Origin of the sequence: Micromonospora sp. NPDC006431 (assembly GCF_042870725.1) — a bacterium.
In the GTDB taxonomy this organism is placed as follows: Bacteria; Actinomycetota; Actinomycetes; order Mycobacteriales; family Micromonosporaceae; genus Micromonospora.
The window spans coordinates 1-111,381 of record NZ_JBIAHQ010000020.1; the positions used below are offsets into that span (position 1 = coordinate 1).

The window sequence follows — 111,381 nt, forward strand, 5'->3', positions numbered from 1 at the left end:
GCCGGAGTGGACTGCTCCGACCACGAGGTGAACATCAAGATCCTGCTCAACACGGCGGTCGCCGACGGCGAGCTGGACCGGCCCGCGCGCGACGAGCTGCTGGCCGAGATGACCGACGAGGTCGCCGAGCTGGTGCTGCGGGACAACTACGAGCAGGCTCGGGCGATCAACAACGCCCAGGCGCAGGCCGCCTCGCTGCTCCCGGTGCACCGCCGGATGATCAACGAGTTGGAGCGTTCCGGGGCGCTGGACCGGGCCCTGGAGGCACTCCCGCCGGACGAGGAACTCGCGGTCCGGACCGAGAACGGGCTGACCGCGCCGGAGTTCGCGGTGCTGCTGGCGTACGTCAAGATCGTGCTGGAGCGGGAGATCGTCGCCGAAGGACTGGCCGACGAGGAGTGGACGACCGACATCCTGGTCAACTACTTCCCCACTCCGCTGCGCGAGCGGTTTGCCGGCCGGATGGGCCAGCACCGGCTGCGCCGGGACATCGTCACCACCGTGCTGGTCAACGAGGCGATCAACCGGGGCGGCATCTCGTTCGTCTTCCGGACGGTCGAGGAGACGGCCGCGTCGGCCGCGGACGTGCTGCGGGCGTACGTGGTGGTGCGCGAGGTGTTCGGGCTCCGCGAGCTCTGGAACGCGATCGAGGCGCTGGACAACAAGGTCTCGCCCGAGTTGCAGACCAGCGTCTCTCTGGACACCCGCCGGCTGCTCGACCGCGCGGTGCGCTGGCTGGTGACCAACCGGCGCTCGCCGATCGACGTGCCGGGGGAGATCGCTCGGCTGCGGGACGGGGTGGCCCGGCTCCTGCCCGACCTGGAGAACCTGTTCTACGGCAGTGAGCGGGAGGCGATCGCCGCCCACATCGACTCGCTGACCCAGAAGGGGCTGCCCCGGGAGCTGGCCGCGCAGGCGACCCGGCTGATGTACAGCTTCGGCCTGCTGGACGTGGTGGAGACCGCCCAGTCGACCGGCCGGGACGTGGGCGAGGTGGCCTCGGTCTACTTCGTCCTCTCCGACCGGTTCCGGGTGGACGCCCTGCTGTCGAAGATCTCCCTGCTGCCGCGCGAGGACCGCTGGCAGACGCTGGCCCGGATGGCGCTGCGCTACGACCTGTACGCCGCGCTGGCCGCGCTCACCGCAGAGGTCCTCGGCTCCACCCCCGATAATGTGTCGCCGGCCGACCGGGTGCAGGAGTGGGAGCAGGCGAACGCCACCTCGATCCACCGGGCGCACCGGGCGATGGGGGAGTTCGACGAGTCCCGCGCCGACCTCTCCGCGCTGTCGGTGCTGCTGCGGCAGATCCGTACCCTGGTGCGGACCTCGGCGGCGGCCTGACCCGCACGGACACCGGCGCGGGGGGGGGCCGGGGGGGGGGGCCCCCCCCCCCGCCCCCCGGGGGGGGCCGGGGGGGGGGCCCCCCCCCCCCGGGCCCGCGCCCGTTCCGCACCGCCTCACGGGGTCATGGTGGCGAAGGCGATGACGTTGTTGAGGTAGCTGCCGGAGCTCTGGTCGAACTGCCCGCCGCAGGTGACCACCCGGAGGCTGGGCTTGTCGCTGGGGCCGTAGACCAGCTCGGTGGGAAAGGCGGTCTTCGGGTACGACTTCACCTCGTTGACCGTGAACGTGGCGGTCGAGCCGTCCTCCCGGGCGACGCTGATGGTGTCGCCCGCCTTGAGCGAGCCGAGGTTGAAGAAGACCGCCGGCCCGAGCTTGGCCGAGTCGACGTGCCCGACGATGACCGCGTTGCCGACCTCTCCGGGGCTGGCCCCGGGGGTGTACCAGCCCGCCTTCATGGCCTGCTCCAGCGGGGGCACCTGGACCGTGCCGTCCGCGTTCAGACCAAGGCGCATGATCTCGGCGTTCACCCCGATCCGGGGGATCGAGATGGTCGTCGGGGCCGACCGGGGCAGCGCGGCGCGGGCGAGATCCGGGTTCGGCGTCGCCGCGTCGTCGGCGGACGCCTGGTCGGCGGTCACCGTACCGCTGTCGTCCGAGGGGCCCGGGAGGGTGGGCGAGGTGGGGGTCGAGGCCGTCCCGGCGGCTCCGGCCTGGGCGAGCGGCTGGGGTGGCCGGGGAGGCGGCACGGTCCGGACGGAGGCCCCGATCAGGCCGGCGCCCAGCATGGCGATCAGGACGACGACGACCACGCCGGCGGCGCGCCACGGTCTCCCGTGACGGCCGCCGGCCCGAGTCGCCGTCCGGTCAGACGAGGTCATTGGCCCGACGCCGGCGCAGCAGGACCATCCCGCCCAGTGCGGCGGCGCCGATCACGCCCACCCCGCTGGCGGCCATGCCGCGGTCCACGCTGGTGCTGGTCATGCCCCCGTCACCACCGTCAACGTGGCCGCGCGGGAAGCAGTGGTCCCGGTCCTCGTCCTTGCGGTCGAAGTCCTTGCGGTCGTGGTCCTTGCGGTCCTCGTCCTTCATGTCCCGGTCCTTGAAGTCGTGGTCCTTGCGGTCCTCGTCCTTCATGTCCCGGTCCTTGCGGTCGTGGTCCTTGTTGTCCTGGTCGTTCCGGTCCTCGTCCTTGGCTTCGTGGTCCTTGCGGTCCTGGTCCTTGCGGTCCTGGTCCTTGCGGTCCTTGTCCGACTGGTCGTCGACCATGCCGCCGCCCTGGCCGTAGGCCCCGGGCTGCCAGCTGTCGTTGCCCTGCCAGTCCTTGCCCTGCTCGTCCTTCTTGTTCTCTTCCTTGCCCTGCTCGTCCTTCTTGTTCTCGTCCTTCTTGTTCTCTTCCTTGCCGTGCTCGTCCTTGAAGTCGGGCTTCTTGTTGTTCTCGTCCTTGAAGTCGGGCTTCTTGTGGTCCTCGTCCTTGAAGTCGTGGTCCTTGCGGTCACGGTCCTTGCCGTCGTGGTTCTTGAAGTCGAAGTCCTTGCGGTCCTCGTCCTTGCGGTCGAAGTCCTTGCGGTCGAAGTCCTTGCGGTCCCAGTCCCCGTGCCCCCCCGGGCAGGTCTCAAGAAGGCTGACCTGCGGCTTGGCGGCGACATCGCCCGCGTACGTGCCGGGGCCGGCCGCGTTCGCCATCCCGGGCGAGAACAGCAGCAGGGACGCGCCGCCGAGAGCGGCTCCCGCAACGACCTTCCCGAGCATCTTCTTTCCCATGACCTGCGTCACTCCATCCCTGTTTGTCCTGAGCCCGACGGCGGTCGAGCTACGCCCGACGTTAGACCTTTTCGCGAGCTATCCGGGGAAAGATTCGTGTTTAAGAGTTTGTTGGCGTTTAGGGGGATGGAGGTGCTAGGAGCCTTATGTGGCATTGCCGAGGCTCTTCGGAGGGTTCCGCAGTGCCGCAGCCCATCTGGACGCACCTGTGCCGCACGCCCCGCTGCGGCGCTGCCCTGCCGTGTTCCACCGGCTCGGACCCGTCTGCCGGCAACCGGCCGTGCCGATACCGCCTGGGCTGTTCTCCCCTTTGCCGACGGGGAGTTCACATCGAGGCATTGCCATGGAAGCGCTCCCATGCAAGAATCGCTGCACGCGGTTGGGGGAGCCACACCGCGAGTCCAGACGTCGAGGGCACCCGGGTCGATCGGGCGGCGTCCGACTCCTCGGCCGGTCGTGCCGGCCGGTCGATCACCCACCACCGCCCGTCCGGGTCGGGCATCCCCGAAGACACCCGTGGCGCCGACGGCCGTCCCAGCCGGACGTCCCGAGGGCCATTCGCCGGGCCGTACGCGGATCCGGCCTCGCCCAAGGAGATCAGTGGCATGAATCTGTGGAGAAGGCTGTCCGGCCGGAGTCGGGCACTCGCACTGACCGGTGCGGGCGTCCTGGTCGCCGGCGGGCTGGTGACCCTCCCGGTCACCGCGGCGCAGGCCGCGACCCAGTGCAGTGTGGACTACGCCACCAACGACTGGCCGGGTGGCTTCATCGCCACCGTGACGATCAAGAACCTCGGAGACCCGCTCGGCGCCTGGACGCTTGGTTTCACCTTCCCGAACAGCTCGCAGTCGGTCGTCAACGGCTGGTCGGCGCGGTGGTCGCAAAGCGGTCAGAACGTCACCGCGCAGAACGAATCGTACAACGGCTCGCTGGCCACCGGCGCCAGTACCACCATCGGGTTCAACGGCGCCTGGAGCGGCGCCAACCCGAAGCCCGCCCAGTTCACCCTGAACGGCACGGTCTGCACCGGCGGCACGCCGCCCACCACCACCCCGCCGCCGTCCAGCCCGCCGCCCTCGAGCCCGCCGCCGTCCAGCCCGCCGCCGGGGCAGAAGGTGGACAACCCGTACGTCGGGGCCAAGGGCTACGTGAACCCGGACTGGAAGGCCAAGGCGGACGCCGAGCCGGGCGGCAGCCGGGTCTCGAACAACCCGACGGGCGTGTGGATGGACCGGATCGCCGCCATCAACGGCACCCCGGGGGCCCGGGGCATGCGCGCCCACCTCGACGAGGCACTGCGGCAGGGCGCCGGCTACATCCAGTTCGTGATCTACAACCTGCCCGGCCGGGACTGCGCCGCGCTGGCCTCCAACGGTGAGCTCGGCCCGAACGACCTGCCCCGGTACAAGGCCGAGTACATCGACCCGATCGCGGCGATCCAGGCCGACCCGAAGTACGCCAACCTGCGGATCATCAACATCATCGAGATCGACTCGCTGCCCAACCTGGTGACCAACACCTCCGGGCAGGCGGGCGGCACCGCGATGTGCGACACCGTCAAGGCCAACGGCGCGTACGTGAACGGCGTCGGCTACGCCCTGGCCAAGCTGGGCGCGATCGGCAACGTCTACAACTACATCGACGCCGCGCACCACGGCTGGATCGGCTGGGACAGCAACTTCGGCCCGACCGCGGACATGCTGAAGAGCGCGGCCGTCGCCTCCGGCAGCACGGTACGCAACGTGCACGGCTTCATCGTCAACACGGCGAACTACTCGGCCCTGCGCGAGCCGTACGTCAAGATCACTGACTCGGTGAACGGCACGTCCGTCCGCCAGTCCAAGTGGATCGACTGGAACCAGTACGTCGACGAGTTGTCGTTCGCCCAGGCGTTCCGGCAGAAGCTGGTCTCCGTGGGCTTCGACAGCGGCATCGGCATGCTGATCGACACTTCCCGTAACGGCTGGGGCGGCTCGGCGCGGCCCACCGGGCCGGGCGCGACGACGAACGTCGACACCTATGTCAACGGTGGCCGCATCGACCGCCGGATCCACGCCGGCAACTGGTGCAACCAGGCCGGCGCGGGCCTCGGCGAGCGGCCGAAGGCCGCGCCCGAGGCGGGCATCGACGCCTATGTCTGGATCAAGCCGCCGGGCGAGTCGGACGGCTCCAGCAGCGCCATCCCGAACGACGAGGGCAAGGGCTTCGACCGGATGTGCGACCCGACGTACACCGGTAACGCCCGCAATGGCAACAACCCGAGCGGCGCGCTGCCCAACGCCCCGGTCTCGGGCCACTGGTTCGCCGCCCAGTTCCAGGAGCTCATGCGCAACGCCTACCCGCCGCTCTCCTGAACCGGCGGCCGGCCCACCCGCCGCAGCGGAGTGAGGCACCGCCGCGCGGGTTCCCCCGGGCCCCTGGTCGGCACTCGGTCGACCAGGGGCCCCCGGGCCCTCTCGGCGTACGGCCGTCAGGGCCTCCGGGCCCTCTCGGCGTACGGCCGTCAGGGAACCGTCTTCTCGATCGCCGCCCGGCCCAGCTCAGCCAGGTCACGGCGGGCCCGTTCGATGTTCTCCCGGGTGAGGTCCTGGCCCCGGGCCAGCACGAGGTCCTCCGGGTCCCACGGCTGCTCGGCGCCCGTCCGGATGTTGCGCCCGGCCCCCTCGGTGCCGGTGCCGGTGGCCCCGGTCCCGGTGCCGGTCGGCCCGGTGCCGGCCGCGTACGGGTCGCCGAGGATGTCCGGTGACCCGGTGTCGGGCACCGCGCCGTCGGGCTCGGTGAAGGTCGGGTTGTCCCGGTCGGCGCCGCCGCCGCTGCGCAGCTGCGGCACCGTGCTGTCGTCGTCCACCGCCGCGGCCACCTCGGGGGTTTCCTCCAGCGGCCGCTCGCCGCGGTCACGATCCGTCATGCTGCTGCCCTCCTGTCCCGTTCCGTGATCCCCCTGGCGTACCCCGCGGGGGCCGGGCCATGCCGCCTCAGCGCCCGAGGACCCGGTCCAGGAAGTCCCGGTAGTCGCGGACGGCCACCCGGAGCTGCTCGGTGTCGGTCGAGCCGGACGCCTGCCAGCCGCCGAGCCGGGCCTTCTGGTCGCGCAGCGCGGCTGACAGCGCCTCGATCGCCTCCTCGACCAGCGACTGCGCCGCGCCGACCGCGGCCTGCGGGTCGTCCACGAAGCGGAGCTGGACGTCCCGCCAGCGGTCCCGGAAACCCTGCGCGATGTCCGGGGCGAAGAGCGTGGCGGCGTCCGACGGCACCGCGCCGGGGGTCGGCCGGGCCGCCCCGGCCAGGGCCGCGTCGGCCGCGGCGCCGGCCGCGGCGGTGCTGGTGTCCGGGTCGACCATGGCCGGCTCGGCGCTGCCGTAGCCGGTCGCACCGGCCGCCGGCGCGTCGTCCCGCGGCCCGGCGGAGCGCCCGGCCGCCGCACGCTCGGGGCTGTGCAGCCGGTCGCCGGCCGTCGGGTCGGCCCGCTCGTCGTCGAACGCGTCGGTCCGCCCCGGCGCCCCGTCGCCCGGCTGGGCGGTGTCCTCGCCGCGCGGATCCCGCTCGTCCTCGGGCCGCCCGCTGGCCATCGCCGAGGCGGCCACCGCGTCGCCCACGGAGGTCGCGCCGAACACCGAGGGCAGCGGCGCCGGATCGTGGTACTCCGGCCGTTCGTCGACGTCGGCGGCCTCGGCGTCCCGGGCGTCCCGTGCGTCGTACGCCCGGGTCTGGTCCGGCTCCGCGTCCCGCCGGTCGTCGGCGCGCTCGCCGGCCACCCCCGGGTCGTCGAAGGTGCCCCGGTCGTCCAGCGCGTCCTCGGGTACGTCGACCCGGGCGGCCCGGTCGGGCCGCGGTCCGTCGCGATCGGCGGGCGCGCCCGCCGGCCGGACCGGCACCGGCGTGGACCGGACGATCTCCGGGTGCTCGTGCGTGACCTGCTGCTTGTCCTGGCGCATCGCGGCGGCCTCCTCAGCGGCTCGAGACGTCGTGCTCGTGGTCGGGTTGGCGCTGCTCCGGCGGCTGGTGACCGACCGGGTCCGCGCCGAGCAGATCGGCGAAGAGCGCCCGGTAGTGCACGAGCGCCTGCCGGAGTTCCTCGGTGCTCGCCTCGCCGCGCTCGTGACGCAGCCGGATCTCGTGGGCGTCCCGGTAGTGGGCCAGGGTGCGGGCGTGCTCGACGGAGAGATGGGCGACCTGGTCGTCGAAGTCCCCGGTCGGGTACCCACGGTCGGCGATGAGCCGGGTGACCAGTTCGTCGGCGTCGCCGACGGTCTCGCCCGGGGAGTCGACGAAGCGGACCTGGAGTTCCTCCCAGGCGGCGGCGTACCGGGCCCGGGACTCGGGGGCGAGCGGGGTGAGCTGCAGCTCGGCGTGCCGGCGCTCCCGCTCCCGCAGCTCCCGCTCGGCGGCGCCCCGGCTGTCCTGCTCGGCGACGACCCGGTCGTACTCCGGGCCGAACCGCTGCCTGAGGGCGCGCCGGCGGCCGGCGCGTACGGCGACCGCGGCCAGCGCCGCGAGCACCACCACCACCACCACGATGACTGTGACGACTACCTGCGTGGGCGACATGGCTCCTCCTTCGCCCGCTGGTATTCCCTCCGCGCACTGATCGCCAATCCCGGTCCGGGGCACTTTTCCTGGGATTTCCCGACCGAAACCTCGCGGAACCTGGGGCGACCGACACCTCGTACGTACCGCTGAAACTTGAGTCATTCCAGAAGGTGCTGCGAGGTGGCGTGGGTGCGGAGCGCCGCTGCGACGTGCCCCGCCGGTCCCTTCCGGCGGGGCGCCCACTCCGTTGGTGTCCACAACCGAACATCCCGGACGGTAGCGACGAGCGAGACGGCCGGTAGTGCATCGGCCCGGGATTACGTATCCTGCCCAAGGCGGCCGGGCTGGGCTCGGCGTCACGGTCGGAGACCTTCCGGCCGGTGCCGGCGCCACCCCTGCGACACCTTCCGGGCGAGGTCTGATGAACACCCGTGACTGGCCGATCCGCGCCAAGCTGACCGCGCTGGTCGTCGGTCCGGTGACCGCGCTGCTGGCGCTCTGGATCTTCGCCACCACGCTGACCTTCGGACCCGCCCTCGACCTGCTCGCGGCGCGTACCTTCCTCTACGACCTGGGCCGGCCGGGTGAGGCCGTGGTCGCCGAACTGCAACAGGAACGGCGGCTCTCGGTCGTCCAGCTCGCCGGCGACAGCACCCTGCCGGCGCTGACCGAGCAGCGGACCCGCACCGACCGGGCGATCGCCGAGCTGCGCCGCCGGGTCGACGGGAAGGAGCTGCGCGACGCCGCCGACGAGCTGCTCGACGCCCGGCTGGATCAGCTGGTCTCCGCGCTCGATGCGCTGCCCGCCGGCCGGGGCTTCATCGACGGCCGGAAGGTGGACCGGGCCGGGGCGATCGGCCTCTACAGCGGGATGATCGGCTCCGCCTTCCAGGCGTTCTCCGCGATGGCCGCGTTCCCCGACAACCAGCTCAACCGGGAGGCGCTGGCGCTCACCGCGCTGGGCCGGTCCCGGGAGCTGCTCGGCCAGGCGGACGCGCTGCTCGCCGGCGCGGTCACCGCCGGCGGGTACGCCGAAGGCGAGCACGAACAGCTCGTCCGCACCATCGAAAACCAGCGCTTCCTGGCCGAGACGGCGGTGGCCGACCTGCCGCCGGGCGAGCGCACGGCGTACCAGCGGCTCACCGAGGGGGACGCCTTCGTCCGGCTGCACGGCCTCCAGGACATCCTGATCCGCGCCCGCGACCTGCCGGCCCAGCTCGACGTACGCGCCTGGGAGTCCAGCCAGACCGCGGTCTGGCAGGGCCTGCGGGACTTCGAGCTGCGCGGCGCCGACGGGCTGGCCGAACGGTCCGTGCCGATGGCGGTGGGCATCCTGAGCCGGCTCGCCGCCGCCGGGGTGCTCGGCCTGCTCGCCGTGGTGATCTGCGTGCTGGTGGCGCTGCGGGTCGGCCGGTCGCTGGCCGGACGGCTGACCGGGGTGCGCACCGCCGCGCTGGAGATGGCTGAGCACCGGCTGCCGGACGTGGTCGCCCGGCTGCGCCGCGGCGACCAGGTCGACGTCGCCCGGGAGGCGCCCGAGCTGGACCACGGCGGCGACGAGATCGGCCAGGTGGGGCGGGCCTTCAACGAGGTGCGCCGGACCGCTGTGCAGGCCGCCGTCGACGAGGTCACCCTGCGCCGGGGGCTCAACGAGGTGTTCCTCAACATCGCCCGACGCAGCCAGGGGCTGGTGCACCGGCAGTTGGCACTGCTGGACCGGCTGGAGCGGCAGACCGAGGACCCGGACGAGCTGGCCGGGCTGTTCCAGGTCGACCACCTCGCCGCCCGGCTCCGGCGGCACGCCGAGGACCTGGTCATCCTCGCCGGCGCGGCCCCGGGCCGGGGCTGGCGGAACCCGGTCGCCGCGGTCGACGTGGTGCGCGGCGCCATCTCCGAGGTGGAGCAGTACGACCGGGTCGACATCGGCGAGGTGCAGCCGGCCGGGGTGCTCGGCCGGGCCGTCGGCGACGTCATCCACCTGCTCGCCGAGTTGATCGAGAATGCCCTCGCCTTCTCTCCGCCGGGCACCCGGGTCGACGTCACCGGGCGGACGTCACCGGGCGGGTACGCCATCGAGATCACCGACCACGGGCTCGGCATGTCGCCGCAGGCCCTGGCGGACGCCAACCGCAAGCTGTCCCGCTCCCCGGAGTTCGACCCGGCCGACAGCGCCCGGCTGGGTCACTTCGTGGTCGCCCGGCTGGCCGCCCGGCACGGCGTCCGGGTCGAGCTGCGACCGGCCACCCCGATCGGCAGCACGGCGCTGGTGCTGGTCCCGGCCGATCTGGTCACCGACGAGCCGCCGGTGGGCCCCGGCTCGGACGCCGGGACGGCGGGCGCCGGTGACCGGCGGATGGCCAGGGTGACCCGGCTGTCCACGCTGCCCCGGCCGCGTACCACCCGGCCCGGCCGGGAACGTCCCGACTCGGCCGTGGTAGGGCTCTCCGCCGGCCGTACCTCCTCGGTCGAGGCGCCCGCGGACGGCGACGGCCTGCCCCGCCGGGTCCGCCGGCGCGGGCCGGCGACGGGACCCCGGCCGGCCGCCGCGGACACCCCGGCGTACCGCTCGCCGGAGGAGGCCCGGCGCGCCATGTCCGCCCTTCAGGCCGGCACCGCCCGGGGCCGTCGGGACGGGGCGGCCCGCGCCGCCGCCGGCCCCACCGGTACGGCCGCCCCGGCCGCCCGGGGTGTCGCCCGTCCGGCCGGCCAACCCGTCGACTCCGCTGCCCGGTTCCGAGGTGGCCCGTCCACCGACGCGGCCCGGGACCGGGCCGCCGAGCCCTCCCCTCCGGAGCCGGCGCCGGCCCCGGAACCTCCCACCGCGACTGAGAGGGACGCCTAGTGGTGTACACGACGCGGCAGAACGCCGATCTCGACTGGCTGCTCGACGACCTGGTGGAGCGGGTGCCGGCCGCCCGCCAGGCGGTGGTGCTGTCGGCGGACGGGCTCCTGCTCGGCGCCTCGGCCGAGCTGAGCCGTACCGACGCGGAGCACCTCGCCGCCATCGCCTCCGGCTTCTCCAGCCTGGCCAAGGGGACCACCCGGCACCTGGCCGGCGGCGCGGTCCGGCAGACCGTGGTGGAGATGGAGTCCGCGTACCTGTTCGTCACCGCGGCCGGGCCGGGCGGCTGCCTGGCGGTGGTGAGCGACGCCGACGCCGACATCGGCCTGGTGGCGTACGAGATGGCGATGCTGGTCATCCGGGTCGGCGAGAACCTGAGCGTCCCGGCCCGTACGGCGGGTGCCGTCGATGCGGACTGAGTCACCGGGGCCGCAGCACGAGTGGCTGGACGACGCCGCGGGCCCGGTCGTCCGTCCGTACACCCTGACCGGTGGCCGGGTGCGGCCGCCCGGAGCCGGCTTCGACCTGGTGGCCTTCGTGCTGGCCCCGCCGGCGGCCGACCCGGCCGGCCTGCCGGGCCTCCAGCCGGAGCACCGGCGCCTGGTCGAGCTGGCCCGGCAACCGGTGGCCGTGGCCGACCTCGCCGTGGACCTGGACCTCGCCGTCGGCGTGGTCCGGGTGCTGCTCGGCGATCTCCTCGACCGTGGGCTCGTCGCGGTGCACCAGCCGCCGACCGCCGCCCACCTGCCCGACGACAACATCCTCAAGGCGGTGGTCAGTGGACTTCGTGCGCTCTGAACCGGGGACGGCCGCGCTGCGGGTTCCGCTGGCCCTGAAGATCCTCATCGCCGGCGGCTTCGGCGCCGGCAAGACCACGCTGGTGAGCGCGCTGAGCGAGGTCCGGCCGCTGCAGACCGAGGAGGTCCTGACCGGCGCCGGCGTGGGCACCGACGACGTCTCCGGGGTGGAGGAGAAGTCCACCACCACGGTGGCCATGGACTTCGGCCGGATCACCATCACCGACGACCTTCAGGTCTATCTCTTCGGCGCCCCGGGCCAGGACCGCTTCTGGTTCCTCTGGGACGAGTTGGCCTTCGGCGCCCTCGGCGCGGTGGTGCTCGCCGACACCCGCCGGCTGGCCGACTGCTTCCCCTCGATCGACTACTTCGAGCAGCGCGGCATCCCGTTCGTGGTGGGGGTGAACTGCTTCGACGGGGCCCGGCGGTTCAGCCTGGAGGCGGTACGCGACGCGCTGGACCTGGACCCGGACGTGCCGCTGGTGCTCTGCGACGTCCGGGACCGGCAGTCCGGGAAGCTGGTGCTGATCTCGCTGGTCGAGCACGTCGCCCGGCAGCGGGGCGAGCCGGTGCCGGTGGGCTGACCGGGCCGCGACGGGTCGCGGGCGTGCGGCCGACCGCCGAAACTGGTTCCGGGAAGACGGCCAACGGCCCGGCCGACCCGGAGGGCCTCTGGTTGGATCGACGGAGGAATCGGCGGAAGGTGGGACCGGTGACCGCGCAGCACGCGATCGTCCACATCGGTGGCTACACGGCGGAGATGGGCGGGCGGGCCGAGGGCATCGTCGCGGCCCGGCGGGATCCGGTGTCAGGGGAGCTGACCCCGCTCGGCACGGTGGCGGTGACCTCGTCGCCGTCGTTCCTCGTCCGGCACCCGGCCCGGCCCGTGCTGTACGCGGTCAACGAGCTGTCCGAGGGTCAGGTCAGCGCGTTCCGGGTCGCCCCGGACGGCGATCTCGCCCTGCTCGGCGTCCGCCCGACCGGCGGGGCCGAGCCCTGCCACGTGGCGGTCGCCCCGGACGGGCGGCACCTCTTCGTGGCCAACTACGGCGGCGGCAGTGTGGCGGTGTTCCCGCTCGACCCGGACGGCGTACCGGGGGAGCGCTCCGATCTGGTCCGGCACGAGGGGCACGGCGCCGACCCGCAGCGGCAGGAGGCGGCGCACTGCCACATGGTCTCGCCTGATCCGGGCGGTGGGCCGCTGCTCGCCGTCGACCTGGGCACCGACTCGGTCTACCGGTACGACCTCGACGCCGCCTCCGGTCGGCTGGTGCCGCGCGCCCCGCGGCTGCGTACGCCGGCCGGCAGCGGCCCCCGGCACCTGGCCCGGCACCCGGACCGGCGGCGCTGCTGGCTGGTCGGCGAGCTGGACGGGACGGTCACCGCGTACGACCTGACGGCCGACGGGCTGCACCAGCGGGTCCGGGTCGACGCGAGCGGGCGGGTCGGGCACGTGCAGCCCTCCGAGGTCGCGGTCGGACCGGACGGCCGGTTCCTCTACGTGGCCAACCGGGGAGTCGGCACGGTGGCCGTCTTCGCGCTGGCCGGTGAGGCGCCGGAGTTGGTGGCCGAGGTCGACACCGGCGGCGAGTGGCCGCGGCACTTCGCCCGAGCGGGCGAGCACCTGTACGTGGCCGACGAGCGGGCCGACATGATCAGGGTCTTCCGGGTGGACCCGGTCACCGGGGTGCCGGAGCCGGTCGGGGAGCCGGTGCCGGTGGCCAGCCCGACCTGCGTCCGGCCGTGACGGAGTGTTGCCGCGAGCGGCGTCCACCATGGACTGGCGTCACCTCTGATGACTGATCGGTAACTCAACGTAGAAGTTTTGCTGATCAACTGTTTCTGCTGCGTAACTTTCGTCCGAACGGATGTGGCACTAACCCCACGAGATACGCAAGATGGTCACCGTGTCTGGCCGCCATCGCATGCGTTCGAACCTCCGTGGGGTAGGCGCCGCCGCGGCGGCCACCGCCCTCGTCGCCGTCGTAGCCGGGACCTGGTTCGGCTACCAGCAGCTGGCGGGGCCGTCCTGCTCGGGGCAGATCCAGCTCTCCGTCGCGGCCACCCCGGAGATCGCGCCCGCCGTCAAGGGAGCGGCCGACCAGTGGGTCAAGGACGGCGCGGCGGTCGGCGACACCTGCGTCGCGGTGAACGTGACCCCCGCCGAGTCGGTCGAGGTGGCCGCCACGGTGGCCAGCAAGCACGGCGCAACCTTGGCCGGTGTGGGGCAGGCGAGCGGCACCGCGGTGACGCCGGACGTCTGGGTGCCGGACTCGTCCACCTGGCTGCTGCGGCTCAAAGCCGGCGGGGCCACCGCCTTCGCCCCGGCGAACGGCGCCTCGATCGCCCGCAGTCCGGTGGTGGTCGCGATGCCCGAACCGGTGGCCACCCGGCTCGGCTGGCCGGACAAGAAGTTCACCTGGGCCGACCTGTTGGCGCAGGTCAACAGCAGCAAACCGCTGCACGCCGGCATCGTCGAGCCGACCCAGGACGCGGCTGGTCTGTCCGGCCTGCTCTCGCTGACCGCCGCCGCCAACTCCACCGGTGCCGCCGGCTCCCTGCAGGCGCGGGAGGCGACGATCGGGGCGTTGCGGGCGCTGGCCACCAACAGTTCCCGGCTGCGGCAGGATCTCCTCGCGCGCTTTCCGCGCTCGTCCGAACCGACGGCGGTCGCCAACGGCCTCGGAGCGGCCGCGCTGTCCGAAGAGGACGTGATGGCGTACAACGCCACCAAGCCGCCGATCCCGCTGGCCGCCCTCTACCTGGACCCGCCGCCGGCCCCCCTGGACTATCCGTTCGCGGTGCTGCCCGGTCTCGAGCCGGCGAAGGCGTCCGCCGCGAAGGTGCTCTTCGAGGCGCTGACCACCCGCGGCTTCAGGAGCCGGCTGGCCGCCCAGTCGCTGCGCGCGCCCGACGGCAACTGGAGCGAGGGCTTCAAGGCGCTGCCCGGTGCCCCGAGCCCGGCGGGCGGGAACGCCGCGCCGGCCGGTCAGGGCGCCGCGGGCGGGCTCGACCCGACCGCCATCCAGAAGGCCACCAGCACCTGGTCGGCGGTCACGCTGTCCGGCCGCATGCTCTGCGTCATCGACGTGTCGGGCTCGATGAAGGAGAAGGTGGAGACCGCCGGTGGCGCCACCCGGGAGCAGGTCACCGTCGCCGCGGCGACCCAGGGCCTGAACCTTTTCGACGACTCCTGGTCGATCGGGCTGTGGACCTTCTCCACCAACCTGAACGGCTCGCAGGACTACCGGGAGTTGGTCCCGATCAGGCCGCTGTCGAGCAACCGGGGCGCGATCCAGCGCGGCCTGGCCACGGTCAAGCCGTCTAACGGCGACACCGGCCTCTACGACACCCTGCTGGCGGCCTACAAGGCCGTCCAGCAGGACTGGGAGCCCGGGAAGGTCAACTCGATCGTGCTGTTCACCGACGGCAAGAACGAGGACGACAACGGCATCTCCCAGAAGGACCTGCTGGCCAAGCTCCGCAAGCTCCGCGATGCGGAGCAGCCGGTGCAGGTGATCATCATCGGCATCGGCAACAAGGTCAGCCAGGCCGAGCTCAAGTCGATCACCGACGTGACCGGTGGTGGTGCCTTCGTCACCGCCGACCCGACCAAGATCGGCGAGATCTTCCTGCAGGCGATCGCACTGCGCCCGCCCGCGCCGCGCTGATCCGCCACTCAGCGGACCGCCGTACCGGAATCCGGTACGGCGAGCCGCTTCCCCGCGCTCCTCGACCGCAAGGCAACTGACGGTAATCCGTCCGAAGCAATCGGTGCCCACAATTGTCGAGGCAGGATGTCCTGGTGCTCCGAGCCGGCCCGCCAGAGCCGTCACGCGGTACGGGGATGGTCCTGAACGAAGTGGGGAGGGCCGGTGATCTCGGCGACGCTGCTGACCCCTGCCAGGACATCGTCGGGACCGGGCGGCGACCGTCCCGGCCCGACGCGGGCCGCGGAACGGGCCTACATCGGGGTCCTGGTGGTGCTGGACACCACCGTGCTGGCGGCGGCCACCCTGATCGGATACCTGGCCCGCTTCGGGGACGAGCCGCCGGTCGGATCGGAGATTCCGTACGTGGTGGTGGCGCCCGCCCTGCTGCTGGTCTGGCTGATCTCGCTCAAGGCGATGCGCTGCTACGACGACCGGGTGCTCGGTTACGGCGCCGACGAGTATCGGCGGGTCAGCTCGGCGAGCCTGCGGTTGGCCGGCGGCATCGCGATCGCGGGGTACATCGCCGACGTCGGCGTGTCCCGGGGCTTCCTGGCCATCTCCTTCGCGGTCGGCACGGTCGGCCTGGAGGTGGCCAGGTACGCCGCGCGCAAGCGGTTGCACCGGGCCCGTGACCGGGGCGCCGGCTGGTCCCGCAAGGTCCTCGTGGTGGGCGACACCGCGCACGTGCTGGAGCTCGTGCACACCCTGCGTCGCGAGCCGTACGCCGGCTACCAGGTGGTCGGCGCCTGCATCCCGGACGCGCTGCTCGCCCCGGTGCCGCAGCGGCTCGGCGACGTGCCGGTGGTCGGCTCGTTCCGGGACATCCCCGAGGCGGCCACCGCCATCAGCGCGGACACCGTGGCCGTCACCGCCTCCGGTTCGCTCACCGCCACCCGGCTGCGCCGGCTCGGCTGGCAGCTCGAGGGGACCGGGGTCGACCTGGTCGTCGCCCCCGCGCTGACCGACGTCGCCGGCCCGCGCATCCACACCCGTCCGGTCGCCGGCCTGCCGCTGATCCACGTCGAGGCGCCCGAGTTCCGGGGCGCCCGGAAGCTGGTCAAGGGGCTGGTCGACCGCTCGCTGTCGCTGCTGGCGTTGCTCCTGCTGCTGCCGGTGCTGGTGGTGATCGCGCTCGCCATCAAGCTGGACAGCCGGGGGCCGGTGCTGTTCCGCCAGGTCCGGGTCGGCCAGGGCGGCGAGGAGTTCGGCGTCTTCAAGTTCCGCACCATGGTCGTCAACGCCGACGCCCTGCTGGCCGAGTTGGCCGCGCGCAACGAGACCGATGGCCTGATGTTCAAGATGCGCGACGACCCGCGGGTGACCCGGACCGGCCGGCTGCTGCGCAAGTGGTCCCTGGACGAGCTGCCCCAGCTGGCGAACGTGCTGCTCGGCCAGATGAGCCTGGTCGGGCCCCGCCCGCCACTCCCCTCCGAGGTGGCCCGGTACGACGGTGACCTGGCCCGCCGCCTGCTGGTCAAGCCCGGCATGACCGGCCTCTGGCAGGTCAGTGGCCGGTCCGACCTGAGCTGGGAGGACGGCATCCGACTCGATCTCTACTACGTGGAGAACTGGTCGCTCGCCGCCGACCTGACCATCCTCTGGAAGACCTTCGGCGCGGTGATCCACCGCCGCGGCGCGTACTGACCCCGCCCCCGGTGCAGCCCGCCGAGGCGGGACCCCCGGGTCAGGGCTGCGGACCGAGCCAGTCGAGACAGACCGCCACCGCGTCGTCGATCAGGTCGCCGGCGACGAAGGCCCGCAGATCGCCGATCAGCGACCGGACCGCGTCCAGCGGCTCCATCGGCCCGGTACGCCGAAGGAAGCGGTCCAGCGCGGTCTCGCCGTAGCGGATCTGCCGGGCGGTGGCGTCGACCACCCCGTCGCTGACCACGAAGAGCCGGTCCCCGCGCCGGAGCTGGAACTGCTGCGCCCGGTAGTCCGTGGCCTCGAACATGCCGAGCGGGAACTGCTTCTCCAGGACCTGCTCGCTGACCTCGCCCTCGCGCAGCAGCAGCAGGCGCGGCGACCCGGCGTCGACCACGGTCATCGCTCCCGACGCCAGGTCCAGCTCCAGCAGGAGCGCGGAGAGGTACTGCTCGCCCCGGTGCAGTGCGTAGATCGCCTGGTCGGCCAGGGCGGCCTGGTCGGCCAGGGCCAGCTCGGCGCGGCGGGCGTTGCGCAGCGCGTGAATGGCCAGCGAGGTGAGCATGGACGCGGCCACCCCCTCACCCGAGCCGTTGATCACCGAGAGCCAGAGCCGTCGCCCGTCGTCCGACCAGTCGAAGCTGTCGCCGCGCACCGCGTACGCCGGCTCCAGCTGTCCGGCGAGGCGGAACGACGGCCGGATCCGGCTGCGGCCGGGCAGCAGTTCCCACTGCATCTCGGCGGCCAGGGTCAGCCGGCGGTCCCGCCGGGCGGTGACGTAGACGTCGGTGCTGGCGGTCACGGCGGCCAGCTCGTGCCCGAGCGCGGTGGCCATCGCGTCCAGCTCCCGGAGGGCGGCCGGGCCGGCCGGCAGCGGCGACAGCCGGAGCACGCCGCGCCGCTCGCCGCGCATGCCGACCGGGAACCAGCCGGTGCCTTCCGACACCACCGGCTCCTGGTGGTCGAAGCAGCGCCAGGCCGGATGGCCCGGGCTGGTGATCGGCTCGCCGTCGCCGAGCGGCAGCAGCACCGCGAGCCGGTAGTCGACCTGGTAGAGCTCGGTGCGGGTGATCCCGTAGGCCCGCGCGAGCTCGGTGGCGAGCCGGTCGATCAGCAGGTCGGCCGGGGCCTCACCGAGAGCCCGGCGCACCCGATCCTCCGGTCCGCTCATCTTTGCTCCTTTGCACAGGTCGGCCGCCTGGTACGGCGGGTAGTCTCGGGCGCACCATGGCCGAAGAACGCGGTCCTTACGGACCTGAAGCGAGTATGGCCGCCGCCCTGGACGAGGCGGCGGGCACCCTGCTGGCTGTCTGGGAGGCGGCCCGGGAGCGCACCACGAGCCGACTCTCCGGTGCCCAGTTACGCGCGGTCATGGTCGTCGAGCAGTACGACGGGATCAACCTTCGCCGCCTCGCCACGCTGACCGACATGCTGCTCTCCTCGGCGAGCCGGCTCTGCGACCGGCTGGTGGCGGCCGGGATGCTGGAGCGGGAGCCGGGCCGGTTCGACCGACGGGAGATCGCCCTGCACCTCACCCCGGCGGCGACCCGGCTTCTCGCCGAGCTGCGGGCCGACCGGCGGCACCGGCTGGAGCAGATCCTCGCCGGGATGAGCGCCGAAGGCCGCGCGGCGCTGCTGCGCGGGATGCAGGAGTTCGACGCGGTCGCCCGGCGTGCTGAGGCCGGTGCCCCGGAGGGGTGGCCGGTGCTGCAGCCCTCCGGCGAGCGGACCGGCGACCCGCTGGCCGAGCCGGGGGAGCCGTCGACCGGCGAGCCGCCGGTGGCGCGTACCGCCTGAAGGCCGGGATCAGCCGGAACGGGCCAGCCAACCGACCGGGCGGTCGATGATCCGGCGGGCCACCGAGGCGGCCCCGCCGACCGCCGCGGACTGCACGCCGAGCGCGGCCGGGCGCACCGTGACCGGTGACCATGCCGCGGTGAGCACCCGCCGGGAGATCTCGGCGACCACCGGCGGGGCGAGCCAGGGGGCGAGCGGGGCGTATCCGCCGCCGAGCACCACGGTGTCCAGGTCCAGCAGGTTCACCACGCCGGCCACGGCCACGCCGAGGGCCGTCCCGGCGTCGGCCAGGGCGGCCAGGGTGGCCGGATCGCCGGCCGCCGCGAGGTCCGCCAGCCGGGACGCGGCGGTGTCCGCGGGCAACTCGCCGCCGGACAGCCCGGCGGCGGCCAGGATGGCCTCCTGGCCCGCGTACCGCTCCAGGCAGCCGCGGCCGCCGCAGCGGCAGGGCCGCCCCTCCGGGTGCACCGGGATGTGGCCCAGCTCGCCGCTCCAGCCGCGCGCGCCCCGGTACAGCACCCCGTCGAGCACGATTCCGGCACCGATGCCGATCTCACCGGAGATGTGCAGGAAGCTGGCCGACCCGGGCGGGCCAGCGTGCAATTCGCCGAGGGCGGCGAGGTTGGCCTCGTTGTCGACGACGAGCGGCGGGATCCCGTCGACCGGCTCGGCGAGCGGGTGTCCGGCGAGCAGCCCGGGGACGTCCACGTTCCGCCAGCCGAGGTTGGGCGCGAGCCGGACCAGGCCACCGTCGCCGACCAGGCCCGGCACGGCGAGCGTCGCGCCGGCCAGGGTCAGCCCGTCGCGTACGGCCGTGGCGCGGGCCTCGGCGGCGAGCGCGGCGAGCCGGTTCAGGGCGTCGGCGGGGGAGACCGGCCGCAGGTCGGCGCGGCGCACCACGTGGTGGCGTACCGCGCCGGTCAGGTCGACCACGCAGGCGGCCAGGTAGTCGACGTTGACCTCCAGCCCGAGCCCGGCCGGGCCGTCGGCGGCCAGCACCAGGCCGCGGGCCGGCCGCCCGGCCCCGGTACGTGGCGCGGGCTCCGCCTCGGCGACCAGCCGACCGGCGATCAGGTCGTCGACGACGGCGGAGACGGTGGCCCGGGTCAGCCCGGTCCGGGCGGCGATCTCGGCCCGGGAGGGGGGCCGCTCGGCGGCGGCGATCCGCCGGAGCACCACCGCCAGGTTGAGCTCGCGGAGGCTGCCCTGCCGGACCGCCCCGGCGGTGCTGGCGCTGGTCACCCCTTGACACTGCCACAGGGCGGCCATTTAATTCAACCAGTGAACAAATTGCGGACGACACCACCGGAGGTCTGCCATGGCACCCCGTCCCACCCCCGCCGACAAGTTCTCGTTCGGTCTCTGGACGGTCGGCTGGCAGGCCCGTGACCCGTTCGGCGACGCCACCCGGCCGGCGCTGGACGCGGTCGAGGCGGTGCACAAGCTCGCCGAGCTCGGGGCGTACGGGATCACCTTCCACGACGACGACCTGGTCCCCTTCGGCGCGGACCCGGCCACCCGGGACGCCCACCTGACCCGGTTCCGCAAGGCCCTCGACGAGACCGGCCTGGTCGTGCCGATGGTCACCACCAACCTCTTCACCCACCCGGTTTTCAAGGACGGCGGCTTCACCAGCAACGATCGCGACGTCCGCCGCTACGCCCTGCGCAAGGTGCTGCGCAACGTCGACCTGGCCGCCGAGTTGGGCGCCCGCACCTTCGTCATGTGGGGCGGCCGGGAGGGCGCCGAGTACGACCTGGCCAAGGACGTCCGCGCCGCGCTGGACCGCTACCGGGAGGCCGTCGACCTGCTCTGCCAGTACGTCATCGACTCCGGCTACGACCTGCGCTTCGCCCTCGAGCCCAAGCCGAACGAGCCGCGCGGCGACATCCTGCTCCCCACCGTCGGGCACGCGCTGGCCTTCATCTCCACCCTGGCCCACCCCGAGCGGGTCGGGCTGAACCCGGAGGTCGGGCACGAGCAGATGGCCGGGCTCAACTTCGCCCACGGCATCGCCCAGGCGCTCTGGCAGGGCAAGCTGTTCCACATCGACCTCAACGGCCAGCGGGGCATCAAGTACGACCAGGACCTGGTCTTCGGCCACGGCGACCTGCTCAACGCGTTCGCCCTGGTGGACCTGCTGGAGCACGGCGGCCCGAACGGCGGTCCCGCGTACGACGGGCCGCGGCACTTCGACTACAAGCCCTCGCGTACCGAGGACATGACCGGGGTGTGGGCGTCGGCGGAGGCGAACATGCGCACGTACCTCCTGCTCAAGGAGCGGGCGGCGGCGTTCCGGGCCGACCCGGAGGTGGCCGAGGCGCTGGCCGCCAGCAAGGTCGGCGACCTGGCGACGCCGACGCTGGCCCCGGGGGAGAGCTACGCCGACCTGCTCGCCGACCGGTCCGCGTTCGAGGAGTTCGACCCGGAGGCGGCCGGGGCGCAGGGCTACGGCTTCGTCCGGCTCAACCAGCTCGCCGTCGAGCACCTGCTCGGCGCGCGCTGAGGCGGGCCGCCATGCCGCTCGTCGCCGGGGTCGACTCGTCCACCCAGTCCTGCAAGGTCGTCGTCCGTGACGCGAAGACCGGCACGCTGGTCCGGCAGGGCCGGGCTCCCCACCCGGACGGCACCGAGGTCGACCCGCAGGCGTGGTGGGAGGCCCTGCTGGCGGCCGTCGACGCGGCCGGCGGGCTGGCCGACGTCGCGGCCGTGTCGGTCGCCGGCCAGCAGCACGGCATGGTGTGCCTGGACGAGGCGGGCCAGGTGGTCCGCCCCGCCCTGCTCTGGAACGACACCCGCTCCGCCGGCGCCGCGCAGGACCTGATCGCCGAGGCGGGCGGCGGCGAGGCCGGCCGGCGGTTCTGGGCCGAGGCGACCGGCAGCGTGCCGGTGGCCAGCTTCACCGCCACCAAGCTGCGCTGGCTGGCCCGGCACGAGCCGGCGCACGCCGACCGGGTGGCCGCGGTCTGCCTGCCGCACGACTGGCTCACCTGGCGGCTGGCCGGCGCGCCGGGGCTGGACGCGTTGCGCACCGACCGGGGCGACGCCAGCGGCACCGGCTACTGGTCGCCCCGGACCGGCGCCTACCGTGTCGACCTGCTGGAACGCGCCTTCGGGCGGCAGCTCCGGGTGCCCGCGGTGCTCGGTCCGGCGGACCCGGCCGGGCCGCTGGACCCGGCGGCGCTCGCCGGCCGGGGCGGCACCGGTGGCGTCCTGCTCGGCCCCGGCACCGGCGACAACGCCGCCGCGGCGCTCGGGGTCGGGGCCCGCCCGGGCGACGTGGTCGTCTCGATCGGCACCTCCGGCACGGTCTTCGCGGTGGCCGACGCGGCCGCCGCCGATCCGAGCGGGGCGGTGGCCGGCTTCGCCGACGCCACCGGCCGCTTCCTGCCGCTGGTCTGCACGCTCAACGCGGCCCGGGTGCTCGACGCCGCCGCGACCCTGCTCGGGGTCGGCCTCGACGAGCTGAGCGAGCTGGCCCTGGCCGCCCCGCCCGGCGCCGACGGGCTGGTCATGGTGCCCTACCTGGAGGGGGAGCGGACCCCGGACCGGCCCTCCGCCACCGGGTCGCTGCACGGCCTCACCCTGAGCAGCTCGACCCCGGCCCACCTGGCCCGGGCCGCCGTGGAGGGGATGCTCTGCGCGCTCGCCGACGGCTTGGACGCGTTGACCGCGCAGGGTGCCACCGCCCGCCGGGTCATCCTGGTCGGCGGCGGGGCCCGGTCGGCGGCCGTGCGGCGGATCGCCCCGCAGGTCTTCGGCCGGCCAGTGGTGGTGCCGCCGCCCGGCGAGTACGTCGCCGACGGCGCCGCCCGCCAGGCCGCCTGGGTCGCCCTGGGCGGCGCGGCGCCACCGGCGTGGACGGTCGGCGACACCGAGGAGTACGAGGCGGTGCCCGTACCCGAGGTCCGGGCGCGCTACACCCGGGCCCGGGACCTGGTCGTGGACTGCCTCGACACCGTCCCGTGATCTCCACCTGATTGGCTGCCGGGCATGAGCGGCACCAGGATCCCCCGGCGCGGCAGCGCGGCCCACCGGTTCTACAGCGTGCTCGTGTTCGTGGTGCTCGCCTCGCTGGACAACGTGGCGATCGGCCTGGTCCCGCCGCTGTACGGGCCGATCTCCGGCGCGCTGGGAGTGCCGCAGCGGCTCCTCGGTCTGGTCACCGCGGTGAGCTTCCTGGTCAGCGCGGTCGCCGCGGTCGGCTGGGCGTACGTGGGCGACCGGACCAACCGCAAGCCGCTGCTGATGGTCGGCACGCTGATCTGGGCGGCCGGCACCGGTGGCAGCACCCTCGCCCAGCACTACCCGACGTTCCTGGTCGCCCAGCTCGTCGCCGCGGTCGGGTTGGGTGCCGTCGGCTCGGTCGGCTTCTCGGTGGTCACCGACCTGATCTCGCCCCGCCGCCGGGGCCTGGTGATGAGCTTCTGGGGGCTGTCGCAGGGCGTCGGCACCCTCGCCGGGACGCTCGTCGGCGGCATCCTCGGCGCCATCGACTGGCGACGGCCGTTCCTGCTGCTGACCGTGGTCGGCCTGGCCGCCACCGTCGCCTACCTGTTCACGTACGACATCCGGCGCGGGCAGAGCGAGCCGGAACTGGCCGAGGTCCTCGACGCCGGCGCCGAGTACGACTACCGGATCAGCCGGGCCGACCTGCCCCGGATCCTGGGCCGGCGGACCAACCGCTGGCTGATCCTCCAGGGACTGACCGCGCAGGCGGCGTTCGGGTCCCTGGTGTGGCTGCCGGTGCTGTTCGCCCAGCGTGCCGAGGCGCAGGGCTACTCGCCCGCCACCGCCGTGGTGGTGGGCAGCGTGTTCGCCACCCTGTTCCAGCTCGGCGGGGTGCTGTCCATCGTGGGTGGCCTGGCCGGCGACGCGCTGCAGCGGCGTACGCCCAGCGGCCGGGCCCTCGTCGCGGCGGTGGGCATCCTCGCGGCCGTGCCGTTCTACCTGGTGCTCTTCCTGGTGCCGATCCGGATCGACGTGCCGAACGGCGGCAGCTCCGGCGCGGTGATCGCCGCGGTGCTGGCCAGCGTGGTCACCGAGCCCACGGTCGGGCTGAGCCTGCTGACCGCGGTGCTCGCGCTCGCGCTCACCTCCGCCAACTCGCCGAACTGGTTCGCGCTGATCGCCGACGTCAACCCGCCCGAGCACCGGGGCACCGTCTACAGCCTGGGCAACCTGGTCAACGGGGTCGGCCGGGCGGCCGGCAACGGGCTGGTCGGGGTGGCCTTCCACGCGCTGCGGGCGGCCTTCCCGCCGCCGCTGAACTACGCGGTCGGCCTGGCTGTGTTCCAGCTCTTCTTCATCCCGACCGGCCTGATGTACTGGCTCGCCGCCCGTACCTCGCCGCGCGACATCGCGCAGGTCCACGACCTCCTGCACACCCGCGCCGGCCGCCTCTGACGTCTCTCGCGCCTCCGCTTCGTGGGGCGTGCCGACCGCCGGCCCCGGCAGACGGTGGGACCGGCGGGCGGGCGGGCGGGTCACCGTCAGGCGCGGTACCAGATCGTGACGTCGGTGGGGACGGCGCCGTCCTCCAGCGGAGCACTGGCCGCCAGCACCTCGGCACCGGCCGGCAGGGGCACCGGCGCCGGGCCGAAGTTGGTCAGCACGGTGAGCCCGGCGTTGGTGAAGGTGAGCACCTCGTCGCCGGAGGAGAGCCAGCGCAGCGCCCCGGCGCCCAGCCCGTGCTCGCGGCGCAGCCGCAGCGCGGTCCGGTACAGCTCGTACGTCGAGCCGGGCACCCCGCGCTGTCGGTCGAGGGCGTACTCGGCCCAGATCGGGGGCTGGGGGAGCCAGCTCGCGTCGGTCGGCCCGAAGCCGTACGACGGGGCGTCGGCCTCCCACGGGATCGGCACCCGGCAGCCGTCCCGGCCCCGCTCGGTGTGCTGGCTGCGCTCCCAGGTCGGGTCCTGCCGCACCTCGTCCGGCAGCGTGGTGTGCTCCGGCAGCCCCAGCTCCTCGCCCTGGTAGAGGTACGCGGAGCCGGGCAGGGCCAGCATCAGCAGGGTGGCCGCCCGGGCCCGGCGCAGGCCGAGCGCGGCGTCGGGCTGCGGATCGCCGATGCCGATCCCGTTCGGCCGGGGAATGCCGATCGGCAGGCCCAGCCGGGAGGCGTGCCGGACCACGTCGTGATTGGACAGCACCCAGGTGGTGGGCGCGCCGACCGCGTCGGTCGCCTCCAGCGAGCGGGTGACCACCGCGTACTGGGCCGGGGCGGTCCAGGCGGCCAGCAGGTACTCGAAGTTGAACGCCTGGTGCATCTCGTCGGGCCGGACGTAGCGGGCCAGCCGCTCGGCCGGCTCCACCCAGGCCTCGGCGACCAGGATGCGCTCCCCGTCGTACGAGTCGAGCAGCCGCCGCCAGTCCCGGTAGATCTCGTGCACCCCGTCCTGGTCCCACATCGGCGGACGGGGCTTGTCCACCTCGGGGCCGGAGAGGATCTCCTGCGGCTCCTGCCAGTCGGCCAGGTCGGCCTGCTTGATCAGGCCGTGCGCCACGTCCACCCGGAAGCCGTCGACACCCCGGTCCAGCCAGAACCGGAGGATGTCCAGGAACTCGGCGCGGACCTCCGGGTTGCCCCAGTTCAGGTCGGGCTGGCCGGGGTCGAAGAGGTGCAGGTACCACTGCCCGTCGGGCACCCGGGTCCAGGCCGGACCGCCGAAGACGCTCTGCCAGTCGTTCGGCGGCTCGGCGCCCTGCGGGCCGCGGCCGTCCCGGAAGATGTAGTGCCGCCGCTCCGGGCTGCCCGAACCGGCGGCCAGCGCCTCCTGGAACCAGCGGTGCGCGGACGAGGTGTGGTTGGGTACCAGATCGACGATCACCCGTAGCCCGCGCGCCTTCGCCTCGGCGATCATCGCGTCGGCGTCGGCGAGGGTGCCGAAGAGCGGGTCGACGTCCCGGTAGTCGGCCACGTCGTACCCGGCGTCGGCCTGCGGTGACGGGTAGAAGGGGGACAGCCAGACCGCGTCGACCCCCAGCTCGGTCAGGTGACCGAGGCGGGCGGTGATGCCGGGGAGGTCGCCGATCCCGTCGCCGTTCGCGTCGGCGAACGAGCGCGGGTAGATCTGGTAGATGACGGCCTCGGTCCACCAGCCGGTGGCCGGGCCGCCGGCCGGTTCCTGCTGCGTCGCGTCGGTGTTCAGAGCCTTCTCCCCTGTGTCGAGCGGTGGCCGTCCGCCGGCCGGTCGGTCATTCCCGCGGCCGTCACCCGGACGGCCGAATCCGTTCAGTTTGCCCGCGGTGGCGCGGTCGATTCACGCACCACCAGTCGAGTGGGCAGGATCACCGACCGCGTCGGTGGCTCGCCGTCGGCGTCCCCGAGGCGTGGTCGCGGCACCACCCCCGGGTACGGGTCGGCGGTGCGCACCCCCAGCGGGTCGAGCAGGATCCGGGCGGCGAGCAGCCCCTGCTCCGCGGCGGGTTGGGCGACGGTGCTCAACCCGAGCACGCCGGCCAGGTCGTGGTCGTCGATGCCGATCACGCTGACGTCGTGCGGCACCCGCAGGCCGGCGTCGCGCAGTGCCGTCATCGCGCCCATGGCCATCTCGTCGCAGGCGGCGAAGATCGCGGTGGGCGGCTCGCCCCGGGCCAGCAGCTCGGCGGTGGCCCGGATGCCGCCGTCGATGGTGAACTGCGACTCGACGTCCAGGCTCGGGTCGGGCCGGATCCCGGCCGTGCGCAGCGCGTCCTGGTAGCCGCGGCGGCGGTCCAGGTGCGTGGTGAAGGCCAACTCGTCGTCCGGATCGCCGGAGATGTGCGCGATCCGGGTGTGGCCGAGGTCGAGCAGGTGCCGGGTGGCGGTCCGTCCCGCGGCCACGTCGTCGATGCGTACCCGGGGCCAGCCGGGCACGCCGCTGCCGGAGCTGATGGTCACGCCCGGCAGGGCCAGCCTGGTCAGCGCGGTCACGTCGGTCGGCCGCAGCGGGGTGGCGACCAGGATGATCGCGTCCATCCGCTTGTCCAGGTTGGCGGTCCGCAGCACCCGCTGCCGGGTCTGCTCGCGGCCGCCGAGGTTGTAGAGGAGCAGGTCGTACCCGTTCTGGTGGAGGAAGTCCTCGACGGCCTCCACGACCGTCCCGAAGAACCAGCGGGTGATCCGGGGAACCACGACGCCGACCGTGCCGGTCTTCCCGCCGGCCAGCCGGGAGGCGCTCGGCGAGACCGCGTACTGGAGCTGCTCGGCGGCGGCGAGGACCCGGCGCCGCGTCGCGGCCGAGACCGTCGGAAGGCCGCGCAGCGCCCGGGAGACGGTGGCCGTGGAGACCCCGGCCAGGCGGGCGACGTCGTCAATCTTCGTCATCGTTGTTCCCCCGCTCCGCCCCGCGTCCGCCGCCGCCGGGGCCGGCGGCGGCGGAGCAGCGGGTCAGCCCTTGACGCTGCCGGCGAGCAGGCCGCGCACGAAGTAGCGCTGGAGGGACAGGAACACGATCAGCGGTACGACGATCGACACGAACGCGCCGGACGTGAGCCGCTGCCACTCGTTGCCCCGGGTGCCGGCCATCTCGGCGAGCCGGACGGTCAGCGGGGCGGTCTCCTTGGTCCCGCCCGCGAAGATCAGCGCGACCAGCAGGTCGTTCCAGACCCAGAGGAACTGGAAGATGCCGAACGCGGCCAGGGCGGGCGTGATCAGCGGCAGCACGATGGTGCGGAAGATCTTCGGGTGGGTGGCCCCGTCGACCCGGGCCGCCTCCATCAGATCCCGGGGCAGCTGCGAGATGAAGTTGTGCAGCAGGTACACGGCGAACGGGAGCGCGAAGCAGGTGTGCGCGAACCACACCTGGGCGAACTTCTGTGCGCCGTCGAGCTCCCAGGCCGGGAGCACCTGGAGGCCGGCGATGGTGACGCCGGTGGAGAAGAACTTCAGCAGCGGCACCAGGGCCATCTGGAGCGGCACGATCTGCAACGCGAAGATCGCGATGTAGAGCCAGTCCCGTCCCTTGAAGTTGATCCAGGCCAGCGCGTACGCGGCCAGCGCCGCGAACGCGATGGGGAAGAGCACCGACGGGATGGTGATCGCCAGCGAGTTGATGAAGTAGCTGGCGAGCTGCCCGGCCGAGGAGGAGTTGCTGAAGAGCACCTCCTGGTAGTTCTCGAGTGTGAACTGCGGATCCGTGAAGAACGTCCACCAGCCGGTGGTCTTGATCTGGTCCTCGGGCCGGAACGAGGAGATGAACAGGCCGAAGGTCGGCACCGTCCAGAGCAGCGCGATGACGATCGAGACCAGCGTGGCGGCCCGGCTGTTCAGGCGCCTGCGGACGCGGGCGGCCCGGGAGGTCTTCGTGGTCGCCTGGACGCCGGCTCCGACGGTGGGGGTGGCGGTGGTCATCTCAGCCCTCCCGCTGCTGACGCAGGTTGCGGATCTGGTAGATCACGATCGGGATGACCAGGACGAAGAGGAACACCGCCAGGGCGGAACCCTGCCCCGGCTGGCCGTACCGGAACGCCTGGTTGTACATCTCGTTCGCGATCACGCTGGTTTCGTAGTTGCCGTTGGTGGCGGTCCTGACGATGTCGAAGACCTTGAGTGTGGCGATGGAGATCGTCACCACGACCACGATCAGCGCCGGCCGGATGCTCGGCATGGTGATCTGCCAGAACATCTGCCACGGGGTGACCCCGTCCAACCGGGCCGCCTCGACGATGTCGGCCGGAATGGCCTTGATGGCGGCGGAGAGCACCACCATGGCGAAACCGGCCTGGATCCACACCATGATCACGATCAGCAGGAACGTGTTCAGCGGCGAGTCGAGCAGCCACTGCTTCGGCTCACCGCCGAGGCTGACCACGATCTGGTTGAGCAGACCGATCTGCTCCTGGTCCTCGCCGCGGTACGCGTAGACGAACTTCCAGATGATGCTGGCACCGACGAACGAGATCGCCATCGGTAGGAAGATCAGGGACTTGGCCAGCGCCTCGAGCCGGGCCCGGTCCACCAGCACGGCGTAGATCAGGCCGAAGGCGGTGGCGACCAGCGGTACCAGGAGCACCCAGATCAGGGTGTTGGTCAGCACCCGGACGATCGAGGGCTCGGAGAACAGCCAGCCGTAGTTGCGCAGTCCCACCCAGTTGGTGCTGTCCTTGTCCATGAACGAGAGCAGGGTGGTGCGGATCGCCGGCACCACCAGCCCGACGACGAGGAACAGCAGCGTCGGCAGCAGGAAGAAGAGCGCGAACAGGCCCTCCCGTGGCTTCCGCCGGCGGGGCAGGGGGGCACCGCTCGTCACGGCGGCGAGCAGCCGCGCGTCGCGACGGCGGGCGAACCAGGCCGGCACCACGTCGAGGAGGAGGAGCAGACCACCCACCACCGCGACGAAAGCGATCAGCCCGTACATCAGCATGAGGAACTTGGGCTGTTCCTCCGCGAAGTCGAACTCCATCGACCCTCCCTCGGGTTGGATCGACCGACGGTGGTCCGGCCCGCGCGAGCGGACCGGACCACCGGGTCAGATCACTTCGGCCAGCTGCTCTCGATGCCGTTCAGGACGGTGGCGGTGTCCTTGCCGTTGATCCAGTCGACCATGCCCTTCCAGAAGGTGCCCGCGCCGACCGCGGCCGGCATCAGGTCCGAGCCGTCGAAGCGGAAGACGGTCTTCGGGTCCTGGAGGATCTGGACGGAGAGCTTGTCCACCGGGTTCGGGACGTTGGCGAGGTCGAGCTTCTTGTTCGCCGACACCCAGTCGCCGATCTTGGCGCGGCTGTTGGCGTACTCGCCGGAGGCCAGGTAGGTCTGCACGGCCTGGACCTCGGGCCGGTCGGCGAAGGCCGTGACGAACTCGCCACCACCCAGCACCGGCTTGCCCTTGGCCGGGTCGACGGCCGGGAAGTAGAAGGCGAAGACGTCGCCGTCCTCGGCCACCTTGGTGCCCTGCGGCCACTGGTTGGCGTAGAAGGACGCCTGCCGGTGCAGCGCGCACTTGCCGGCGGTGATCGGCGTGCCGGCCTCCTGGAAGGAGGTGGTGGCGATGCTCTTCACGCCGCCGAAGCCGCCGTTGACGTACTTCTCGTTCTTGAGGATCATGCCGGCCTTGTCGACCGCCCCGGCGACCTGCGGGTCGTTGAACGGGATGCCGTGGGTGGTCCACTGGTCGTAGACCTCGGGCGACGTCATGCGCAGCATGAGGTCCTCGATCCAGTCGGTGGCCGGCCAGCCGGTGGCGTCACCGGACTCGATGCCGGCGCACCACGGCTTCAGACCGGTGCCCGCGATCGTGTCGCTCAGCTTGATCAGGTCGTCCCAGGTCTCCGGGACGGTCCAGCCCTTCTCCTTGAACATCTTCGGCGAGTACCACACGTAGGACTTCACGTTGGAGCCCAGCGGCGCGCCGTAGAACTTGCCGTCCACGGTGCTGTACTTCAGCCAGTCGGGGGAGTAGTTGGCCTCGGCCATGGCCTTGGTGTCGGCGCCGGCCGGCTTGAGCTTGCCCGCGTCGGCGAACCGCTTGAGCAGACCCGGCTGCGGGATGAAGGCCAGGTCGGGGGCGTTGCCGCCGTCCACGCGGACGCCGAGCTGGGCCTCGAACTCACCCGAGCCCTCGTGGTCGATCTTGATGCCGGTGCAGTTCTCGAACTCCTTCCAGGACTGCGTGAGGCGGTCGGCCTCGATGTCCCGGATGGACGAGTAGATGGTGACCTTCTTGCCGTCGTGGCCCTGGTACTTCTCGTACGCGGCGCACTCGGGGGAACTCGCCTTGCTGCTCTTCTTGTCGCTGCCGGTGCCGCAGGCGGTGACGCCGAGCGCCAGCCCCAGAACGCCGGCGACCGCGAGAGCCTGGCGCGATCTGGCAAACGCCATGCCGATCTCCTTCCTAGCCGGCGCGTGGAGGGATCGAACCCGCGCCGGTCCGATGGTCGTCTCCACATGTAAGCGCTTGCATCTTGTCGGGTCCACCCCCCGGGCGGACACGGCCCGGTAACAATCCCGAAACCCACTTACCGCGTGTGGGCGCGCTCCCACGCTCCGCTGATCCCGCCCGCAGAGCACCCCTTTCCATCAATGGAGCTTTCTGTCACGCTGAGCACGGCAGATAGAAAACCTTCAACATAGGAGGAAGTGGATGCGCAAGCGGTGGTTCAGCCTGGCGGCCGTGGGCGCCGTCCTCGCGGCGACCCTGGTGCCGGCGACCCCGGCCATGGCGGCCCCGACCTTCAAGGTCCCGTTCCCCTGCAACCAGTCCTGGTCCGGCCAGACCCGGTCCGACCACAGCCCGGCCTACGCCATCGACTTCAACCGCACCGACGACCTGGGTGACCCGGTGGTGGCCAGCGCGCCGGGCACGGTCGACCGGGTGACCGACCTCGGCGGCACCAGCTACGGCAAGTACGTCCGGATCGACCACGGCAACGGCTACACCACCTACTACGCCCACCTGAACGGCTTCAACGTCTCGGTCGGGCAGACCGTCGGCTACGGCCGGGTGATCGGGTACGTGGGCAGCACCGGTGGCTCCACCGGCCCGCACCTGCACTACGAGCAGCGGCTCAACGGCAACGACATCCAGGTCCGGTTCAACGGGGGGCTCGCCCTCTACTGGGGCACCAAGACGTACACCAGCGACAACGGCTGCTCCGGCTCGAACACCGGGGAGGGCACGGTCAACACCACCTCCGGCGTGAGTCTGACCGTCCGCTCCGGACCGGGCACCAACTACAGCGCGGTCGGCTCGGTCGCCGACGGCGCGAAGGTCACCATCTACTGCCAGACCAGCGGCACCACGGTCACCGGCACGTACGGCACCAGCTCGATCTGGGACCGGATCGGCACCGGACGATACATCTCCGACGCGTACGTCTACACCGGCTACGACGGCTACATCCCGGGCGTACCGCGCTGCTGACCGGCAGCGCCGCGGGGCCCGGCCGAGCCCCACGTCGGACCGGCGAACCGGTCGGTCGGGTGGGTGACCGCCCGGAACGCGAAGCGCCGGGGTCGTCGCGTCCGCGCGGCTCCAGTCTGGGAGGACGGAGCCCACGGACCCGACGACCCCGGCGGGTCAGGGGCGGCGGGGTGCGGCGGCTAGCTGCTGAAGATGCTGACGCCGCCCGGGCCGACCAGCAGGCCGACGATGATGAGGACGATGCCCCACAGGATCTGCCGGCGGAACAGCGCGAGGATGCCGGCGACCACCAGTACGACTGCGAGAATCCAGAGAATCAGCTCCATGGCTCGTGCAGTACCCGGCCGCCGAATCCGAGAAACCTAGCCCCGGTCGAGGTGATCCCCCAGGTGGAAGATGCTGTACGCCTGCTTGATCACGGGGTGGGCGACGTTGCGGACGCGGACGCCGCCGGGGGTGGTGCCCCGCTCCGATCCGTGGTGGGCGTGCCCGTGCAGCGCCAGCGCGGTGGGCGCCGAGTCGATCGCCTGGCCGAGCTGGTAGCAGCCGAGGAACGGATAGATCTCCAGCGGTTCGCCGGCGAGCGTGTCCGGCACGGGGGAGTAGTGGGTGAGCGCCACCAGCACGTCGCACTCCAGCTCGCGCAGCGCCCGGCCCAGCGCGTCGGCGCTGTCCTTGGTGGTCTGGACGAAGGCCTTCATCTCCGGCTCACCGAAGTCGCTGGCGCAGCGCCCGGCGAAGCCACCCCCGAAGCCCTTCGCCCCGGCCACGCCGAGCCGCCCGCCGGCGCACTCCAGCACGATCCCGTTCCCCTCCAGCACGGTGATGCCGACGTCCTCCAGCACCTTCACCACCTGTGGCACCTCGTCGCACTGGTGCTCGTGGTTGCCGAGCACGCTGATCACCGGCACCCCGAGGTTGCCGAACTCCCGCGCCACGCAGCGCGCCTCGGACTCGCTGCCGTGCCGGGTCAGGTCGCCGGCGAGCAGCAGCACGTCGGCGCAGTCGGGCAGCTCGTCCAGCGCCGGCCGGAACCGCCCGACCACGTCCTCGTCCATGTGCACGTCGCCGACCGCGGCGATCCGGATCACGGTCCGACCTCCCTCACGGCAGCTCCTCGACCTGGCTGGGCGCCTGTGTCCGGATCACCCCGATGTCGCTGGTGATCGGCACGTTCGGGAACCGCTCGGCGACCCGGCGCAGGATCTCCTCCCGTCGGTGCGGGCTCTCCACCTCGCCGTAGAGCACCAGGCCCCGCTCCAGGCAGACCACGGTGATGCCCTGCTCGGCGATCGCCGGGTCCTCGGCCAACATGCGCTGGATCTCCGCCTCGACGTACTCGTCGGGCGGCGCGTCGCCGTGCTGCTCGGTCACGGTGTCTTCCTTCCCTCGGTGGTGCCGCTCTCCGGCAGCACGTCCAGCCGGTCGAGCAGCACCAGGAACGCCTCGGCGTACGGCGAGTGCTGCGTCTCCTTCCGTACCCGTTCCCAGTCGATCTGTTCGCGCAGCGAGCGGGCCAGCGGCAGGGCCCGGGCGAAGTCGCAGTAGTGCTGGGAGAAGCTCAGCAGCTTGTGCACCATCAGCTGGGTGGCCGACAGCACCGGCATGTGGATCGCGTCGACCGGCCGCACGATGGTGTCGGCGAAGGTCTCCTCGGTCACCGGAGTCTCGATCGGCCGGTGGATCAGATCCACCATCCGCCCCTCGTCGTAGACCTTGACGAGCCAGTCCTCGGGCGGGCGCTCGGCGGTGAAGCCGGCCTCGACCAGCGCCTCCAGTGCCCGGTCGACGTCCTGCTCCCGGATCAGGAAGTCCACGTCGTGTTCGCTCGAGTGGCCGCCGTGGGCGTACACGGCGAAGCTGCCGCCGAGCGCGAAGGGGATCTCGGACTGCTTGAGCACGGCGGCGACCTTCTTGAGGGTGTGCACCAGGGTCTCGTCCCCGCGCTCGGCCATCTGGTTCTCCCGTCGTCGTGGGTGGCGGTGGGAATGAAGTTGCGTACCCGGCGAACCGGTCGGCCACACCTGTTGCCGCAGTGGCGCGGACGTGGCGGGCCGGAACGGGACAAACCGCCGGGGACGGGCACCGGTCCGCTAGCCTGGGGCAGGTGGCCAGGTCACTGCGGGGGCGGCGCGGCAGGGCCCGACTGCGCGCTGTCGCCCTGATCGGCATCGATGGCTCGGGCAAGACCACACAGGCCCACCGGCTCGCCGAGGCGCTCACCGCCGCCGGCCACGCCGCCACCTACCACCGCAACGCCGGCGGTCGTCGCTGGCTCGGCCGGCTCGCCCAACGGCTCGGCCGGCCGGACGCGCAACGGCTGGTCGGCCGCGACGGGCTGCTCGCCGTCGAGTCCGTGCTCCGCTGGCTCGCCATCGCCCTCGCCCTGCTGAGCTGCCTGGTGACCGGTCGCACCGCGGTGATGGACCGCTGGGCCCCCTGCCAGTACGCCAGCATCCGGGCACACGGGGGACAACGGTGGGAACGGCTGGCCCGCGCCGGCTACCGCATCTTCCCCGCGCCGCGGGTCACCTTCCTGCTCAGCGTCGACCCGGCCGAGGCGTACCGGCGGATCGAGCGGCGCGGCACCGACCACGAGACCATGCGGTGGCTCACCTCCGCCGCCACCGCCTACCGGACGCTGCCGGAATACGCCAGCTTCGTGGTGGTCGACGCGAACGGCACGCCGGACGAGGTGTCCCGCCGCATCCGCGCCCACCTCACCGAGTGGCTCCCGGGCGACCCGCCGTCGTCGACGGGCGGGCCGCCGGGTGGCACCCGCCCACCCTCCGGCGGGGCGGGCCGGGGTGACCCGCTGCCGGCTCAGGCCCGCCCGTAGACCGGGATGCTCGCCCCGCTGGTCGGCGCGGACTCGTCGGAGGCGAGAAAGCGGATCACCGCGGCGATCTCGGCGGGCGGCACCCAGCGCCGGTGGTCGGCCTCCGGCTGGGCGGCCCGGTTGGCCGGGGTGTCGATCACGCTCGGCAGCACCGTGTTGCACCGCACCCCGCGCTGCCGGTATTCCACCGCCACCGCGTTGGCGAAGGCCAGCACCGCCGCCTTGGCCGTGGCGTAGCCGGCCGCGCCGGGGAAGGGCGCCACCGCGGCCCGCGCCGACACGCAGACCACCGCGCCGCCGCCGGCCGCCACCAGGTGCGGCAGTGCCGCCTGGGTGACCAGGTACGTGGGGCGCAGGTTGATCCGCAGCATCCGGTCGAACTCCTCGACCGGGGTCTCGTGCACCAGCCCGCCGCTGGCGTACCCCCCGACCAGGTTGACCACCGCGCGCAGCGGCGCGCTCGGCTCCGCGGTCGCCGCCGCGACGGCCCGCGCCGCCCCGGCGGGTTCCAGCAGGTCCGCGCCGACGGCCTCCGCGACGGCTCCGGCGACGGCTCCGGCGACGGCGCCAGCGACGGCTCCAGGTCGCGGCGCGGCATCAGACGCGTCGAGCCGGAGTTGCCGCCGGACCTGGACCGGTCCGGACGCCGCCGGCGCCGTCGGATCGCCCTCCCGTTCGGGTACGACCACCCGCCAGCCCGCCTTGAGGAAGGCCGCGGTGACCGCACCGCCCAGTCCGCCCGTGCCCCCGGTCACCAGCACCGTGCGCTCCGCCATGGGCCCACGCTAGTCGCCCACCGGGCGGGGCGGTGGTCGGGGGCGTTCCGGCCGGGTCGATGCCGACCGGGCGTCCGGAGCCGTCCGTCCGGCGGCCCGGTCCAAGCCGTCCGGTCGGCGTGACCTGCACGAAGGCCGGTCCGACGGTCGGTCGGCGTGGCCGACTCGACCGGAGCGGATGAGGTGGGCGGGCGGCGGGAATGGGACCCTTGCGGCGATGATCCGGCGCGGAAGGGGGTACTTTTCCCGATACGCGCGGTCATGGTTGACGGTCGCGCCTCATGAAAGTAAGTTTCATCCGTGGCGAAGAGTCCGAAGATTTCTGCGAGTCACGAGCCCGGTGGACTGATCGTCCACATCAGTGGCCTGCTCCCGTCGCTGTCCCCGGCCGAGCAGCGGGTCGCCCGGCTGGTCGTCGCCGATCCGGCGGACGCCGCCCGGCGCACCATCACCGACCTCGCCACCGCCGCCGAGACCTCGGAGGCCACCGTCATCCGGTTCTGCCGGTCGGTGGGCATGGAAGGCTACCCCCAGCTGCGGATCCGGCTCGCCGCCGAGGCCGCCCGGCGGATCGAGCCGCCGGACGCCCGAGTGGTCGGCGGCGACATCCCGCCCGGCGCCGACCTGGCGCAGATCATCGCGACCATCGCGTTCAACGACGCACGGGCCGTCGAGGAGACCGCCGAGCAGCTCGACCCGGCCGTCTGCGAGCAGGTGGTCGAGGCGATCGGTGCGGCCGGCCGGATCGACGTCTACGGCGCCGGCGCCAGCGGCTTCGTCGCCTCCGACTTCCAGCAGAAGCTGCACCGCATCGGCCGGACCGCCTTCTACTTCCCGGACGTGCACACCGCGTTGACCTCGGCGGCCCTGCTCGGCCGGGGCGACGTCGCGGTCGGCATCTCGCACACCGGCACCACATCGGACGTCATCGAGGTGCTGGAGCAGGCCCGGGCGCGGGGCGCCACCACGGTCGCGCTGACCAACTTCCCCCGCTCGCCGATCACCGAGGTGGCCGACTTCGTGCTCACCACAGCGGCCCGCGAGACCACCTACCGCTCCGGGGCGATGGCCAGCCGGCTCGCCCAGCTCACCGTGGTGGACTGCCTCTTCGTCGGAGTGGCCGCGCGCAACCGGGCCAGGGCGAAGAAGGCCCTGGAGGTGACCGCCGAGGCCGTCCAGTCGCATCGGGTGGGCGCCGGCCGGAGGCGGGGATGACGACCGGACGGGTGGAGCCGGGCGAGGTGACCGCGGTGCGGCCGGTGGTGCGGGTGGGGGCGCCCACCGAGCGGCGCAACCCGCACAGCGTCGACCTCGACCTGATGTCGACCCGGGAGGTGCTCGCCGTCATCAACGAGGCCGACCGGCGGGTGCCGGGGGCGGTGGCGGCGGTCCTCGACGAGATCGCGGAGACCGTCGACCTGGCCGTGGCCGCGCTGCGCGGCGGGCACCGGGTGCACTACTTCGGCGCCGGCACCTCCGGCCGGCTCGGCGTGCTGGACGCCGCGGAGCTGGCCCCCACCTTCAACTCGCCGCGGCACTGGTTCTGCGCCCACCTCGCCGGTGGCCCGGAGGCCATGTGGCGGGCCGTGGAGGACGCCGAGGACGACGAGCGAGCCGGCGCCGCCGACGCCACCGACTGCGTACGCGCCGGCGACCTGGTGGTCGGGCTGGCCGCCAGCGGACGCACCCCGTACGTCCTCGGGGCGCTCGCCGCCGCCCGGGCGCAGGGGGCCTCAACCGTGCTGCTCTGCGCCAATCCGGAGGCCGACGCCGCCTCGTCGGTGGACGTCTTCATCGGGGTGGACACCGGACCCGAGGTGGTCACCGGGTCGACCCGGATGAAGGCGGGCACCGCGCAGAAGTTGGTGCTCAACACGTTCTCCACGGCCGTGATGGTGCGCCTCGGTCGGGTCTACTCGAACCTGATGATCGACATGGTCGCCACCAACGCCAAGCTGCGCGGCCGGATGATCTCGATCCTCATGGAGGCCACCGGCTGCGCGGAGGAGATCTGCCGGGTCGCGTTGCACGAGGCGGACGGCGATCTCAAGACCGCCCTGGTCTCGCTGGTCTCCGGCGCGGAGGTCTCCGCCGCCCGGGCCGCCCTGGCCCGCTCCGCCGACCAGGTGCGCGCCGCGCTGGCCCTGCTCGCCTCCTGACCCGCCCGGCGTCCCGTTCGCCCCGCACCCTCCGGCGGCTGCGACGCAGGTCACGCCGTGGCCGGGACGGCTTCCGCGCTGCGGATTGTTCATCGAAGCGTGGGGTAATCCTGACCCGTGGCTGAACCGCCCGGTCCGCCGATGCGTATCTCGCAGTGACCAGGATCGCAATGCCGCGGTGACGCGGGTCGCTGTGTTCTTGGAATTCGCAATGGTGCGATTTCCCGGGCGGCAACGATTCCGCTGCTCCGAGCGTCTTTTCAGCAGGGCGTGCGCGAGCCACCCGAGCAGGGGTCCTGACAGCAAACATGGACCGGGCTCTCAGCTACTACTCAGGCATTCGTGACAGTTTCGACTCACGGCATGGAATCCCCAACGCGTCTCAACTGTTGTGTAGGTGTCAGCACCTACGGGCACAGCAGAGGTTACGGGGAGGGCTGATGAACGTGGGGATGGCAAGGAACCGGGCAACCGGCGCTAGCGAGGGGACCGTGGCAATCGTGGACAAGAACATCGGCATGCGTACCGACGAGGTCGCCGAGGAGCGCGACCTGGTCGGCGTCTACCTGCACGAGATCTCCCGGACGCCGCTGCTGGACGCCGCCAAGGAGGTCGACCTCTCCAAGGCGATCGAGGCCGGCCTCTACGCCGAGCACCTGCTCGGCGAGGACCGCGTGCCCGCCGGCGTCGAGCGGGAGGATCTGGAGCGGCTGGTCGTCGAGGGTGAGCGCGCGAAGGACCTGTTCATTCGCGCCAACCTGCGACTGGTCGTGTCGATCGCCCGCCGGTACGTGCGGTCCGGCATGCCCATGCTGGATCTGATCCAGGAGGGCAACACCGGCCTGGTCCGGGCGGTCGAGAAGTTCGACTACGAGCGTGGCTACAAGTTCTCCACCTACGCGACGTGGTGGATCCGCCAGGCGATCAGCCGGGCCATCGCCCAGCAGGAGCGGACCGTCCGGCTGCCGGTCCACCTGGTCGAGGACGTCAACCGGATGCGGAATGTGACCCGCCAGCTCACCCGTGAGCTGGGCAGCGACCCGGAGCCGGAGCAGATCGCGGCGGGGCTCGGCGTCACCGTCGAGCGGGTCAACGAGCTGGTCCGCTGGTCGCAGGACACGGTCTCGCTGGACACCCCGGTCGGTGACGACGGCGACACCAACCTGGGCGACCTGGTCGCCGACAGTGACGCCCCGTCGCCGGAGGACATCGTCCTCACCGGGCTGGAGCGGCAGCGCATCGAGGGCCTGCTCAACCACCTCGACGACCGGTCGGCCGGCATCATGCGGGCCCGCTACGGCCTGGAGGACGGCCGGGAGCACTCGCTGACCGAGGTGGCGTCGCGGTTCTCGCTGTCCCGGGAGCGGATCCGCCAGCTGGAGATCCAGGCCCTCGGCCGGCTCCGTGAGCTGGCCCGGGCCGAGGGGCTGCAGGCAGCCTGAGCTGGTAGTAATGACAAGACGAGCGGCCGGCGTCCGATAGGGGGACGCCGGCCGTTCGCCGTCCGGGAGCCCGCGCTGGCTCTTGGGGTCAGCGCACCCGGCCGTAGCCGGCGATGGACATGATGTTCATGTCCCGCTTGTTGACGTTGCGGCCGGCGCTGGGCGCGTCGATGATCTGACCGCCACCCACGTAGAGCGCCACGTGACCCAGGCCGGAGTAGAAGACCAGATCACCGGGCTTCAGCGAACTGCGGCTGATCCGCGCGGTGGCGTTCCACTGCATCGCCGCGTTGTGTGGCAACGACTTGCCGGCCGCTCGCCACGCGGCCAGCGTGAGCCCGGAGCAGTCGTAGCCGCTGGGGCCGTCGGCCCCGTAGACGTACGGCTTGCCGACCGCTCCGTACGCGTAGCGCACCGCCACCCCGGCGGAGCCGGAGACAGCCGGCGGACTGCCGGCGGAGCTGGCCGAGCCGGGTGCCTCGGTGGCCCGGCCGTACGCCTGCCGCCGCAGCTGGTAGAGGCGGTCCAGGTCGGCCTCGATCTTCTTCTTGGCGCCCCTGAGCTGCCTCGCCTGAGCCGCCTCACGGGCGAGCGTGGCGTCGAGCCGGGTCTTCTGGTCGATCAGCCGGCGCTGGTCCGCGGTGAAGCCGGCGATGGTCTGCTGGCGCTGGCGGGTCAGCTGGTCCAGCGTGCCCAGCCGTTCCGGCAGCGAGGCCGACCCGCTCGGCTCCAGCAGCGCCTGCGCGGTGCGCAGCCCGCCGGTCTTGTACGCGGTGACGGCGAGGACGCCCACGTCGGCGCGGCTGCGCTCGGCCTGGGCCTGCAACGGGCCGATCCTGGCCTGCAACGCGGCCGCGGCGGCCTGGTTGGCCTTGATGTCCTCGTTGAGCTTGTTGTAGGACTCGACGATTCGCTCCAGCTCAGTCGAGGACTTCTCGATCTGCTTCGTCAGCTCGGCGGGGGTGGGCTCGGCCCGAGCCACCGACGCCGGGGCGATCAGCACGGCCGAGAGGCCGGCGACCACCAGCGAGCGCAGCAGGATCCGTAAGGACGACAAGAGCGGAAAGCTCCTCTCCCACGGTCGCCGGGAGCGTTTCGCGCCCCGGCGACACCGGCCCAGGGCCATCCGGGTGGATGGCGGTCGACCGGACCGGCCTGCCCAACCTAACCCGTGACGGGAGTGCCCGGCAGTTGAAGTAGGGGCGAATGTTGGCAAAGTGTCAGGAAGTGATGCTGGTGATGGTGACGCTTTGTGCCCGTTTTGCAACCCGGACGGGGCGACCTTCGCGCCCGATGGCCGCATCGTGAGGCTCGCCCCATTCGTCGTTCTCGGCGGATGTCGCCAGGCAACGGGTCGTGAAGTCACGACATAGCCCGAAATGGCTTCTGTTTCCGGGCGGAGTCCCCGCCGGGGCGGCCCCCGGGAACCAGGAGAAACGCCGGGCCGGGGTGGCGCGCCCCCAACACAATGAAGCGCGGAGCCGGGAATCCCGCCAGCGGCATCGGCACAGGTCAGGGCTGGCGCGGAGAACCCGGCGCGCGACCCCTGGAGGACGCCGTGCAGAGCGATGGCTCCACCACCCGCCCGCCCCGGTCGCCGCAGGCGACCACCCCGACCCTGCTCTATGCCCGGCCGGGCATCGTCGTCACCGCCGAACGCTTCACCGTCGGCCGCAACAGCTGGCGGGTCACGGAACTCACCCAGCTCTGGACCACCCGCGGGCCGCACGACCGGCTGGCCCTCCGGGCGGTCGTGGTCACCGCCGCGCTGATCGGCGCGGTCGGGGTGCTGCTCGGCTTCACCGGCGGGCTGCAACGACTCACCGCGGCCGCGTACCTGGCGCTGGGCGCGGTGGGTCTGCTGCCACTGGTGCTGATCCTGGTCGGCGACCGCTGGCGGCCCCCCGCGTACGAGCTGTGGGGGCTGCACCGGGGCGCCGAGGTGCTGCTGTTCAGCAGCGACGACGAGCGGCAGTTCGGCCAGGTCACCCGGGCCCTGAACCGGGCCCGGGAGGGGGTACGCCACGGTGCCGGCTGGGCGGACCCGTTGGCCTCCGCCGACCCGTGGCGGCCCAGCCGGTGACTCAGCCGGCGACCGGCTCCGGGGTGCGGGGCCGGTCGCCGGCCGACAGCCAGTGGCTGACCCGGCGCTCGGCGTAGAACGAGACGAACGGCACCGTGCCGGCGAGCATCACCAGCAGCATCCGCTTCAGCGGCCATTCGGCCCGGCGCGACAGGTCGAACGTCGCGGCCAGGTAGAGCATGTACAGCCAGCCGTGCGCGGTGCCGACCACGGCCACCACGGTCGGCTTGTCGAAGCCGTACTTCAGCGGCATACCGATCAGGACCAGCACCGCCAGCGCGACGCCCACGATCCAGGCGATCACGCGGTACCGGGTAAGCGCTCCGCCCACCGTCGTCCGTCCTTCCGAACCGGCCATCAGCCGGGATAGTCGCCGGGCCGCGCGCCCGGGTTGGCGTTCAACCATGACAGATAGCGGTTGTACGCGGCGAGGTCGCCCTCCTCGACCGCCTCGACCGGGGTGGCCGGCACCCGGCTGACCCGCACCGGTCGGCGTACCACCGGGGTGGTGGGGGCCGGCTCGGGCCCGGCGACCGCCGGCGGCGCCGGAGCGGACCCCGGCTCACGCGGGCCCCGCAGCGCGTGCCGCACCTCACGCCACCAGAGGAAGACCACGAAGCCGGCGAAGACCGGCCATTCGATCGCGTACCCGAAGCTCAGCGTGTTGCCCTCGGCGGCCCGGGTGACCTGCCACCAGCCGAGCCCGAGGCAGCCCACGACCAGCACGACCATGGCCACGTGGCGGGCGATCCACGCCGGTGTCCGGAGCCGCTTCATGCCTTTGAGGGTACCGGGGCCGGCGGCCGTCTCCGACGCGGTGTCGTAGGTCGCGGGGTTTGGTGGGATCCCGGGTGGGCATCCGTCTAGACGCCAGCCCGAACGAGACGAGGGGGCGACAATGACCGAATCAGTACGCCGGCCCGGCGACGCCAGCCCGGAGCAGCGGATGCCCGAGTGGGACGGCGACCACGCCCGGACCGATACCGCGCTGGGCGACGTCGACGGCGAGCTGCTCGGGGTGGACCCCGCCGAGCTGGGCGACGAGGACCTGATCCGGGAGATGCACAGCCTGCACCGGACCCGGCTGGACACCCTGCGGCACGCCACCGACTCCGCGCTCGCCAACCACCTGCGTCGCACCGCGGAGCTGGAGACGGAATACCTCGCCCGGCACCCGGGGCGGGAGGTCGACCCGAGCCGGCTCCGGGGGGCCTGATGGCGGCGCATGTCGAGCGGGGGATGTCCGCGCCGCCCGAGGTGGTCTTCAACACGGCCATCGACCCGGACCGGGCGGCGGCGTGGCTGCCCGAGCCGCTGCGGCAGGACGGCGGGCGCCGTCCGGAGGTGGTCAGCGTCGAGGAGATGCGAGCCACCTGGTACAGCGACTCCGCGCCCGACTGGTCGGCGGAGATCCGGGTGGAGCCGGCCGATGCCGGGGGCGCCCGGGTACGGCTGGACCTGGCCGGCGGGGACGTCCCGGCGCTGGCCGAGGAGACCCTGGCCAACCTCGCCCGCGAGGTGGATGACAACCTGACCGCCGGCTGAGCCGGCGGTGCCACGAGAACGAGGAGGCCGGGTGTCCCGGAGTGGCCTGAAGCACAAGGTGGCGCGCCTGCGTCAGGCGTACGCGCCGCACGAGCACCGACCGCTGGGCGGCTACCTGGTGGCGATGGGCACGTACGCGACGGTCACCGCGTCGCTGGTGGGCCTGGTCCGGGCGACCGGGCGGCCGGTGCCGGAGCGGCCCTCGCCGGCAGACGTGGTGCTGCTCTCCGTCGCGACCCACAAGCTCAGCCGGCTGCTCTCCAAGGACGCGATCACCAGCCCGCTGCGTGCTCCGTTCACCCGCTACGACCACCCGATCGGCAGTGGCGAAGTGATGGAGCAGGTCCGGGACCAGGGCAGTGCCACCCGGCACGCGGTCGGGGAACTGTTGAGCTGCCCGTTCTGCCTGGCGGTCTGGGTCGCCACCGGGCTCACCGGCGGACTGGTGCTGGCGCCCCGGCTGACCCGGCTGGTCGCCACCGCGCTGACCGCGGTGGCCGCCTCCGACTTCCTCCAGATGGGTTACGCGGTCGCCCAGCAGGCGGCCGCGGGTGGGCAACGCGGAAAGTGAGTCGCGACGGCTCCGGATCGCTGCGCCGAACCGGAGTTTGTCGAGACGAGGGGCGGACGCGGCCCGCCCCTCGTCGGTGCGCTCAGGTGGGGTTGGTGCCGTGGTTCTCGCCGGCCCAGCCACGCGACGACTCGGGCTCGCGTCGGCCCCCGTCCTCGCCGGTGATGATGTCCTCGTCCACCGCGGTTTCCTCGTGCTCCTCCGCGAACTCCGGATCAGCGTCGGGGGGCGCCGCCGTCGGCGGCTGGCCGAGCGCCTCCGGTTGACGCCCCTCGTCCCGGTCGGTCATCCCACTGTCCTCTCCGTCGTGCCGCCGGCGGTCTCCGGGCGGGCGCCGTCACGGCCGCCGGTCGGCGCGGCGGCCACCCGGCCGGCCGTTCAGGCGACGGTCCCGCCCAGCAGGTCGGTCACCTCGTCGATCGCGTACTCGCCCTGCGGGAGTGCGGCGATCCGGGTGAGCAGTTCCGCGGGGAGTTCGGCGGCGACCGCCCGGCGGTAGATGTCCGCCTGGGTGATCCGCTCCTGGCCGTGGTAGATGTCGTCGAGCAGTTCGTCGAGCTGCCGGGTGTCCGGCTGTTCGGTCACGGGCGCGTCGTCGGTCACCCCGGTCAGCTACCCCGGCCCGAATCGGTCAAACGTCGCCGGTCGCGGCACTGCCCCGGCTCCTCGTTGATCATGAGGTTGGCGGCGATGTGGATCTCGCTGACCGCCGCCAACCTCATGATCAACAGATGGGTGGACCGGGGAGGTCAGGCGGGGGTGGGGAGGGTGGCGCGGCGGGTGCGAACGGCCTGGGCCAGGTCGGTGAGGACCTGCGCGGTGGTGTCCCAGCCGAGGCAGGCGTCGGTGACGGACTTCCCGTACTCCAGCTCCCGCGTGGGGTCCAGGTCCTGGCGGCCCGGCTGCAGGAAGCTCTCCAGCATGATGCCGACGATGCCGCGCTGGCCGGCGGCCAGCTGGGCGGCCACGTCGGCCGCGACGAGCGGCTGCCGGCGGTGGTCCTTGCCGCTGTTGGCGTGGCTGGCGTCGATCACCACTCGTTCGGGCAGGCCGGCGGTGCGGAGCAGGTCGAGCGCGCCGGCCACCGACTCCGCGTCGTAGTTGGGCCGCCCGCCCCCGCCGCGCAGCACCAGATGGCCGTCGGCGTTGCCCCGGGTGTGCATGATCGCCGGGGTGCCGGAGACGTCGATGCCGGGGAAGACGTGCGGCACGCCGGCCGCCCGGATCGCGTCCACGGCGGTGGAGATGCTGCCGTCGGGGCGGTTCTTCATGCCGATCGGCATGGACAAACCGGAGGCGAGCTGCCGGTGCACCTGGCTCTCCACCGTCCGGGCGCCGATCGCTCCCCAGGCCACCGTGTCGGCGATGTACTGCGGCGTGATCGGATCGAGGAACTCGCAACCCACCGGCAACCCGAGCCGCAGCACGTCGAGCAGGAGCGACCGGGCCGTACGCAGGCCGGTATTGACGTCGCCCGAGCCGTCCAGCCCCGGGTCGTTGATCAGGCCCTTCCAGCCCACCGTCGAGCGCGGCTTCTCGAAGTAGACCCGCATCACCACCAGCAGGTCGTCGGCGAGCCGGTCGGCGGCCTCGCGCAGCCGGCCCGCGTACTCGAGGGCGGCGGCGGGGTCGTGCACCGAGCACGGGCCGACCACGACCAGGAGCCGGTCGTCGGCACGGTCCAGCACCCGGCCGACGGCGCGTCGGCCGGTGACCACGGCCTCCGCGAGCGCCGCGTCCAGGGGCAGGTGGTGGTGCAGCAGGGCCGGGGTGGTCAGTGGTACGACGCGGTCGATCCGCTGGTCGATGACCCGATGGGCGTCCTGGGTCGGCACGGTGGAGTTCCTTCCGCCGACCGTGCCCGGGGCCGGCGCCCGGGGTCGAGCCGGCTGCTCGTACGCGAAAGGGCAGGGAATGATCCCTGCCCGGCCGGCTCGAAGAGGAGTGACGTCAGATCATGGTCGAGTCACCGGCTCCTCCAGCCGGCTGCCTAAACCATCGATACGACCGCGTCACGCCAGCCAGCGTACCCGACGCGACGGGCTGGGCTCACTCCATCGTCGGCAAGGCCCCGCCCCGCGTTCAACTTCATCTATGCTGCCAACGGTGGCGCCGAGGGCGCGACAAGCGCCCGGCGGGGCCATCAGCGCCACGCGGCGACGCGACGGAACGATTTCCTCGGCATACCGAATCCTGGGAAAGCGGAACCGGAACCGCGCTACCTGGCCGACGACGGCGCACCCCGTGCGCCCGAACGAGGTGTGTCGCCCGTTCCGGTGCGCACCCGCGGGGTATGGGAACGGCATGAGCCACCAGCAGAACGACCAGGAGCGGATCGAGTCCCGCGCCCACCTCCTGCCGGAGGAGGCGGCGGTGGGCAGCGAGGACCCCGAGGCCCAGGCCGACGCGATCCTCGCCGAATCGGACATCCGGGAGGATCGGAACGTCGCCCAGGACGCCACCCTGGAGCGCCGGACGTCGGATCAGACCGTGACCCCGAGCGAGCCCCCGGACTGAGCGGACGCGCCCCGGGCCCGGCGGGAGCCGCGGTAGGTGGTGTCGCGCAGCCAGGCGAGCAGCCCCTCCGCCCGCAGGCCCGCCGGCAGGTTGCCGATCGGATCGAAGGCCAGCGCGGCGTCCTCCCGGGCGCCGCGCCGGCCGTCGAGGCAGACCTGCCCGAACGGCCGCCACGGCCCGACCGTTGAGGCCACCGCCAGCACCAGCCGTGGCGCGTCCGGGCCCGCCGCTGACGAGACCTCGGTGAGACTGCGGCCCAGCTCCGGCGAGTCCGGGTCGGCCAGCGCGGCCACCAGGAGCCGGCACCGGCCGGCCCGGAAGGGCACGATCGAGCTGTACGTCCCGGTGAAGCGCCGCCGGGGCAGCGGCAGTTGGCGCAGCACCGGCGGGGCGGCGCTGGAACTCATCAGCAGATCCACCGGCGGTTCCGGGTCCCGGTGCAGCCGCACGCCCAGCCCCAGCACGTCCGGCCAGCTCCCCGGCGTGGCGACCCCCTTCGACAGCCGGACCGTGCCCCGCCACCGTCCGGGCCGGTCGAAGAGCGGGACCCCGGTCGGCGGACCGGGCGTACCCCAGATCATCACCTCGGCGGAGAAGGTGCGGCCGGCGGGATGCAGCAGCCGGGCCCGCCGGCGGCGGGCCAGCGCGGCGGCGGCACGTTCGGTGACGGTGGATGCGGGGTCGGGCATGCCCCGGGGATACCCCGCCGCGCGGCGAGGATGCTCCCGCCCGTCCCCTTTCCGCCCGCGAGATCGGATAGCGTCGTGCCATGCCCGACAGCGGTTACCCCTGGCCGATCGAGACGACCCGACTGGACAACGGCCTGCGCGTGGTGGTGAGCGAGGACCGCACCGCACCCGCGATCGCCGTGAACCTCTGGTACGACGTGGGCTCCCGGCACGAGCCGGCGGGCCAGACCGGCTTCGCCCACCTCTTCGAGCACCTGATGTTCGAGGGCTCGGTGAACGTGGCGAAGACCGAGCACATGAAGCTCATCCAGGGGTCCGGCGGTTCGCTGAACGCCACCACCAACCCGGACCGGACCAACTACTTCGAGACGGTCCCGGCCGAGCACCTCGAGCTGGCGCTCTGGCTGGAGGCCGACCGGATGGGCGGCCTGGTGCCGGCGCTGACCCAGGAGACGTTGAACAACCAGCGCGAGGTGGTCAAGAACGAGCGCCGCCAGCGGTACGAGAACGTCCCGTACGGCGACGCGTGGCTGCGCCTGCTGCCGCTGCTCTACCCGCCGGGGCACCCGTACCACCACGCCACGATCGGGTCGATGGCCGACCTCAACGCCGCCGGCCTGCCCACCTTCCAGGCGTTCCACGAGACCTACTACGCGCCGAACAACGCCGTGCTCACCGTGGTCGGCGACACCACGGCGGCCGAGGTGTTCGCGCTGGCCGACAAGTACTTCGGCGCCATCCCGCCGCGCGCCGACATCCCCGCCGCGCCGGACGGACGCACCGTGCCGACGGCCGGGCGGCCAGCCGTGGAGAGGGTCACCGCCGATGTCCCCGCTCCCCGGGTGTACGTGGCGCACCGCACCCAGCCGTTCGGCACCCCCGGCTACGACGTCGCCACGGTGCTCGCCACCGTCCTCGGCAGCGGCCGGGGCAGCCGGCTCTACCAGCGCCTCGCCGACGGGGAGCGGATCGCCCAGCCGGATCTGGTCGGGGCGTACGGGGTGGACCTGGCCCACGCTCCCGCCCCGCTGATCGCCACCGCCACCGCCCGCCCCGGGGTCACCGTCGAGCGGCTGCGCGACGGGCTGGCGGAGGTGGTCGACGAGCTGGCGACGGTGCCGGTGACCGCCGCCGAGCTGGACCGGGCCAAGGCGCTGCTGAGCACCATGTGGTGGCGGCAGATGTCCACGGTGGAGGGCCGGGCGGACACGCTGGGCCGGTACGCCACCCAGTTCGGCGACCCGGCGAAGGCCGGCGAGCGGCTGCCGGGGTGGCTCGCCGTCACCGCCGAGCAGATCGCCGAACAGGCCGCCGAGCTGCTCCGTACCGAACACGACCGGGTGACCCTGTGCTACGTGCCGGAGGAGAAGACCGCATGACGCTGATCACCGAACGTCCCGGGCCGGGCGCCGCCCGTCCGTACCGGTTCCCGCAGGTGGTGCGCCGGGCCGTCGCCGGCGGGCAGGTCGTCGCCGCGCACCTGCCCGGGCAGAGCCTCGCGGTCGCGCTGCTGCTCCTCGACGCCGGCGCCGGCCGGGAGCCGGTCGGCAAGGAGGGGCTGGGCGCGGTGCTCGCCAAGGCCCTGGAGGAGGGCACCGCGCAGCGGGACGCCACCGCGTACGCGCTGGCCGTCGAGGCGCTCGGCACCGAGCTGGTGACCGCGCTGGACTGGGACTCCTTCCAGGTCAGCGTGCAGGTGCCGGTCGATCGGCTGAGCGCCGCCGTGGAACTGCTCGCCGAGGCGGTCCGGACGCCGAAGCTCGACCCGGCCGACGTGCTGCGGGTCCGCGACGACGAGGCGACCGCGCTGCGGATGGACTGGGCCAACCCCGGCCCCCGGGCGGACGCGGTGCTGCGCGGCGACATCTTCGGCACGGACAACCGCTGGGGCCGCCCGATGTACGGCGACCCGGACAGCGTGGCCGCGCTGGACGTGGACGACGTGACGGTCTTCCACTCCGAGTGGTTCATCCGCCCGGGCACCCTGGTCATCGCCGGTGACCTGGACCGGATCGACCTGGACGCGCTGGGCGCGACGGCGTTCGCGGGCGCCGCGGGCGGGCCGGTGGAGAAGGGCGGCCCGGTCGAGGTGCCGCGGCACGACCGGCGGCGGATCATCCTGGTCGACCGCCCCGGCTCGGTGCAGTCGACGCTCCGCCTCGGGCACCCGTCCCCGCACCGCGCCCACCCGGACCACGTGCCGATGTCGCTCGCCGGCACGGTGCTGGGCGGGGCGTTCACCTCCCGGCTGAACCATCTGCTGCGCGAGGTGCACGGCTACACCTACGGCATCCGGGGCGACTTCGCCTCGTCCCGCCGGTTCGGCCGGTTCGCGATCAGCTCCGGGGTGCAGACCGCGGTGACCGCGCCGGCGCTGGTCGAGGCGGTCGGCGAGGTGTCGCGGACCCGGTCGGAGGGAGTGACCGAGGACGAGCTCGCGGTGGCCCGCTTCTGGCGGGCCGGTCAGCTCTCGGTCGAGCTGCAGACCCCGCGGGCCATCGCCTCGGCGCTGACCACCCTGGTGGTGCACGACCTGCCGGACGACTACCACGCCCGGCTGCGCGAGTCGCTGCTCGCCGCCGACGTGGAGCAGGTCTCCGCGGCGGCCACGGCGCACCTGCACCCGGATTCGCTCACCCTGGTCGTGGAGGGCGACGCGGCGATCATCCGGGACGAGTTGGTCGCCACCGGGCTCGGCGAGGTCGTCGACCACACCCCCTGACCGCCCGTTGGGGTGTGATTCCGGTCGCGTCCGGCTCTAACCCGGGGCGGGCGGGGGGTGCGGATGCTCCGGCCGGGCGGGCTGACGGCCGGTGATCTTCCGGGACGAGCGGCCCTGGAGCGCCGTCGTTGCAGCTCCTGGCGGCTGCGGTCCGGGGAGGGCGGGGCCGGCCGCCGGCCCGCGCGGTGGGAAAGCCTTCCCGGTCCGGCCGCCCGGCTGGGTAGCCTCGCGGGCATGAGGATCGGCATTGTGGGGGCCACCGGCCAGGTCGGTGGCGTGATGCGGCACGTGCTGGCGGAGCGCGAGTTCCCGGCGGAGCAGGTGCGGTTGTTCGCCTCGGCGCGGTCGGCCGGGCGGACCCTGCCCTGGCGGGACGGCGAGGTCACCGTCGAGGACGCGGCCACCGCGGACTACCGGGGGCTGGACATCGTGCTCTTCTCGGCGGGCAAGGGCACCGCCCGCGAGCTGGCCCCCCGGGTCGTAGACGCCGGCGCGGTCGTCATCGACAACTCCTCGGCGTTCCGGATGGACCCCGAGGTGCCGCTGGTGGTCGCCGAAGTCAACCCGCACGCCATCGCCGACCGGCCGAAGGGCATCGTGGCCAACCCGAACTGCACCACCATGGCCGCCATGCCGGTGCTGCGTCCGCTGCACCAGGCGGCCGAGCTGGTCAGCCTGGTCGTGGCGACGTACCAGGCGGTCTCCGGCGCCGGCCTGGCCGGCGTGGCGGAGCTCGACGAGCAGGTCCGCAAGGTGGCCGAGGACGCCGCCGGGCTCACCTTCGACGGTGCGGCCGTCGAGTTCCCCGCGCCGCGCTCGTTCGCCCGTCCGATCGCCTTCAACGTGCTCCCGCTGGCCGGTTCGATCGTCGACGACGGCTCCTTCGAGACCGACGAGGAGCAGAAGCTGCGCAACGAGAGCCGCAAGATCCTGGAGATCCCGGGGCTGAAGGTCTCCGGCACCTGCGTCCGGGTTCCGGTCTTCACCGGACACTCGCTCCAGATCAACGCCCGCTTCGCCCGGCCGATCACTCCGGCCCGCGCCCGGGAGCTGCTCGACGGCGCGCCGGGGGTGGCCCTGTCGGACGTGCCCACTCCGCTGCAGGCGGCCGGCCAGGACCCGACGTACGTCGGGCGGATCCGGAACGACGAGACCGTCGAGCACGGGCTAGCGCTCTTCTGCTCCAACGACAACCTGCGCAAGGGCGCCGCGCTCAACGCCGTACAGCTCGCCGAGCTGGTCGCCGCCGAGCGGCGCTGAGCCGCCGGCCCGGCCGTGCGTCGGGCACGCCGGCCGGGAATGCGGTGAGATGGGGGTCGACCGCGCGACCAGTCGACCCGGGAGGCCCCCATGGCGGACGAGCAGACCCAGCAGGCCCTGACCGATCTCATCGCGAGCCGCCGGATCGGGGTGCTCGCCACCATCAAGCGGGACGGCCGGCCGCAGCTGTCCAACGTGGTCCACTCCTTCGACCGGGAGCAGGGCGTGATCCGGATCTCGGTGACCGACGACCGGGCGAAGACCGCCAACCTGCGTCGGGACCCCCGGGCCAGCTTCCAGGTCAGCAGCGCGGACGGCTGGGCGTACGCGGTGGCGGAGGCGCGGGCCGAGCTGACCCCGGTGGCTCAGCGGCCGGACGATCCCACCGTCGAGGAACTGGTCGGGCTGTACCGGGCGGTGCAGGGCGAACACCCGGACTGGGACGACTTCCGGCGCGCCATGGTCGCCGAGCGCCGCCTCGTGCTGCGGCTGCACGTCGAGCGGGTCTACGGCGCGCCCCCGCGCGCCTGACCACGCGTCCGCCGCGCCCCTGGCCTCCCGTCGCCCCCAGCCCGGCGTTCTTCGGCCGGTCCAGGAACCGGCTGCCACGACCTGCGCCGGCACCACCACCGAACGGGGCGCGTTACCCGGCCCGCGGCGGCGGGTAGACCGCGGTGCCGACACCGAGAGGGGAGCACCATGACAACGGTCGGAGAGTTCATGACGACCCGGTTGGTGACGATGGACGGCGACGACACCCTGACCGCGGCGGCGCAGGAGATGCGCGACAGCGCCATCGGCGACGTGGTAGTGACCGATGGTGACCGCGTGGTGGGCATCGTCACGGACCGGGACATCACGGTCCGGGGCGTCGCCGAGAACATGGACCCCGCCACGACCAGGCTCAACCAGATCACCAGCAAGGACGTGGTGACGGTGAGCCAGTACGACGACGCGGTGGCGGCCGCGGACCTGATGCGCACGTACGCCGTCCGGCGGCTGCCGGTGGTCGACGACGGCCGGCTGATCGGACTGGTGTCGATGGGTGACCTCGCCGTCGAGCGCGAGCCGCAGTCGGTGCTCGCCGACATCAGCGCCGACGAACCGAACAACTGACCCGTCCGCCGCGGCGACGCCGGCCCCCGGTTCCCGGGTGCCGGCGTTCGCGCCTTCCGCCCATGCGCGACGTCGGCGGCTCACCCGAACCGGGCGAGATTGACCCCGTACCCGATGGGCACCCCTTCTCGGACGTCACACGCCGCGGACCGCGGGAGGAGTGAACTGGTGGACGCGACCACGAAGTTCTTTGAGGACCTGGACCGGCGGGGGTACGAACCCCTGCTGGCGAAGACCAGCGGCACCCTGCGCTTCGACCTGCACGAGGGGGCGCACACGACACACTGGCTGCTGCACATCGACCGGGGCAACCTCCGGGTCCGGCAGGAGGACCAGGAGGCGAACACGGTCGTGGGGACCGCGCCGCGACTCTTCGGCGAGTTGGTCAGCGGCCAGGAGAACGTCATCGCGGCGCTGCTGCGCGGCGACATGACCGTGCTGGGTGACCTGCGGCTGGTGTTGCAGGTCGAACGGATCTTTCCCGGCCCGCCGGACTCTCGCGGGCCGCATCACGCGTTCCAGAGGGGGGCTTCCTGATGGCGGGCACGGACACCGTCCGGATCCTTGACGGCAACACGTTCGTGGTGTCCGAGGACACCGGCGACATCGAGGCGACGCCGAGCGAGCCGACCGGCCTCTTCGCCATCGACACCCGTTTCCTCTCCAAGTGGGTGCTGACCGTCAACGGTGAGCGGCTCAACGCCCTGTCGTACGACGACCTCCAGTACTACGAGGCCCGGTTCTTCCTGGTGCCGGGCATGGCCACGCACTACATCGACGCGAAGTTGTCGATCATTCGGGAGCGGGCGGTGGGCGGCAGCTTCCGGGAGACGCTGACCATCCTCAACCACGACGAGAAACCGGTCGACCTGGAGATCCGGATCGACGCCGCGTCGGACTTCGCCGACCTGTTCCAGGTCAAGGATGAGATCCTGAACAAGAAGGGCGAGATCTATGCCGAGGCCGAGTCGGACCGGCTCCGGCTGGGCTACCGGCGGGGCAACTTCAAGCGGGAGACGGTCATCCAGTCCTCCCAGCCGGCCCGCTACGACCGGAACGGCCTCGCCTTCACTGTCCACCTGGAACCGAACCAGCAGTGGGACACCGGCATCGACGTACAGACCTTCGCGGTCGGCCCGGGCGGCCGGGACCTGCGGATGGGGCTGCGGACGCACGGCGTCGAGCGGTTGGCCCTGCAGCAGGACCTGGAGCAGTGGATCGCCAACGCACCGAAGGTGAACAGCGAGCACCGCGAGGTCTGCTCGACGTACCGGCGCAGTCTGATCGACCTGGCGGCGCTGCGCTTCTCGCCGTTGTCGCTCGGTGGGCAGACGCTGCCGGCCGCCGGTCTGCCCTGGTTCATGACCATGTTCGGCCGGGACAGCATCCTGACCTGCCTCCAGGTGCTGCCGTTCGCGCCGGAGCTGTCCAAGACCACGCTGCGGATCCTCGGGGCGCTGCAGGGCACCCGGTTCGACGACTTCCGGGATGAGGACCCGGGCCGGATCCTGCACGAGATGCGCTACGGCGAGACGGCCGCCTTCGAGGAGCAGCCGCACTCGCCCTACTACGGCTCGGTGGACGCGACGCCGCTGTTCGTGGTGCTGCTCGACGAGTACGAGAAGTGGACCGGCGACGTGGCGCTGGTCAAGGAGTTGGAACGGGAGTGCCGGGCGGCGCTGAAGTGGGTCGACGACTACGCCGACCTGGTGGGCAACGGCTACATCTGGTATGAGCGGCGCAACACCGACACCGGCCTGGAGAACCAGTGCTGGAAGGACTCGTGGGACTCCATCTCCTACCGGGACGGCACGCTGCCGCCGTTCCCGCGGGCCACCTGCGAGGTGCAGGGGTACGCGTACGACGCGAAGATGCGGGCCGCCCGGCTGGCCCGGGAGTTCTGGGACGACCCGGCGTACGCCGACCAGTTGGAGCGGGGGGCGGCGGAGCTCAGGGAGCGGTTCAACCGGGACTGGTGGGTGGCGGACGGCGAGTACTACGCCCTCGGCCTGGACCCGGACGGCCGGCACTGCGCGGTGCTCAGCTCGAACATCGGCCACCTGCTGTGGAGCGGCATCGTCGAGCCGGACCGGGCGAGGAAGATCGCCGACCACCTGCTCGGGCCGCGGCTCTTCTCCGGCTGGGGGGTGCGAACCCTGGCCGAGGGCGAGGTCCGCTACAACCCGATCGGCTACCACAACGGCACGATCTGGCCGTTCGACAACTCGTTCATCGCCTGGGGTCTGCGCCGGTACGGCTTCGCCGACGAGGCCGCCGTCATCGCCAACGGCATCCTCGAAGCGGCGCGGTACTTCGACGGCCGGCTGCCGGAGGCGTTCGGCGGCTATCCGCGGGACCTGACCAAGTTCCCCGTGGAGTATCCGACGGCGTGCAGCCCGCAGGCCTGGTCGACCGGGACCCCGCTGTTGCTGATCCGGACGATGCTCGGGCTCGAGCCGCACGAGGGGCACCTGGCGGTGGACCCGCGGCTGCCGGTCGGCATGGGGCGGATCGAGGTGCTGGACATCCCGGGCCGGTGGGGGAAGGTGGACGCCTTCGCCCGGGGCCGGGTCGACCTGCACCGGCTGGCCCCCCAGTAACGCGACCGTGGGGCGCCGCCGACCGCCGGGCCGGCGGCGCCGCCGCGTGCTCAGCGGCCGGGCACCAGCGGGTCGGCGTGGGCCTGGGTGCGGGGCAGCAGGCAGAACTCGTTCCCCTCCGGGTCGGCCAGCACGGTCCACCGGGGCAGCTCGCGGACCACCGTCGCCCCCGCCGCCAGCACCGCCGCCCGCTCCTCGGCGTCGCCGGCCAGGTCCAGGTGGATCCGGCCGCGGGTCGGCAGGTCGTCGGCGGGGCTGATCCAGATGTCCGGCCGGTGCCCGGACGGGTCGCGCAGCAGCACCGCCTCGGTCGGCGCGAGCGACCGGTCGGCGAGCTTCACCCGGTCCTCCTCGACCACGGGCAGCTCGGTCACCGCGCTCCAGAACGGGGCGAGCAGGTACGGGTCGCGGCAGTGGATGACGATCGCGGCGAGGTCGGGCATGCCCTGACGGTAGTCGGGTCAGGCGGGCGGCAGGACGGTGTCCAGGAACGCGGCGGTGACCGCCTGGATGTCCGGACGCGCCAGGTCGAGGGCGTGCCCGCCGTGGGTGATCCAGGTGTGCACCGGGTGCCCGGCGGCGAGCAGTTGCCCGGCCAGCGCCACCGACTGCGCGGCCGGCACCGACGCGTCCTCGCGCCCCTGCACCAGCAGCACCGGTGCGCCGGACCCGAGGTGGGACGCGACCGTGGCGTCGACGGTGGCCGGGTCGCCCGCGGCGGGCGGGTGGCCGAGCAGGTCCGCCCACGGGTCGTCGTGAGCGCGCAGCCGCCGCCACTGCGGGTCCAGCGGGTCGACCGGCGCCCAGTACGCCAGCCCCGCCGCGACGTCGCCCGGCCGGTCCACTCCTCGCAGGGCGAGGTGCAGGGCGAGCATCCCGCCGGCCGAGTCGCCCCCGACCAGCAGCGGCAGCCCGTCCGCCGCGGCCCGGGCGGCCCGGGCCGCCGCGCGGACGTCGGCGAGCTGGGCCGGCCAGTGGGCCTCGGTCACGAACCGGTAGGTCGCCGCGACCACCCGGAGCCCGAGCGGGGCCAGGGCCGCGCCGTCCTCGTGGTACCGGGCCCGCCAGCCGCCACCGTGGATCCAGAGCAGCACTCCGCGTTCGGTCATCCCGCCATGCTGGCCCGTCCCGGGCCGGCCCGCGACCCGGCTCTGCCCAGGGCAGAGCCCCGCAGATCCGATCGCACGATCCGTTCCTACGGTTGCGTAACCTACTCGGGGTAAAGTCGGCGGATGCCGGAGCTCGTGTACCCGCCCGTGATCGCCGCCGCCAAGACGATGTTCCGGGTCCTCGACCTGCGCCTACGGGTGGAGGGCAGCCATCACGTGCCGCGCACCGGCGGGGCGGTGCTGGCCAGCAACCACGTCAGCTACCTGGATTTCATCTTCTGCGGCTACGGCGCGCGCGACTCCCGCCGCCTGGTCCGGTTCATGGCCAAGGACTCGGTCTTCCGGCACAAGGTCTCCGGGCCGCTCATGCGGGGCATGAAGCACATCCCGGTCAACCGGGCGGCCGGCGCCGGGTCGTACCAGACCGCGGTGTCCGCGCTGCGGCGCGGCGAGGTGGTCGGCGTCTTCCCGGAGGCGACCATCAGCCGCTCCTTCACCGTCAAGGAGCTCAAGAGCGGGGCCGCCCGGATGGCCCAGCAGGCCGCCGTGCCGCTGCTGCCGGTTGCACTCTGGGGCACCCAGCGGCTGTGGACCAAGGGCCGCCCGCGCACCCTCACCCGCCGGCACACCCCGATCAGCATCCTGGTGGGGGAGCCGATGGACCCGGCCGGCTACCCGGACGCCGCCACGATGACGGCCGAGCTGAAGAACCGGCTCAGCGCGCTGGTGGATCGGGCCCAGCGGGAGTACCCGGAGCAGCCGGCCGGCCCCGACGACGCCTGGTGGCAGCCCGCCCACCTCGGCGGCGCCGCCCCCACGCCCGAGGAGGCCGCCGCGCTGGACCGCCGAGGCCCTCGCGCTGCCACCTCCTGACCGCCGGCTGCGGGCCCGGGGCCGCCCCGACCGGCCCGCGCTGAGCTGAGGGTCAGCAGGCGGAACCGGGCCCCACCCGGGCCGGGGAGGTCGCCCGGGGCCAGGCCGCCGCCTCGGTCGCCGCCGGTCGGTAGTAGTCCTCCCGGGACAGAAACTCCACCGGCAGTGAACCGGGCATGGTCAGCGAGCCCCGGGCCGGGCCGGGCGCGCCACCCACTCGGGTCAGCAGGGTGTCCCGTTCCGGCGGGGAGAGGTCCACCAGCTCGGGGTGCACCAGGCGGAACGCGGCCACCGCGCGGCGTACCTGGCGAGCCAGCGCGACGATCAGGGCGTCCGGGCCGGCCAGCGCGAGGGCCGGCTGCCGGATGGTGCGCAGCGCGTCGCAGACCAACAGCAGCTCGACCTCGTCGTCCGGGCCCTCGGCCAGCTCCAGCCGGGACGGCCACTGCCAGCGGATCTGGCCACTGACCAGACGGGACAGCCGGAGCGACCGCCGGTGCCGGGCACCTGTCCGGCCGTCCCGCCCCGAGACCAGGGCCAGTTCGGAGCCGGTGCAGACATACGCGAGGCGCCGGTCCGTCACGGTGACCGTCGCCGGCGCGGGCAGGTGCCAGGCGGGCGCGTTCTCGGTGGGACCGAGCAGCTGCCCGGCGATCCGCAGCCGGTGCTGCCCGAGCAGTTGCTCGCCCGGTTCGGGGACCAGCGCGTATCGCCGGTCGAGGGTGGGACGGGCGGGGTCCCCATCCGCGTCGAAGCGGTGCGGTCCGATGAAGAACGGTGCGGCGTCCTCCTGCACGGTCACGACCTCCCGGGGACGGTTGGCGGTACGTCGAGCCTGGCCCACGCCGTGGTGGTTGTCATGACAGCCGTTAGGGGGTCGGCCGGTCGGTGGACGCCTGTGACCGGTAGATGCCGATCTCTTCCGGCCGGACGAGGCCGTCCTCGATCGCCCGGGCGAGCAGCGCCGCCTTCGTGGCGGCCGGCCGGCCCGCCCGGGTGTACTTGATCCGCGCCCGGTCCACGTACTGCTTCACGGTGTGCTCGCTGATCCGCATCCGGCGGGCCACCGACGCCTTCGACATCGACTGGAACCACAGCAGCAGGGCCTCGCGCTCCTTGTCCGACAGGGCCGGCCGGTCCGGCCGGGGATCGCCCACCATGGCCCCGGCCAGCGCCGGCGGCACGTACGGGCGGTCGCTCGCCGCGGCCAGCACGGTCGCCACGCAGTGCTCGCGCCCCTCGTGCTTGGCCAGGAACGCGACCGCCCCCGCGTCCAGCGCGGCGAGCATGGTGTCCGGGTCGGTGTGCTGGGAGTAGACCACCACCCGGCGGCCGGCGGCGCTCAGCTCGGCGAGCTTGTCGAACGCCATCCGCCCGTGCAGCCGCAGGTCGAGCAGCACCACCTCGGCCTCCGGGGCGGCCCGCAGCACCGCGTCCGGGTCGTCCCCGGTGGCCAGTACGCGCAGCCTCGGCTCGCTGGCCAGCCAGGCGCTTACCCCGTCGATCACCACCGGGTGGTCGTCCACGATGGCCACGCCGATGGGCCGCCCGCCGGTCACGTCCGCCGCCACCGGGTCTGCGTCCATCTGATCTCCCCGTCCCGCTCGTGTACGTGATCCACCGGCCCGTTCCCGTCCCCGTCCGCCTCCCGCGGACCGGTCGGGCCTGGCGGCCCGCTCGCGTCGGGCCCGTCGTGGTCGGGCGTGACCAGGCTGACCACCACCTCGTCCGGGCCGGTCACCACGGTAAGCCGGGCCCAATCCCGGGCGTCGGCGAGCGCCGCGGTGAGCGGGTCGGCCAACCGCCGGCGTACCTCGACGGGCAGCTCCGGCGGGACGCCGACGGCGACCAGCTCGATCGGCAGGCCGTTCCGTTCGGCCAGGTCGGCGGCGGCGCGCAGCTCGTGCAGCAGCGGGTCGGGCACGTCGTCCGACTCGACGATCAGCCGGCGCAGCCGGGCCGCGGCCAGCACGCAGCGGCGGCGTACCTCCGGGTCGGCCGGGTCGGCGTCGCCGGCGGCGAGGGCGGCCAGCACCTCCTCGGCGGTGCCGCTGGCCAGGGCCAGCCGCGCTCGCCGCTCCGCCTGGGCCCGTTCCGCAGCCACCCGTTCGGCCTCGACCGCCAGCGCCGCCGCGGCCGTGCCGGCCCTGGCCTGGGCCAGGGCGGCGAGCGCGACGCCGCCGACGAAGACCGCGACGGGCAGCGACGACACGGCGTAGACGTACATCGCGTAGCGGGCCAGGTCGGCCGGGGCGGTGGCGCCTGAACCGAGCAGCGCGGCGAGGGCGATCACCGCGTGCGCGCCGAGCAGCGCCAGCAGCCACCGGACCGGCCGTCGCCAGAGCACCAGCGGGAAGAACCAGACCAGGCCGCCCCACGCCCAGTTCGCCGCGGCGAACAACTGCCCGCCGCCGACCGCCGCGAAGACCGCCGCGTCGACCACCAGCAACACCGCCGCCAGCCGCCAGGCGGGCGGCAGGCCACCGCGCAGCAGGCGTACGCCGGCCAGCACGCCGACCGCCGCGGTCACCAGCCAGCCGGCGGCGACCACCGCCGAGGCGGCGGGGGAGGACCCGGCGCCGGGCAGCGCCGGCAGGTCGATCGCCAGGTGCCAGGCGAGCGCGATGGTGACCGCCGCGATCCGGGCGGCCCGGTCGGAGGCACTCGCCACCGCGATCGCCGCCCCCGCGGCGTCGGGTGGGGCCGGAGCGCCCGGGGCCGGGATCGGCGCGAGGCGGTCGGCTGGCCCGACCGCGCGCGCGTCGAGGTCAGTGCTCACCGGTCCACTCCAGCCGGATCCGGGTGCCCGCACCAGGGCCGGAGGTCACCTCGGCGCGCCCGCCGACGGTCGCCATGCGACCGTGGACCGACTCGCGCAGCCCGTACCGGTGGGCCGGGACCGTGGCCGGGTCGAAGCCCGGACCGTCGTCGGTCACCTCGACCACGACGCTGTCGGCGTCCCGGGCCAGCCGCAGCGCGGCGGACGCGCCCGGCGCGTGCCGGACCACGTTGGCCAGCGCGGCGGCGGCGCTGTCGGCGAGGGCCTCGGCGACCTCCGGCGGCACCGCGCACGGGGTCAGCGCCGCGGACAGCGGCAGCTCGGGTAGCCGGGCGACGACCGCCCGCAGCCGGTCGTCCAGCGCCATCACGCCGGCCGGCGGCGCCGACCGCGCGTCCGCCAGGGCGGCGAGGGTACGCAGGTCCGCCGCGCACCGCTCGCGCAGCGCGGCCGACGGGCCGGAAACCGCGCCGAGCCCCAGCATGGTCAGCGTGGCGAGGGCGGTGTCGTGCAGGTCCCGGTTCTGTCGCCGCTCGGCCTCGCGCGTGGAGCGCGCCATCACCGCCTCCCGGGCCAGCCGCTGGTAGTCGGCGAAGGCGGCGTCGGCGCGCCCGATCCGGCGCCGCACCACCGCGATCAGCACCGCCGTGAGGCCGGTCTGCACCAGCAACGTGGTCGCGTGTGCCTGCGCCTCCACCGGGTTGCCCGCCGCGGTCGCGCCGGCCGCGTAGCCGGCGGTGACCAGCAGGCTGGCCGGAACCGACCAGCGGGCCGGGGCAGTGGCCTGCGCGTTGATCACGGTGGCGCTGGCCAGCACCGCGACCCAGCTCACCTCGCCGGGCAGCACCTCCGGCGCCACCAGCCACGGGATCGCCAACCCGGCCGCCGCCGAGAGCGCGACATCGCCGGCCACCAGCCCGGCGGTGATCCGGTGCCGCAGCGCGCGGACGGCGTACCAGACGGACCAGCCGGTCAGCACGGCGACCGCCGGCACCAGCAGCGCCACCCGGACCGGCGGGGTGCGGACCGCCAGGGCCACCACCGAGCAGACCAGGCCACAGGTCAGCCGGAGCAGCGCCGGCAGCGTGGTGAAGACGACGGTGAACGCGCCGCCGGCCGGCCGGTCCAGCGGGCTCGGCGGCGAGGTCGTGGCGGCAACGACCGGCATGGGGAGGGTGTCCTTCCGGCAGCGACCCGGTCGGGTCCGGGCGGCCTAGATCGACGCCGGAGAATAACATGCCAAACGGCAACTGGTCACCCTCCGTACGTGGCGGGTCGCCGTCACCGTCGTCGGCCGGTGCCGTCCGCCATCGGCGATGCGGCGGTGTGCCGGGTGGTCTGTTCCCGCCAACTCGGCGATGTGGCGCCGCGTCGGGAGGCGGATCCCGCCACTTCGGCGACCTGGTCGGCCGGGTCAGACCGACGCGACCGCCAGCAGGTGCGCGCTGGCGCCGAGCACCGCCGGATCCCGCTCGAACGTCTCCGCGCAGGCCATCGCGTCGGCGAAGAGCCGGTCCTCCGGGCCGGTGTCCATTGCGTTCAGCAGCGGCCAGAGTGGACCCTCCACCCCGTACAGCTGGGGCGCCGGCAGCCCGGCCGCGGTGAACTCGTCCACCACCTGTTCCGGCCGGTGGAAGTAGGCGGTGGTGAAGCCCGTCTCCGGGTCGTTCACCCCGGTGGCGTACGCCCCGAGCAGGCGCGCCCAGGTGAGGTCGTCCACCCGCCCCTGCGCGGTCAGGTCGATCACGGCCGCGTTGCGGCTGATCACCGCCGCGACGACCGGCCCACCGGGCCGGGTGAGCCGCGCCGCCTCGCGCAGCGCGGCCACCCGGTCCGCGCGCTCGGTCAGGTGATAGAGCGGGCCGAGCAGCAGCGTCGCGTCGGCCGCGCCGTCGGGCAACGGCAGGTCGCGGGCGTCGCCCACGGTCGCCGTGAGCTCCGGGTACGCCGCCCGCGCGGCGGCCACGTGCGCCGGCACCAGGTCGACCAGATGCACCCGGTGACCGGCCGCCGCGAGCCAGCCCGCGTACGTGCCGGGGCCGCCGCCGACGTCGAGCACGGCGGCCGGTGGCGGTGGGAGCAGCCGGGTCAGCAGCTCCCGGGTCCGCCTCGCCTCCAGGCGTCCCTGCGGCGTACGGTCCAACCGCTCCGCCTCGGCGAAGACCTCGGTGTAGTAGCGCTGGATGTCCGGCTCGGCCGGTCGATGCTGCGGCATCCGTCGATGGTGGACGAGCTTCCGGGGGCGGCTCATCCCTTTTTCGGTCGGGACCGTGCCAATTGCCCGGCCCTCCTACCCTCCGGGCATGACGTACCGTCATGCTGCCCCCGCCCGGTGCCCGTCGCCGTCCGTCCGGTCGTGGTGCCCGTCGGTGACGGTGTGACATTCGGCCGGCAGTCGGCGCTGAGGGCACGGAACGATCGCATGAGATTCATCTGATCCATGACGTCGGGTCGGCCACACCCCCCCATCGCCCGCCCGGCGTCGACACCGCGGCCCGCTCGGCCGACCCGCCCCCCTGGGTCGACCGCCGGGTCGCGATCCGCGCCGGAGCCGGCGCGGCGAGGCGGCGGCCCGTCCCGTGGCCGCCGCCTCACCCACTCTCGATCTGCGGCCAAGGTGACGAGGGGATACATGGTCTGGTTGCCCCGGCATGACGACCCGTACCGATGAGGCCTAGCTCCGGAGCCCACTCGACATCTCAACCTCTCCCGCGCCGTCGGCTGACCTCTTGCGGGCTAGGTGTGGACCGCAGGTGCCGGCGGCCAAAAACGCCGCCAGATCGAACTGGCTTTCAGCACGCCGTGGGCGACGCCGACGTAGACCGCAGTGGGGCCGAGCACGGCGACTACGCCGCCCAGGCATGCCAACAATGTGCCGACGATCGGTACGTCGGTTGCCACTGCCACGATGGCAACGTAGATCGTGGCCAGCACAGTGGCGACGGCGACCGCGATCAGCAACTTCAGGGGAAGCCGTCCGCTCTTCGTGGCAACCTCGCCAACCAGGCCGGCTGGCACGAACAGCAGCGGCACCAGGGCGGCGCCCACCCCGCCGGCAAGCAGCACCAGCAGTGGCCCCGCCAGCGGACCACCCGCTGGTGACCGAGCGGGTCGGCAACGACAAGCCGTTGACCTGGGGTGACGGTGGTGCGCCCGGCAGGATTCGAACCTGCGGCCTTGGGATTAGAAGTCCCCTGCTCTATCCGCTGAGCTACGGGCGCGCGTCGACGTGTCGCGCCAAGAGGGTACCGCCGTCGCCGGATTTGCCGGAGGAACGGGTGGTCGCGGGCCACGTCGGTGATCAGGGTCGCACGAGGAGTCCGGCACCGGCACCCGGGTTAGCCCCGCCCGCCGAGCGTCCGGCCCGGTTTGTACCCTCTGCGTCGTGTTGCTCGACCAGGAAACCGAGAACGAGGTCGTCCACGAGCTGTGCCAGCTCCTGGGGCGCGCCATCCTGCCCGTCAGCCGGTTCGACCGACCGGGGGCGGCCGCCGACGGCTACGGTACCGCCTTCTTCTACACCGAGTTGGTCGGCTCGACCGACGACGGGGACGTGGTGCACGAGTGGTTGCTGACCGCGGACGCGTGCGCCGGGGCGCCGTACGGGGAGATCGGTCTGCGGCCGAGCGTCACCGAGCCGGCGGGCGTGGCGTCGGACGCCATCCTGCTGCCCGACTTCGCCGGTCAGTGGCTGCACCTTCCGGAGGTGGGGCTGGCCGCCATGCCCACCGGCGGGCTGCACGGGCACGCCGAGGACCGGGGCTGGCACTGGCGTACCCAGCAGGTCACCGAAGCGGTGGCTGCCGGGGCCGACGCGGTCGCCCGGGTGGGCGCGGAGCCCGGCTCGGCGTTCGTGCTGGCGCTCGGCGTCGCCGAGGACGGGTCGCGGCTGCTGGAGGCGGTGGTCGAGCGGGTCGCCCGGGTCGGCGACGACCTGTGCGTCACCGCCGAGCTGCCCACGGGGTACGTCGGCGCGCCGGTGTTCGCCGTCGAGGCGGCCCCGGGCGGCGAGCTGGCGCTGCGCTGCCTCGGCCTGGTGCTGCCCGGCGCGGACGGCGGCCATCCGGTCGCGACCTTCGACCGCATCCGGTCGGCGCTCGCGGCGGCCACCGCCGGCTACCGCTGACCGTCGGCTCAGCCGTCGGCCGTCGCGCCGGCCCGGTCCTCGACCGGTAGCCGAGCCGCCGGCGGGCCGTCCGGCGCCGGCTCGGTCGGCCCGGCGCCGAGGAACGCCTCGGCCCACCGCCCGGCCTCGGCGAAGACCCTTTCGCGTACGGCGGGGCCGGACAGCGTCAGGTCGTGCAGCCCGCCGTCGAAGCGGGCCAGCGTGACGTGCCGGCCGAGCCGGGGCGCCCAGCGGACCATGTGCTCCACGTCGAGCACCGCGTCGGCGAGGGTGGCCGACTCGTGCCACTTCGTGCCCCGGTAGCTGCGCGTCGAACAGGCCAGCAGCACGGGCACGGGGATGTCCAGGCCGGCCCGGAGCTGCCGCTGGCCGGCGCGGATGGCGTTGATCCAGCCGGCCCGCACCGGGAACCCGGCGAGTGGCTTCCAGGCCAGGTCGTACCGCCATTCGCCGCGGTGGTCGGCATGCAGGCTCTCGCCGTACACGGTGCCGAGCCCGAACGGGAGGATGCGGTGCGGCGCCCGCCGGCCCAGCCGGGAGACGGCGGCCGCGAGGGGTCGACGGACCAGCCAGGGTGCGTTGATGTCGAAGAACGGGCTGTTGAGAAAGAGCCCGTCGACCAGGCCGGCGTCCCGGCGGGCGTCGGCCCAGAGCGAGATGATCAGGCCGCCGGTGGAATGGCCCATGGCGAGCAGGGTGTCGTGCCCCTCGTCCGTCCGGATGATCTCGGCGGCGGCGTCCAGCTCGGGGAAGTAGTCGCTGAGGTCGTGGCAGAAGTTCGGGGTCTGGTGCGGCAGCAGGCTGCGGCCGTACTTGCGCAGGTCGAGCGCGTAGAAGTCCCAGCCCCGCGCGGCGTAGAAGTCGGCCACGTGGGTCTGGAAGAAGTAGTCGACGAAGCCGTGGACGTAGAGCACGGCCCGGCCGGTGGGGCGCTCGGCCCGCCGGCGGACCAGGGTCGCGACGACCGGCCCCTCGTCGTCGGTGCCCAGGTCGATCGTCCGCCGCTCGTACGGCGGCCCCAGCACGTCCGGTTCCACGACCCGACGGTACGCCGCCAAGCTACCCGGCGGTAGCCCCCGCCCTGCTGGCCTGCCCCGTCCGCCCGCACCGGTCCGGAACCGCCGCACCCGCCGGCCCGTTCGATCAGGTGGCGGCGCAGGTCGGCGCCACCGGGTCGACGGCAGCTAGCAGACGGGGCCTTGATCAGGTCGTTGTCCACAGGCCGGTCCGTCGTCCACAGCCGGGGCGGCGCGGCTGGTGGCCGGGACGCCGCCGGTCGAGGCTCGGTCCGACAAGCCGAGTCTCCGTGGAGGGACGATGTTCGACACCTACGTCACGATCGTCGGCAACGTGCTGACCGCGCCCGAGTGGCGCCGTACCACCCAGAGCAACACCTTGGTGGCCAACTTCAAGGTCGCTTCCACCGCCCGCCGCCTCGACCGGGACTCCGGCCGCTGGGTCGACGGGAACAGCCTGCGAGTGCGGGTGAACTGCTGGCGGAAGCTGGCCGAGGGGGTGGCCGCCTCGGTGGCGGTCGGTGACCCGGTGGTCGTCGCCGGTCGCCTCTACACCCGCGACTGGACCGACGACGCGGGCAATCACCGCACGCTCTACGAGCTGGAGGCGGTCGCGGTCGGGCACGACCTGTCCCGGGGGCGGGCCCGGTTCCTGCGCAACCGGCCGAGCATGACGACCAGCACCGTCGAGGATGCCGAGGCGGAGCGCCGGGTGCAGGGCGAGGCGACCGAGCCGGTGCCGGTGGCACAGACGCCGGCCTCGCTCGACGACCGGCCGTTCGACGACGACTTCGAACTGCCGGAGTTCGACGCCCCGCGCGCGGGGCACGGCGTGCCTGGCGACCCGGACGGACCGGCGGATGACCTCGACGAGCTGGCCGACCCGTTCGACGGCCGCACCGCCGGCACCGCCGACGAGGCGGCGGACGACGAACTGGCCCCCGAGCCCGGCGACGGCACGGGCGAGCCCGCCCCGGAGCGCGACGTCGAGGGGGTCACACCAGCCGGCCGGGGCCGGCGCGGCCGGCGGACGCCGGTGCCCGCCTGATCGTCGGGTCGTGCACGGGGGAGCGGGGTGGTGACGCCGGCGTGGCCACCCCGCCGTACGACTAGGCTGGCCGGCCGGAGGTGGTGCGGGGTGCGGCAGGCGACCGCCATGGCGAACGCGGCGGGGCTGGTGGCGGGCTATGCCCTGGACTCGCTGCTCGGCGATCCGCGCCGGTGGCATCCGGTGGCCGGCTTCGGTCGGGCGGCCGGCGCGCTGGAGCAGCGGATCTACCGGCCCGAGCGGCCCGCGGGCGCGGCGTTCACCGCGCTCGCCGTCGGTACGCCGGTGCTCCTCGGCGCTGCCGCCGCCCTCGCCACCCGGCGTCGGCCGGTGGCCCGCGCGGTGCTGGTGGCCGCCGGCACCTGGACGGTGCTGGGTGGTCGCACCCTGCGCCGCGAGTCGACGCTGATGGCGCGGGCGCTGCGCGACGGCGACCTGCCGGGTGCCCGTCGCCGGCTCAACCACCTCTGCGGCCGGGACCCGTCGGCGCTGGACGAGCCGGAACTGGCCCGGGCCACCGTCGAGTCGGTCGCCGAGAACACCTCCGACGCGGTCGTCGCGCCGCTGGTCTGGGGCGCGGTCGCCGGGCTGCCCGGCCTGCTCGGCTACCGCGCGGCCAACACGCTCGATGCGATGGTCGGTCACCGCTCACCCCGCCACGCCCGCTTCGGCACCCCGGCCGCCCGCCTGGACGACCTGCTCAACCTGGTCCCGGCCCGGCTGACCGGGCTGCTCACCATCGCGGTCGCGCCGATCGCGCACGGGGACCGCGGGTCCGCCTGGCGGGTGTGGCGCCGGGACCGCAACGACCACCCGAGCCCGAACGCCGGGCAGTGCGAGGCCGCCATGGCCGGGGCGCTCGGCGTGCGGCTGGGCGGCCGGAACGTCTACTTCGGGCGCTCGGAGACCCGGCCGTTCCTCGGTGACGGGCCCCGGCCGGAGGCGCGGCACCTGAAGCGGGCCGCCCGGATCTCCGGCGCGGTCGGCCTGGCCGCGCTCGGCCTCGCCGCGGGGTACCCGCTGACCGTGGGCCGGCTGGTCGGCGCCGCCGGCCGCGCCGCACTGCGCGGGCTGGGCGGACCGGTGCGACGGGGGATTGGGCGGTGAGCGGCGGGCTGCTGGTCGCCGGCACCACGTCCGACGCCGGCAAGAGCGTGCTCACCGCCGGTATCTGTCGGTGGCTGCGCCGCCAGGGCGTGCGAGTGGCGCCGTTCAAGGCGCAGAACATGTCCAACAACTCGGCGGTGGTGGTCGGCCCGGACGGGCGGGGCGGCGAGATCGGCCGGGCCCAGGCGATGCAGGCCGCCGCCTGCGGGCTCGCTCCGGATCTCCGCTTCAACCCGGTGCTGCTCAAGCCGGGCAGCGACCACGCCAGCCAGGTGGTGCTGCTCGGCGAGGCCGTCGACACCGTCACCGCCGGCAACTACCGCCAGCTGCGTCCCCGGCTCGCCGAGACGGCGTACCGGGCGCTGGACGAGCTGCGGGCCGCGTACGACGTGGTGATCTGCGAGGGGGCCGGCAGCCCTGCGGAGATCAACCTGCGGGCCGGCGACTATGTGAACATGGGGCTGGCCCGGCAGGCCGGGCTGCCCACCATCGTGGTCGGTGACATCGACCGGGGCGGCGTGTTCGCCTCGATGTTCGGCACGGTCGCGCTGCTCGACCCGGCCGACCAGGCCCTCGTCGCCGGCTTCGTGATCAACAAGTTCCGGGGCGACCTGGGGTTGCTCCAGCCGGGGCCAGACATGCTGCGCCGGGTGACCGGCCGGCCCACGTACGGGGTGCTGCCCTGGGAGCTGGACCTCTGGCTGGACGCCGAGGACTCACTGGCGTACGGCCGGGTGCTCGGCCGGCCGGCGGCGCCTCGGGGCACCGACTGGCTCGACGTCGCGGTGGTCCGGCTGCCCCGGATCAGCAACGCCACCGACGTCGAGGCGCTCGCCACCGAGCCCGGCGTCCGGGTGCGGCTGACGATCGAGCCGGCCGAGCTGGCCGCCGCCGACCTGGTGGTGCTCCCCGGTTCGAAGTCGACCGTGGCCGACCTGGCCTGGCTGCGGGAGACCGGCCTGGCCGACGCCGTCCGCGCGCACGCCGCCGCCGGCCGGCCGCTGCTCGGCATCTGCGGTGGGTTCCAGATGCTCGCCCGGGTGATCCACGACCCGGTGGAGAGCCGCCAGGGCAGCGTCCCCGGGCTCGGGCTGCTGCCCGTCGAGATCACCTTCGACCCGCACAAGACGGTCCGCCGCGCCGCCGGCACGGCCGCCGGGGACGTGCCGGTCCACGGTTACGAGATCCACCACGGGCAGGTCTCCGCCGCCGACCCGGGGCTCGCGCCGCTGCTGAGGTACGCGGACGGCACCGGCGAGGGCGCCCGGCTCGGCCCGGTGCACGGCACCCACTGGCACGGCGCCTTCGAGTCCGACGCCTTCCGCCGCCGGTTCCTCACCGAGGTGGCCGGGATGGCCGGGCGGACGGGCTTCAAGGTCGCCCCGGACACCGCGTTCGGCGCCGCCCGCGAACGGACCCTGGATCTCCTCGGTGACCTGGTCGAGGAGCACCTGGACACCGAAGCCCTCTGGCGGCTGGTCGAGTCCGGGCCACCGCCGGGCCTGCCGTTCATCCCGCCCGGCGCCCCGCCCATGACCGAACCCGGGTCTCAGTAGCGCACGTCGGCGGGGCGCTCGGACATCGGCAGTCCGGCCTCCTGCCATCCCTGCACCCCACCGATCATGTCGGTCGCATGTCGCAGGCCGAGCGTCTGGAGACTCGCCGCGGCCAGACTGGAGCTGTAGCCGTGGCGGCAGACCACCACGACCACCCGGTCGTACCCGGTCGCCTCCGGGATGCGCCAGGCGCTGGCCGGGTCCAGCCGCCACTCCAGCGCGGTCCGTTCGATCACGATCGCCCCCGGCAGCTCGCCCTGCTCGCGCCGCTGCGCCTCGGTACGCGTGTCGACCAGCAGCGCACCCTTGCGGACCGCCTCGACGGTCTCGTGCGGGGTCAGCCGGTGGAGCCCGGCCCGGGCCTGTTCCAGCAGGGCGTCGACGCCCGGACACATCACATCATGGAGCACCACCCGATGATGCCGGTGACGACGCCGACCCGACCGGCGAACGGCTCGCTGCACCACAGGATCCAGCGGACGGGGGACTTCCCGTGCCACGGAAGCGGTAGCCCGGCCGCCACGCGGTGGTCCGCAGCCCGGGCGGAGCTCACGGGCGGCCGTCGGCGCGGCCAGGCAGCACGGCCCGCGATGGCGGCTCCTCGCGGCACCGGTACGCCATCGAAACGGTGCCCTCGGGCAGGCGCATCCACCCGCCGGCCGAAGACGTGGCGGCGGGCGGCGGGATGAACGCCGGCGGGCGGCGCTAGCGTCGGTCGGGTGACGGCGGTGGTGGCGGTGGTCGAGGCGTACGCCGGGTTGGCGCGGCGGGTGCTCGCGGCGCCGGCGCGGCTGGGGCGTACCCGACTGGTGGCGGTGGACGGGCCGAGCGGCGCGGGGAAGAGCCTGTTCGCGACCCGCCTCGCGGACGCCCTCGCCGCGCTGTCCGGCGGTGAGCGGCCGCCGGTGGTCCGCACCGACGACCTGCTGGACGGCTGGGACGACCAGCTCACCTTCTGGCCCCGGCTGGAGCGGTGGGTGCTCGCGCCGGTACGCGCGGGCCGGCCGGGGGCCTACCGCCGGTACAGCTGGCTGCGGCGGTGCTTCCTGGACGGGGCGGTGCCGGTGCCCGCCGGGCCGGTGCTGATCGTCGAGGGGGTGAGCGCCGCCCGCGCGGCGATCCGGCCGGAGCTGACCCTGTCGGTGTTCGTCACCGCGCCCGCGGAGCTGCGGCTGTCCCGCGCGCTCGCCCGCGACGGCGCGGAGATCCTGCCCGAGCTGCGCCGCTGGCACGTCGGGGAGCGGGCGCACTTCGCCGCCGACGGCACCGAAGCCGTGGTGGACATTGTGGTCGACGCCGCGCCCACCCTGCCGCACGACGCCGACCGGTACTACGTCCGCCGCCCCCGACCAGACCGGGTCCCGCGCACCCGTCAGGTGGTTGGTGCACCGGTACCGGCGCCACCGGGTCCCGGCGAGGGTGCTCTGCGGGCAGGTCACGGGGACGGGCTCGGGCGGTGACCCCGGTAAGGCCGGCATACGATGCCGGTCATGACCACACCGATCATGTCCGAGTCCGAGGTACGGGCCGCCGTCGAGCGTGAGCTGCCCGGAGTCCGTGCCGACCTGGAACGCCTCGTCCGCATCCCGGGCATCGCCTTCGACGGCTTCGACCACTCGCACCTGGAGCGCTCCGCCGAGGCGGTGGCGGAGCTGCTGCGCGGCTGCGGCCTCGACACCAAGGTCGTGCGTTCCGGCGGCCAGCCGGCGGTGATCGGGAAGAAGCCAGCCCCGCCCGGCGCGCCCACCGTGCTGATGTACGCCCACCACGACGTGCAGCCGGTCGGCGACCTGTCGCTGTGGGAGTCCGACCCGTTCGAGCCGGTGGAGCGGGACGGCCGCCTCTACGGCCGGGGCGCGGCCGACGACAAGGCCGGCATCATGGCGCACATCGCCGCGCTGCGCGCCTTCGGCGACCGGCTCCCGGTCGGCGTGGTCCTGTTCATCGAGGGCGAGGAGGAGTACGGCTCGGACTCGCTGGAGCAGCTGCTCATCGCGCACCGCGAGGAGTTGGCCGCGGACGTCATCGTCATCGCCGACTCGACCAACTGGGACGTCGGCGTGCCCGCGCTGACCACCTCGCTGCGCGGCATCGTCAACTGCTTCGTCGAGGTGCGCACCCTCGACCACGCCGTGCACAGCGGCATGTTCGGCGGCGCCGTGCCGGACGCCCTCACCACGCTGGCCAAGCTGCTCGCCACGCTGCACGACGCCGCCGGGAACGTGGCCGTCGAGGGCCTCGTCGGCCGGGAGGGCGCCACGGTCGACTACCCCGAGGACCGGTTCCGCGCCGAGGCCGGGCTGGTCTACGGGGCTGAGCTCTTCGGCACCGGCCGGATCACCGACCGGCTCTGGACCAAGCCGGCCCTCGCGGTGCTCGGCATCGACGCCCCGGCCACCGGGGAGGCGCCGAACGCGCTGGTCCCGGCCGCCAAGGCCAAGCTGAGCGTACGGCTGGCGCCGGGCGACGACCCGAAGCAGGCGTACGCGGCGCTGATCGCCCACCTGGAGAAGCACGCGCCGTGGGGCGCGCAGGTGACGGTGACCTTCGAGCACGACGGCGCCCCCTGCGTCATCGACGCCACCGGGCCGATGTTCGAGGCGGCGCGGGCGGCCTTCCGGGGCGCCTGGGACGGCGTCGACCCGGTCGACATTGGCGTCGGCGGTTCGATCCCGTTCATCGCCACCTTCCAGGAGATGTTCCCCGAGGCGGCGATCCTGGTGACCGGCGTCGAGGACCCGCACGCCCGGGCCCACGGGCCGAACGAGAGCCTGCACCTGGGCGAGTTCGCCCGGGTCTGCCTGGCCGAGGCGCTGCTGCTGGCGAAGGTCGCCGAGGCGGGCGCGAACCGGGGCTAGTTTCCGGCCCCGCCCGGTGTCGGAAGCGTAACTTCGCAGCCGATGTCGCAGTTTGCCGTGTGTCGGGCGCGGGGGTGTTATAGCCTCTCGAACATGCGTACGAACGACGAGATGGCGCGGCTCCAGGCCGCCGTGAGTGCTCTGGGGGACGTCGACGTCTCCGCGTGGCCCGAGGACACGCTCAAGGAACAGCTCGGCGAACTCTCCGCCGCGCTGGTCGCGCTCGACACGCTGCTCACCCGGATCGCCGACGAGGTCCGCGCGCGTGGCCTGCGGATCGAGGAGCCGGTCTCGGCCTGACCGGGCCGGCTCCGCCGCGCCCGCCGTTTCCCGGTTCGATCCACTCCGGTTGCGGCACGTTGGTGCGTCCGGTCCGGTCCGGATGCCGCAGTTTGGCGCACCAGGAGTGGAACACGTCCCGGCCGGGTGGCGCGCGGGACCCGTCGCCCGGCCGGGATGCGCCATCCCGTCGGAGGTGGCTGGCAGGATGGGACACGTGCGGTTCCTCGACCTGGCGGCCACCTCCGCCGCGGTGGGCGCCACCAGCGGCCGGCGGGCCAAGGTGGAGCTGCTCGCCGCCGCGCTGCGGTCGCTCGACCCGGCCGAGGTCCCGGCGGGCGCCGGCTATCTCGCCGGTGAGCTGCGCCAACGGCAGACCGGCGTGGGCTGGGCCAGCCTGCGCGACCTGCCGCCGCCGGCCGCCGAGCCGACCCTGACCGTGGCGGGCGTCGACGCGGCGATCGACGAGCTCGCGGCGGTCCGCGGTGCCGGCTCGCAGGCCCGCCGCCGCGAGCTGCTCGGCCGACTCTTCGGCGCGGCCACCGCCGACGAGCAGCGGCTGCTGGTCGGCCTGTTCAGCGGTGAGCTGCGCCAGGGCGCCCAGGCCGGCCTGCTCGCCGACGCGGTGGCGCGGGCCGCCGAGGTGCCGCTGGCGGCCGTCCGGCGGGCCCTGCTGCTCGCCGGCGACCTGCGCGAGGTGGCGGTCGCGGCGCTCTCCGGCGGCGCGGCGGCGCTGGCCGGCTTCGGGCTCCAGGTGGGCCGTCCGCTGGCCCCGATGCTGGCGCAGAGCGCCCCCTCGGTGGACGAGGCGCTCGCCGCCACCGGCACCCCGGCGGTGGTCGACGTGAAGCTCGACGGCATCCGGATCCAGGTGCACCGCTCCGGGCAGGACATCGCGGTCTTCACCCGCAGCCTGGACGACATCACCGCCCGGCTGCCCGAGGTGGTGGCCGCCGTCCGCGCCCTCCCGGCGCGGGAGTTGGTGCTCGACGGCGAGGCGATCGGGCTGGACGCCACCGGCCGCCCCGTGCCCTTCCAGGAGACCTCCAGCCGGGCCGCCCGGCGCACCACGCCCAGCACCACCGGCGGTACGGCGGTGGCCCCGGCCGTGCTCGCCGCCGCCGAGCGCACCGGCGACACGGTGCTTACCCCGTACTTCTTCGACCTGCTGCACCTCGACGGGGTGGACCTGATCGACCTGCCCGGCCGGGAACGCTGGGCCGCGCTGGCCGGTGCGGTCGACCCGTCACTGCTGGTCGGGCGGATGGAGGTGGACGGCCCGGAGCAGGCCGGCGCCGCCTTCGCGGCCGCGGTCGACGCCGGTCAGGAGGGGGTGGTGGTCAAGGACCCGGCCGCCCCCTACGATGCCGGCCGGCGCGGCTCGGCGTGGGTCAAGGTCAAGCCCCGGCACACCCTCGACCTCGTGGTGCTGGCCGTGGAGTGGGGCAGCGGGCGCCGGCAGGGCTGGCTCTCCAACCTGCACCTCGGCGCCCGGGACCCGCACACCGGCGAGTTCGTCATGCTCGGCAAGACGTTCAAGGGGCTCAGCGACGAGTTGCTGCGCTGGCAGACCGAGCGCTTCCTCGACCTGGCCGTGGAGAAGGGCGACTGGGTGGTCCGGGTCCGCCCCGAGCAGGTGGTCGAGATCGCGTTCGACGGGGTGCAGACCAGCAGCCGCTACCCGGGTGGCGTGGCGCTGCGGTTCGCCCGGGTGGTGCGCTACCGGGACGACAAGACCGCCGCCGAGGCCGACACCATCGACGCCGTCCGGGCCATCCACGCCGGGCGGCCCACCGGGTGAGTCGGCGGCGCCGGAGGCGGTACGCGGGACGCCCCCGACGCCGCAGTGTGCTCGCCGGCGGACCGGCCCGATCAGTGGGCGTCGGTCACGTGGCGGCGGGCTCGGCGGCCCGGTCGACCGGCTTACGCGGCTTGTCCAGGCCGGCCGCGTGCCGCGCCTCCCGGCGCGCCACCCAGCCGTAGCCGAAGAGGCTCATGGCGGCGAAGAGCCACCACTGCACCACGTACCCGAAGTTCTGCCAGTTGTTGGTGTGCCCGATCGGGACGGCCTGGAAGGCCGGGTCGGCGGCCGGCGTCTGCTGGTCGAGCAGGACGTAGCCGCCGGCCACCGGGTAGGGCAGCTGCCTGGCGAGGCGGGGGAGGCTGATCCGCCGGGTCTCCAGCTTGCCGTTGCGCCGGTCGACCGCGCCGCCACCGCTCTCGCTGGCCGCCACCCGGCCGGTGACCGTCACGTCGCCGCTGGGCGCGACCGGCACCTGCGGCTGGGCGGTGGCGTCGCCGCCCGGGGCGGGCGGGATCCAGCCCCGGTTGACCAGCACGGCGGTGCCGTCTTCGAGGACGAGCGGGGTGAGCACCTCGAAGCCGACCTCCCGACCGATCGTGCGGCCGCGGACCAGGACCAGGTTCGAGGTGTCGTACCGGCCGGTGACGGTGACCTTGGACCAGGTGAGCTGGTCGGCCGGGGCCGGGCCGGTGGTGCCGGGCCCACCGGTCGGGGCGGGCAAGGCGTCGCGGAGCGGCGCGGGGGTCATGGTGGAGCCGGCGTCGATCCGCTCGTTGATCGCCGTACGGCCCCGGTAGCGGTCCAGCTGCCAGTTGCCGAGGAACACCATCACCGCGGCGGCGACCAGGGTGAGCGCGAGGTAGCCCAGCCAGCGCGGGGTCAGCAGGAACCGGTACACGTCACAGAAGGCTACCCGTATGAGCCGGGCCACTGACCCGGACCGGGCCGGAACCGGTCGGCCGGCGGCCGTCGCCCGGTCGGTCCGGGCGGGTATGGTCACGCGGGCGGAAATCACCGCGCACCGCCCACCGCGTACGTCCCGTCGCCTACGAGGAGTCAATGATGACCGTCGTGCCGCGCGTCGTGCTGAGCGCGCCCTCCTCGGGGCACGGCACCGGTGCCCTCTCCCTCGGTCTGCTGGCCGCCCTCGCCGAGCGGGGGCTGGACGTGGCGGGCTTCAAGATCGGGCCGGACCAGGTGGACGCGGCGTACCTGGGGTTGGCCGCCGGGCGGCCGGGGCGGAACCTGGACCCGCGGCTGGTCGGGCCGGAGCGGATCGCGCCGCTCTTCGCACACGGCAGCGCCGGGGCGGGCTTCGCGCTGGTGCAGGGCACCCTGGGGCTCTACGACTCGATCACCGGCCGGCCGGAGGCTGAGTCCACCGCCGCCGTCGCCACCGCCCTGCGCAGCCCGGTGGTGCTGGTGGTGGACGTGGCCGCGCTGGGCCAGTCGGTGGCCGCCCTGGTGCACGGCTTCCGCGCCTACGACGAGCAGCTCTGGCTGGGCGGCGTGATCCTCAACCGGGTGGCGTCGCCCCGGCACGAGGCGATGCTGCGCCTGGCGCTCGACGACGTCGGGGTGCCGGTCTACGGGGCGCTGCGCCGCCACGAGCTGCCCCCGGCGCTCCCGGCCCGCCGGCACGGCATGGTCCCGGTGCTCCAGCGGGACGGCGAGGCGCTGCGGGCGGTGGGCCGGCTGGGCGAGGCGGTGGCCAGCACAGTCGATCTGGACCGGCTGCTGGTGCTGGCCCGCTCCGCGCCCGAGCTGGCGGTCGAGCCCTGGTCGCCCACGTCGGTGGGCGGCGCGCCGGCCGGGGATCGGCCGGTGGTGGCGCTGGCCGGCGGACCGGGCGGCAGCTACAGCCACCCGGAGACGGCCGAGCTGCTGCGCGCCGCCGGGGCCGAGGTGGTCACCGTCGACCCGCTGCGGGACGAGGCGCTGCCCGCCGGGACCCGCGCGCTGGTCGTCGGCGGCGGGCTCCCCGAGTCGTACGCGGAGCAGCTCTCCGCCAACCGCCGGCTCTGCATCGCCGTGGCCGAGCTGGCCCGCACCGGTCGACCGGTGATCGCCGAGGGCGCCGGGCTGCTCTGGCTGGCCCGGGAGCTGGACGGGCAGCCCATGTGCGGGGTGCTCGACGCGATCGGGTCGAGCCGGGACGGTCTGGTGATCGGCTACCGGGAGGCGACCGCCAGCACCGACAGCGTGCTGGCCCCGGCCGGCACGAAGGTGGTCGGGCACAAGCAGCACGCCGCCGTGCTCACTCCGCGGGCCGGCGAGCGGGCGGCGTGGAGCTGGCCGGCAGGTGCCCCGGAGGGCTTCGTCTGGCGGGGCGTGCACGCCTCGCAGCTCGTGCCGCACTGGGCCGCGTACCCGGAGATCGCGGCCCGGCTGGTCGCGGCGACCGCGGCACGGGCGGAGGCCCCGGCGTGATCGGGCAGGTGGCGGTGCGCCGCTTCCCGGCGCTGACCGTCTCCACCCCGCGCACCGAGGTACGCCCGCTCGCGGCGGCCGACGCCGAGGCGGCGGACGAGGTGTTCGGGGACCGGCAGACTCAGCGCTGGCTGCCGCTGGCCGAGTCGTCGGGGCGGATCGACGGGCGCGCCTGGTGCACCGAGCTGGCCCGGCAGCGCCGGGACAGCGGCGACGGCGACCACTACGGGGTGGTCCGGCGGGAGGACCAGCGGGTGGTCGGCTGCCTCTGGACCCGGCGCACCGACTGGGGCGCCCGACTGACCGAGGTGTCGTACGCCATCGCGCCGCACGCCCGGGGCTACGGCCTGGCCGCCGAGGCGGTGGACGCGGTGGCCATCGCGCTGATCCTGGAGCACGGCTTCCAGCGGGTCGAGCTGCGGGTGGCGCCGGGGAACGTGGCGTCCCGGCGGGTGGCCGAGAAGGCCGGCTTCAGCTACGAGGGCCTGCTCCGCAACGCCGGCTTCGTCCGCGGCGCCCGCGTCGACCTCGAAATCTGGTCGTTCGTCGCCGCCGACCTCCGCTGACCCTCCCAGCCCGGCAGGGCCCCCGTCCCGGCACAGCGATCAAGAGGTTCGCGTCGAGATCCGGGCGATCCTGGACGCAAACCTCTTGATCAACTAACCCGGGCGCACCCCCGGGTCGTCGTGGGTCAGCCGACGATCTGGTCGGACGGTGGGGTGAACTGGCGGGTGGGCTGGCCCTTGAGCGCGTCGCGCAGAGTCATCGCCACCGCTTCGACGGGCACCTGGGACAGCCCGTCACCCACCGCGTTGAACGGGTTGTCCGGGTCGGCGATGAAGCTCGCCGCGGCCAGCTCCGGGGTGTAGCCGGCGAACCAGGCGGACCGGGTGCTGTCGGTGGTACCCGTCTTGCCGGCGACCGGGCGGCCGACCGTGCCCCGGACGCTGTCGGCGGTGGACCAGCCGCCGCAGCCGCCCTTGGCCGGGGTGTCACCGGTCGGGCAGCGGGCGGCGTCGGTGGCGGCCCGGGCCGCGTCCGCGCTGACCACCTGCCGGCAGCGCGGCTTGGCGACCTCCCGCTCCACCCCGCCGGCCGTGGTGTACATGGCCGGCGTGCCGTCCCGGTTCAGGATCGAGTTGACCGGGATGGCCTCGCAGTACCGGCCGTCGGCGGCCACCGCGGCGTACGCGTTCGCCATCTCCAGCGGGGTGGCGTCGGAAACGCCCAGGGTGAAGGCGCCCCACTTGTTCGCCTTGTCCGGCGAGGCGTGGTCACGGTCCACGTCGGTACGCCAGCGCAGCCCGAGCTGCTCGGCCAGCCGCACCCCCTTCTCCGCGCCGATCTTCTCCTCCAGCTGCACGAAGAAGGTGTTCACCGATTTGCCGAAGCCGGACCACATGGTCTGCACGCCGGTCATCGCGCCGCTGGCGTTGACCGGGGCCCACCCGTCGTAGATGGCCGACTGGTACTTGAACGGCGAGTTGATGGTGTCGGAGAGCTTCGTCCCGGAGTTGAGCGCGGCGAGCATCGTGAACATCTTGAACGTCGATCCGGCCTGGTAGCCGGGGAGTGTCCCCCCGCCGAGCAGCGGCGCCACCGTGTTCGGATAGTTCGCCTTGACGTTCGGGCCGGCCTCCGGGTTGGAGCTGTTCGGGTTCTCGCTCAGGTCGAGCGAGTAGGTCCGGTTCACCGCCATCGCCTTGATCCGTCCGGTGCCCGGCTCGGCGACCACGATTCCGTTGGCGAACGGGCTGCCGGTGCCGTCCTTCGCCCCCACGTTCTTCTCCGCCGCCTCCTGGATCTTCGGGTCGAGGGCGAGCACGATCCGGTAGCCGCCGCGGCGCAGCTTGTCCATCCGTTCCAGGCGGTTGGCCCCGAACGCCGGCTGCGAACTCCACCAGTTCTTCAGGTAGTCGCAGTAGAAGCCCCAGGTCGCCCGGTACTTCTCGAGGAGTGCGGCGCAGTCGTTCGGCGGGTTGGTGAGCCGCAGCCGGATCGGCTCGGCCTTGGCCCGGGAGGCGGCGTCGGGCGACAGGAAGCCGAGGCGGGCCATGTTGTCGAGCACGTAGTTGCGCCGGCCGGTGGCGTCCTTCTGGTCGGAGGTGATCGGGTCGTACTCCGACGGGGACTTCACCAGGCCGGCCAGGGTGGCCGCCTCGGTCGGGGTGAGGGTGGCCGGGGTCTTGGAGAAGAAGATCTGTGAGGCCGCGTAGATCCCGTACGCCCGGTGACCGAAGTAGGCCGAGTTGAGGTAGCGCTCGAGGATCTGTTCCTTGCTGAGGTGCTTCTCGATGTCGAGCGCCATGCGCATCTCCTTGACCTTGCGCAGGCTGGTCTGCTGGGTGGCTTCCTGGACCTCCTTCGGGGTCTTCGCGCTGTCCCGCAGGGCCATCCGGACGTACTGCATGGTCAGGGTCGAGGCGCCCTGGGAGACGCCGCCGGAGCGGGAGTTGGCGACGAAGGCGCGGGCCACGCCCTTCGGGTCGACGCCGCGGTGCTGGTAGAAGCGGTTGTCCTCGGCGGCGACGATCGCCTGCTGCACGTTCGGCGAGATGTCCTGGATCTTGGTGTACTGCCGGTACTCCTCGTAGAACATCGTCAGCACGGTCTTGCCGTCCGGCGCGTAGAGGTACGAGGTCTCGGCGGGTAGCGCGGTCTTGAGGATGTTCGTCTTCTGCTCCACTGCGTGTGCGGTGGCCTTGGCGCCGATGCCACTGAGGGCGGCCAGTGGAAACATCGCGGCGGAGACCACGATGCCGGCGATGAGCCCGGCGCGGAGGAGGAGAACGGCACGACCAGCGGAGGCACGGGGTCGGTTGCTCACGAGGTCAAGCTATGACATTTCCGATTCGGAAATGAGAAGAATTCATAAACGGGCGAGTGGGTCGAGCGGTGGTGACGCGTCCCACGCCGGGATCCGCTGTCCCGGGCGGCGGCTTCCCGGCAGGATCGCGGACATGCGTGCTCAGCTGACCGGGACGCCGGCCGCCGCCGGGCCGGGAGCGAACCGGCGGGACGAGCCCGACCTCGGGCACCACGGGGACGCCGAGGCGACCCCGGGGCTGGTCGACCTGGCCGTCAACGTCCGCCGCGCCCCGATGCCCGACTGGCTGGCCGACCCGCTCGTCGCGGCGCTGGGCGAGCTGGCCGCGTACCCCGATCCCGGTCCGGCCCGGGCCGCCGTCGCCGCCCGGCACGGGCGTACCCCGGAGGAGGTACTGCTCACCGCCGGCGCGGCGGAGGGCTTCGTGCTGATCGCCCGGGCGCTGCGCGACGCCCGGCGACCGGTCGTGATGCACCCGCAGTTCACCGAGCCGGAGGCCGCGCTGCGGGCCGCCGGGCACGCCGTCGAGCGGGTGCTGCTCGACCCGGCCGACGGCTTCCGGCTCGACCCGGCCCGGGTACCCGCCGACGCCGACCTGGTGCTGGTCGGCAACCCCACCAACCCCACCTCGGTGCTGCACCCCGCCGCGCAGGTCGCCGCGCTCGCCCGCCCCGGCCGGGTGCTCGTGGTCGACGAGGCGTTCGCCGACACCACCATCGCCCCGGGCGTGGCCGGCGAACCCGAGTCCCTGGCCGACCGCCGCGACCTGCCCGGCCTGGTGGTGGTCCGCAGCCTCACCAAGACCTGGGGGCTGGCCGGCCTGCGGATCGGCTACCTGCTCGGCGAGCCGGCGCTGCTCGCCCGGTTCGCCGCCGCCCAGCCGCTGTGGGCGGTCTCCACCCCGGCGCTCGCCGCCGCCACCGCCTGCGCGTCCCCGGCCGCCGTGGCGGCCGAGCGCGCCATCGCCGCCGGCCTCGCCGCCGACCGCGAGCACCTGGTGGCCCGCCTGTCCGGCCTCCCCGGGGTACGCGTCGCGGGCCGCCCGGCCAGCGCGTTCGTCCTGGTCCACCTGCCCGGCGCCGCCGGGGTGCGGGAGCGGCTGCGCGAGCGCGGCTGGGCGGTACGCCGGGGCGACACCTTCCCCGGGCTCGGCCCGGACTGGCTGCGGATCGCGGTGCGCGATCCGGCGACGACCGACGCGTTCACCGACGTGCTGGCGGAGATCCTGGAGGCATGATGCTGGAGTCCACCGTGGCGGCGATCCGGCCGCTCGACGAGACCGCCATGGCGGCGGCCCGCGAGCTGCAGGGCCGGCTGACCAAGCCCGCCGGCTCCCTCGGTGCGCTGGAACCCCTCTCCGTACGCCTCGCCGGGCTGGCCGGAGCCTGCCCGCCGCCGCGGCCCGAGCCGGCCGCGGTGGCCATCTTCGCCGGCGACCACGGCGTGCACGCCCAGGGCGTGACTCCGTGGCCGCAGGAGGTCACCGCGCAGATGATCGGCAACTTCCTGGCCGGCGGCGCGGTGGTCAACGCGTTCGCCCGGCAGGCCGACGCCTCCGTCACCGTGGTCGACGTCGGCGTCGCCACCCCGCTCCCGATCGACCCGGCGGCGGACGCCGCCGACCCGGCCGGGCCCCGGCTGGTCGCCGCGGCCGTCCGCCCCGGCACCCGGGACATGACCGTGACCGCCGCGCTCACCAGAGACGAGGCGCGGGCGGCGGTGGAGACCGGCATCCGGATCGCCGGGGAACTGGTCGACGCCGGGGCGGGCATCCTGCTGACCGGTGACATGGGCATCGGCAACACCACCCCGGCCGCCGCGCTGGTCGCCGCGTTCACCGGGGCCGACCCGGCCGAGGTGACCGGGCGCGGCACCGGGGTGGACGACGGGACGTACGCGCGGAAGGTCGGCGTGGTGCGGGCGGCGCTCGACCGGCACGCGCCGGACCCGGCCGACCCGCTGGGCGTGCTGGCCGCGGTCGGCGGGCTGGAGCACGCCGCGCTGACCGGGCTGGTCCTGGGGGCCGCCGCGCGCCGGGTGCCGGTGCTGCTGGACGGGGTGATCGCGGTCAGCGCCGCGCTGGCGGCCGCCGCGTTCGCACCCGACGCGGTCGGGGCGATGGTCGCCGGGCACCGCTCCGCCGAGCCGGGTGCCACGGCCGCCCTGCGGCACCTCGGCCTCGACCCGCTGATCGACCTCGGGCTGCGCCTCGGTGAGGGCACCGGCGCGCTGCTCGCGCTCCCGATCGTCACCGGCGCGGTCCGGGTGCTGCACGAGGTGGCCACCTTCGACTCGGCGGGCGTGGCGGAGAAGTGAGCGAGCGAACCATCAGGCTCAGTAGGGAGGCGGCGGCGTGACTGGCAACCCGTACCCTCTCGGGCTGCGGCTGGCCGGCCGGCGGGTCGTCGTGGTGGGTGGGGGAGCGGTGGCCACCCGGCGGGTGCCCGCGCTGCTCGACGCCGGCGCGGACGTCCTGCTGGTCGCGCCGGAGCTCACCCCGGCGCTGCGGGCGCACGCCGACGCGGGCCGGCTGCACTGGGTGCCGCGCCGCTTCGCCCCCGCCGACCTGGACGGTGCCTGGCTGGTCCAGGTGGCCGTCGACGACCCGGCCGCCGCGGCCGCGGTCAGCGCCGTCGCCGCCGAGCGCCGGATCTTCTGTGTCCGCGCCGACGACCGGGCGGCGGCCACCGCGTGGACCCCGGCGGTCACCCGGCACGGCCCGGTCACCGTCGCCGTGCTCGGCGGCGGCGACCCGCGCCGCGCGATGGCCGTCCGGGACGCCGTCCGCGAACTGCTGAGCGTGCGTCCCCAACCGTCCGGTAGGACCGGCGGCGCACCCGGACGGGTGGCGCTGGTGGGCGCGGGGCCGGGTGATCCGGAGCTGATCACCGTGAAGGGTTGGCGGTTGCTCACCGGGGCGGACGTGGTGGTCGCCGACCGCCTCGTCCCCGGGCTGCTCCTCGACGAACTGCGCCCCGATGTGGAGTTGGTCGACGCCTCAAAGATCCCGTACGGGCCGTCGCGCGCGCAGGAGGAGATCAACCGGATCCTGGTGGACCGGGCCCGGGCCGGGAAGTTCGTGGTCCGGCTCAAGGGCGGCGACCCGTACGTCTTCGGCCGGGGCGGGGAGGAGCTGCTGGCCTGCGCCGAGGCGGGCGTACCGGTGACCGTGGTGCCCGGGGTGACCAGCGCCGTCGCCGTACCCGCGGTGGCCGGTGTGCCGGTCACCCACCGGGCGGTGGCGCACGAGTTCACCGTGGTCTCCGGCCACCTGGCCCCCGACTCGCCGGCGTCCCTCGTCCGCTGGGACGCCCTCGCCGGCCTGCGCGGCACGCTGGTCGTCCTGATGGGCCTGAAGAACCTCGCCGCGATCAGCGCCACCCTGGTCGCCCACGGCCGCCCGGCGGAGACCCCGGTGGCCGTGGTCCAGGAGGGCACGACCAGCGGCCAGCGGACACTCCGCTCGACGCTCGGCGCGGTGGCGGTCGACGTGCTCGAGGCAGGCGTCCGCCCGCCCGCCATCGTCGTCATCGGCGATGTGGTGGGGGTGCTCGACGTCTGACCCCGGGTCCGGGGCGTCGGGGTTTCCGGGGAGCCCGCTCGTTCCGGGCGGTCAGGCTTGATCCCTCCGCGAGCGGGCTCCCCGGCCGGTCGTGGGTGCGGGCTGTCCGTCGGTGTGCGGGAGCAATGAACGGCGGCCGGAGACTCGTCGTCTCCGGCCGCCGATGTCGCTGGTGAGGTCACTGCTTGAGCATGTTGTCCAGCAGCAGGGCGCAGCGGATCAGGCCGAGGTGGCTGTACGCCTGCGGGTGGTTGCCCAGGCCGCGCTCGGCGAGCGGATCGTACTGCTCCGGGAGCAGCCCGGTCGGGCCCGCTGTGTCGATCATCTGGACGAACAGCTCCTCCGCGTCGGTGCGCCGGCCGGTGCGCAGGTACGCCTCGACCAGCCACGCCGTGCAGATGTGGAAGCCGCCCTCCCGGCCGGGCAGGCCGTCGTCCCAGTGGTACCGGTAGACGACCGGGCCGCTGCGCAGGTCCGCCTCGATCTTGAGCACGGTGGACAGGAAGCGCGGGTCGTCGCCCGGGAGCAGCCCGGACAGGCCGATCCACAGCGACGAGGCGTCCATGTCCTCGTGCCCGTACGCGACGCTGTACGCCTCGGCCACCTCGTGCCAGCCGTACTCCAGCACGTTCGCGGCGATCCGGTCGCGCAGCTCCACCCACTCCGGCCGGTCCTCGTGGCCGTGCTGCCGGACCACGTGCAGCGCCCGATCGACGGTCATCCAGCACATGACCTTGGAGAAGATGTGGTGCCGCGGCGGGAGGCGGGCCTCCCAGATGCCGTGGTCGGGTTCGTGCCAGCGGCGGCGGACCGCCTCGACCATGTTGTCCAGCACCCGCCACTCGTCTTCGCGGACCGAGCCCCGCGCGTCGGCCACCGCGGCGATCAGGTCGGCGATCGGGCCGAAGACGTCGAGCTGCAGCTGGTGGTTGGCGAGGTTGCCGACCCGGACCGGCCGGGAGCCGGCATACCCGGGCAGGGTGTCGATGACCGCCTCGGCGCCCAGTTCGTACCCGTCGACGGTGTAGAGCGGGTGCAGTCGCTCCGGGTGCCCGCCGGTGCGCTCGACCACGCCGTCGATCCAACGCAGCAGCGCCTCGGCCTCCTCGGTCGAGCCGAGGTCGACCAGGGCCCGGGCGGTCATCGACGCGTCCCGCAGCCAGCAGTAGCGGTAGTCCCAGTTCCGAACGCCGCCCAGCTCCTCGGGGAGCGAGGTGGTCGCCGCGGCGAGGATCGAGCCGCTGGGCTCGTGGCAGAGCGCGCGCAGGGTGAGCGCGCTGCGGGCGACCAGGTCCCGGGCGGTGCTGGGCAGCCGCAGCCCGGCCACCCAGTCCTTCCAGGGCTGCTCGGCGGCGGCCTGCCGCTCGTGGATCGGCACCGCGTGGTGCTCCAGGCTCTGCGTGCCGAAGCGCAGCTCCAGCACGACCTGCCCGCCGAGCGCGGACAGGTCGACCACGGCCTTCGCCGTCTCGTTCACCCCGTCGCTGGTGACGTCCCAGTTCAACCCGGGGGAGTAGAGCGCCATCGGCTCGTTGGAGCCGAGCACCAGCAGGCCGTCGTCGATCGGCTGCAACTGCACCGCCACCTGGCCGAACTCCGGCCGAGGGGCGAAGTCCACCCGGGCCCGGCCGGAGCCGGTGAGCACCCGGACCAGCGTCGAGTCGCCGGTGACGACGGCCGGACCGTCCGGGGTGGTCTCCGCCGCCGGCACGTCCAGCCAGTCGGTGACGGTCAGCCCGGACCAGCGGGTCTCCACCGTCATGGTGCCGCTGCGGTAGCGCTGACCGAGCGGGATGCCGCCGCGCTCCGGCGAGATGCTGAAGTGCCCGGCCGGGCTGCCGCCGACCAGGTCGGCGAAGATCGCCGCCGAGTCCGGCTTCGGGTGGCACAGCCAGGTGATCTTGGCGTCCGGGGTGAGCAGCGCGACGGTCCGGCCGTTGGCCAGCATCGAGTGCCGCTCGATCGGCACCGCGCGTTCGCCGAAAAGCCAGTGCCGCCGGGTCTCCAGCAGCAGGCCCAGCGCCCGGGCCGCCTCGATCGGCTCGGCCACCCGGTAGTCGGCCTGGGTGTCGCCGGGGCCGATCTTGATGCCGACGTCCGGGCCGTGCAGGTTGCCGAAGGCGTTCTCGTCGGTGACGTCGTCGCCGATGAAGAGCACCGCGCTCGCCGAGAGCTGGGTGCGGAGCTGGTCGACGGCGGTGCCCTTGTGGGTGGCCACCACCGACAGCTCGATGACCTCCTTGCCCTGCGTGACGGTCACCTCGTCCCAGGTGGCCGGGCCGCTGCGCACCGCCTCGACGGCGGAGGCGGCCACCTGCGGGTCCACCCCGCGGGTGTGCATCGCGACGCTGGCCGGCTTGCGTTCCAGCCGTACGCCGGGGTGGTCGGCGGCAATCTGGCGCAGCGTGTCCCGCAGCCGGGTCCGCACCGCGATCAGCTCGGGGGAGAGCCGCTCGACGAAGCCGATGTCGAACTCCGAGCCGTGGCTGCCGACCAGGTGCACCTCGCTGGGCAGCCGGGAGAGCGTGGCCAGGTCGCGCAGCGCGCGCCCGGAGACCACCGCGACGGTGGTCTGCGGCAGCGAGGCCAGCGCGCGGACCGCGGCCACCGACTCGGGCAGCGGGACGGCCTTGCTCGGGTCCTCGACGATCGGCGCGAGCGTGCCGTCGTAGTCGCAGGCGACCAGGAGCTGCGGAACCCGGGCGATCCGGCCGATGGCGGCACGCAGCTCGGGATCCATGACGGGGTGGGTGGCGGTGCTGGGGGAGTTCACGCCGCCTCCGCATCGGGCACGCCGAGTTCGGTCAGGAACGACTTGGCCCAGTGCCCCACGTCGTGGGTGCGCAGGTGGCGCTGCATTATCCGCATCCGGCGGCGGGCCTCGGGTTTCTCGACGTGCACGGCGCGCAGCAGCGCGTCCTTGACCGCGTCGGGGTCGTGGGGGTTACACAGGAAGGCCTGGCGCAGCTCAGTGGCGGCGCCGGCGAACTCACTGAGCACGAGCGCGCCGCCCTGGTCGGCGCGCGATGCGACGTACTCCTTGGCCACCAGATTCATTCCGTCTCGCAGCGGGGTCACCATCATCACGTCTGCCGCGACGTACATCGCGGCAAGTTCGGAGCGACTGTACGACTGATGCAGATAATGCACCGCCGGCACGCCGACCCGTCCGAATTCACCATTAATCCGGCCGACCTCCCGCTCGACCTTCACTCGAAGTGCCTGGTAGTGCTCCACCCGTTCCCGGCTCGGCGTGGCCACCTGCACCATGACGGCGTCCGGAACTGTCAACTTTCCGTCAGCCAGGAGTTCGCGGAAGGCCTTGAGCCGCAGCTCGATGCCCTTGGTGTAGTCCAGCCGGTCGACGCCCAGGACGATCGTCTTCGGATTGCCCAACTCCTCGCGGATCTGCTTGGCCCGGGCCTGGATCGCCGGGTCCTCGGCCAGCCGCTCCATCTCCCGGGTGTCGATGGAGATCGGGAAGGCGCCGGCCTTCACCTGCCGGCCGTCGACCTGGATCATCTGCCCCTCGTAGCGCAGCCCGAGCAGGTGCCGGGCGAGCCGGACGAAGTTCTGCGCGGCCAGCCGCTGCTGGAAGCCGACCAGGTCCGAGCCGAGCAGGCCGCGCAGGATCTCGGTCCGGAACGGCATCTGCATGAACAGCTCGATCGGCGGGAACGGGATGTGCAGGAAGAACCCGATCCGCAGGTCCGGCCGCAGCTCGCGGAGCATCGCCGGGACCAGTTGGAGCTGGTAGTCCTGCACCCAGACCGTCGCGCCCTCGGCCGCGACGTCCGCCGCGGCCTCCGCGAACCGGGCGTTGACCAGGCGGTACGTCTCGCGCCAGCGGCGCTTGTAGACCGGGGTCTCCACGGCGTCGTGGTAGAGCGGCCAGATCGTCGCGTTGGACTGGCCCTCGTAGTAGCGCTCCAACTCCTCGGCGCTCAGCGGCACCGGATGCAGCCGGATCCCCTCCAGGTCGAACGGCTCCGGCGCGGCCCCGGTGCCGCCGGCCCAGCCGACCCAGGTGCCCTGGTGGTCGGCGAGGACGGGGTGCAGCGCGGTGACCAGCCCGCCCGGGCTCCGCCGCCACTGCCGTCCTTCGGGTGTGCTCACCTCGTCGACCGGCAGTCGGTTCGCCACTACGACAAAGGAGCTACGGACGGTCACGATCGGCCACCTCCGGGTGCTGACGGGTCCACCGCGATGAGCGTACTGAGCGTAGCTGCGGCGTCTGTTCCCCCGTGCGGAGTCAGGTACCCGTCCCACCCCAACCGAACCACAGACGTGATCTTGTAGACAACCCCCGACGAGCACCTCGACCAGTCACTCGGGGCGGGGTGATGTGGGCGGAGCGGGCCGTACCTGTCAGGATTGACGGTGGCGTGCGCGTGGCCGGCCCCGGCCGGCGGCGGCGGGCGGAGATGCCGACCCGCGCCCGTGCCCGCGACCCAGACGCAACCGACGGAGGTAGCCCGCACCGTGGCCCAGTTCATCTACGTCCTGGAAAAGGCGCGCAAGGCGCACGGCGACAAGGTCGTGCTCGACAACGTGACGCTGAACTTCCTGCCGGGGGCCAAGATCGGTGTGGTCGGCCCGAACGGCGCCGGCAAGTCCAGCCTCCTCAAGATCATGGCAGGCTGGGACCAGCCGAGCAACGGCGAAGCCCGGCTGATGCCCGGCTACACCGTCGGCATGCTGGCGCAGGAGCCGCCGCTGAACGACGCCAAGACGGTCCTCGGCAACGTCGAGGAGGCGGTCGCCGAGACCAAGGCCAAGCTGGAGCGGTTCAACAAGATCGCCGAGCAGATGGCCACGGACTACTCCGACGAGCTGATGGAGGAGATGGGCCGGCTCCAGGAGGAGCTGGACAACGCCGAGGCCTGGGACATCGACTCCAAGCTCGAGCTGGCGATGGACGCGCTGCGCTGCCCGCCGCCGGACGTCGACGTGACCAAGCTGTCCGGCGGTGAGCGCCGCCGGGTGGCGCTGTGCAAGCTGCTGCTGGAGGCGCCGGACCTGCTGCTGCTCGACGAGCCCACCAACCACCTGGACGCGGAGAGCGTGCAGTGGCTGGAGCAGCACCTGGCCAAGTACGCCGGCACGGTCATCGCGATCACCCACGACCGGTACTTCCTCGACAACGTGGCCGGCTGGATCCTGGAGCTGGACCGCGGCCGGGCCATCGGCTACGAGGGCAACTACTCCACCTACCTGGAGAAGAAGGCCGCCCGGATGGCCGTCGAGGGGCGCCGCGACGCCAAGATGAAGAAGCGCCTCGACGAGGAGCTGGAGTGGGTCCGCTCCAACGCCAAGGCCCGGCAGACCAAGTCCAAGGCCCGGCTCGACCGCTACGAGGAGATGGCCACCGCGGCGGAGCAGACCCGCAAGCTGGACTTCGAGGAGATCCAGATCCCGCCGGGCCCGCGGCTGGGCAGCACCGTCATCGAGGTCAACAACCTCACCAAGGCGTTCGGCGACCGGGTGCTGATCGACGGCCTCAGCTTCTCGCTGCCGCGCAACGGCATCGTCGGCGTGATCGGCCCGAACGGCGTCGGCAAGACCACCCTGTTCAAGACCATCGTCGGGCTGGAGGAGCCGACCACCGGCTCGGTCAAGGTCGGCGACACGGTCTCGCTGTCGTACGTCGACCAGAGCCGGGCGGGTCTGGCCGGCGACAAGACGGTCTGGGAGACGGTCTCCGACGGGCTGGACCACCTCCTGGTCGGCAAGGTCGAGATGCCGTCGCGGGCGTACATCGCCGCGTTCGGGTTCAAGGGGCCGGACCAGCAGAAGCCGACCAAGGTGCTCTCCGGTGGCGAGCGGAACCGACTCAACCTGGCGCTGACCCTGAAGATCGGTGGCAACGTCATCCTGCTCGACGAGCCGACCAACGATCTGGACGTGGAGACCCTCGGCAGCCTGGAGAACGCGCTGCTGGAGTTCCCGGGCTGCGCCGTGGTCATCTCCCACGACCGGATGTTCCTGGACCGGGTCGCCACGCACATCCTGGCCTGGGAGGGCGACGACCAGAACCCGGCCAAATGGTTCTGGTTCGAGGGCAACTTCGAGGCGTACGAGAAGAACAAGATCGACCGGCTCGGCGCCGAGGCCGCCCGTCCGCACCGGGTGACCTACCGCAAGCTCACCCGTGACTGACCGCTTCGTCTACCACTGCACGCTGCGCTGGTCCGACCTGGACGCGTACGGGCACGTCAACAACTCGCGCTTCCTCACCCTCTACGAGGAGGCGCGGGTGGCGTTGATGTTCGCCGGCGGGCGGGCGTGGGGGGTGGGCTCGTTCGCCGACGGGGTGGTCATCCGCCGGCACGAGGTCGACTACCTGCGCCCGGTCGACTACGCGCTGGGCCGGGCCACCGCGGAGGCGGCGCCTACGGTCCGCATCGAGCTCTGGGTGGAGGAGCTGCGGGCCGCCTCGTTCACGGTCGCCTACGAGCTGTACGACGGCGAGGTGCTGGCCAGCCGGGCCCGGTCCGTCCTCGTCCCGTTCGACCTGGCGGCGCAGCGGCCCCGCCGGATCTCCCCGGAGGAGCGGGCCTTCCTGCTCGGGTACGCGCCGGGGGTGGCGGAGTGAGCGCGCGGAGCGGTTCCGCGCGCCCCGCGGCCGGGAGCCGAGGGGGCGGCGTGAGCGTGCGGCGCGGGCCGGTTCGGCGAGCCCCGCGGCCGCGAACCGAGGAGTTTGGGTGACCGGGCCGACGGCGGGGCACGGGCTCGACGGGGTGGCCGACGCGGGGGCCTTCCTGGCCCGGCTGATCCGGCTGGACCCGGCCACCCTGGTCCGGCTCCGGCCGGTGCCCGGCGTCGGCCGTACCGCCCTCTGGGCCCGGTTGCCGTGGGGCGTCCTGGTGGTCCGCACGGTCACCGGGACGGCGCCGGGTGACGTCACCGTCGCCGCCGGGGAGCTGCTGGCCGAGCTGTCGGCCGGGGGCGCCGCGCTGCCCCGGCGTCGCGACGACGGCTGGCGCTGGCCGCTGCCGCCGCCGGCCAGTCGGGCGGTGGAGTCCCTGCCCGCCGAGGACGTACGCCGGATCGCCGCCGCGGCGGCCGGGACGCTGCGCGAGGCGGCCACGCACGGCGTGGCGGGCCGCGCGGTGGGGGAGCGCGCGCTGCGGGACGCATTGCTGGACCACGTCGCCGTGGTGGTGACTCCGGACGACGCGCCGGACGCCCCGGTGGAGGTGCCGCAGCGGTTGGTGCAGGGGCTGGTCCGGATGGGCTTCGTCGGCACCGGCGACATCCGGGTACGCGTCGCCGGCCGATGGGTCGGTCTGGTCGGACCGTACGGAGCGGCCTGGTCGCGGAAGGTGGCGGAACTGGGCCTTACGCCCACAATCACTCATCCGAACGGATGACCCCGGATCATTCTTCCGGTTTGGTGCGTCCGTTGGGGGGATGCCTCAGCCCGGCTGTACGGGTACCGTCCATGCTCGGATCCAACGCACCGTAGGCGGCTGGATCCGCTGGGGAGTGAGGTGCGCGAGCGATGCCGTGGTGGTCATGGCGCCCAGGTCCCGCCAGTGGCGGCGATCCGGAAACTCGAACCGGGATCACAGTGGAGGAAACCGTCCGGGTCGGACCACCGACCCCCCGCCAGCCGGGGGACGACACCCCGGCCGCCGAGCGGCCCGTGATCGCGGACATGCCGGCAACCGTCGCCCCGGTCACCCTCCGCCGGGTCTGCGACGCGCTCGACCTGCTCGACGTGCGTTACCTGGCCGACGGCGACGGCAACCTGCTGGCCATGTGGGAGCGGCACGCGGTGCTGGTCACGCTGGAGGGGCCGGACGACGAGATCCTGGTGATGCGGGCCCGTCCACACGCGACGGTGCCGCCGGACTGGGCCGATCGCGCCTACCGCGTGGTCAATGAGTGGAACCACACTCGACGGTTCTGCAAGGCGTACATCGGCGATCCGACCGAGCGCGGCCAGCTCCCGATCTACGCGGAGCTCCAGGTCCCGCTCGGCGCCGGCACCCACGACGCGCTGCTGGTCGAGATGCTCGACTGCGGCGCCGCGGTGGCCACCACCTTCGTGGACTGGCTGCACGACGAGGGCGCCCTGCTCTGACCGCGTTGGCCGGGGCCCCCGGGCCCCGACGCCGCGCGATTCGCTGCCGTCAGGCCCCGGCGGCCGGGTCCTCCATCACGTTGACCATGAAGTACGCGGCCCGCTCCAGGTAGTCCCAGAGCGCGCTGGCGATTTCCGGCGGCAGGTCCAGCCGGTCCACGGCGCGCCGCATGTGGCGCAGCCAGGCGTCCCGCTCGGCCGCCCCGATCCGGAACGGCGCGTGCCGCATCCGCAGCCGCGGGTGGCCACGCTGCTCCGAGTAGGTGCGCGGGCCGCCCCAGTACTGCATGAGGAACAGGGTCAGCCGGTCGGCCGCCGGGCCGAGGTCCTCCTCCGGGTACATCGGGCGCAGCAGCGGGTCATCGGCCACACCCGCGTAGAACTCATCCACCAGCTTGCGGAAGGTGGGTTCGCCGCCGACCGCCTCGAAGAGGGTCATCGACTCGCCTGGGGAATTCACCCTTCCATCCTGCCAGGTGCCGACTGCGCAACCGCCCCGCCCACCGGCCGGCGGGAGTCAGCTCACCCCACCGCGTGCCGGCGCCGGTCCCGCTCACCGGAGCGGTTGCCGATCACGCCGGACGCGCCCGTCATGGCCGGGGTGTGCGCGTCTGGGCCGGCGCCGTCCCGGGCGACCGAGTCGGCCTCGGCCGCCGCGACGGTCGCGGCCACCGTCTCCGGGCGCGGCCAGGTGAGCACCGCCAGGAGCATCAGCCCCACTCCGGCGGCACTCCACACCCCCACCACCAGGGGGATGTTGAACCGTTCGGCGAGCGCCCCGGTGACCAGCACGGCCGCACCCTGGGTGATCTGCGTCCCACTGGCCATCACGCCGAACGCGCGGGCCCGGTAGCCGTCCGGCAGGGCACGGACGAACAGGCCGTTGGCCACCGGCAGCAGCCCGCCCACCGCGAAGCCGCAGCCGGCGGCGAGGAGCGCCACCAGGAGCGGCGGCGGGTCGAGCAGGGCGGGAACGAGCGCCGCCGGGGCGAGGACCGCCAGCGGGCGGATCAACGCCACCCGGCGGCCCGGGGCGACGAGCCGGCTGATCAGCAGCCCGCCGAGGATGTAGCCGACCGGGTTGGCCGCCATGATCACCGCCTGGGCGGTGCCGGCGTCCATCGCGCCGTCGGTCCGATCGGCGGCCCATGGGGCGGCCAGCCCCTCCGGCACGATCGAGAAGACCACCGCGCTGAACACCACCACGGCGATGGCCCGCAGGACCTGCTGACCGAAGACGATGCGGAAGCCCTCACCGGTCTCCCGCAGCAGGTGGCTGCGGTGCGCGGCGGTCATCGCGGGCGGCCGGTCCCGGAGGCCGAACCGGCACAGGGCGGCCGACAGGCCGAAGGTGGCCGCGTTGATCAGCAGGGCGACGTTGGGGTCGATCGCGGCGATCGCCGCGCCGAGCAGGTAGCCGACGACCTGGGCGGCCTGGGCGGTGCTCGCGGTGACCGACAGGCCCAGCACCAGCCGGTCGCCAGTGAGGATGTGCGGCGTCAGCGCGGACCGGGCGGCCTGGCTCGGCGGGTTGGCCAGGGTGGCGGCGAAGATCAGGGCGAGGATCGCCCAGGGGGGCATCACCGGCACGGCCACCAGTGCCATCAACGCCATCCGGATGACGTCACAGATCACCATGACCTGCCGGTACCGGTGCCGTTCGGCCAGCGCGGAGAGCAGTGGGCCGCCGATCAGCCAGGGCAGGTAGCTGGCCGCGAACGCGGCGGCGGAGAGCGCCACCGAGTCGGTCTCCCGGTAGACCAGGACGGTGACGGCGGCTTTAGCCAGGTAGTCGCCGACCCAGGAGAGGGTGCTGGCGGTGAAGAGGGCGCGGAACTCCGGCTGGCTGAACACGTCGCGGAAGGTGGCCGAACCCTCCTGGGCGGGTCGCTCGTCGGACACCGTCGCCTCCATCGTCCCCGGGCCGACCACTCGTGGTGGGACCGACCGGGAACCGTCGTCAGGTTTACGGATCAGCGAGGACACGAGCACGCTCCGACCGGAGCGTGCTTACCGGATTCTGCCCGATCGTCTGACAACTGGCTAGGGTGAACGGATTGATCGTCGCATCTCCGACTGAACGATCGGACGATACCCGAGGGGCCGCACGGCGCGCGACCCCCGCCAACCGCCGGCCCCGCAGGGCCGGGTGGCGACCGACCTCAGGTCGCGCCGCCGGTGCCCGTCTCCCCGGGAGTCGGGACGTTGGGCGGCAGGCCCGGGTAGAGCCGGGCCGCCGCGATCCGGGCGGTGATGCCGGAGTTCTCCAGCGCCTCGGCCAGCCGGCGGCGCAGCTCGCGGCCGACGGCGAACTGCCCGTCGGCGGTCGTCTTGACCACCGTGCGGATCACCGCCCCGTCCACCGTCATCTGTTCGACGCCGAGTACCTCCGGCGCCTCGACGATCTGGGGTGCCAGCTCCGGGTCCATCGCCACCGACGTGGCCGCCGTACGCAGCACCGCGGTGGCCTCCTCGGTGCCGGCGAAGCCGATCGGCAGGTCCACCACCACCAGGGCCCACCCCTGGCTCTTGTTGCCGACCCGGACGATCTCGCCGTTGCGGATGTACCAGAGCACGCCCCGGCCGTCCCGGACCGTGGTGACCCGCAGGCCCACCGCCTCCACCACGCCGGTCGCCTCGCCGAGGTCGACGGTGTCGCCGACGCCGTACTGGTCCTCGATCAGCATGAACAGGCCGGCGATCAGGTCCTTGACCAGGCTCTGCGCGCCGAAGCCGAGGGCGACGCCGGCGATGCCGGCGCTGGCCAGCAGCGGGGCCAGGTCGAAGCTGAACTCCTTCAGCACCATCAGCAGCGCGATGCCGAAGATGAAGGCGGTGACCATGCTGCGCAGCACCGAGCCGATCGCCTCGGCGCGCTGCCGCCGCCGCTCCGGCACGAAGTCCTCCGGGTTCGCCGCGGCGCTGGGGATCCGCTCGCGCAGCGGCTTGAGCAGGGTGGGCACCGAGGTCTCGCTCGTCGTCCGGACGAGCCGGTTGATCGCCCGATGCAACGCCCAGCGGGCGACGAAGGCCAGCAGCAGGATCAGGATGATCCGCAGCGGCTTCAGCACGATCCAGTAGCTGCCCTCGGCGAACCAGACTGAGCCGGTCAGCTCCAGTACCTGCTTGCACAGGGGGTCGGTCCGGCAGTCGACGGACGGACTCGGGCCGGGGTCGGGCGCGGCGGCCAGAACGCGGAGCATCAGGTCGGCGGTACTCACCCTGCTTTCGTACCGCACGGCTCCTGGGCGTCCGCTGCTGACCCACCGCGACGCGGGCCGGGTCACGGTGAACCGGTCATCGTGGCACAGCCACGAAAGGTTCATGAGGGTACCCCGGATTAGTACGTGCAATCGCGGGTCCGATCAGGGACGATGGGCGCAGCGGACGTCGGTGATCCGGCCGGCGTCGGTGCGGCTCCCCGCTGCCTGCGGGCACCCCCCGGCGCAAACAGCGGCAGGAGCGGCTGGACCGGGAGGGTGAGCACGATGCCTGACATACGACCCACGGCGGGCTCCGGTGCACTCGTTCTCAACGCCACCTACGAGCCGCTGTGTGTCGTGTCGGTGCGTCGCGCCGCGATCCTCGTGCTGTCCGCCAAGGCCGTCTGCGTCGCGGACGGCGACGGCGTCCTGCACAGCGCCCGCAACGCGCTCCCGGTCCCCTCGGTGGTCCGGCTGACCCGTTACGTCCGGGTGCCCTACCGCACCCATGTCGGGCTCTCCCGCCGGGCCATCTTCGCCCGGGACGGCTGGCGGTGCGCCTACTGCCGCGGTCCGGCCGAGACCATCGACCACGTCTTCCCGCGCAGCCGGGGCGGCCGGCACGCCTGGGAGAACGTGGTCGCCGCCTGCGCCCGGTGCAACCACACCAAAGGGGACAAGACGCCGGCGGAGCTGGGCTGGCGGTTGCACAGCCTGCCGGCGGCCCCGAAAGGGACGGCCTGGCGGGTGCTCGGGCACCGGGCGCCGGACCCGCGCTGGGCGGACTGGCTGGACCTGCGCGAGCCCGAGCCCGAGGCCGCCTGAGCCCGTTCACCGGCCACCCGCCTGAGCCCGTTCACCGGCCGCCCGCCTGAGCCCGTTCACCGGCCGCCCGCCTGAGCCCGTTCACCGGCCGCCCGCCTGAGCCCGTTCACCGGCCGCCCGCCTGAGCCCGGGCTCACGGGCCACGCGCCTCGACCAGTGACGCGTAGACCACCAGGTTGTCGGCGTATCCGGTCGCGCCGCCCACCCATCGGCCGCCGCAGGTGATCAGGCGCAGGTTCGGCTGGCTGAAGTCGCCGAAGATCTCGTTGACCGGCAACCGCTCCTTGCCGTACCGCTGCACGGAGGTGACCTCGAAGACGGCCACCGAGTGGTCCTCCCGGGTCACCTCGACCCGGTCACCGTCGTCCAGTTTCTTGAGATCGTGGAAGACGGCCGGGCCGGTGGTGGTGTCGACGTGCCCGACGATCACCGCCGGGCCGTTCTGTCCCGGGGTCGGTCCCTGGTCGTACCAGCCGGCCTCGCCGGCCCGCTCCAGCGCGGGTACGGCGATGCTGCCGTCGGCGGCGATGCCGACCCGGTGCACCGGGGCACGCAGGCCGAGCTTGCCGATCGCGAGGTCGGTCGGCGGGCTCGCCGCCAGCACCGGGAACTTCTTCGGCGGCGGCCGTATCCCGGCGAAGAGCCGGTCCGGCAGCACGGTGACACCGGTCACCCGTTCCACGCCGAGCATCGCGATGATCAGCACCATCAGCGTGCCGATCACCAGCACCGGGGCGCCGGGGCCCCGCCGCGCCGCGTACCGCCAGCGGGCGGCGGTGCGGGTGGGCCGGACCGGCGCGGTGCGGGCGCGCGGTTCGGCGGTGGCGACGCTGGCCGTGGCGGCCTGGCCGGCGGTGCGGGCGAACCGACGGGTCGCCCGGGTCACCAGCCGGAGCGAGGTCCGCAGCCCGCGGCCGGCCGTACCGGGCCGGGTCCTGCGGGCGTCCCGGTTCGCCTGCGGCCGGACGTTCCGCACGTGGCCCACGCCCCGGGCGGGCCGGCCGCGGCCGCCGCCGATCCGCCGGGTGCGGCCGTCGCCCTGGATGCGCGGGCTGCCGTCGAGGCGGGCCGGCCGGCCACCGATCCGCCGGGTGCGGCCGTCGCCGTGGATGCGGGTGCCGCGGCGACCGGGGACCGGCGGCATGCGACCGTCCCGACGGATCCGGGCGGCCCGGCCGTCGCCCTGGATCCGGAGGCCGCGGCCCCTGCCGTCGATCCGCGTGGGGCGTCCGCCGGGGCCGGCCGGCGCGGGCGCGCCGGTCAGGGCGGCGACACCGCCGGCGCCATCCCGCGTCGCCGGGGTGCGGCCGTCGCCGCGGATCCGCGTGCTACGACCGTCGTCCCGGGCGTCCGGCTGCCGGCCGGGTCGGGTCCGTGGGCCTGCCATGGCCGCACCTCGTCAGAAGCGCGAACCGGTCCTGCGGCGGGCGCCGACGCCGGCCACCACCGCCACCGCGACCAGCCCGCCGACCAGCAGCAGCGAGCCGGCGCCCCGGCCGCCCGCCGTGCCGCCCCCGCCGGTGGCCGGGCCCTTGCTGGGCTGGGCCATGTTCAGCACGGTCAGCACGGTCTGTGCGGTGTTCCCGTTGGAGCAGCGCAGGTCGACCGGGAAGTCACCGGCCTGCTTGTTGGCCGGGATGGTCACCGCCCCGGTGAGGAAGCCGTTGTCCGGTCGGAGCATCACCCGCCCGAAGGCGTCCGAGTTCACCTCGGCCTGCCGGTTGTTCGCGTTGTCGCAACTGGCCCGGATGTTCACCCGGGTGCCGGCCTGCGCGGGATTCGGCGTGACCTCGACGAAGACGTTCTCCCCGGCGCGGGCCGGCGTGGCGGTGATCAGGATGAACGCCCCGACCAGGGCGAGCACGCCCAGTACGGCGGACAGGGCGCGGTGTGACACGAGCCCTCGCATGGTTCCCCCCTCCCGGTGCGGCGCACCGGAATCCTGCTGACGGGCAGTGCCGGCTGCTTTCCCGCTGGCGCCGGGGCAAACCGGCGCGGGACCGCCGACCGGGGGATCACGCTCAGCGGCGGCGACCGGCCGACGATGAACCGGTGCGGGGCAGCGGGGTGACCGGGTGCCAGTCCAGCGGGGTGGAGAGCACCATCGTGCTGGACGGCTGGCCGTACGGGGCGAGCCGGTCGATGACCCGCTCGAACTCGTCGATCGAGCCCGCCGCGACCTTGAGCATGCTGCACGCGTCCCCGGTGATCCGGTGGATCTCCATGATCTCCGGCCAGCCCGCCACGTCCGGGTCGTTGAGGATGCACCGGGACCCGTAGCAGGACATCCGGATCAGGGCGACCACGGTACGGCCGGCCCGGGTCAGGTCCACGTGCGCGTGGTAGCCGGTGATCACCCCGGACTCCTCCAGCCGGCGGACCCGTTCGGCCACCGCTGGCGGCGACAGGTGCACCCGGCGGGACAACTCGCTGAACGAGAGCCGGGCGTCGGCCTGGAGTTCGCGCAGCAGGGCCCAGTCCATGTCGTCCACTGCGTGACCTTTCCTTCGTGAACCCGGGAGCCGTGCGGCCTTCAACACGACAGGTCAAACCACCGTACCGCCGTTGAACAGGCATTCCATCGGTGGATCCAGGAGCGGGATCATGTCGTCTACCCGCGTACCGAGGGAGATGACGGTGGAACAGACGACGGCGGTTCGGCCGGCCACCCCGCAGCAGCGGGCGGCCCGGGCGGCGCGCAACGGCGGCGAGCCGACGCTGGAGTTCGCCGACCGGGTGCCCTACGACGCCTACGTGCGGGCGAGCACGCTGCACCGGTTGCAGCAGCCGCTCAGCGACGATCCGGGCGAGATGTCCTTCCTGATGGTCAGCCAGATCATGGAGCTGTACTTCGGGCTGACCTGCCACGAGCTGCGGCACGCCCAGCGGGAGCTGCGGGCCAACCGGATCTGGGAGGCGCTGCCCCCGCTGCGCCGCGCCGCCCTGCACCTGGAGGGGCTCAACGCCGCCTGGCAGGGGCTGCGCTGGATGACCCCGGCCGACTTCAACCGCTTCCGCGACCGGCTCGGCGAGGGCTCCGGCTTCCAGTCCGCCATGTACCGGCAGCTGGAGTTCCTGCTCGGCCTGCGCGACCCGGCCCTGATCCGCCCGTTCCGCCGGCAGACCGAGGTGCACGCGGAGCTGACCGCCGCCCTCGCCGCGCCGAGCCTCTGGGACGACGTGATCGCCCTGCTCGCCCGGCGCGGCTTCGACCTTCCCGGCGAACTGCTCGACCGGGACGTGGCGACCGAGCACGACCCGCACCCCACGGTCGAGGCGGCGTGGGTGCGCATCTACGCCGACGGCGGCCCGGACAACCACCTGCGCCTGCTGGGTGAGGCGCTGACCGAGGTGGCCGAGCGGTTCGGCGACTGGCGCTGGCAGCACATCAAGGCGGTGCAGCGGACCATGGGCGCCAAGGTCGGCAGCGGCGGCTCGGCCGGGCTGGCCTGGTTGCAGCGCAGCATGGCCCGGGTGGTCTTCCCCGAGCTGTGGTCGGCCCGGACCGCGATGTGACCGGAGAGAAGGACATGCCCACCCCCGAAGAAGAAGCCCGCCGGCTCGACGCCGCCGACCCCGGCCACCGGCACCTGTTCCACGTGCCCCCCGCCGAGGGCGGGCGGTACCCCGAGGTGGCGTACCTGGCAGGCAACTCGCTGGGCCTGCAACCCCGGGCCACCCGGGAAGAACTCCTCGCCGACCTGGACGCCTGGCGCCGGCTGGGCGTGGAGGGGCACCTGGAGGCGGAGCGGCCCTGGCTGCCGTACCACGAACTGCTGACCGCGCCGGCCGCGCGCCTGGTCGGCGCGCTCCCGGCCGAGACCGTGGTGATGAACTCCCTCACGGTCAACCTGCACCTGCTGATGGTGAGCTTCTACCGGCCGGCCGGCGAGCGGACCCGGATCGTCATCGAGGACAGCGCCTTCCCGTCGGACAGCTACGCGGTGCGCAGCCAGGCCCGGTTCCACGGCCTGGACCCGGACGCCACCGTGGTCCGGTTGACGCCGCGCCCGGGCGAGGACACCCTGCGCACCCAGGACGTCCTCGACTTCCTGGCCGCCGAGGGGCACACCGTGGCGCTGCTGCTGCTCGGCGGGGTCAACTACCTGACCGGCGAGCTGATGGACCTCCCGGCGATCACCGCCGCCGGGCGGGCCGCCGGTGCGGTGGTCGGCTGGGACCTGGCGCACGCGGCGGGCAACGTCCCGCTGGCGCTGCACGACTGGGACGTCGACTTCGCCGCCTGGTGCTCGTACAAGTACCTCAACTCGGGGCCGGGCGCGCTGGCCGGTGTCTTCGTTCACGAGCGGCACCTGGGCGACCCCGGCCTGCCCCGGTTCGAGGGCTGGTGGAGCACCGAGGCCGCCACCCGGTTCGAGATGACCCCGGTCTCCCGGCCGCCGGCCACCGTCGAGGCGTGGCAGATCTCCAACCCGCCGATCTTCGCGATGGGACCGGTGCGTACCTCGCTGGAACTCTTCGACTCGGTCGGCATGCCGGCGCTGCGGGAGCGCAGCCTCCGGCTCACCGGCTACCTGGAGCGGCTGCTGGACGAGGTGACCGTCGGCCGGCCGCTGACCGTGGTCACCCCCCGCGACCCGGCCCGCCGGGGCTGCCAGCTTTCCATGCGGATCGGGGTGGGCAGTGCGAACGAGCTGACCAAGCGGCTGCGGCACGAGCACGGCGTGATCGCCGACGCGCGGGAGCCGGACATCGTCCGGTTCGCCCCGGTGCCGCTCTACTCGACGTACCACGACTGCTGGCGGGTCGCCGACGCGCTGGCCGCCACCGTGGAGGTGAATCGGTGAGCGCGAGGAGTGAGCCGGGTTTGCGAGCCCCGCAGTCGCGAACGAAGGTGACGCGGTGAGCGCGAGGAGTGAGCCGGGTTTGCGAGCCCCGCAGTCGCGAACGAAGGAGGCACAGTGAGTGACCGGCGGGAGGAGATCGCCGTCGTCGGGGCGGGACTGGCCGGCTGCCTGCTGGCCTGCTACCTGGCCCGGCGCGGATACCCGGTGGCCCTCTACGAGCGGCGGCCCGACCCGCGCAGCGGGCAGGTCGAGCGGGGCCGCTCGATCAACCTGGCGCTGTCCGAGCGCGGCCTGGACGCGTTGCGCCGGATCGGGCTGGAGCGGCAGGTGATGGCGGACGCGCTGCCGATGCGTGGCCGGATGATCCACCCCGTCGAGGGGGAGCCGCAGTTCCAGTCGTACAGCGGCTCCGGCGACCGGGCGATCAACTCGATCAGCCGGGGCGCGCTGAACAACGCCCTGCTCACCGCCGCCGCCGCGCGGCCCGGGGTGCGGGTCGCGTTCGACCACCGGCTGGTCGGGCTCGACCCGGCCACCAACGAGATGACCTTCGAGACCCCGCAGGGCAAGGTCACCGCCACCGCGTCGGTGGTCCTCGGCGCCGACGGCGCCGGCTCCGCCGTGCGTGGGCAGCTCCTCGGGTACGGCGCGCTGACCGAGAGCCTGGACTTCCTCGACTACGGCTACAAGGAACTCAGCATCCCGCCGATCGGCGGCGAGTTCGCCCTGGATCCGGGCGCCCTGCACATCTGGCCGCGGGGCACCTCGATGATGATCGCCCTGCCCAACCCGGACCGCTCCTTCACCTGCACCCTGTTCTGGCCCACCCACGGCACCGCGAGCTTCGCCTCGCTGGGCAGCCCGGCCGCCATCGAGCGGTACTTCCGCACCCACTACCCGGACCTGATCCCGCTCGCGCCGAACCTGGTGGACGACTACCAGCACAACCCGGTCGGCGTGCTGGGCACGGTCCGCTGCACCCCGTGGCAGGTGGACGGCAGGGTGGGCCTGCTCGGCGACGCGGCCCACGCCATCGTGCCGTTCTACGGCCAGGGCGCGAACTGCGCCTTCGAGGACGTGGTCGAGCTGGACCGCTGCCTGGACGAGTGCGGCGACCAGTGGTCCGTGGCGCTGCCGCTGTTCGAGCAGCGGCGGCAGGCCAACGCCGAGGCGATCGCCCGGATGGCGCTGGCCAACTTCGTGGAGATGCGGGACAAGGTCGCCTCGCCGGTGTTCCAGACCCGCAAGCGGATCGAGCACGCCCTGGAGCGGGCGCTGCCCGGCCGGTACGTGTCGCAGTACGAGCTGGTCTCCTTCTCCACCACCCCGTACGCCGAGGTGCGCCGCCGGGTGCGCCGGCAGTACCAGGTGCTCGGGGCGGTCGCGACCGGCGCGGTGGCGGCGCTGGCCGGCGCGGCGATGGTGCTCGGCCGAGGGAGGCGGCCATGAGGCTCTGGGATCCGCGGCTGATGGCCGGGCATGCGCCGGACGGCCCGGGCCTGCTGCGCAACTTCGTCGGCGGTGAGTTCGTCGCCGCCGGGCGGCGGTTCACCAAGCGCAGCCCGGTGACCGGCGAGCCGGTCTTCGAGGTGGTCGAGGCCGACTCGTCCACGGTGGACGACGCGGTGGCGGCGGCCCGGGCGGCGCTGCGTGGCCCGTGGGGCCGGATGGGCGAGCGGGAGCGCGCCGAGGTGCTGCGGCGGATCGCCGACGAGTTGGAACGCCGCTTCGACGATCTGGTCGCCGCCGAGGTGGCCGACACCGGCAAGGCCATCTCCCAGGCCCGTACCCTGGACATCCCGCGCGGCGCGGCCAATTTCCGGGCGTTCGCCGAGATCGTGGCGACCGCGCCGACCGAGTCGTTCACCACGGTCACCCCGACCGGCGGCCGGGCGCTCAACTACGCGGTCCGCAAGCCGGTCGGTGTGGTCGCGGTGATCGTGCCGTGGAACCTACCGCTGCTGCTGCTCACCTGGAAGGTCGCGCCCGCTCTGGCCTGCGGCAACGCGGTGATCGTGAAGCCCAGCGAGGAGACCCCGGCGTCGGCCACCCTGCTCGCCGAGGTGATGGCCGCGGCGGGCGTGCCGGAGGGCTTGTTCAACCTGGTGCACGGCTTCGGCCCCGACTCGGCCGGGGAGTTCCTCACCCGGCACCCGGGCGTGGACGCGATCACCTTCACCGGGGAGTCCGCCACCGGCAGCGCCATCATGCGGGCCGCCGCGGACGGGGTGAAGGCGGTCAGCTTCGAGTTGGGCGGCAAGAACGCCGGCCTGGTCTTCGCCGACGCCGACCTGGACGCGGCGGTCGCCGGGTCGGTCCGGTCCAGTTTCACCAACGGCGGCCAGGTGTGCCTCTGCACCGAGCGGATCTACGTGCAGCGGCCGGTCTTCGAGGAGTTCACCGCGCGGCTCGCCAAGCGCGCCGACGACCTGGCGTACGGCTGGCCGGCCGACGAGGCGACGGCGAACATGCCGCTGATCTCGCACGGCCACCGGGACAAGGTGCTCGGCCACTACGACCTGGCCCGGGCCGAAGGCGCCGAGGTGTGCGCCGGGGGCGGGGTGCCGCGCTTCGGCGACGCCCGGGACGGCGGCGCGTACGTGCAGCCGACCGTGCTGACCGGGCTCGGGCCGGACGCCCGCACCAACCGGGAGGAGATCTTCGGCCCGGTGGTCCACGTCGCACCCTTCGACGACGAGGACGAGGCGTACGCCCTGGCCAACGGCACCGACTACGGCCTGGCGGCGACGGTCTGGACCCGCGACGTGGGCCGGGCGCACCGGGCCGGAGCCCGGCTGGACGCCGGCATCGTCTGGGTGAACACCTGGTTCCTGCGTGACCTGCGCACCCCGTTCGGCGGAGTGAAGGCCTCCGGCATCGGCCGGGAGGGCGGGGTGCACTCGCTCGACTTCTACTCCGAACTCACCAACGTCTGCGTGGACCTCACGTGAGCGGGCGGGGCGGGCAGAATGGCCGGCATCGTGAGCGCGAGGAGCGGGCCGGGGTGGCGAGCCCCGTGGTCGCGAACCGTCGTGAGCGTCGTCAGCGAGCGCAGCGAGGAGCGGGGATGACCACCGTCGACATCGAGGCCGCCAACCGGGAACTGGCCGTCGCCCGGCAGGACGAGAAGCCGTGCCCGCCCCTGCGGGGCCGGCTGCTGCCGGAGGGCGACATCGAGTCGGCCTACCAGGTGCAGCAGGTGTACACCCGGCAGCGGCTCGGCAAGGGTCACCGCCGGGTGGGAGCGAAGATCGGGCTGACCTCGCGGGCGGTGCAGGAGAGCTTCGGCGTGTTCCAGCCCGACTTCGGGGTGCTCTTCGACGACATGGCGGTCGGCGACGGCGTCGAGGTGCCGATGGGCCGGCTGCTCCAGCCCCGGGTGGAGGCGGAGATCGCCTTCGTGCTGGGCGCGGACCTGCCCGACGAGCGGGTCACCACCGTCGACCTGATCCGGGCCGTGGACCACGTGCTGCCGGCCATCGAGATCGTCGACTCGCGGATCGCCGGGTGGGACATCTCCATCGTGGACACCGTGGCGGACAACGCCTCCAGCGGGCTCTTCGTGCTCGGCACCGCGCCCCGCCGGCTCGCCGACCTCGACCTGCGCCTGTGCGGCATGGTGCTGGAGCAGGCCGGAGAGCCGGTCTCGGTGGGGGCGGGGGCGGCCTGCCTCGGCAACCCGCTGCACGCGCTGGAGTGGCTGGCCGGCACGATGGCCCGCGCCGGCGATCCGCTGCGCGCCGGGGACGTGGTGCTCTCCGGGGCGCTCGGCCCGATGGTGCCGGTCACCCCCGGGGCGGCGTACGAGGCGCGGATCTCCGGGCTCGGCTCGGTGCGGACCTGTTTCTCCAGGGAGGCGTCGTGAGCGCGAGGAGTGAGCATGCGAGCCCCGCAGTCGCGAACGAAGAGGGCTCGGCGATGACAGTCGGCGTGGCGGTGCTGGGGTCGGGCAACATCGGCACCGACCTGATGATCAAGGTGCTGCGGCTGAGTGACCGCCTGCGCATGGTGGCGATGGCCGGCATCGACCCGGCGTCGGACGGCCTGGCCCGGGCCCGGCGGCTGGGCGTGGCGACCACCGCCGAGGGCGTGGACGGCCTGGTGGCGCTGCCCGAGTTCGCCGACGTCGAGCTGGTCTTCGACGCCACCTCGGCCGGCGCGCACCGCCGCCACGACGCGGTGCTGCGGGCGCACGGCCGGACCGTGGTCGACCTGACTCCGGCCGCCATCGGCCCTTACGCGGTGCCGCCGGTCAACCTCGACGAGCACCTGCACGAGGCGAACGTCAACATGGTCACCTGCGGTGGGCAGGCGACCGTGCCGATCGTCGCCGCCGTCGGCCGGGTCACCCCGGTGGCGTACGGGGAGATCGTCGCCTCGATCGCCTCGAAGTCGGCGGGGCCGGGCACCCGGGCCAACATCGACGAGTTCACCGAGACCACCGCCCGGGCCATCGAGGTGGTCGGCGGCGCCGAGCGCGGCAAGGCGATCATCGTGCTGAACCCGGCCGACCCGCCGCTGCTGATGCGGGACACCGTCTACTGCCTCTGCCCGGACGCCGACGCCGACCGGTCCGCCATCGCCGCCTCGGTCGGCGAGATGGTGGCCGCCGTGCAGGAGTACGTTCCGGGCTACCGGCTCAAGCAGGACGTGCAGTTCGACCGGGTCGACACCTACGTGCCGTCGCTGGGGCGGCAGCTGGCCGGGCTGCAGGTCTCCGTCTTCCTGGAGGTCTCCGGCGCCGGGCACTACCTGCCCGCGTACGCCGGCAACCTGGACATCATGACCTCGGCCGCGCTGCGCACCGCGGAGCGGCTGGTGGCCCTGCGCTCGGCCGGGCGCGGCCCCGCGCCGGCACGGCACGCGGAGGTGACCGTCCGATGACTGATCTCTACATCCAGGACGTGACGCTGCGGGACGGCATGCACGCCATCGCGCACCGGTACACCGTGGACCAGGTGCGGATCATCGCCGCCGCGCTGGACGCCGCCGGGGTGGCCGCCATCGAGGTGGCCCACGGCGACGGCCTCGCCGGGTCCAGCGTCAACTACGGTCACGGCGCGGCCAGCGACGCCGACTGGATCTCCGCCGCCGCCGAGGTGCTGACCGGCGCGAAGCTCACCACGCTGCTGCTGCCCGGGATCGGCACCATCGCCGACCTGAAGGCCGCGAAGGCGCTCGGGGTGACCAGCGTCCGGATCGCCACCCACTGCACCGAGGCGGACATCTCCGCCCAGCACATCTCCTGGGCCCGGGAGAACGGCATGGACGTCGCCGGGTTCCTGATGATGTCGCACATGAACGACCCGGCCGGGCTGGCCGCCCAGGCCAAGCTGATGGAGTCGTACGGGGCGCACTGCGTCTACGTGACCGACTCCGGCGGCCGGCTGCTGATGTCCGACGTGGCCGAGCGGATCGACGCGTACCGGCAGGTGCTCGAACCGGAGACGCAGGTCGGCATCCACGCCCACCACAACCTGTCGCTCGGGGTGGCGAACAGTGTGGTCGCGGTCGAGCACGGGCGGATCCTCGGGGACGGGCCGCTCGGCTCCCCGTCCGGGCGGACCGTCCGGGTGGACGCCTCGCTGGCCGGCATGGGTGCGGGCGCGGGGAACGCCCCGCTGGAGGTCTTCGTCGCGGTCGCCGAGCTGCACGGCTGGAAGCACGGCTGCGACGTGTTCGCGCTGATGGACGCGGCCGACGACGTGGTCCGCCCGCTCCAGGACCGGCCGGTCCAGGTGGACCGGGAGACCCTCTCCCTGGGGTACGCGGGCGTCTACTCCAGCTTCCTCCGGCACGCCGAACGCGCCTCCGCGAGGTACGGGGTGGACGTCCGCTCGATCCTGGTCGAGCTGGGGCGGCGCCGGATGGTTGGCGGTCAGGAGGACATGATCGTGGACGTGGCGCTGGACCTCGCGGGCAAGGAGAACTCATGATCGGACCGGACATCGCGGGGATCGCCGAGAAGCTGGGCGTGGCCGCCGACACGGCCACCGCCATCCCGCAGCTCGCGGCCGAGACCGGCCTCGACGTCGACACCGCGTACGCGGTGCAGACCGCGCTGCTTGAGCGCCGCCTCGACCGGGGCGAGCGGCTGGTCGGGCTGAAGATGGGGTTGACCAGCAAGGCGAAGATGGCCCAGGTCGGCGTGGACGAGGTGATCTGGGGCCGGCTCACCGACGTGATGCGGGTCCCCGACGGCGGGAACGTCGACGTGGCCGCCTTCATCCACCCCCGGGTGGAGCCGGAGGTGGCGTTCCTGCTGGACCGCCTGCCCGAACCCGGCGAGCCGGTCGGCGCGTTCACCGACGCGGTGCGCGCGGTCGCCCCGGCCATCGAGCTGATCGACTCCCGGTACGCCAACTTCACCTTCTCCCTGCCGGACGTCATCGCCGACAACACCTCGGCCGCCGCGTTCGTCGTCGGGCCCTGGTCGCCGGTGCCGGAGGGGCTGGACAACCTCGGCGTGCTGCTGGAGATCGACGGCCGGGTGGCGCAGGTCGGCTCGACCGCGGCGATCCTCGGCGACCCGCGCCGGGCCCTGGACGAGGGGCTCCGGCTGGCCGGCCGGCACGGGGTCCGGCTGCGCGAGGGCTGGCTCTTCCTCGCGGGGGCCGCCACCGCGGCCGTTCCATTGCGTCCCGGCGCTCACGTCCGTGCCGTTGTCGAGAAGCTCGGCACGGCTACCCTGCGGGCTTCGTCGTGAGTGGCGGGGCGCGCGTGGTGGCCGGGAAGGCGGTCCCTCGGGGCGCGTTCCCGCACGTCAAGGTGGCGGGCGGGTTCGTCTTCGTCTCGGGTACGTCGTCCCGGCGGCCGGACAACACCTTCGCCGGTGTCGAGGTGGACGAGTTCGGCACGACCAACCTGGACATCCGGGTGCAGACGCGGGCGGTGATCGAGAACATCCGGGATCTGCTGCGGTCGGTCGGCGTCGACCTGTCCGACCTGGTCCAGGTCACCAGCTACCTGGTCAACATGAATGATTTCGGTGGATACAACGAGGTGTGGGCGGAGTTCTTCGACGCCACCGGGCCGACCCGGACCACGGTGGCGGTGCACCAGCTGCCGCATCCGCACCTGCTGATCGAGATGCAGGCCGTGGCCCTACTTCCGTCGGGAGGTCAGTCGTGAGTGAGATCGCCGAACCGTTCAGCTTCCAGGGCTGGATCGGGGAGAACCAGCACCTGCTCAAGCCGCCGGTGGGCAACAAGGAGATGTTGCCGGGCAGCGATGACTTCATCGTCATGGTGGTGGGTGGCCCCAACCAGCGGACCGACTTCCACGTCGACCCGTACGAGGAGTTCTTCTACCAGGTCAAGGGCAACATGCACGTCAACCTGATGCTCCCCGAGGGCCCGCGTACGGTGCACGTCCGCGAGGGTCAGATGTGGATGCTGCCGCGCAACACCCCGCACTCGCCGCAGCGGCCCGAGGCCGGTTCGATCGGCATGGTGATCGAGCGGGTCCGCGAGGAGGGCACGCTGGAGAAGTTCCAGTGGTACTGCCCCGAGTGCAGCCACAAGGTGCACGAGGTGGAACTCCAGGTCCGCGACATCGCGGCCGACCTGCCCCCGGTCTTCTCGGCGTTCTACGCCGACGAGAAGGCCCGTACCTGCACCAACTGCGGCGCGCTGCACCCGGGCAAGGGCTGATGCCGGGACGTGTCGTGGACGTGCACACGCACGTCGTACCCAAGGGGTGGCCGGACCTCGCCGCGGCGTGCGGCGGGTCCGGCTGGCCCTGGCTGCGGGTGGACTCCGAGCGCGCCGCCATGATCATGGTCGGCGAGACGGAGTTCCGGCCGGTCGGCGCGGAGTGCTGGGATGCGGCGACCCGGCTGGCCGACATGGCCGCCGACGGCGTCGACGTGCAGGTGGTCTCGCCCACCCCGGTCTTCTTCAGCTACGACCGCCCGGCCGAGCAGGCCGTCCGGGTGGCCCGGATCTTCAACGACCTCACCTTGGCGGTGACCGCTGCCGGGGGCGACCGGCTGGTGCCGTTCTGCCAGGTGCCGTTGCAGGACCCGGACCTGGCCTGTGCGGAGCTGGACCGCTGCCTGGCGGCCGGCCACGTCGGGGTGGAGATCGGTAACCACGTGGGCGACCGCGACCTCGACGACGAAGGCATCGTGCAGTTCCTGACCCACTGCGCGCAGGTGGGCGCCCCGGTCTTCGTGCACCCCTGGGACATGCCGGGCGGCCCGCGGCTGGACCGCTGGATGGCCCGCTGGCTGACCGGGATGCCGGCCGAGACGCACCTTTCGGTGCTGGCGCTCATCCTCGGCGGGGTCTTCGACCGGGTGCCGGAGACGCTGCGGATCTGCTTCGCGCATGGCGGCGGCAGCTTCCCGTTCTGGCTGGGCCGCGCCGACAACGCCTGGCACCGCCGGGGCGACCTGGTACGCGGCGCCTCCACCGCCCCGCCGAGCTCCTACGTCGACCGGTTCTGCGTCGACTCGGTGGTCTTCGACCCGGCCGCGCTGCGGCTGCTGGTCGACACCATGGGGGAGGACCGGGTGCTGGTGGGCAGCGACTACCCGTATCCGCTGGGGGAGCGGCCGGTCGGTCAGGTGGTCCGGAAGGCGGACTTCCTCACCGCCGACCAGCGCGACAAGCTCCTCTCCCGCAACGCCCTGCGCTTCCTGCACGGCTGACGGCGGCCCAGCCTCGACTGCGACACCACCCCGCGTCTCCACACATCCCGATGCCGGCCGTGGCGCGCAGGCACGCGGCGGGTGATGAGTGCGAGGGGCGTGGCTACCAGGCAGGATGGGGGCATGGCCGAGCCGCACGACCTGACCGCGCTGGAGCAGGCCGCCGCGATCCGCCGGGGCGAGCTGTCCAGCGTGGAGCTGGTCGAGCACCATCTGCACCGGGTCGAGGCGCTCGGCGACACGGTCGGCGCGTTCGTCACCGTCACCCCCGAGCGGGCCCGGGAGGCGGCCCGGGCCGCCGACGCGGTGCCGATGGACCGGCGCGGGCCGCTGCACGGCGTACCGACCGCGATCAAGGACCTCACGCTGACCGCCGGGGTGCGGACCACCTTCGGTTCGGCCGCCTTCGCCGACCTCGTGCCGCCCGTCGACGCCGACGTGGTCCGGTTGATGACCGCCGCCGGGCTGGTCAGCCTCGGTAAGACCACCACCTCCGAGCTGGGCTGCTCGCTCTACTCGGAAGGGTTGGTGGCGCCACCGGCGCGGAACCCGTGGCGTCTCGCGTACACCGCGGGCGGTTCCAGCGGCGGCGCGGCGGCCGCGGTGGCGGCCGGGCTGGTGCCGGTGGCCCAGGGCTCCGACGGCGGCGGCTCGCTGCGCATCCCGGCGTCGCTCTGCGGTCTGGTCGGATACAAGCCGAGCCGGGGCCTGGTCTCCGGCGGCCCGCTCGGGTTCGGCGGGTTCGGGCTGCCGGTGAACGGCCCGCTCGGACGGACCGTCCCCGACGTGGCCGCGCTGCTCGACGTCATGGGCCAACCGATGCCCGGCGAGCCGTACCTGCCGCCGGCCGCGCCCGCCGGCGGTTACCTGCGCGTCGCCCGCGACGCGGCGCCCGGGCGGCTGCGGATCGGCCGCTTCACCACGCCGATGCTCGCCGAGGAGCCCGTCCACCCCGACTGCGTGGCCGCCGTCGACCGGGCCGCCGCGCTGCTCACCGCGGCCGGCCACGAGGTGGTCGAGGTCCCCGCGCCGCTCGGCCCGGCGGCGTGGCCGCTCTTCGAGACCCTCTGGTACGTGCTCGCGCTCTCCCCGGTGCCGCCTGAGCGGGAGAGCGAGCTGCTGCCGCTGACCCGGTTCCTCCGCTCCCGGGGCGCGGCCGTCGGCGCCGGTCCGCTGCTGGCCGCGCTCGGTGAACTGCAGTCCCAGGTACGCCTCGGCGTCCGCCGGACCGCCGGCTGCGACCTGCTGCTCTGCCCGACCCTGGCCGCGCCGCAGGCGCCGGTGGGCGCGTTCGCCGCCCTCGACCCGGCCGAGGATTTCGACCGGCAGCGCCGCTTTTCGCCGTACTGCGCCATCTTCAACGTGACCGGCGATCCGTCCGTTTCCCTGCCGCTCGGCCGGACCGGTGACGGCCTGCCGGTCGGGGTGCTGCTCACCGGCCGGTACGGCGCGGACGCCACATTGATCGCCACGGCCGCGCAGTTGGAGCACGGCTGTGGCGGGTGGGATCAGCACCCCGCAATCTGGCGGGCGGTCGGCTCCGCTAACGTGAACATCACAAGCGGGGTCGGGGACCCGTCGTGATGATCGTCCACCCGACCCGGAATTCCTGGTCTCTCTTTCCGCCTGGGGGCGTTGGGATTGTCTGTTACCGAGACGTTGCTGGTCTTCGCTGGCATCCCGGCGGCCGCGGTGCTGGTGATCGCCGGACTGGCGTTCGTCGGCGGCCGTGGCGGCGGTGGCGGCGCCAAGCGCTACCGGCCGGGCCGGCCCTTCGACTTCACTCCGGTCTGGTTCCTGGGCCGTCCGGAGCAGCTGGCCGACTCGGCCGGCACGGCACTGGCCGCCGGGGCGCAGGCGCCGGCGCTGAGCAGCCGCAAGCAGGAACTGGCCGGCCGCGAGGCGCCGGCCGCGGGTACCGGAGGCGCAAGTGACCGTTGGTGAGATGTCGGCCGCGACCGGGACGAGCAACCCGCCCCAGGTGCTGGACGGGCCCTTCTCGACCCGTCAGCTGCTCCGCATCGACGAGGCGCTCCGCCTGGCCGACCAGGGCACCGGGCTGGTCTTCTCGGTCTACGTCGGCGGCCTGGACGAGCCGATCCGGGAGCACGCCGAGCGGCTGCACCGGCAGCTCGCCGAGCCGGACAAGTCGGTGCTGATCGCCGTGTCGCCCAACCAGCGGCAGCTGGAGATCGTCACCGGCCGGTACGCCCGCAAGCGCATCCCGGACACGTACGCCAAGCTCGCCGCGCTCTCCATGGTGGCGTCCTTCGGCGGCGGCGACCTGGCCGGCGGCATCATCCAGGGCCTCGACCAGCTCGCCAGCCACGCCGGCAAGGGCTAGCCGCTTCCCGTACGACGATGCCCGCCCCGCGAACTCGCGGGGCGGGCTTCGTCGTACGGGCTCGTCAGCGCCCTCTCGCGACCGCCAGATCCGCGCAACCTCGGGGATACTGCTGCCTCCCGACGAGACGAAGCAGCATCCTCGGTGAGGTTGCGCGGATCTGGAACGGCCTGCGCGGACCCGGTCAGGCGCTCCGGGCGTCCTTGGCCCGGGCCTTCAGGGCGCGGACCACGCCGTCGCGGCCCTCGGCGACCAGCCGGCGCAGCGGAGCCGGATGCCCGTCGCCCGCCAGCCACGCGTCGGTCGCCGCCACCGTGTCGTCCTCCACCAGATACGCCGGGTAGGCGAGCTGGGCGAACTCCTGCGCCGGCTCGCTGTCCCGGCTGCCCCAGACCTGGCCCACCGTGGCGAAGTACTTCTCCCGGTACGGCGCCACGAGGTCGACCTGCGCCGGGTGCGTGAAGCCCTGCAGCAGCGCCCGGTTGCGCCAGTTCGGCAGCGCCTCCGGGCCGGTGAGCGCCGCCCACACCGCCGCCTTGTTCTCCGCGGTCGGCACCAGGGCGTGCGCGTACGCGGCCTCCCGCTCGCCGCTGGCGGTGCGGTCCCGGGCCAGCTCGGCCTCCACCTCGGCGGCCCCGGCCGCACCGTTGGCCACCAGCGACTGGAGCACCCCCCAGCGCAGCTCGGTGTCCACCGACAGCCCGGCCGGCACCTCGACGCCGTCCAGCCAGCCGCGCAGCGCCGCCAGGTCCTCGGCGGACCGGGCCGCGGAGGTGTACGCCCGGGCCCAGGCGAGCTGGAACCCGCTGCCCGGCTCGGCCGCGGCCAGCGCCGCGCGGGCGGTACGGGCCAGCTCGGCCCAGCCGGTCGGCGCCCACGCCGGGTCGGCGTAGAAGGTGAGCGCGGTGGTGGCCTGCCGCAGCGTGGCGGTGACCAGGTTGATGTCGCTCTCGGCGGGCAGGCCGGCCAGCACCAGCGCGACGTAGTCCCGGGTGGACAGCTCGGCGTCCCGGACCATGTCCCAGGCGGCCGTCCAGCACAGCGCCCGCGCCAGCGACGACTCGAAGCCCGCGATGTGCTGCACCACGTTCGCCATGGACCGCTCGTCCAGCCGCAGCTTGGTGTAGGTGAGGTCGTCGTCGTTGAGCAGCAGCACGTCGGCGGCGGGCGTGCCGTGCAGCGCGGACAGCTCCGTCGTCTCGCCGGTCACGTCCACCTCGATCCGCTCCCGGCGGACCAGCCGCCCGTCGGCCAGGTCGTAGAGGCCCACGCCGATCCGGTGGGTACGCAGCGTCGGGTGCCCGGCCGGCGCCTCCTGCCGGACCAGCACCCGCTCGTAGCTGCCGTCGGTGCCGATGGTGAGCTCCGGGCGCAGCGTGTTGACCTGCGCGGTCTCCAGCCACTGGGCGGCGAACTTGCGCAGCTCCCGGCCGGACGCCGCCTCCAGCTCGGCGAGCAGGTCGTCGAAGGTGGCGTTGCCCCAGGCGTGCTTGCCGAAGTATGCCCGCAGGCCGGCCAGGAACGGCTCCTCACCGACGTACGCGACGAGCTGCTTGAGCACGCTGGCGCCCTTGGCGTACGTGATGCCGTCGAAGTTGACCTCGACCGCCTCCAGGTCCGGCATCTCGCAGTAGACCGGGTGGGTGGAGGAGAGCTGGTCCTGCCGGTAACCCCAGTTCTTGCGGATCGACAGGAACGTCGTCCAGGCGTCCTGGAACCGGGTGGCGTGGGTGTTGCACCAGTGGCTGGCCCACTCGGCGAACGACTCGTTCAACCACAGGTCGTTCCACCAGCGCATGGTGACCAGGTCGCCGAACCACATGTGGGCCAGCTCGTGCAGGATCGTGTTGGCGCGCTGCTCGTACTCGAAGTCGGTGACCTGCGAGCGGAAGATGTAGTGCGACTCGGCGTGCGTGACGCAGCCGAAGTTCTCCATCGCGCCGGCGTTGAAGTCCGGCACCCAGAGCTGGTCGTACTTGGCCAGCGGGTACCGCACGCCGAACTTCTCGTGGAAGAAGTCGAAGCCCTGCTTGGTGATCAGGAACAGGTCGTCCGAGTCCAGGTACTGCGCCATCGAGGCCCGGCAGAAGACGCCCAGGTCGATGCCGTCGTGGCTGTCCCGCACCTCGTGGTACGGCCCGGCGCAGAGCGCGGTGATGTAGGTGCTCATCCGCGCCGACTCGACGAAGTGGACGGTCTTGAGCGCCTCCCCGGCCGGCTCCTCCCGCTCTACCGGCATGTTGGACACCACCCGCCAGTGGTCCGGCACGGTGGCGTGCCAGGTGTAGACGCTCTTCAGGTCGGGCTGGTCGAAGCAGGCGTACACCTTCTGCGCGTCCGCCGTCTCGAACTGGCTGTAGAGGTAGGTCTCGCCGTCGACCGGGTCGACCGTGCGGTGCAGACCCTGGCCGCTGTTCGAGTACGCGAAGTCCGCGTCCACCATGAGGACGTTCTCCGCCGTCAGGCCGGCCAGGGTGAGGCCCTTCTCCGCCGCCCAGC

At 73.5% G+C, this 111,381-nt stretch carries 107 protein-coding genes, 1 tRNA gene and 1 pseudogene (1 of these 109 only partly in view); 63 read left to right on the top strand and 46 right to left on the bottom strand.

From position 1 onward, the window contains the following. On the top strand, positions 1-1,341 hold a 1,341-nt coding region (locus ACFYM6_RS27315; protein ID WP_387280043.1), incomplete at its 5' end, for an NAD-glutamate dehydrogenase domain-containing protein. Positions 1,342-1,457: 116 nt separating this feature from the next. Here ACFYM6_RS27315 and ACFYM6_RS27320 read toward each other — a convergent pair. Next, entirely contained in the window at positions 1,458-2,222 is a 765-nt protein-coding gene (locus ACFYM6_RS27320; RefSeq protein WP_387280045.1) for a class F sortase, read from the bottom strand. Next, on the bottom strand, positions 2,209-3,105 hold the full coding sequence (locus ACFYM6_RS27325; RefSeq protein WP_387280047.1) for a hypothetical protein: 897 nt from the start codon (positions 3,103-3,105) through the stop codon (positions 2,209-2,211). The genes ACFYM6_RS27320 and ACFYM6_RS27325 overlap by 14 nt, the downstream gene beginning before the upstream one ends. 605 nt (positions 3,106-3,710) lie before the next feature. On the opposite strand from ACFYM6_RS27325, the gene ACFYM6_RS27330 reads away from it, so the two are divergent. Beyond that, positions 3,711-5,459, top strand: coding sequence for a glycoside hydrolase family 6 protein (locus ACFYM6_RS27330; RefSeq protein ID WP_387280049.1), 1,749 nt, complete (start codon positions 3,711-3,713; stop codon positions 5,457-5,459). A 149-nt stretch (positions 5,460-5,608) separates the two neighbouring features. Here ACFYM6_RS27330 and ACFYM6_RS27335 read toward each other — a convergent pair whose 3' ends face one another. The 3 genes from ACFYM6_RS27335 to ACFYM6_RS27345 form a co-directional block, all read right to left on the bottom strand. Next, positions 5,609-6,013 (bottom strand): hypothetical protein, encoded by a 405-nt coding sequence (locus ACFYM6_RS27335; RefSeq protein WP_073835962.1) that lies wholly within the window; start codon positions 6,011-6,013, stop codon positions 5,609-5,611. A 67-nt stretch (positions 6,014-6,080) separates the two neighbouring features. Next, on the bottom strand, positions 6,081-7,040 hold the full coding sequence (locus tag ACFYM6_RS27340; RefSeq protein ID WP_387280051.1) for a hypothetical protein: 960 nt from the start codon (positions 7,038-7,040) through the stop codon (positions 6,081-6,083). A 13-nt stretch (positions 7,041-7,053) separates the two neighbouring features. Then, entirely contained in the window at positions 7,054-7,653 is a 600-nt protein-coding gene (locus ACFYM6_RS27345) for a hypothetical protein (RefSeq protein WP_387280053.1), read from the bottom strand. A 403-nt stretch (positions 7,654-8,056) separates the two neighbouring features. Here ACFYM6_RS27345 and ACFYM6_RS27350 point away from each other — a divergent pair, with 403 nt between their 5' ends. The 7 genes from ACFYM6_RS27350 to ACFYM6_RS27380 all read left to right on the top strand — a co-directional run bounded on the left by ACFYM6_RS27350 (position 8,057) and on the right by ACFYM6_RS27380 (position 16,631). After that, the gene (locus ACFYM6_RS27350) at positions 8,057-10,477 is read left to right on the top strand and encodes a nitrate- and nitrite sensing domain-containing protein (protein WP_387280055.1); all 2,421 of its coding nucleotides are present in this window, start codon (positions 8,057-8,059) and stop codon (positions 10,475-10,477) included. Beyond that, complete coding sequence (locus tag ACFYM6_RS27355; protein WP_073835966.1) at positions 10,477-10,896, top strand: roadblock/LC7 domain-containing protein; 420 nt, start codon at positions 10,477-10,479, stop codon at positions 10,894-10,896. Before ACFYM6_RS27350 ends, ACFYM6_RS27355 begins: the two co-directional genes overlap by 1 nt. Then, a complete protein-coding gene (locus tag ACFYM6_RS27360; RefSeq protein ID WP_387280057.1) occupies positions 10,886-11,275 on the top strand; it encodes a DUF742 domain-containing protein in 390 nt (129 codons plus the stop codon). The genes ACFYM6_RS27355 and ACFYM6_RS27360 overlap by 11 nt, the downstream gene beginning before the upstream one ends. Next, a complete protein-coding gene (locus tag ACFYM6_RS27365; RefSeq protein WP_387280059.1) occupies positions 11,256-11,858 on the top strand; it encodes an ATP/GTP-binding protein in 603 nt (200 codons plus the stop codon). Before ACFYM6_RS27360 ends, ACFYM6_RS27365 begins: the two co-directional genes overlap by 20 nt. A 128-nt stretch (positions 11,859-11,986) precedes the next feature. After that, positions 11,987-13,021, top strand: coding sequence for a lactonase family protein (locus tag ACFYM6_RS27370; protein WP_387280061.1), 1,035 nt, complete (start codon positions 11,987-11,989; stop codon positions 13,019-13,021). 178 nt (positions 13,022-13,199) lie between these two features. Beyond that, positions 13,200-14,945 carry a VWA domain-containing protein gene (locus ACFYM6_RS27375; RefSeq protein WP_387280063.1) on the top strand — a complete coding sequence of 582 codons (1,746 nt, stop codon included), beginning with the start codon at positions 13,200-13,202 and terminating at the stop codon, positions 14,943-14,945. 204 nt (positions 14,946-15,149) lie between these two features. Further along, positions 15,150-16,631 carry a sugar transferase gene (locus tag ACFYM6_RS27380; protein WP_387280065.1) on the top strand — a complete coding sequence of 494 codons (1,482 nt, stop codon included), beginning with the start codon at positions 15,150-15,152 and terminating at the stop codon, positions 16,629-16,631. A gap of 40 nt (positions 16,632-16,671) precedes the next feature. Here ACFYM6_RS27380 and ACFYM6_RS27385 read toward each other — a convergent pair whose 3' ends face one another. Continuing rightward, positions 16,672-17,802 carry a PP2C family protein-serine/threonine phosphatase gene (locus tag ACFYM6_RS27385; protein ID WP_387280067.1) on the bottom strand — a complete coding sequence of 377 codons (1,131 nt, stop codon included), beginning with the start codon at positions 17,800-17,802 and terminating at the stop codon, positions 16,672-16,674. 95 nt (positions 17,803-17,897) lie between these two features. On the opposite strand from ACFYM6_RS27385, the gene ACFYM6_RS27390 reads away from it, so the two are divergent. Beyond that, positions 17,898-18,428 carry a MarR family winged helix-turn-helix transcriptional regulator gene (locus tag ACFYM6_RS27390; protein ID WP_387280069.1) on the top strand — a complete coding sequence of 177 codons (531 nt, stop codon included), beginning with the start codon at positions 17,898-17,900 and terminating at the stop codon, positions 18,426-18,428. Between the two features lie 9 nt (positions 18,429-18,437). Here the strand turns inward: ACFYM6_RS27390 and ACFYM6_RS27395 are convergent, their stop codons facing one another. Continuing rightward, positions 18,438-19,697: an ROK family protein gene (locus tag ACFYM6_RS27395; protein ID WP_387280071.1), complete on the bottom strand. Its 1,260-nt coding sequence runs from the start codon at positions 19,695-19,697 to the stop codon at positions 18,438-18,440. Positions 19,698-19,746: 49 nt separating this feature from the next. Here ACFYM6_RS27395 and xylA point away from each other — a divergent pair, with 49 nt between their 5' ends. Genes xylA through ACFYM6_RS27410 form a run of 3 tightly spaced genes read left to right on the top strand, consistent with a single transcriptional unit; the run spans position 19,747 to position 23,834 of the window. Then, complete coding sequence (xylA, locus tag ACFYM6_RS27400) at positions 19,747-20,934, top strand: xylose isomerase (RefSeq protein ID WP_387280073.1); 1,188 nt, start codon at positions 19,747-19,749, stop codon at positions 20,932-20,934. Positions 20,935-20,945: 11 nt separating this feature from the next. Continuing rightward, positions 20,946-22,397 (top strand): xylulokinase, encoded by a 1,452-nt coding sequence (gene xylB / locus ACFYM6_RS27405; RefSeq protein ID WP_387280075.1) that lies wholly within the window; start codon positions 20,946-20,948, stop codon positions 22,395-22,397. A gap of 24 nt (positions 22,398-22,421) precedes the next feature. Continuing rightward, positions 22,422-23,834, top strand: coding sequence for an MFS transporter (locus ACFYM6_RS27410; protein WP_387280077.1), 1,413 nt, complete (start codon positions 22,422-22,424; stop codon positions 23,832-23,834). 86 nt (positions 23,835-23,920) lie between these two features. Here the strand turns inward: ACFYM6_RS27410 and ACFYM6_RS27415 are convergent, their stop codons facing one another. The 5 genes from ACFYM6_RS27415 to ACFYM6_RS27435 form a co-directional block, all read right to left on the bottom strand. Next, positions 23,921-25,576 (bottom strand): glycoside hydrolase family 13 protein, encoded by a 1,656-nt coding sequence (locus ACFYM6_RS27415; protein WP_387280209.1) that lies wholly within the window; start codon positions 25,574-25,576, stop codon positions 23,921-23,923. Positions 25,577-25,659: 83 nt separating this feature from the next. Continuing rightward, a complete protein-coding gene (locus tag ACFYM6_RS27420; RefSeq protein ID WP_387280079.1) occupies positions 25,660-26,733 on the bottom strand; it encodes a LacI family DNA-binding transcriptional regulator in 1,074 nt (357 codons plus the stop codon). Positions 26,734-26,796: 63 nt separating this feature from the next. Beyond that, a complete protein-coding gene (locus tag ACFYM6_RS27425) occupies positions 26,797-27,759 on the bottom strand; it encodes a carbohydrate ABC transporter permease (protein WP_387280081.1) in 963 nt (320 codons plus the stop codon). Between the two features lies 1 nt (position 27,760). Further along, positions 27,761-28,810, bottom strand: coding sequence for a carbohydrate ABC transporter permease (locus ACFYM6_RS27430; protein ID WP_387280083.1), 1,050 nt, complete (start codon positions 28,808-28,810; stop codon positions 27,761-27,763). Between the two features lie 71 nt (positions 28,811-28,881). Then, a complete protein-coding gene (locus ACFYM6_RS27435) occupies positions 28,882-30,225 on the bottom strand; it encodes an ABC transporter substrate-binding protein (RefSeq protein WP_387280085.1) in 1,344 nt (447 codons plus the stop codon). 262 nt (positions 30,226-30,487) lie between these two features. Between ACFYM6_RS27435 and ACFYM6_RS27440 the strand changes: the two genes are divergently transcribed. After that, positions 30,488-31,267 carry a peptidoglycan DD-metalloendopeptidase family protein gene (locus ACFYM6_RS27440; RefSeq protein WP_387280087.1) on the top strand — a complete coding sequence of 260 codons (780 nt, stop codon included), beginning with the start codon at positions 30,488-30,490 and terminating at the stop codon, positions 31,265-31,267. A gap of 179 nt (positions 31,268-31,446) precedes the next feature. On the opposite strand, the gene ACFYM6_RS27445 is transcribed toward ACFYM6_RS27440, so the two are convergent. From ACFYM6_RS27445 to ACFYM6_RS27460, 4 genes are read right to left on the bottom strand one after another with little or no spacing between them, the layout of a single operon-like run. Next, entirely contained in the window at positions 31,447-31,593 is a 147-nt protein-coding gene (locus ACFYM6_RS27445) for a GPGG-motif small membrane protein (protein ID WP_167402562.1), read from the bottom strand. Between the two features lie 36 nt (positions 31,594-31,629). Then, a complete protein-coding gene (locus tag ACFYM6_RS27450; protein ID WP_387280089.1) occupies positions 31,630-32,358 on the bottom strand; it encodes a metallophosphoesterase in 729 nt (242 codons plus the stop codon). Between the two features lie 13 nt (positions 32,359-32,371). Beyond that, positions 32,372-32,581, bottom strand: a complete 210-nt coding sequence (locus ACFYM6_RS27455) for a hypothetical protein (protein WP_357441083.1) — start codon at positions 32,579-32,581, stop codon at positions 32,372-32,374. Between the two features lie 56 nt (positions 32,582-32,637). Beyond that, complete coding sequence (locus tag ACFYM6_RS27460; RefSeq protein ID WP_387280091.1) at positions 32,638-33,222, bottom strand: nucleotidyltransferase; 585 nt, start codon at positions 33,220-33,222, stop codon at positions 32,638-32,640. A gap of 152 nt (positions 33,223-33,374) precedes the next feature. Here ACFYM6_RS27460 and ACFYM6_RS27465 point away from each other — a divergent pair, with 152 nt between their 5' ends. Then, positions 33,375-34,106, top strand: coding sequence for a dTMP kinase (locus tag ACFYM6_RS27465; RefSeq protein WP_387280093.1), 732 nt, complete (start codon positions 33,375-33,377; stop codon positions 34,104-34,106). On the opposite strand, the gene ACFYM6_RS27470 is transcribed toward ACFYM6_RS27465, so the two are convergent. After that, a complete protein-coding gene (locus ACFYM6_RS27470) occupies positions 34,091-34,882 on the bottom strand; it encodes an SDR family NAD(P)-dependent oxidoreductase (protein WP_387280095.1) in 792 nt (263 codons plus the stop codon). The two genes, ACFYM6_RS27465 and ACFYM6_RS27470, sit on opposite strands and share 16 nt — an antisense overlap. Before the next feature lie 300 nt (positions 34,883-35,182). Here ACFYM6_RS27470 and ACFYM6_RS27475 point away from each other — a divergent pair, with 300 nt between their 5' ends. From ACFYM6_RS27475 to ACFYM6_RS27485, 3 genes are all read left to right on the top strand, one after another. After that, on the top strand, positions 35,183-36,097 hold the full coding sequence (locus ACFYM6_RS27475) for a MurR/RpiR family transcriptional regulator (RefSeq protein ID WP_387280097.1): 915 nt from the start codon (positions 35,183-35,185) through the stop codon (positions 36,095-36,097). Then, positions 36,094-37,041, top strand: coding sequence for an N-acetylmuramic acid 6-phosphate etherase (gene murQ / locus ACFYM6_RS27480; RefSeq protein ID WP_387280099.1), 948 nt, complete (start codon positions 36,094-36,096; stop codon positions 37,039-37,041). Before ACFYM6_RS27475 ends, murQ begins: the two co-directional genes overlap by 4 nt. A 452-nt stretch (positions 37,042-37,493) precedes the next feature. Continuing rightward, the gene (locus tag ACFYM6_RS27485) at positions 37,494-38,483 is read left to right on the top strand and encodes an RNA polymerase sigma factor RpoD/SigA (protein WP_387280212.1); all 990 of its coding nucleotides are present in this window, start codon (positions 37,494-37,496) and stop codon (positions 38,481-38,483) included. An 88-nt stretch (positions 38,484-38,571) separates the two neighbouring features. Here ACFYM6_RS27485 and ACFYM6_RS27490 read toward each other — a convergent pair whose 3' ends face one another. Then, the gene (locus ACFYM6_RS27490; protein WP_387280101.1) at positions 38,572-39,540 is read right to left on the bottom strand and encodes a C40 family peptidase; all 969 of its coding nucleotides are present in this window, start codon (positions 39,538-39,540) and stop codon (positions 38,572-38,574) included. Between the two features lie 501 nt (positions 39,541-40,041). Between ACFYM6_RS27490 and ACFYM6_RS27495 the strand changes: the two genes are divergently transcribed. Further along, entirely contained in the window at positions 40,042-40,566 is a 525-nt protein-coding gene (locus ACFYM6_RS27495; protein WP_357440865.1) for a DUF6232 family protein, read from the top strand. Between the two features lies 1 nt (position 40,567). On the opposite strand, the gene ACFYM6_RS27500 is transcribed toward ACFYM6_RS27495, so the two are convergent. Together ACFYM6_RS27500 and ACFYM6_RS27505 are read right to left on the bottom strand one after the other, a co-directional pair. Then, positions 40,568-40,897 (bottom strand): DUF3817 domain-containing protein, encoded by a 330-nt coding sequence (locus ACFYM6_RS27500; protein WP_073835993.1) that lies wholly within the window; start codon positions 40,895-40,897, stop codon positions 40,568-40,570. 26 nt (positions 40,898-40,923) lie between these two features. Beyond that, positions 40,924-41,343 carry a hypothetical protein gene (locus tag ACFYM6_RS27505; protein ID WP_387280104.1) on the bottom strand — a complete coding sequence of 140 codons (420 nt, stop codon included), beginning with the start codon at positions 41,341-41,343 and terminating at the stop codon, positions 40,924-40,926. Between the two features lie 121 nt (positions 41,344-41,464). On the opposite strand from ACFYM6_RS27505, the gene ACFYM6_RS27510 reads away from it, so the two are divergent. From ACFYM6_RS27510 to ACFYM6_RS27520, 3 genes are read left to right on the top strand one after another with little or no spacing between them, the layout of a single operon-like run. Then, complete coding sequence (locus ACFYM6_RS27510) at positions 41,465-41,782, top strand: DUF6158 family protein (protein WP_387280105.1); 318 nt, start codon at positions 41,465-41,467, stop codon at positions 41,780-41,782. Then, the gene (locus ACFYM6_RS27515) at positions 41,782-42,111 is read left to right on the top strand and encodes a hypothetical protein (RefSeq protein WP_387280107.1); all 330 of its coding nucleotides are present in this window, start codon (positions 41,782-41,784) and stop codon (positions 42,109-42,111) included. The genes ACFYM6_RS27510 and ACFYM6_RS27515 overlap by 1 nt, the downstream gene beginning before the upstream one ends. 31 nt (positions 42,112-42,142) lie before the next feature. After that, positions 42,143-42,682 (top strand): DUF1360 domain-containing protein, encoded by a 540-nt coding sequence (locus ACFYM6_RS27520; RefSeq protein ID WP_357440879.1) that lies wholly within the window; start codon positions 42,143-42,145, stop codon positions 42,680-42,682. Between the two features lie 82 nt (positions 42,683-42,764). Here the strand turns inward: ACFYM6_RS27520 and ACFYM6_RS27525 are convergent, their stop codons facing one another. The 3 genes from ACFYM6_RS27525 to ACFYM6_RS27535 form a co-directional block, all read right to left on the bottom strand. Further along, entirely contained in the window at positions 42,765-42,971 is a 207-nt protein-coding gene (locus ACFYM6_RS27525; RefSeq protein WP_387280109.1) for a hypothetical protein, read from the bottom strand. Positions 42,972-43,060: 89 nt separating this feature from the next. Beyond that, positions 43,061-43,294 carry a hypothetical protein gene (locus tag ACFYM6_RS27530; protein WP_387280214.1) on the bottom strand — a complete coding sequence of 78 codons (234 nt, stop codon included), beginning with the start codon at positions 43,292-43,294 and terminating at the stop codon, positions 43,061-43,063. A gap of 137 nt (positions 43,295-43,431) precedes the next feature. Further along, on the bottom strand, positions 43,432-44,517 hold the full coding sequence (locus ACFYM6_RS27535) for a 3-deoxy-7-phosphoheptulonate synthase (protein WP_387280111.1): 1,086 nt from the start codon (positions 44,515-44,517) through the stop codon (positions 43,432-43,434). A 469-nt stretch (positions 44,518-44,986) separates the two neighbouring features. On the opposite strand from ACFYM6_RS27535, the gene ACFYM6_RS27540 reads away from it, so the two are divergent. Beyond that, positions 44,987-45,199 (top strand): hypothetical protein, encoded by a 213-nt coding sequence (locus tag ACFYM6_RS27540; protein ID WP_387280113.1) that lies wholly within the window; start codon positions 44,987-44,989, stop codon positions 45,197-45,199. Here ACFYM6_RS27540 and ACFYM6_RS27545 read toward each other — a convergent pair. Further along, entirely contained in the window at positions 45,166-45,888 is a 723-nt protein-coding gene (locus ACFYM6_RS27545) for a phosphodiesterase (protein ID WP_387280114.1), read from the bottom strand. The two genes, ACFYM6_RS27540 and ACFYM6_RS27545, sit on opposite strands and share 34 nt — an antisense overlap. 80 nt (positions 45,889-45,968) lie before the next feature. Here ACFYM6_RS27545 and ACFYM6_RS27550 point away from each other — a divergent pair, with 80 nt between their 5' ends. The 7 genes from ACFYM6_RS27550 (at position 45,969) to ACFYM6_RS27580 (ending at position 53,586) form a co-directional block, all read left to right on the top strand. Beyond that, complete coding sequence (locus ACFYM6_RS27550) at positions 45,969-47,267, top strand: M16 family metallopeptidase (protein WP_387280116.1); 1,299 nt, start codon at positions 45,969-45,971, stop codon at positions 47,265-47,267. Continuing rightward, on the top strand, positions 47,264-48,610 hold the full coding sequence (locus tag ACFYM6_RS27555) for a M16 family metallopeptidase (protein WP_387280117.1): 1,347 nt from the start codon (positions 47,264-47,266) through the stop codon (positions 48,608-48,610). The genes ACFYM6_RS27550 and ACFYM6_RS27555 overlap by 4 nt, the downstream gene beginning before the upstream one ends. Before the next feature lie 234 nt (positions 48,611-48,844). Continuing rightward, the gene (locus ACFYM6_RS27560) at positions 48,845-49,870 is read left to right on the top strand and encodes an aspartate-semialdehyde dehydrogenase (RefSeq protein ID WP_387280119.1); all 1,026 of its coding nucleotides are present in this window, start codon (positions 48,845-48,847) and stop codon (positions 49,868-49,870) included. A gap of 90 nt (positions 49,871-49,960) precedes the next feature. Further along, on the top strand, positions 49,961-50,401 hold the full coding sequence (locus ACFYM6_RS27565) for a PPOX class F420-dependent oxidoreductase (RefSeq protein WP_357440903.1): 441 nt from the start codon (positions 49,961-49,963) through the stop codon (positions 50,399-50,401). 168 nt (positions 50,402-50,569) lie between these two features. After that, complete coding sequence (locus tag ACFYM6_RS27570; RefSeq protein ID WP_073836006.1) at positions 50,570-50,986, top strand: CBS domain-containing protein; 417 nt, start codon at positions 50,570-50,572, stop codon at positions 50,984-50,986. 114 nt (positions 50,987-51,100) lie between these two features. Next, positions 51,101-51,523 carry an SCP2 sterol-binding domain-containing protein gene (locus ACFYM6_RS27575; protein ID WP_387280121.1) on the top strand — a complete coding sequence of 141 codons (423 nt, stop codon included), beginning with the start codon at positions 51,101-51,103 and terminating at the stop codon, positions 51,521-51,523. Continuing rightward, positions 51,523-53,586 (top strand): glycogen debranching N-terminal domain-containing protein, encoded by a 2,064-nt coding sequence (locus ACFYM6_RS27580; RefSeq protein WP_387280123.1) that lies wholly within the window; start codon positions 51,523-51,525, stop codon positions 53,584-53,586. Before ACFYM6_RS27575 ends, ACFYM6_RS27580 begins: the two co-directional genes overlap by 1 nt. Before the next feature lie 50 nt (positions 53,587-53,636). Here ACFYM6_RS27580 and ACFYM6_RS27585 read toward each other — a convergent pair whose 3' ends face one another. Together ACFYM6_RS27585 and ACFYM6_RS27590 are read right to left on the bottom strand one after the other, a co-directional pair. Next, complete coding sequence (locus ACFYM6_RS27585; RefSeq protein WP_387280125.1) at positions 53,637-54,029, bottom strand: VOC family protein; 393 nt, start codon at positions 54,027-54,029, stop codon at positions 53,637-53,639. An 18-nt stretch (positions 54,030-54,047) separates the two neighbouring features. Beyond that, on the bottom strand, positions 54,048-54,695 hold the full coding sequence (locus tag ACFYM6_RS27590; RefSeq protein ID WP_387280127.1) for an alpha/beta hydrolase: 648 nt from the start codon (positions 54,693-54,695) through the stop codon (positions 54,048-54,050). A gap of 123 nt (positions 54,696-54,818) precedes the next feature. Between ACFYM6_RS27590 and ACFYM6_RS27595 the strand changes: the two genes are divergently transcribed. After that, a complete protein-coding gene (locus ACFYM6_RS27595) occupies positions 54,819-55,568 on the top strand; it encodes a lysophospholipid acyltransferase family protein (RefSeq protein ID WP_387280129.1) in 750 nt (249 codons plus the stop codon). A gap of 52 nt (positions 55,569-55,620) precedes the next feature. On the opposite strand, the gene ACFYM6_RS27600 is transcribed toward ACFYM6_RS27595, so the two are convergent. From ACFYM6_RS27600 to ACFYM6_RS27630, 7 genes and pseudogenes are all read right to left on the bottom strand, one after another. Continuing rightward, positions 55,621-56,364 carry a hypothetical protein gene (locus ACFYM6_RS27600; protein WP_387280216.1) on the bottom strand — a complete coding sequence of 248 codons (744 nt, stop codon included), beginning with the start codon at positions 56,362-56,364 and terminating at the stop codon, positions 55,621-55,623. Between the two features lie 73 nt (positions 56,365-56,437). Continuing rightward, positions 56,438-57,154 (bottom strand): response regulator, encoded by a 717-nt coding sequence (locus tag ACFYM6_RS27605; RefSeq protein ID WP_387280131.1) that lies wholly within the window; start codon positions 57,152-57,154, stop codon positions 56,438-56,440. Beyond that, positions 57,124-58,293 (bottom strand): hypothetical protein, encoded by a 1,170-nt coding sequence (locus ACFYM6_RS27610; RefSeq protein WP_387280218.1) that lies wholly within the window; start codon positions 58,291-58,293, stop codon positions 57,124-57,126. Before ACFYM6_RS27610 ends, ACFYM6_RS27605 begins: the two co-directional genes overlap by 31 nt. A 43-nt stretch (positions 58,294-58,336) precedes the next feature. Continuing rightward, on the bottom strand, positions 58,337-59,515 hold the full coding sequence (locus ACFYM6_RS27615) for a sensor histidine kinase (RefSeq protein ID WP_387280133.1): 1,179 nt from the start codon (positions 59,513-59,515) through the stop codon (positions 58,337-58,339). A gap of 246 nt (positions 59,516-59,761) precedes the next feature. Next, entirely contained in the window at positions 59,762-60,562 is an 801-nt protein-coding gene (locus ACFYM6_RS27620; RefSeq protein WP_387280135.1) for a class I SAM-dependent methyltransferase, read from the bottom strand. 521 nt (positions 60,563-61,083) lie between these two features. Continuing rightward, positions 61,084-61,440, bottom strand: a pseudogene (locus ACFYM6_RS27625) (hypothetical protein); the annotation flags it as partial. Between the two features lie 52 nt (positions 61,441-61,492). Next, a tRNA-Arg gene (locus ACFYM6_RS27630) sits at positions 61,493-61,568 on the bottom strand. Between the two features lie 164 nt (positions 61,569-61,732). Between ACFYM6_RS27630 and ACFYM6_RS27635 the strand changes: the two genes are divergently transcribed. Further along, positions 61,733-62,473 (top strand): hypothetical protein, encoded by a 741-nt coding sequence (locus ACFYM6_RS27635; protein WP_387280137.1) that lies wholly within the window; start codon positions 61,733-61,735, stop codon positions 62,471-62,473. An 8-nt stretch (positions 62,474-62,481) separates the two neighbouring features. Here ACFYM6_RS27635 and ACFYM6_RS27640 read toward each other — a convergent pair whose 3' ends face one another. Beyond that, entirely contained in the window at positions 62,482-63,510 is a 1,029-nt protein-coding gene (locus ACFYM6_RS27640) for an alpha/beta hydrolase (RefSeq protein ID WP_387280139.1), read from the bottom strand. A 280-nt stretch (positions 63,511-63,790) separates the two neighbouring features. Between ACFYM6_RS27640 and ssb the strand changes: the two genes are divergently transcribed. The 3 genes from ssb to ACFYM6_RS27655 all read left to right on the top strand — a co-directional run bounded on the left by ssb (position 63,791) and on the right by ACFYM6_RS27655 (position 67,200). Then, positions 63,791-64,537 carry a single-stranded DNA-binding protein gene (gene ssb, locus ACFYM6_RS27645; RefSeq protein ID WP_387280141.1) on the top strand — a complete coding sequence of 249 codons (747 nt, stop codon included), beginning with the start codon at positions 63,791-63,793 and terminating at the stop codon, positions 64,535-64,537. Between the two features lie 90 nt (positions 64,538-64,627). Beyond that, positions 64,628-65,644: a cobalamin biosynthesis protein gene (locus tag ACFYM6_RS27650; protein WP_387280143.1), complete on the top strand. Its 1,017-nt coding sequence runs from the start codon at positions 64,628-64,630 to the stop codon at positions 65,642-65,644. Then, complete coding sequence (locus tag ACFYM6_RS27655; protein WP_387280145.1) at positions 65,641-67,200, top strand: cobyric acid synthase; 1,560 nt, start codon at positions 65,641-65,643, stop codon at positions 67,198-67,200. Before ACFYM6_RS27650 ends, ACFYM6_RS27655 begins: the two co-directional genes overlap by 4 nt. On the opposite strand, the gene ACFYM6_RS27660 is transcribed toward ACFYM6_RS27655, so the two are convergent. Then, positions 67,194-67,595 carry a rhodanese-like domain-containing protein gene (locus tag ACFYM6_RS27660; protein ID WP_073836632.1) on the bottom strand — a complete coding sequence of 134 codons (402 nt, stop codon included), beginning with the start codon at positions 67,593-67,595 and terminating at the stop codon, positions 67,194-67,196. The two genes, ACFYM6_RS27655 and ACFYM6_RS27660, sit on opposite strands and share 7 nt — an antisense overlap. Before the next feature lie 324 nt (positions 67,596-67,919). Between ACFYM6_RS27660 and ACFYM6_RS27665 the strand changes: the two genes are divergently transcribed. From ACFYM6_RS27665 to ACFYM6_RS27680, 4 genes are all read left to right on the top strand, one after another. Further along, entirely contained in the window at positions 67,920-68,660 is a 741-nt protein-coding gene (locus ACFYM6_RS27665; protein WP_387280146.1) for a uridine kinase, read from the top strand. Positions 68,661-68,705: 45 nt separating this feature from the next. Further along, positions 68,706-70,058, top strand: coding sequence for a dipeptidase (locus tag ACFYM6_RS27670; protein ID WP_387280220.1), 1,353 nt, complete (start codon positions 68,706-68,708; stop codon positions 70,056-70,058). 93 nt (positions 70,059-70,151) lie between these two features. Further along, a complete protein-coding gene (locus tag ACFYM6_RS27675; RefSeq protein WP_357440937.1) occupies positions 70,152-70,358 on the top strand; it encodes a hypothetical protein in 207 nt (68 codons plus the stop codon). A gap of 187 nt (positions 70,359-70,545) precedes the next feature. Next, entirely contained in the window at positions 70,546-72,138 is a 1,593-nt protein-coding gene (locus ACFYM6_RS27680; protein ID WP_387280148.1) for an ATP-dependent DNA ligase, read from the top strand. 85 nt (positions 72,139-72,223) lie between these two features. Here the strand turns inward: ACFYM6_RS27680 and ACFYM6_RS27685 are convergent, their stop codons facing one another. Next, complete coding sequence (locus ACFYM6_RS27685) at positions 72,224-73,039, bottom strand: SURF1 family protein (RefSeq protein WP_387280150.1); 816 nt, start codon at positions 73,037-73,039, stop codon at positions 72,224-72,226. A gap of 164 nt (positions 73,040-73,203) precedes the next feature. Here ACFYM6_RS27685 and ACFYM6_RS27690 point away from each other — a divergent pair, with 164 nt between their 5' ends. Beyond that, entirely contained in the window at positions 73,204-74,571 is a 1,368-nt protein-coding gene (locus ACFYM6_RS27690) for a cobyrinate a,c-diamide synthase (protein ID WP_387280151.1), read from the top strand. After that, positions 74,568-75,137: a GNAT family N-acetyltransferase gene (locus ACFYM6_RS27695; RefSeq protein ID WP_387280153.1), complete on the top strand. Its 570-nt coding sequence runs from the start codon at positions 74,568-74,570 to the stop codon at positions 75,135-75,137. Before ACFYM6_RS27690 ends, ACFYM6_RS27695 begins: the two co-directional genes overlap by 4 nt. Positions 75,138-75,262: 125 nt before the next feature. Here the strand turns inward: ACFYM6_RS27695 and ACFYM6_RS27700 are convergent, their stop codons facing one another. Then, on the bottom strand, positions 75,263-77,398 hold the full coding sequence (locus ACFYM6_RS27700) for a transglycosylase domain-containing protein (RefSeq protein WP_387280155.1): 2,136 nt from the start codon (positions 77,396-77,398) through the stop codon (positions 75,263-75,265). Between the two features lie 133 nt (positions 77,399-77,531). Here ACFYM6_RS27700 and cobC point away from each other — a divergent pair, with 133 nt between their 5' ends. Genes cobC through cobA form a run of 3 tightly spaced genes read left to right on the top strand, consistent with a single transcriptional unit; the run spans position 77,532 to position 80,960 of the window. Beyond that, the gene (gene cobC, locus ACFYM6_RS27705; RefSeq protein WP_387280157.1) at positions 77,532-78,635 is read left to right on the top strand and encodes an Rv2231c family pyridoxal phosphate-dependent protein CobC; all 1,104 of its coding nucleotides are present in this window, start codon (positions 77,532-77,534) and stop codon (positions 78,633-78,635) included. After that, positions 78,635-79,714 (top strand): nicotinate-nucleotide--dimethylbenzimidazole phosphoribosyltransferase, encoded by a 1,080-nt coding sequence (gene cobT, locus ACFYM6_RS27710; RefSeq protein ID WP_387280223.1) that lies wholly within the window; start codon positions 78,635-78,637, stop codon positions 79,712-79,714. The genes cobC and cobT overlap by 1 nt, the downstream gene beginning before the upstream one ends. Before the next feature lie 37 nt (positions 79,715-79,751). Further along, a complete protein-coding gene (cobA, locus tag ACFYM6_RS27715) occupies positions 79,752-80,960 on the top strand; it encodes a uroporphyrinogen-III C-methyltransferase (RefSeq protein WP_387280159.1) in 1,209 nt (402 codons plus the stop codon). Positions 80,961-81,138: 178 nt separating this feature from the next. Here the strand turns inward: cobA and otsB are convergent, their stop codons facing one another. Together otsB and ACFYM6_RS27725 are read right to left on the bottom strand one after the other, a co-directional pair. Next, positions 81,139-83,700: a trehalose-phosphatase gene (gene otsB / locus ACFYM6_RS27720; protein ID WP_387280225.1), complete on the bottom strand. Its 2,562-nt coding sequence runs from the start codon at positions 83,698-83,700 to the stop codon at positions 81,139-81,141. 29 nt (positions 83,701-83,729) lie between these two features. Further along, positions 83,730-85,130 (bottom strand): trehalose-6-phosphate synthase, encoded by a 1,401-nt coding sequence (locus tag ACFYM6_RS27725; RefSeq protein ID WP_073836622.1) that lies wholly within the window; start codon positions 85,128-85,130, stop codon positions 83,730-83,732. 312 nt (positions 85,131-85,442) lie between these two features. On the opposite strand from ACFYM6_RS27725, the gene ettA reads away from it, so the two are divergent. The 4 genes from ettA (at position 85,443) to ACFYM6_RS27745 (ending at position 89,049) form a co-directional block, all read left to right on the top strand. Then, on the top strand, positions 85,443-87,119 hold the full coding sequence (gene ettA, locus ACFYM6_RS27730; RefSeq protein ID WP_387280162.1) for an energy-dependent translational throttle protein EttA: 1,677 nt from the start codon (positions 85,443-85,445) through the stop codon (positions 87,117-87,119). After that, positions 87,112-87,555, top strand: a complete 444-nt coding sequence (locus tag ACFYM6_RS27735) for a thioesterase family protein (RefSeq protein ID WP_357440968.1) — start codon at positions 87,112-87,114, stop codon at positions 87,553-87,555. The genes ettA and ACFYM6_RS27735 overlap by 8 nt, the downstream gene beginning before the upstream one ends. Before the next feature lie 109 nt (positions 87,556-87,664). After that, positions 87,665-88,333 (top strand): hypothetical protein, encoded by a 669-nt coding sequence (locus ACFYM6_RS27740; protein ID WP_387280164.1) that lies wholly within the window; start codon positions 87,665-87,667, stop codon positions 88,331-88,333. Positions 88,334-88,464: 131 nt separating this feature from the next. After that, the gene (locus tag ACFYM6_RS27745; protein ID WP_357440974.1) at positions 88,465-89,049 is read left to right on the top strand and encodes a YbjN domain-containing protein; all 585 of its coding nucleotides are present in this window, start codon (positions 88,465-88,467) and stop codon (positions 89,047-89,049) included. Positions 89,050-89,098: 49 nt separating this feature from the next. Here the strand turns inward: ACFYM6_RS27745 and ACFYM6_RS27750 are convergent, their stop codons facing one another. From ACFYM6_RS27750 to ACFYM6_RS27760, 3 genes are all read right to left on the bottom strand, one after another. Further along, positions 89,099-89,488: a globin gene (locus ACFYM6_RS27750; protein ID WP_387280227.1), complete on the bottom strand. Its 390-nt coding sequence runs from the start codon at positions 89,486-89,488 to the stop codon at positions 89,099-89,101. Between the two features lie 83 nt (positions 89,489-89,571). After that, positions 89,572-90,963, bottom strand: coding sequence for an MFS transporter (locus ACFYM6_RS27755; RefSeq protein WP_387280229.1), 1,392 nt, complete (start codon positions 90,961-90,963; stop codon positions 89,572-89,574). Positions 90,964-91,211: 248 nt separating this feature from the next. Further along, a complete protein-coding gene (locus tag ACFYM6_RS27760) occupies positions 91,212-92,252 on the bottom strand; it encodes a mechanosensitive ion channel family protein (RefSeq protein ID WP_387280231.1) in 1,041 nt (346 codons plus the stop codon). A 285-nt stretch (positions 92,253-92,537) separates the two neighbouring features. Here ACFYM6_RS27760 and ACFYM6_RS27765 point away from each other — a divergent pair, with 285 nt between their 5' ends. Beyond that, positions 92,538-93,077, top strand: a complete 540-nt coding sequence (locus tag ACFYM6_RS27765; protein ID WP_073836615.1) for an HNH endonuclease — start codon at positions 92,538-92,540, stop codon at positions 93,075-93,077. 133 nt (positions 93,078-93,210) lie between these two features. On the opposite strand, the gene ACFYM6_RS27770 is transcribed toward ACFYM6_RS27765, so the two are convergent. From ACFYM6_RS27770 to ACFYM6_RS27780, 3 genes are all read right to left on the bottom strand, one after another. Beyond that, a complete protein-coding gene (locus tag ACFYM6_RS27770) occupies positions 93,211-93,984 on the bottom strand; it encodes a class F sortase (protein WP_387280233.1) in 774 nt (257 codons plus the stop codon). Positions 93,985-94,476: 492 nt separating this feature from the next. Then, the gene (locus tag ACFYM6_RS27775; RefSeq protein WP_357440978.1) at positions 94,477-94,986 is read right to left on the bottom strand and encodes a hypothetical protein; all 510 of its coding nucleotides are present in this window, start codon (positions 94,984-94,986) and stop codon (positions 94,477-94,479) included. A gap of 112 nt (positions 94,987-95,098) precedes the next feature. After that, on the bottom strand, positions 95,099-95,569 hold the full coding sequence (locus ACFYM6_RS27780) for an Lrp/AsnC family transcriptional regulator (RefSeq protein ID WP_357440982.1): 471 nt from the start codon (positions 95,567-95,569) through the stop codon (positions 95,099-95,101). A gap of 139 nt (positions 95,570-95,708) precedes the next feature. Here ACFYM6_RS27780 and ACFYM6_RS27785 point away from each other — a divergent pair, with 139 nt between their 5' ends. From ACFYM6_RS27785 to ACFYM6_RS27850, 14 genes are all read left to right on the top strand, one after another. Further along, the gene (locus tag ACFYM6_RS27785; RefSeq protein ID WP_387280235.1) at positions 95,709-96,593 is read left to right on the top strand and encodes a tryptophan 2,3-dioxygenase; all 885 of its coding nucleotides are present in this window, start codon (positions 95,709-95,711) and stop codon (positions 96,591-96,593) included. Positions 96,594-96,607: 14 nt separating this feature from the next. Further along, positions 96,608-97,885: a kynureninase gene (gene kynU / locus ACFYM6_RS27790; RefSeq protein WP_387280167.1), complete on the top strand. Its 1,278-nt coding sequence runs from the start codon at positions 96,608-96,610 to the stop codon at positions 97,883-97,885. A gap of 114 nt (positions 97,886-97,999) precedes the next feature. Next, positions 98,000-99,334 (top strand): FAD-dependent oxidoreductase, encoded by a 1,335-nt coding sequence (locus ACFYM6_RS27795; protein WP_387280169.1) that lies wholly within the window; start codon positions 98,000-98,002, stop codon positions 99,332-99,334. A 20-nt stretch (positions 99,335-99,354) separates the two neighbouring features. Continuing rightward, the gene (locus ACFYM6_RS27800; RefSeq protein ID WP_387280237.1) at positions 99,355-100,836 is read left to right on the top strand and encodes a 2-hydroxymuconic semialdehyde dehydrogenase; all 1,482 of its coding nucleotides are present in this window, start codon (positions 99,355-99,357) and stop codon (positions 100,834-100,836) included. 116 nt (positions 100,837-100,952) lie between these two features. Further along, on the top strand, positions 100,953-101,750 hold the full coding sequence (locus ACFYM6_RS27805) for a 2-keto-4-pentenoate hydratase (protein WP_387280171.1): 798 nt from the start codon (positions 100,953-100,955) through the stop codon (positions 101,748-101,750). Between the two features lie 53 nt (positions 101,751-101,803). Beyond that, positions 101,804-102,769: an acetaldehyde dehydrogenase (acetylating) gene (locus tag ACFYM6_RS27810; protein ID WP_387280239.1), complete on the top strand. Its 966-nt coding sequence runs from the start codon at positions 101,804-101,806 to the stop codon at positions 102,767-102,769. Next, positions 102,766-103,821, top strand: a complete 1,056-nt coding sequence (gene dmpG / locus ACFYM6_RS27815; protein WP_387280173.1) for a 4-hydroxy-2-oxovalerate aldolase — start codon at positions 102,766-102,768, stop codon at positions 103,819-103,821. Before ACFYM6_RS27810 ends, dmpG begins: the two co-directional genes overlap by 4 nt. Next, positions 103,818-104,591 carry a 2-keto-4-pentenoate hydratase gene (locus tag ACFYM6_RS27820; RefSeq protein ID WP_387280175.1) on the top strand — a complete coding sequence of 258 codons (774 nt, stop codon included), beginning with the start codon at positions 103,818-103,820 and terminating at the stop codon, positions 104,589-104,591. The genes dmpG and ACFYM6_RS27820 overlap by 4 nt, the downstream gene beginning before the upstream one ends. Then, entirely contained in the window at positions 104,588-105,016 is a 429-nt protein-coding gene (locus ACFYM6_RS27825) for a RidA family protein (RefSeq protein WP_387280177.1), read from the top strand. Before ACFYM6_RS27820 ends, ACFYM6_RS27825 begins: the two co-directional genes overlap by 4 nt. Continuing rightward, a complete protein-coding gene (locus ACFYM6_RS27830; RefSeq protein ID WP_357441007.1) occupies positions 105,013-105,537 on the top strand; it encodes a 3-hydroxyanthranilate 3,4-dioxygenase in 525 nt (174 codons plus the stop codon). Before ACFYM6_RS27825 ends, ACFYM6_RS27830 begins: the two co-directional genes overlap by 4 nt. Then, a complete protein-coding gene (locus tag ACFYM6_RS27835; protein WP_387280179.1) occupies positions 105,537-106,538 on the top strand; it encodes an amidohydrolase family protein in 1,002 nt (333 codons plus the stop codon). Before ACFYM6_RS27830 ends, ACFYM6_RS27835 begins: the two co-directional genes overlap by 1 nt. 123 nt (positions 106,539-106,661) lie before the next feature. Then, positions 106,662-108,122: an amidase gene (locus tag ACFYM6_RS27840; RefSeq protein ID WP_387280181.1), complete on the top strand. Its 1,461-nt coding sequence runs from the start codon at positions 106,662-106,664 to the stop codon at positions 108,120-108,122. Between the two features lie 75 nt (positions 108,123-108,197). Then, positions 108,198-108,482 (top strand): hypothetical protein, encoded by a 285-nt coding sequence (locus tag ACFYM6_RS27845; RefSeq protein ID WP_073836601.1) that lies wholly within the window; start codon positions 108,198-108,200, stop codon positions 108,480-108,482. Next, entirely contained in the window at positions 108,469-108,882 is a 414-nt protein-coding gene (locus ACFYM6_RS27850; protein WP_387280183.1) for a DUF5130 family protein, read from the top strand. The genes ACFYM6_RS27845 and ACFYM6_RS27850 overlap by 14 nt, the downstream gene beginning before the upstream one ends. A gap of 184 nt (positions 108,883-109,066) precedes the next feature. Here ACFYM6_RS27850 and pepN read toward each other — a convergent pair whose 3' ends face one another. Next, on the bottom strand, positions 109,067-111,381 hold the 3' portion of the coding sequence (pepN, locus tag ACFYM6_RS27855) for an aminopeptidase N (protein ID WP_387280185.1). 235 nt of this gene lie beyond the right edge of the window; 2,315 of the gene's 2,550 nt are visible here — the last part of the coding sequence; the start codon falls outside the window, past its right edge; the stop codon is at positions 109,067-109,069.

Excerpts from the sequence above, each read along its gene's own strand:
- ACFYM6_RS27590 (WP_387280127.1), bottom strand. The coding sequence starts at position 54,695 with ATGACCGAACGCGGAGTGCTGCTCTGGATCCACGGTGGCGGCTGGCGG.
- kynU (WP_387280167.1), top strand. The coding sequence starts at position 96,608 with ATGCCCACCCCCGAAGAAGAAGCCCGCCGGCTCGACGCCGCCGACCCC.
- ACFYM6_RS27595 (WP_387280129.1), top strand. The coding sequence starts at position 54,819 with ATGCCGGAGCTCGTGTACCCGCCCGTGATCGCCGCCGCCAAGACGATG.
- ACFYM6_RS27375 (WP_387280063.1), top strand. The coding sequence starts at position 13,200 with ATGCGTTCGAACCTCCGTGGGGTAGGCGCCGCCGCGGCGGCCACCGCC.
- ACFYM6_RS27680 (WP_387280148.1), top strand. The coding sequence starts at position 70,546 with ATGGGACACGTGCGGTTCCTCGACCTGGCGGCCACCTCCGCCGCGGTG.
- ACFYM6_RS27540 (WP_387280113.1), top strand. The coding sequence starts at position 44,987 with ATGAGCCACCAGCAGAACGACCAGGAGCGGATCGAGTCCCGCGCCCAC.
- ACFYM6_RS27615 (WP_387280133.1), bottom strand. The coding sequence starts at position 59,515 with ATGCCGGTCGTTGCCGCCACGACCTCGCCGCCGAGCCCGCTGGACCGG.
- ACFYM6_RS27580 (WP_387280123.1), top strand. The coding sequence starts at position 51,523 with ATGGCGGGCACGGACACCGTCCGGATCCTTGACGGCAACACGTTCGTG.
- ACFYM6_RS27510 (WP_387280105.1), top strand. The coding sequence starts at position 41,465 with ATGACCGAATCAGTACGCCGGCCCGGCGACGCCAGCCCGGAGCAGCGG.
- ACFYM6_RS27545 (WP_387280114.1), bottom strand. The coding sequence starts at position 45,888 with ATGCCCGACCCCGCATCCACCGTCACCGAACGTGCCGCCGCCGCGCTG.
- ACFYM6_RS27775 (WP_357440978.1), bottom strand. The coding sequence starts at position 94,986 with ATGCGAGGGCTCGTGTCACACCGCGCCCTGTCCGCCGTACTGGGCGTG.
- ACFYM6_RS27660 (WP_073836632.1), bottom strand. The coding sequence starts at position 67,595 with ATGTGTCCGGGCGTCGACGCCCTGCTGGAACAGGCCCGGGCCGGGCTC.
- ACFYM6_RS27350 (WP_387280055.1), top strand. The coding sequence starts at position 8,057 with ATGAACACCCGTGACTGGCCGATCCGCGCCAAGCTGACCGCGCTGGTC.
- ACFYM6_RS27485 (WP_387280212.1), top strand. The coding sequence starts at position 37,494 with ATGGCAAGGAACCGGGCAACCGGCGCTAGCGAGGGGACCGTGGCAATC.
- ACFYM6_RS27440 (WP_387280087.1), top strand. The coding sequence starts at position 30,488 with ATGCGCAAGCGGTGGTTCAGCCTGGCGGCCGTGGGCGCCGTCCTCGCG.
- ACFYM6_RS27750 (WP_387280227.1), bottom strand. The coding sequence starts at position 89,488 with ATGACCCTCTTCGAGGCGGTCGGCGGCGAACCCACCTTCCGCAAGCTG.
- otsB (WP_387280225.1), bottom strand. The coding sequence starts at position 83,700 with ATGGATCCCGAGCTGCGTGCCGCCATCGGCCGGATCGCCCGGGTTCCG.
- ACFYM6_RS27385 (WP_387280067.1), bottom strand. The coding sequence starts at position 17,802 with ATGAGCGGACCGGAGGATCGGGTGCGCCGGGCTCTCGGTGAGGCCCCG.
- dmpG (WP_387280173.1), top strand. The coding sequence starts at position 102,766 with ATGACTGATCTCTACATCCAGGACGTGACGCTGCGGGACGGCATGCAC.
- ACFYM6_RS27760 (WP_387280231.1), bottom strand. The coding sequence starts at position 92,252 with ATGCTCCGCGTTCTGGCCGCCGCGCCCGACCCCGGCCCGAGTCCGTCC.
- ACFYM6_RS27320 (WP_387280045.1), bottom strand. The coding sequence starts at position 2,222 with ATGACCTCGTCTGACCGGACGGCGACTCGGGCCGGCGGCCGTCACGGG.
- ACFYM6_RS27670 (WP_387280220.1), top strand. The coding sequence starts at position 68,706 with ATGTCCGAGTCCGAGGTACGGGCCGCCGTCGAGCGTGAGCTGCCCGGA.
- ACFYM6_RS27330 (WP_387280049.1), top strand. The coding sequence starts at position 3,711 with ATGAATCTGTGGAGAAGGCTGTCCGGCCGGAGTCGGGCACTCGCACTG.
- ACFYM6_RS27460 (WP_387280091.1), bottom strand. The coding sequence starts at position 33,222 with ATGGCCGAGCGCGGGGACGAGACCCTGGTGCACACCCTCAAGAAGGTC.
- ACFYM6_RS27800 (WP_387280237.1), top strand. The coding sequence starts at position 99,355 with ATGGCCGGGCATGCGCCGGACGGCCCGGGCCTGCTGCGCAACTTCGTC.
- ACFYM6_RS27560 (WP_387280119.1), top strand. The coding sequence starts at position 48,845 with ATGAGGATCGGCATTGTGGGGGCCACCGGCCAGGTCGGTGGCGTGATG.
- ACFYM6_RS27755 (WP_387280229.1), bottom strand. The coding sequence starts at position 90,963 with ATGGAGGCGACGGTGTCCGACGAGCGACCCGCCCAGGAGGGTTCGGCC.
- ACFYM6_RS27765 (WP_073836615.1), top strand. The coding sequence starts at position 92,538 with ATGCCTGACATACGACCCACGGCGGGCTCCGGTGCACTCGTTCTCAAC.
- ACFYM6_RS27420 (WP_387280079.1), bottom strand. The coding sequence starts at position 26,733 with ATGACGAAGATTGACGACGTCGCCCGCCTGGCCGGGGTCTCCACGGCC.
- ACFYM6_RS27345 (WP_387280053.1), bottom strand. The coding sequence starts at position 7,653 with ATGTCGCCCACGCAGGTAGTCGTCACAGTCATCGTGGTGGTGGTGGTG.
- ACFYM6_RS27575 (WP_387280121.1), top strand. The coding sequence starts at position 51,101 with ATGGGCACCCCTTCTCGGACGTCACACGCCGCGGACCGCGGGAGGAGT.
- ACFYM6_RS27810 (WP_387280239.1), top strand. The coding sequence starts at position 101,804 with ATGACAGTCGGCGTGGCGGTGCTGGGGTCGGGCAACATCGGCACCGAC.
- ACFYM6_RS27785 (WP_387280235.1), top strand. The coding sequence starts at position 95,709 with ATGACGGTGGAACAGACGACGGCGGTTCGGCCGGCCACCCCGCAGCAG.
- xylA (WP_387280073.1), top strand. The coding sequence starts at position 19,747 with ATGGCACCCCGTCCCACCCCCGCCGACAAGTTCTCGTTCGGTCTCTGG.
- ACFYM6_RS27430 (WP_387280083.1), bottom strand. The coding sequence starts at position 28,810 with ATGGAGTTCGACTTCGCGGAGGAACAGCCCAAGTTCCTCATGCTGATG.
- ACFYM6_RS27675 (WP_357440937.1), top strand. The coding sequence starts at position 70,152 with ATGCGTACGAACGACGAGATGGCGCGGCTCCAGGCCGCCGTGAGTGCT.
- ACFYM6_RS27565 (WP_357440903.1), top strand. The coding sequence starts at position 49,961 with ATGGCGGACGAGCAGACCCAGCAGGCCCTGACCGATCTCATCGCGAGC.
- ACFYM6_RS27605 (WP_387280131.1), bottom strand. The coding sequence starts at position 57,154 with ATGGACGCAGACCCGGTGGCGGCGGACGTGACCGGCGGGCGGCCCATC.
- ACFYM6_RS27690 (WP_387280151.1), top strand. The coding sequence starts at position 73,204 with ATGACCGTCGTGCCGCGCGTCGTGCTGAGCGCGCCCTCCTCGGGGCAC.
- ACFYM6_RS27455 (WP_357441083.1), bottom strand. The coding sequence starts at position 32,581 with ATGTTGGCCGAGGACCCGGCGATCGCCGAGCAGGGCATCACCGTGGTC.
- ACFYM6_RS27395 (WP_387280071.1), bottom strand. The coding sequence starts at position 19,697 with ATGGCCGCCCTGTGGCAGTGTCAAGGGGTGACCAGCGCCAGCACCGCC.
- ACFYM6_RS27470 (WP_387280095.1), bottom strand. The coding sequence starts at position 34,882 with ATGGCGGAGCGCACGGTGCTGGTGACCGGGGGCACGGGCGGACTGGGC.
- ACFYM6_RS27555 (WP_387280117.1), top strand. The coding sequence starts at position 47,264 with ATGACGCTGATCACCGAACGTCCCGGGCCGGGCGCCGCCCGTCCGTAC.
- ACFYM6_RS27360 (WP_387280057.1), top strand. The coding sequence starts at position 10,886 with ATGCGGACTGAGTCACCGGGGCCGCAGCACGAGTGGCTGGACGACGCC.
- ACFYM6_RS27620 (WP_387280135.1), bottom strand. The coding sequence starts at position 60,562 with ATGCCGCAGCATCGACCGGCCGAGCCGGACATCCAGCGCTACTACACC.
- ACFYM6_RS27325 (WP_387280047.1), bottom strand. The coding sequence starts at position 3,105 with ATGGGAAAGAAGATGCTCGGGAAGGTCGTTGCGGGAGCCGCTCTCGGC.
- xylB (WP_387280075.1), top strand. The coding sequence starts at position 20,946 with ATGCCGCTCGTCGCCGGGGTCGACTCGTCCACCCAGTCCTGCAAGGTC.
- ACFYM6_RS27505 (WP_387280104.1), bottom strand. The coding sequence starts at position 41,343 with ATGAAGCGGCTCCGGACACCGGCGTGGATCGCCCGCCACGTGGCCATG.
- ACFYM6_RS27410 (WP_387280077.1), top strand. The coding sequence starts at position 22,422 with ATGAGCGGCACCAGGATCCCCCGGCGCGGCAGCGCGGCCCACCGGTTC.
- cobC (WP_387280157.1), top strand. The coding sequence starts at position 77,532 with ATGCGTGCTCAGCTGACCGGGACGCCGGCCGCCGCCGGGCCGGGAGCG.
- ACFYM6_RS27550 (WP_387280116.1), top strand. The coding sequence starts at position 45,969 with ATGCCCGACAGCGGTTACCCCTGGCCGATCGAGACGACCCGACTGGAC.
- ACFYM6_RS27820 (WP_387280175.1), top strand. The coding sequence starts at position 103,818 with ATGATCGGACCGGACATCGCGGGGATCGCCGAGAAGCTGGGCGTGGCC.
- ACFYM6_RS27390 (WP_387280069.1), top strand. The coding sequence starts at position 17,898 with ATGGCCGCCGCCCTGGACGAGGCGGCGGGCACCCTGCTGGCTGTCTGG.
- ACFYM6_RS27340 (WP_387280051.1), bottom strand. The coding sequence starts at position 7,040 with ATGCGCCAGGACAAGCAGCAGGTCACGCACGAGCACCCGGAGATCGTC.
- ACFYM6_RS27570 (WP_073836006.1), top strand. The coding sequence starts at position 50,570 with ATGACAACGGTCGGAGAGTTCATGACGACCCGGTTGGTGACGATGGAC.
- ACFYM6_RS27525 (WP_387280109.1), bottom strand. The coding sequence starts at position 42,971 with ATGACCGACCGGGACGAGGGGCGTCAACCGGAGGCGCTCGGCCAGCCG.
- ACFYM6_RS27335 (WP_073835962.1), bottom strand. The coding sequence starts at position 6,013 with ATGACGGATCGTGACCGCGGCGAGCGGCCGCTGGAGGAAACCCCCGAG.
- ssb (WP_387280141.1), top strand. The coding sequence starts at position 63,791 with ATGTTCGACACCTACGTCACGATCGTCGGCAACGTGCTGACCGCGCCC.
- ACFYM6_RS27585 (WP_387280125.1), bottom strand. The coding sequence starts at position 54,029 with ATGCCCGACCTCGCCGCGATCGTCATCCACTGCCGCGACCCGTACCTG.
- ACFYM6_RS27805 (WP_387280171.1), top strand. The coding sequence starts at position 100,953 with ATGACCACCGTCGACATCGAGGCCGCCAACCGGGAACTGGCCGTCGCC.
- cobT (WP_387280223.1), top strand. The coding sequence starts at position 78,635 with ATGCTGGAGTCCACCGTGGCGGCGATCCGGCCGCTCGACGAGACCGCC.
- murQ (WP_387280099.1), top strand. The coding sequence starts at position 36,094 with ATGACGACCGGACGGGTGGAGCCGGGCGAGGTGACCGCGGTGCGGCCG.
- ACFYM6_RS27435 (WP_387280085.1), bottom strand. The coding sequence starts at position 30,225 with ATGGCGTTTGCCAGATCGCGCCAGGCTCTCGCGGTCGCCGGCGTTCTG.
- ACFYM6_RS27425 (WP_387280081.1), bottom strand. The coding sequence starts at position 27,759 with ATGACCACCGCCACCCCCACCGTCGGAGCCGGCGTCCAGGCGACCACG.
- ACFYM6_RS27835 (WP_387280179.1), top strand. The coding sequence starts at position 105,537 with ATGCCGGGACGTGTCGTGGACGTGCACACGCACGTCGTACCCAAGGGG.
- ACFYM6_RS27445 (WP_167402562.1), bottom strand. The coding sequence starts at position 31,593 with ATGGAGCTGATTCTCTGGATTCTCGCAGTCGTACTGGTGGTCGCCGGC.
- ACFYM6_RS27840 (WP_387280181.1), top strand. The coding sequence starts at position 106,662 with ATGGCCGAGCCGCACGACCTGACCGCGCTGGAGCAGGCCGCCGCGATC.
- ACFYM6_RS27745 (WP_357440974.1), top strand. The coding sequence starts at position 88,465 with ATGCCGTGGTGGTCATGGCGCCCAGGTCCCGCCAGTGGCGGCGATCCG.
- ACFYM6_RS27515 (WP_387280107.1), top strand. The coding sequence starts at position 41,782 with ATGGCGGCGCATGTCGAGCGGGGGATGTCCGCGCCGCCCGAGGTGGTC.